The sequence below is a fragment of the Stutzerimonas nosocomialis genome, from assembly GCF_005876855.1.
GTDB lineage: Bacteria > Pseudomonadota > Gammaproteobacteria > Pseudomonadales > Pseudomonadaceae > Stutzerimonas > Stutzerimonas nosocomialis.
In genome coordinates, this window is sequence record NZ_QLAE01000003.1 from 57258 (window position 1) to 172107 (window position 114850).

Consider the following 114850-nt stretch of genomic DNA (forward strand, 5'->3'; position numbering starts at 1 on the left):
CCATGGAATACGACTACATCATCATCGGCGCCGGCTCGGCGGGGAATGTCCTGGCCGCGCGGCTGACCGAAGACGCGGACGTCAGGGTCCTGCTGCTCGAAGCCGGCGGCCCCGACTACCGGCTGGATTTCCGCACCCAGATGCCCGCCGCCCTCGCCTTCCCCTTGCAGGGACGGCGCTACAACTGGGCCTACGAAACCGAGTCCGAACCGTACATGGACAACCGCCGCATGGAGTGTGGCCGCGGCAAGGGGCTGGGCGGCTCCTCGCTGATCAACGGCATGTGCTACATCCGCGGCAATGCCCTGGACTACGACAACTGGGCCCAGGCGCCGGGGCTCGAGGACTGGACCTACCACGACTGCCTGCCCTACTTCCGCAAGGCCGAGACCCGGGACATCGGCCCCAACGACTACCACGGCGGCGACGGCCCGGTGCACGTCACCACCCCCAGGGCCGGCAACAACCCGCTGTTCCGCGCCATGGTGGAGGCCGGCGTCCAGGCCGGTTATCCGGCGACCGACGACCTCAACGGCTACCAGCAGGAAGGCTTCGGCCCGATGGACCGCACGGTGACACCCGAAGGGCGACGCGCCAGCACCGCCCGCGGCTACCTGGACAGGGCCCGCGAGCGGCCGAACCTGACCGTCGTCACCCACGCCCTGACCGATCGCATCCTCTTCAGCGGCAAGCGCGCCAACGGCGTGGCCTACCTGCAGGGCAACGGCGACGTGCCCAAGGTGGTCCATGCGCAACGGGAAGTCCTGCTCTGCGCCGGCGCGATCGCTTCGCCGCAGATCCTGCAGCGCTCGGGCGTCGGCCCGGCGACGCTGCTGCGCGAGCTGGGCATCCCGCTGGTGCACGACCTGCCCGGCGTCGGCCAGAACCTGCAGGACCACCTGGAGATGTACCTGCAGTACAGCTGCAAGCAACCGGTCTCGCTGTATCCGGCATTGCAGTGGTGGAACCAGCCGCAGATCGGCGCGCAGTGGATGTTCCTCGGCACCGGCATCGGCGCGAGCAACCAGTTCGAGGCGGGCGGCTTCATCCGCAGCAGCGCCGAATTCGCCTGGCCCAACATCCAGTTCCACTTCCTGCCGGTGGCGATCAATTACAACGGCACCAACGCGGTGAAGGAACACGGCTTCCAGGCCCACGTCGGCTCGATGCGCTCACCCAGCCGAGGGCGCGTGCAGGTGAAATCCCGCGACCCGCGCGAACACCCGAGCATCCTCTTCAACTACATGAGCGCCGAGCAGGACTGGCGCGAGTTTCGCGACGCGATCCGCATCACCCGGGAGATCATGCAGCAGCCGGCGCTGGACGCTTACCGTGGCCGCGAGATCAGCCCGGGGCCGGACTGCCGGAGCGATGCCGAGCTGGACGCCTTCGTCCGCCGCCACGCCGAAACCGCCTACCACCCGTCCTGCTCCTGCAAGATGGGCCTGGACGAGATGGCGGTGGTCGACGGCCAGGGCCGGGTGCACGGCCTCGAAGGGCTGAGGGTGGTCGACGCCTCGATCATGCCGCTGATCACCACCGGCAACCTCAACGCGCCGACCATCATGCTGGCCGAGAAGATCGCCGACCGGATCCGCGGACGCACCCCGCTGCCGCGCAGCGACGCGCCCTACTTCGTCGCCGGCGACCGCCCGGCCCGCCTGCGGGCGGAACCGCCGGAAATCGCCAGCGAACTGCCGCAGCCGGCCTGAAACGAAAAAGCCCGCTTTCGCGGGCTTTTTCATGAGCGAGGGTCTCAGTTGACCTTCGGGTCCAGCTCGCCGCGGGCATAACGCTCGAACATCTTCTCCAGGGAGATCGGCTTGATCTTGGAGGCGTTGCCGGCGGTGCCGAAGGCTTCGTAGCGGGCGATGCAGATGTCGCGCATCGCGGCCACGGTCTTGGCCAGGTACTTGCGCGGGTCGAATTCGGCGGGGTTCTTGGCCATGAATTCACGGATCGCACCGGTGGATGCCAGGCGAAGGTCGGTGTCGATGTTGACCTTACGGACGCCGTACTTGATGCCTTCGACGATCTCTTCGACCGGCACGCCGTAGGTTTCCTTGATGTCGCCACCGTACTCGTTGATGATTTTCAGCCACTCCTGCGGCACCGAGGACGAACCGTGCATCACCAGGTGGGTATCCGGGATGCGCTGGTGGATTTCCTTGATGCGCTGGATCGACAGGGTGTCGCCGGTCGGCGGCTTGGTGAACTTGTAGGCGCCGTGGCTGGTGCCGATGGCGATCGCCAGGGCATCGACCTTGGTCTTCTTCACGAAGTCGGCCGCCTCTTCCGGGTCGGTCAGCAACTGGCTGTGATCCAGGGTGCCTTCGGCGCCGACGCCATCTTCTTCACCGGCCATGCCGGTTTCCAGGCTGCCCAGGCAACCCAGCTCGCCTTCCACCGACACGCCGCAGGCGTGGGCGAACGCGACGGTCTGCTGGGTGACGCGCACGTTGTATTCGTAGTCGGACGGGGTCTTGCCGTCTTCGCGCAGCGAGCCGTCCATCATCACGGAGGAAAAGCCCAGCTGGATGGAGCGCTGGCAGATGTCCGGGCTGGTGCCGTGGTCCTGGTGCATGACCACCGGGATGTGCGGGAATTCTTCCACCGCGGCCAGGATCAGGTGGCGCAGGAAGGGCGCGCCGGCATATTTGCGGGCACCGGCCGAAGCCTGGACGATCACCGGGGAATCGGTCTTGTCGGCCGCTTCCATGATGGCGCGCATCTGCTCGAGGTTGTTGACGTTGAAAGCCGGCACGCCGTAGCCGAATTCGGCGGCGTGGTCGAGCATCTGGCGCATGCTGATGAGTGCCATGTTTTCCTTTCTCCCGGTTAGGGTCATTCAAACGTTAAAGCCTGCCCCAGGGGCCGGCGCTGTTCAAGCACCGCGCCCCGGGGCGCGGCATTGTACGGGCGGGCGGCAACGACAGCTCTCCGTCCCTGGTGTTTTTTTGCGTGGCGACCGTGCCGCCGGATCAGAAATTGATCAACGAGGCGCTGCAGCCGTGGGCCAGCACCCTGTCGTCGGCTACGCGGTACACCAGCACCTCGCTGCCCTTGTCGTGCAGGGCGATTACGCCATCGCTATAGAAAGCGCCCCGGGTTGCAGGTTCCAGGCGCAAACGATGAATCTGCGAGTCCCTGCCGATTCGCAGATCGACGCTGCGCCGGTCCTTGTCGGCGTAGCGCCAGGCAATGGTTTGCTGGCTGTCGCAGTTCCAGCGCACCAGCGGTGCGTCGGGGCCTGCCTGGCGCGCGCAACCGACCAGCAGTGCGGCGGCAAGCAGAAACATCAGGCCTTTCATCTGTTCTCCTGGAAACCGACGTTCAGTCGCAGTCCTGTTCGTCCGGGCTCATGGCGGTGGGATCTCCGGTGGCCTGCATCTCGACGCGCTGGGCGTTCTGCGCGGTCGGGGTGTCGGCCGGTGGCGGCGCGAACAGTTCGCAGGCGCTTTCCGGCGCGCCACCACCGGCACAGCCGGCGAGGGTCAGGCAACACAGGGCAACGGCGGCGTAACGCATGGCGAGTCTCCTTTCCTTGATGGTCAGTTTAAGAGACACCGCCCGGCCCGGGTGGTTGCCTTGTGCCAGCGCAACCGCCCGGGCACGCCGGGCTCAGCGGGCGCGCTGCTCGAGCACCTCGACCGCTGGCAGCACCTTGCCCTCGACGAACTCGAGGAAGGCGCCGCCGCCGGTGGAAATGTAGGAGATGCGCTCGCTCACGCCGTATTTGTCGATGGCCGCCAGCGTGTCGCCGCCACCGGCGATGGAGAACGCCGGGCTGTCGGCAATCGCTTCGGCGAGCACGCGGGTGCCCTGGCCGAACTGGTCGAACTCGAACACGCCGACCGGACCGTTCCAGAGGATGGTCTTGGACGACTTCAGCAGCTCGGCGAAGTGAGCGGCGGTCTGCGGGCCGATGTCGAGGATCATGTCGTCGTCGGCCACGTCGGCGATCGCCTTGACGGTGGCTTCGGCGCTCTCGGCGAATTCCTTGGCGACCACCACGTCGACCGGCAGCGGCACGCTGACCTTGGCCGCGATGGCCTTGGCGGTGTCCACCAGATCGGCTTCATACAGCGACTTGCCGACCTTGTAGCCGGCGGCGGCGAGGAAGGTGTTGGCAATGCCGCCACCGACGATCAGTTGGTCGCAGACCTGGCTCAGGCTGTTGAGCACGTCGAGCTTGGTCGAGACCTTGGAACCGGCGACGATGGCCGCCATCGGCTTGGCCGGGCTCTTCAGCGCCTTGCCCAGCGCATCCAGCTCGGCAGCCAGCAGCGGGCCGGCGCAGGCGACCTTGGCGAACTTGGCCACGCCATGGGTCGAACCCTGGGCGCGGTGCGCGGTACCGAAGGCATCCATGACGAACACGTCGCACAGCGCGGCGTACTGCTGCGCCAGCTCGTCGGTGTTCTTCTTCTCGCCCTTGTTGAAGCGCACGTTCTCCAGCAGCACCAGCTCACCGGCCTTCACCTCGACGCCGCCGAGGTAATCCTTGATCAGCGGGACCTCGCGGCCCAGGGCCTTGGTCAGGTAGTCGGCGACCGGCTTGAGGCTGTCCTCCTCGCTGTAGACACCCTCTTCCGGGCGGCCCAGGTGGGAGCAGACCAGCACCGCCGCGCCCTTCTCCAGGGCCAGCTTGATGGTCGGCAGCGAAGCCAGGATGCGCGCGTCGCTCTTCACCACGCCGTCCTTCACCGGCACGTTGAGATCCTCGCGGATCAGTACGCGCTTACCCTGGAGGTCGAGGTCGGTCATCTTCAAAACGGTCATAGGATCTTCCTTAAGAGTGGTCGAGTGGCGCGCTGCGGTTCAATCGTCATGGGCGACGCGCAGATAGTGGTCGGCGACTTCGAGCATGCGGTTGGCGAACCCCCACTCGTTGTCGAACCAGGCCAGCAGATTCACCAGCCTGGGGCCGGAAACGCGGGTCTGGCTGCCATCGACGATGGCCGAATGCGGGTCGTGGTTGAAGTCGCAGCTGGCATGGGGCAGTTCGGTGTAGGCCACGAGGCCCTTGAGCGGCCCGCCTTCGGCGGCTTCGCGCAGGACCCGGTTGATCGTCTGCGCATCGGTGTCGCGGGCGGTCTGCAGGGTAATGTCCAGGCAGGACACGTTCACCGTCGGCACCCGAACCGCTTTGGCCTGAATCCGCCCCGAGAGTTCCGGCAACAGCCGTTCTATTCCGCGGGCGAGCCCGGTGGACACCGGAATCACCGACTGGAAGGCCGAGCGGGTGCGGCGCAGGTCCTCGTGGTGGTAGGCGTCGATCACCGGCTGGTCGTTCATCGCCGAGTGGATCGTGGTGATCGAGGCGTACTCGATGCCCACCGCCTCGTTGAGCAGCTTGAGCACCGGCACGCCGCAGTTGGTGGTGCAGGAGGCATTGGAAACCAGCCGTTCACGCCCCGTCAGGCAGCCCTGGTTCACCCCCATCACCACCGTGGCCTCGACGTCGGCGGCGCTGCCCATCGGCTGGGAGAACAGCACGCGCGGCACCCCCGCCTCGAGAAAACGCAGCCCATCGGCGCGGCTGGTATAGGCACCGGAGCATTCGAGCACCAGGTCCACGCCCAGCGCGGCCCAGTCGATCGCTTCGGGGTCGGCCTGGCGCAGCACCTTCACGCAATGGCCGTTGAGGTGCAGGCAGTCGCCCTCCACGCTCACGTCGCCGGGAAAGCGGCCGTGGGTGGAGTCGAAACGGGTGAGGTATTCCAGACTGGCCATGTCGGCCAGATCGTTGAGCGCAACGATCTCGAAGTTGAAGGCGGCGTCGCGCTCGTAGAAGGCGCGCAACACGCAACGACCGATGCGGCCGTAGCCGTTCAGGGCGATGCGGTAGGGGGGAGTTCGGGACATTGGCTCTGGAGCCCGAAGCCCGAAGCCGGAAGCCCGAAGCCCGAAGCAGGAGCGGCGCCTGGCACGTCCTGCTTCTGCTTCAAGCCTCAGGCTTCAAGCTTTAAGCTCATTCCTCCAGCAGTTCTTCAGCCACGGCCAGGATGTTGTCGACCGTGAAGCCGAAGTGCTCGAACAGCTGGCCGGCCGGCGCGGATTCGCCGTAGGTGGTCATGCCGATGATGCGGCCTTCAAGGCCCACGTACTTGTACCAGTAGTCGGCATGGGCCGCTTCGATGGCGATCCGCGCGCTGACCTCGACCGGCAGCACTTGCTGCTTGTAAGCCGCATCCTGGGCGTCGAACACGCTGGTGCAGGGCATCGACACCACGCGCACCTGGCGGCCCTGCGCGGTGAGCTGGTCGTAGGCCTGCACGGCCAGGCCGACTTCGGAGCCGGTGGCGATGAGGATCAGCTCGGGCTCGCCCGCGCAGCTCTTGAGGATGTAGCCGCCGCGAGCGATGGCCGCTTCGGTCTCGTTGTCGCGGATGTGATACGGCAGGTTCTGGCGCGAGAAGACCAGCGCGCTCGGGCCGTCGTGGCGCTCGACCGCATGCTTCCAGGCCACCGCCGATTCGACGGTATCGGCCGGACGCCAGGTGTCCAGGTTCGGCGTGCAGCGCAGGCTGGCCAGTTGCTCGACCGGCTGGTGGGTCGGGCCGTCTTCGCCCAGGCCGATGGAGTCGTGGGTGAAGACGTACAGCACGCGCTGCTTCATCAGGGCCGACATGCGCACCGCGTTGCGGGCGTATTCCATGAACATCAGGAAGGTCGCGCCGTAGGGGATCAGGCCGCCGTGCAGGGCGACGCCGTTCATGATCGCGCTCATGCCGAACTCGCGCACGCCGTAGTACATGTAGTTGCCCGAGGCATCCTCGGCGACCACCGGCTTGCAGCCCTTCCACAGGGTCAGGTTGGAACCGGCCAGGTCCGCCGAGCCGCCGAGCAGTTCGGGCAGCAGCGGGCCGAAGGCGTTGAGGCAGTTCTGGCTGGCCTTGCGGCTGGCGATGGTCTCGCCCTTGGTCGCCACCTCACGGATGAAGGCCGATGCCTTCTCGGCGAAGTCCGCCGGCAGCTCGCCGGCCATGCGGCGCTTGAACTCGCTGGCGAGGTCGGGGAATTCGGCCTGGTAGGCGGCAAAGCGCTGGTTCCACTCGTTCTCGGCGTTGACGCCGGCTTCCTTGGCGTCCCACTCGGCGTAGATGTCGGCCGGGATCTCGAACGGGGCGTGGTGCCAGCCGAGCGCCTCGCGGGTCGCGGCGACTTCGGCATCGCCCAGCGCGGCGCCGTGGGATTCTTCCTTGCCCTGCTTGTTCGGCGAGCCGAAGCCGATGATGGTCTTGCAGCAGATCAGGGTCGGCTGGTCGCTCTTGCGGGCGGTCTCGATGGCCATCTTGATCTCGTCGGCGTCATGGCCGTCGACGTTGCGGATCACCTGCCAGCCATAGGACTCGAAGCGCTTGGGCGTGTCGTCGGTGAACCAGCCGTGCACTTCGCCATCGATGGAGATGCCGTTGTCGTCGTAGAAGGCGATCAGCTTGGACAGGTTGAGGGTACCGGCCAGCGAGCAGACCTCGTGGGAGATGCCTTCCATCATGCAGCCGTCACCCATGAAGACGTAGGTGAAGTGGTCGACGATGTTGTGGCCCGGGCGATTGAACTGCGCGGCCATGACCTTTTCGGCCAGCGCGAAGCCCACCGCGTTGGCGATGCCCTGCCCCAGCGGACCGGTGGTGGTCTCGACGCCCGGCGTGTAGCCGTACTCCGGATGGCCCGGGGTCTTGCTGTGCAGCTGGCGGAAGTTCTTCAGGTCGTCGATCGACAGGTCGTAGCCGGTCAGGTGCAGCAGCGAGTAGATCAGCATCGAGCCATGGCCGTTGGACAGCGCGAAGCGGTCGCGGTCGGCCCAGGTCGGGTTGGTCGGGCTGTGTTTGAGGTAGTCGCGCCAGAGCACCTCGGCGATGTCCGCCATGCCCATGGGGGCACCGGGGTGGCCGCTGTTGGCTTTCTGCACGGCATCCATGCTGAGGGCGCGGATGGCGTTGGCACGGTCACGACGGCTGGGCATCGCTGAATCTCCTGCGGGGGTATGGCGAGAAAGACGCCCATTTTCCCCCACGGCGGGGCCCGGGGGCAATGCGCAGGGACCATATCGCCGCCATCATCTGACCACCCGCGCGGCGCACACCGCCCTGGCGCGCCGCCCAGACCCTCCCTGTGGCACTACGCCGCGCCCGAAACACCCCGAAAGATCGCACCGACGCCGGCGGCGGCCCGGCGTCGCGGCCGCCCAGGCAATATCAAAAGATATTGATATTGGCGTTGCCCCCTGCAAGGCCACCGACTAGACTGCGCGACCTATGAGCCTGCGCATCCCCCAGATCCGTTTCGACGCCAGCGACCAGCTCGCCGCCCTGTGCAAGGCCGGCGGCGACCCGCTGAGGCTGAACGTGCTGAGGGCGCTGGCCAGCGATTCGTTCGGCGTGCTGGAGCTGGCGCAGATCTTCGCCATCGGCCAGTCGGGCATGAGCCACCACCTGAAGGTGCTGGCCCAGGCCGGGCTGGTGGCCACCCGCCGCGAGGGCAACGCGATCTTCTACCGTCGCGCCCTGCCCGACGGCGAGAGCCTTGGCGGCGCGCTGCATGCCGCCCTGCTCGAGGAGGTCGACGGCCTCGAGCTGCCCGACGAGGTACGCGCGCGGATTGCCTCGGTGCATGCGCAGCGCAGTGCGGCGAGCGAGGATTTCTTCACCCGCATGGCCGGCAGCTTCCAGGCTCGACAGGACCTGATCGCCGGCCTGCCGCAGTATCGCGACAGCGTGCTGGCGCTGCTCGAGGCGCTGCACCTGCCGGCCGGGGCCTCGGCCCTGGAGGTCGGCCCGGGCGACGGCAGTTTTCTGCCGGAACTGGCGCGACGCTTCGCGCGGGTGCTGGCGGTCGACAACAGCCCGGCGATGCTGGAGCTGGCGCGACTGCGCTGTGAACAGGAAGGGCTCGGCAACGTCGAACTGAAACTTGCCGATGCCTTGCACGACGATTGCCCGGCCGCCGATTGCGTGGTGGTCAACATGGTGTTGCACCACCTGGCGGCGCCGGGCGAGGCACTCAGACAACTGGCGCGGCTGGTGAGCCCGGGCGGAAGCCTGCTGATCACCGAGCTGTGCAGCCACAACCAGGGGTGGGCCAGGGAGGCCTGCGGCGATCTCTGGCTCGGTTTCGAACAGGACGATCTGGCCCGTTGGGCCGATGCCGCGGGGCTCACGCCCGGCGAGAGCCTCTACATTGGCTTGAAAAACGGTTTTCAGATCCAGGCCCGGCAGTTCGCCCGCCCCGCTGACGACCGACTCACCCACCGGTAACAGGAAACCGATAGATGAGCGAATACTCGATTTTCACCTCCGAGTCCGTGTCCGAAGGACACCCGGACAAGATCGCCGACCAGATTTCCGATGCGGTACTGGACGCCATCATCAGCGAAGACAAGCACGCCCGCGTCGCCTGCGAGACCCTGGTCAAGACCGGGGTGGCCATCGTCGCCGGTGAAGTGACCACCTCCGCCTGGGTCGACCTGGAACAGCTGGTGCGCGATGTGATCATCGACATCGGCTACAACAGCTCCGACGTCGGCTTCGACGGCGCCACCTGCGGCATCGTCAACATCATCGGCAAGCAGTCGGTGGACATCGCCCAGGGCGTCGACCGCTCCAAGCCGGAAGACCAGGGCGCCGGTGACCAGGGCCTGATGTTCGGCTATGCCAGCAACGAAACCGACGTGCTGATGCCGGCACCGATCCGCTTCTCCCACGCGCTGGTCGAGCGCCAGGCCGAAGCGCGCAAGAGCGGCCTGCTGCCCTGGCTGCGCCCGGACGCCAAGAGCCAGGTCACCTGCCGCTACGAAGGCGGCAAGGTGGTCGGCATCGACGCCATCGTGCTCTCCACCCAGCACAACCCCGAGGTCAAGCATGCCGACCTCAAGGAAGCGGTGATGGAGCTGATCGTCAAGCACGTGATCCCCGCCGAACTGCTGCACAAGGGCACCCAGTTCCACATCAACCCGACCGGCCAGTTCGTCATCGGCGGCCCGGTGGGCGACTGTGGCCTGACCGGCCGCAAGATCATCGTCGACACCTACGGCGGCATGGCCCGTCACGGCGGCGGCGCCTTCTCCGGCAAGGACCCGTCCAAGGTCGACCGTTCGGCCGCCTACGCCGGTCGCTACGTGGCCAAGAACATCGTCGCTGCGGGCCTGGCCGAGCGCTGCGAGATCCAGGTCTCCTACGCCATCGGCGTCGCCCAGCCGACCTCGATTTCGGTGAACACCTTCGGTACCGGCAAGATCGGCGACGACAAGATCATCGCCCTGGTGCGCGAGCACTTCGACCTGCGTCCCTACGCGATCACCACCATGCTCGACCTGCTGCACCCGATGTACAAGGCCACCGCCGCCTATGGCCACTTCGGTCGCGAACCCTATGAGATGACGGTCGGTGGCGACACCTTCACCGCCTTCACCTGGGAGAAGACCGACAAGGCAGACGCCCTGCGCGCCGCCGCCGGCCTCTAAGCCCGGCCGCAACGAAAAGCCCCGCCAGCTCGCGCTGCGCGGGGCTTTTTCGTTTCAGGGCGAACGGCTCAGTTGCCGCCCACGCCCCAGACGCCCGCCAGCCCCTGCAACAGCGAGCCCTCGACGCCCTGGTTGTCCAGGTACTGGAGCAGCAGCGGCGCGAACTGACCCACCAGGGCCGAATCCATGCCGAGCATGGCGAAGGCCTGCTGCGCCTGAGGCAGCGTCTGCACCTCGTCCAGCGCTTTCTGCGTCGCGCTGCCGACCTGATCGGACTGGCCCGACTTGCCAAGCAGCCCACCAAGACCGGCGAGCTGCCCGAGCCCGTTGCTCCCGGCCAGGCGCTGCAGCTCGGGCATCTCGTTGACCAGGTGGCCATACTGGCTCACCGGCAGCTGATGGCGCGCCACGTTGAGCAGCGCGCCGGTGCCGCCGATGGCCTGCTGCGGCGTGATGCCCAGCTCGTCGAGCGTACCGACCAGCTGGATCGCCTGCGCCGCCTGCCCCTGCTGGGTGCCGCCCATCATCGAAGCGCCGATGCGGGCCGCCTCGCCCAGGTCGAAGGCGGCGAGCGCCGGGCCGCTGAGCAGACCAAGTGCCGCCGTGATCACGACGGGCCGGAAAATCTTCATGCGAAACCTCGCGAGGTGAATGGACGGCCATGCTAATCCGCCGCCGCCCGCGTTGCTCGACAACCTGTCGAAAAGTCCGGCGCGCGCGCCCCGTGACAGCCGACGAGCGGAACGCCCGGCTCACTTGAAATCCTCGCCTCGAACCCTAAATGCGAAGCCGATTCCCGACGAGGACCCTGACGATTTCTCGCTCTGTTCATCCCTGATCAAGGAGACCATTGATGAAGATTGCGCAAATTGCCCCCCTCTACGAAGCCGTGCCGCCGCGCCTGTATGGCGGAACCGAGCGCGTCGTCGCCCACCTGACCGACGCGCTCGTCGAACTCGGACACGAGGTCACCCTGTTCGCCGCCGCCGATGCGCAGACCTCGGCCGAACTGGTACCGGTCCGCGATCGCGCCCTGCGGCTCGACCCGCAGCCGCTCAAGTCGGACCTGGCGAGCCACCTGCAGCTGATCGACGAGGTTCGCGGCCGCGCGCACGAGTTCGACGTCCTGCATTTCCATGTCGACCTGCTGCACTTCCCCTTCTTCGAGGACATGGCCGAGCGGACCCTGACGACCCTGCACGGACGCCTCGACCTGGCCGACCTGCCGCAGGTCTACCGCCGCTGGCACCGCTATCCGCTGATCTCGATTTCCCACCACCAGCGCGCGCCGCTGGCGTTCGCCAACTGGGCCGGCACCATTCATCACGGCCTGCACGCCTCCAGCTACCGTTTCCATGAGCGGCCCGAAGGGGGCTACCTCGCCTTCCTCGGCCGCATCTCGCCGGAGAAACGACCGGACCGGGCCATCGCCATCGCGCGTCGGGCCGGCTTGCCGATCAAGATCGCGGCGAAGGTCGACAGCGCCGACACCGAGTACTACGACCAGGTCATCCGCCCGCTGCTGGACGACCCGCTGGTGGAATTCGTCGGCGAAATCAGCGATGCGCAGAAATCCGAATTCCTCGGCAACGCCCGCGCACTGCTGTTCCCCATCGACTGGCCCGAGCCGTTCGGCCTGGTGATGATCGAGGCCATGGCCTGCGGCACGCCGGTGATCGCCTGGCGCTGCGGTTCGGTGCCGGAGGTCATCGATGATGGCGTAACCGGCTTCATCGTCGACGACGAGGTCGCCGCCGCCGATGCCGTTCACTGGGTCGGCACCCTCAGCAGGCGGCGCGTGCGCGAGGTGTTCGAGCAGCGCTTCTCCGCCCACGCCATGGCGCAGCGCTACCTCGAACAGTACTGGAAGCTGCTGGGCGATCACGGCCCCCATCAGCCACTGCAGAAGAGCGCCTGACCATGACCGGCCTACCACGAACCGAGCAACCGCGTGGACCCGAGCGGCTCTTCGTGCTCAAGGAGGGCGACAGCTTCCTGGTGGCCGATCACTTCGGCGACCTGGGCGGGCAGGAAGACGGCCTCTTTCGCAATGACACCCGCGTGCTGTCGCGCTGGCGCCTGCGCGTGGGCGGGCAGCGTCCCGCCCTGCTGTCGAGTGCGGTCAGCCAGGACAACGTGTTCTTCACCGCGCACCTGTCCAACCACCCCCTGTCCATGCTGGGCGAGCCGGACACCCCGCAGGGCGTCATTCACATCGAGCGCAAGCGCCTGCTGTGGGAAGGCCGCCTGCTGGAACGGCTGTCGCTGGTCAACTTCGCCGACGAGCCGGCCAGCGTGCCGCTGGACGTCGAGTTCGCGGCGGACTTTCGCGACATGTTCGAGGTACGGGGGCAACGGCGCGCGCAGCGGGGCGAACTGCTGGACGCCGAACTCGGACCGCAGAGCGTCACGCTGCGCTACCAGGGCCTCGATGCCCAGTTGCGCTGCGCGGCGATCAGCTTCTCGCAGCCGCCAGGGCAGCTGGACGAGCAGCACGCGACGTTCGTCGTCGACCTGGCGGCGCGCGCCGAATGGGAACTGTTCGTCGAGATCGGCCCGTCGCCGTGCGAACCGAACCGGACGCGCTTTCGCCAGGCCGCGGCGCAGGCGCGGCGCAGCATGCGCCGGCGCCGTCGGCGGGGCGCCCAGATCAAGACCTCCGGCCGCCTGTTCCAGGCGTGGCTGGACAATTCCCGGGCCGACCTCGCCCTGCTGACGACCGAGCTGCCGACCGGGCCGTACCCCTACGCCGGGATTCCCTGGTTCTCGACGCCTTTCGGCCGCGACGCGATCATCACGGCGCTGCAGGTGCTGTGGCTCGACCCCGCGCTCGGGCGCGGCGTGCTCGCCTACCTGGCGCGCCACCAGGCCCGGGAGCATTCCAGCTTCCGCGACTCGGCGCCCGGAAAGATCATGCACGAGACCCGTCAGGGCGAGATGTCGGCGGTCAACGAGCTGCCGTTCGGCCGTTATTACGGCGGCGTGGACACCACCCCGCTGTTCATCGTGCTGGCGGGCGCCTACGCCCGGCGTACCGCCGACCGGGCGTTCATCGAGTCGATCTGGCCGGCGCTCGAATCGGCCGCGCGCTGGATGGACGAGCAAGCCGCAAGGCACCCGAGCGGCCTGCTCGGCTATGCCCGCGGCGAGGACAGCGGGCTGATCAACCAGGGCTGGAAGGACAGCCACGACTCGGTCTTCCACGCCGATGGCAGCACGCCGGAAGGGCCGATCGCGCTGGTCGAGGTCCAGGGCTACGCCTATCGCGCCTACCGTGAAATGGCCGAAATGGCCGCCGAGCGCGGCCTGTCCGAACGCGCCGTCGAATGGCAAGCCAAGGCCGAGCGCCTGCGCGAGGCCGTGGAGCAGCACTTCTGGCTGGCGCAGGCAGGCTTCTACGCCCTGGCGCTCGACGGCACCGGTCGCGCCTGCCAGGTGCAGGCCTCCAACGCCGGACACCTGCTCTACTGCGGGCTGCCAGATGCCGAGCGCGGGCGCGCGACCGCGCAGAAGCTGCTGTCGCGGGCCTTCAATTCGGGCTGGGGGATTCGCACGCTGGTGCCGGACGCGGCCCGATTCAACCCGATGTCCTACCACAACGGCTCGATCTGGCCCCATGACATGGCGCTCTGCGCCGCGGGCCTGGCGCGCTATGGCGAGCGTCAGGGCGTGGTCCGCCTGCTGGGCGGCCTGTTCGAGGCCGCCAGCCACTTCGGCATGCGCCTGCCGGAGCTGTTCTGCGGCTTCGAACGGGCGCCGGGCGAGGCGCCGATCGCCTACCCGGTGGCCTGCCTGCCCCAGGCCTGGGCGGCCGGCTCGGTGTTCATGCTGCTGCAGGCCTGCCTGGGCGTTTCGATCGACGCGCGGCAGGGGCAGGTCAGCGTCGAGCGCCCACACCTGCCCGCTGGCATCGATCAGCTGCAGCTGCGCGGGCTCAGGGTGGGCGATGGGCAGCTGGACCTCAGCTTCCAGCGACTCGGGGCACGCACCCTGGTGTTCGGCGACCGGCGCGAGGGGCCGGTGCGCCTGATCATCGAGCAGTGACCGGCGGGGCCGGGCGCCCCGCCGTCAGTTCTTCAGCCGATAACCGGTCTTGAAGATCCACCAGACCAGCCCCAGGCAGACGGCCAGGAAGCCGAAGGTCATGCCCAGGCTGATCGCCGGATGCACGTCGGAAACGCCGTAGAAGCTCCAGCGGAAGCCGCTGATCAGGTACACCACCGGGTTGAGCAGAGCGATCTTCTGCCAGACGTCGGGCAGCATTTCGATCGAATAGAAGCTACCGCCGAGAAAGGCCAGCGGCGTGACGATCAGCGCGGGGACGATCTGCAGCTTTTCCCAGCCGTTGGCCCAGACCCCGATGATGAAGCCGAACAGGCTGAAGGTCACCGCCGTGAGCACCAGGAACAGCGCCATCCACAGCGGATGCTCGATCCGATAGTCGACGAACACCCGCGCCGTCACCAGGATCAGCAGCCCGAGCACCACCGACTTGGTGGCGGCCGCGCCCACGTAGCCGATCAGGATCTCGACGTAGGACACCGGCGCCGACAGCACCTCGTAGATGGTTCCCGAATAGCGCGGCATGTAGATGCCGAACGAGGCGTTGGAGATGCTCTCGCTGAGCAGCATCATCATGATCAGGCCGGGCACGATGAACGCCGCGTAGCTGACCCCGTGGATCTGGCTCATGTTGGAGCCGATCGCCGAGCCGAACACCACGAAATACAGCGAGGTGGAGATCACCGGCGTGGCGATGCTCTGCATCAGCGTGCGCCACGCCCGGGCGAGTTCGAACAGGTAGATGGCGCGTACCGCGTAGACGTTCATGGACGAGCCCTCACCAGGCTGACGAAGATTTCCTCGAGCGAACTCTGCGAGGTCTGCAGGTCCTTGTAGTCGATGTCATGGGCGGCCAGGCTGCGCAGCAGCTCGGCGATCCCGGTGTGCTCGCGCTGCGTGTCGAAGGTGTACACCAGCGCGTGACCGTCGTCGGTCAGCGCCAGCGGATAGCCGCCGAGCTCCGCCGGTATCGCCGCGAGAGGGCGCTGCAGCTGCAGGGTCAGCTGCTTCTTGCCCAGCTGGGTCATCAGCCGGTGCTTGTCCTCCACCAGGATGATCTCGCCCTTGCGGATCACCCCGATGCGGTCGGCCATTTCCTCGGCTTCCTCGATGTAGTGCGTGGTGAGGATGATGGTCACGCCACGCTCGCGAAGCTTGCGCACCATCTCCCACATGTCGCGGCGCAGCTCCACGTCGACGCCTGCGGTGGGCTCGTCGAGGAACAGGATGGTCGGCTCGTGGGACAGCGCCTTGGCGATCATCACCCGGCGCTTCATGCCGCCGGACAGCTCCATGATCCGGGCGCTTCGTTTTTCCCACAGCGAGAGGTCGCGCAGCAGCTGCTCGAGGTAGGCGTCGTTGGGCGCCTTGCCGAACAGCCCACGGGAAAAGCGCACGGTGGCCCAGACGCTTTCGAAGCCTTCGTTGAACAGTTCCTGGGGCACCAGCCCGATCTTCGAGCGGGCCGCCCGGTAGTCGTCGATGATGTCGTGGCCGTCGACCAGTACCTTGCCGGTGCCCGGGTTGACGATGCCGCAGATGATGCTGATCAGCGTGGTCTTGCCGGCGCCGTTGGGGCCCAGCAGCGCGAAGATCTCGCCCTTGCGGATCTCGAGATCGATGCGCTTGAGCGCCGGATGACCCGACGCGTAGGTCTTGGTGAGTGCCTCGATGGAGATTACGGATTGCACGGGAGCGTTTCTCCGGATACATAGAGGTGCGCGATTGTAGAGAAAAAGCCGGCAAGGCAGGCGGTGTAAAACCTCGCGAACGGTTTCGCACCGCCGAAGGCGAGCGGCCGAGCCGCCTTCGCCGCCGACAGGGCAGGACGCCCTGAGCCGCCAGTCGCCCTACCCGGGCCGATGCGCCCGTTCGTCTACCCGAGCAAGGATGCTCCCATGATACGACCCGCCCTGCTGGCCATCGTGCAGACGTCGCTCTGCCTCCCGGCGTTCGCCGCCCCCTGCCCCGACTGGGAACCTTCCCACGCCCACCGCGAGATCGCCGGCCTCGACGCGAAGATCGTTGCCTGGGATGCCGCCTATCACGGCCACGGTCAGTCCCTGGTGCCGGACGAGGTCTATGACCAGGCCCGCGCGCGCCTCGACGGCTGGCGAAGCTGCTTCGCCGAACAGCCGCACGCGCCGGCCGATCCGCTGGCGGGCCAGGGCGGCGAGCGGCTCCACCCGGTGATGCAGACCGGCCTGACCAAGCTCGCCGACGAGGCCGAGGTCTCGCGCTGGATGGCCAGCCGGAAGGACCTGTGGATCCAGCCCAAGGTCGACGGCGTGGCCGTGACCCTGGTCTACCGGGACGGGGTTCTCCAGCAGGCCATCAGCCGTGGCGACGGGCGCAGCGGGCAGGACTGGACCGCCCGGGTGCGCCAGTTGCCACGGGTCGCCCAGCGCCTGCCGCTGAGCGAACCGGTGATCCTCCAGGGAGAGCTGTACTGGCGGCTGCCCGATCACGTGCAGGCCACCGCCGGCGGCACCGGCGCGCGCAGCAAGGTCGCCGGGCTGATGGCGCGCCAGCGGCTTACCCCGGAAGAGGCCGCGGGCATCGGCCTGTTCGTCTGGGACTGGCCGAACGGGCCGGACGAGATGCAGGCGCGCCTGCGGGGTCTCACCGCCATGGGCTTTGCCGATACCGCGCAGCTCAGCCAGCCGCTGACCACCGTCGCCGAGGCACGCCACTGGCGCGACCACTGGTACCGCAACGCCCTGCCCTTCGCCAGCGACGGCGTGGTGCTGAAGCAGGCGCACCGCCCCGAGGGCAGTCGCTGGCGCGCCGAACCGCCGTCCTGGGCGGCGGCCTGGAAATACCCGGTGGTCACCGCGCTGACCGAAGTCCGCGAGGTCACCTTCAAGATCGGCCGCACAGGACGGATCACCCCCATGCTGGGCATCGAACCGGTCATCCTCGACGGGCGCCGCATCACCCAACTGAGCGTGGGCTCGCTGCAGCGCTGGCGAGCCCTCGACATCCGCCCGGGCGACCAGGTGGCCGTCGCCCTCGCCGGCCTGACGATCCCGCGCCTGGACGGGGTGATCTGGCAGGCCTCGCAGCGCCAGGGCGTGACCGTACCCGATCCCGCGCGCCACCATGCGCTCAGCTGCTGGCGGCCGGAACCGGGCTGCGAGGCCCAGTTCCTGGCGCGCCTCGCGTGGCTGGGCGGCAAGCAGGGCCTGGCGCTGCCCGGCGTGGGTCCGGAAACCTGGCGCTCGTTGCTCGAGGCGGGCTTGCTCTCCGATCTCGGCGACTGGCTGACGCTCGACAGCGCACACCTGGCAGAACTGCCGGGCGTGGGACCGGTTCGCGCCGCCGCGCTCAGACGACGCTTCGACGAGGCGCGCCAGCGCCCCTTCGCCCGCTGGCTGGCCGGGCTCGGCGTGCCGCCGGGGGTCGAGCTGACGGGCGAACTCAGCTGGGCGGACCTGGCCACGCGCAGCCAGGCGCAATGGGCCGAGCAGCCCGGCATCGGCCCGGGCCGGGCGCGCCAGCTGCATGCGTTCTTCAACGAGCCGGAGGTCGCCGCGCTGGCGGCGCGGCTGGGGGCGCAGGGCATCGCGGGCTTCTGAACGGGGCACTTCCAGGCCAAACGGGAGTCGACAGTCCTCGACTTCTATCGGGAACCCCTTCATGCCATACCGGCGTCTGTCGACCCTGTTCGCCGCCAGCCTGTTCATCAGCGCCACGCTGCCGGCCAAGGCGCGTACCGAAAGCTGCAGTGCGCAGCGGCAAGGCATCAGCGAGCAGCTCCATCAGGCGCGTCTGCTGGGCGACCGGGTCACCCAGACCGAGCTGGAGGCGCGCCTGAAGGCGCTCAACGTCCGCTGTCGGGGCATGCAGCCGCTGCAGGCCAATCGCCTGGCGATCGAGCAGGCCAACCAGTTGGTCAGGCAGCGAGAGGCGCAACTGCGCGAAGCACTGGCCGACGGTGATGCAGGGCGTATCGAGCTGCGTCAGCGTCAGCTCGATACGGCGCGCCGCTGGCTGGAAGCGGCGCGCAAGGGGACCGTCAGTCAGTAGGCGCGAAACTCGCGGTGACAGGCCTCGCAGCTGTCTTCGACCTGCTGCAGCGCGGGACGTACCTGCGCGGGCCTCAAGGGCGTCTGACCGCTCGCGGCAACCAGCGCGGCGGTGGCCGCCTCCATCTCACGCGCCAGTTCCTGAAACCGCTCCTGACGCGCCCAGACATCGTCGCGCGCGCTGCTGCGGCCATCGCGCTCATCGGGGAAGTATTGCCAAGGCTGGCGCGACAGGTTGTCCAGCTCGACCGCCCCTTCGGCGAAGCGCCCGGCATCGAACGGCAGGCGCCCGCGCAACATGCCGCCCAGATCCTCGCTGACCCGGAGCATCTCCTTGAAGAGTGCGCTGCGCCTGCCCTGGGGCGAATCGGGATCGACGCGATCGCAGCCCCCCAGGGCCAGGGTTCCCAGCAGTATCGCGGCCATCAGGGTGCGCTTCATCGGATACCTCGAGCCTGACAAAGCTCGCGATTATCCCCGCCCGGGCGACTCAAACCAAGCGCGCAACCGTTACTGCGTCCACTTGCCGCCGGCGCTTTCGCAGTCGACCTTGGCCTGCGCCTCGTCGGACACCTTGTAGTGGTGCGTCACGATCTGCGCCGTCTCCGGCACGGTGGTGGGCAGCGTCTGGCCTGAGGTCTGGCTGCCCGTGGCACGCTCGTTGGCCAGGGTCTCGGGGGTCAGCGCGGCGGTGCAGGTACCGATAGCACCGGCGGGACAACTGTCGCGAACCTCGTGACGGGCGTTGCGCACATCCTCGCGGTCGCGGCATGCCCAGTCGATCGAGTCGCTTTCGGTGCCCACGTGCTCGAAGCAGTATTCCTGGTTGACCGGAGCCGGAATGGCGCCGGAAGTATGGGCCGTGACGTAGCAGGAGTTGGCGGCGGCAGGCAGGGCGAACAGGCCACCAAGGGTCAACAGCAGGACGCGCAGAACAGGATTCATCGCAGATCTCCTGGGGTAGCGTTGTGCTCGGCGAACGCCGCCGACGCTGTCCTGATTCGACTGAACGCCGCCGGCCTGAGTTCGCTCCCGGCACCGACCCGCGAGCGGGCGGGCCTGAGCGGTTGCGGACACCGCCGAAACATTCCGGCACAAAACGCCACGCTCAGGATGACGCCGCGTCGTCCTTGAACTGGTCCTGGATGTAGGTGATCTGCGTCTTGCCATGGGGCGCGGGCAGGCCATCCTCGCCGAGGTTGACGAAGACGATGCGGTCGATGGTCAGCAGGCTCTTGCGGGTGATCTTGTTGCGCACTTCGCAGCGCAGCGTGATCGAGGTGCGGCCGAAGGCGGTGGCGGTGATGCCCAGCTCGATGATGTCGCTCTGGCGCGCAGAGCTGACGAAATTGATCTCGGAGATGAACTTGGTCACCACCCGCTGGTTGCCGAGCTGGACGATGGCGTAGATGGCGGCTTCTTCGTCGACCCACTTGAGCAGGCTGCCGCCGAACAGCGTGCCGTTGGGATTGAGGTCCTCGGGCTTGACCCATTTGCGCGTATGGAAATTCATCCGGCCTCTCCTCTTCTGGATTCGCCGACCAGCTTGCCAGAGCATCCGCCCACTGGCTCATGAAGCCTGGCTATGGCCCGGATTTGGCGGATGAGCAGGCCATCGACGGAAAACCTTGGGCAGTTCCCGCCGGCCCGCTATAATCGCCGGTCATTACGCGCCGGCGCTGTCCGGCCGTACCCGCCACCTGTCCGAGGGGCGCTGCAGCAGGCACCCGCTTATGGTTGACCTGTCAGGCTCGGATGGGGCGTTTTCAAGAAACGCATCAACGGCGCCCAGCGGACACATGAGCAGAACGCACGAGCGACGCCAGTCGATCGAACGCTACTCGCACGTCCGTCCCTGACCGAGAACGGAGAAGACATTCATGAGCGCTGTACTCACGCCTGCAGGTTTCAACGACTACAAGGTCGCCGACATTTCCCTGGCCGACTGGGGCCGTCGCGAAATCATCATCGCCGAATCCGAGATGCCGGCCCTGATGGGCCTTCGCCACAAATACGCCGGCGAGCAGCCGCTCAAGGGCGCGAAGATCCTCGGCTGCATCCACATGACCATCCAGACCGCCGTGCTGATCGAGACGCTGACCGCCCTCGGCGCCGAAGTGCGCTGGTCCAGCTGCAACATCTTCTCCACCCAGGACCAGGCCGCCGCGGCGATCGCCGCCGCCGGCATCCCGGTGTTCGCCTGGAAGGGCGAGACCGAGCAAGAGTACGAATGGTGCATCGAGCAGACCATCCTCAAGGATGGCCAGCCGTGGGATGCCAACATGATCCTCGACGATGGCGGTGACCTGACCCAGATCCTCCACGACAAGTACCCGCAGGTGCTCGAGCGCGTGCATGGCGTCACCGAGGAAACCACCACCGGCGTGCACCGCCTGCAGGACATGCTCAAGAAAGGCACCCTGAAGATCCCGGCGATCAACGTCAACGACTCGGTCACCAAGAGCAAGAACGACAACAAGTACGGCTGCCGCCACAGCCTCAACGACGCCATCAAGCGCGCCACCGACCACCTGCTGTCCGGCAAGCAGGCGCTGGTGATCGGCTATGGCGACGTGGGCAAGGGCTCGGCCGCCTCGCTGCGCCAGGAAGGCATGATCGTCAAGGTGTCGGAAGTCGACCCGATCTGCGCCATGCAGGCCTGCATGGACGGCTACGAAGTCGTCTCCCCCTACAAGGACGGCCTCAACGACGGCACCGATGCGTGCATCGACGCCGCGCTGCTGGGCAAGATCGACCTGATCGTCACCACCACCGGCAACGCCAACGTCTGCGACGCCGGCATGCTCAAGGCGCTGAAGAAGCGCGCCGTGGTCTGCAACATCGGCCACTTCGACAACGAAATCGACACCGCCTTCATGCGCAAGAACTGGGCCTGGGAAGAGGTCAAGCCGCAGGTGCACAAGGTGCATCGCACCGGTAGCGGCAGCTTCGACGCGCACAACGACGATTACCTGATCCTGCTGGCCGAAGGCCGCCTGGTGAACCTGGGCAACGCCACCGGCCACCCGAGCCGGATCATGGACGGCTCCTTCGCCAACCAGGTGCTGGCGCAGATCCACCTCTACAACGGGAAGTTCGCCGACCTGCCGGTGACCGAGAAGACCCAGAACGTGACCGTCATGGTCCTGCCGAAGAAGCTCGACGAAGAAGTCGCGCTGGAAATGGTCAAGGGCTTCGGCGGCGTGATCACTCGCCTCACGCCCAAGCAGGCCGAGTACATCGGCGTCGAGGTCGAAGGCCCGTTCAAGCCGGACAGCTATCGGTATTAATAGCTGGAAGCGGCAAGCTGGAAGCTGGAAGTGGCCCGGGACTCCCGCCGCTTTTGGCTTCAGGCTTCAAGCTTCGAGCTTCAAGCTTGGTAAAACTAAATGACTTCTCCGAATCTCCCCACCATCAGCTTCGAGTTCTTCCCGACCAAGACCGACGCCGGGCATGAAAAACTGCTGGCCACCGCGCGCCAGCTGGCCGAATACCAGCCGGACTTCTTCTCCTGCACCTATGGTGCGGGCGGCTCCACCCGTGACCGTACGCTCGACACCGTGCTGCAGCTCGACGGCGAAGTGAAGGTGCCCACCGCGCCGCACCTCTCCTGCGTCGGCGACAGCAAGGCCGAACTGCGCGCCCTGCTCGAGCGCTACAAGAACGCCGGCATCCGTCGCATCGTCGCCCTGCGCGGCGACCTGCCCTCGGGCATGGGCATGTCCGGCGGTGGCGAGCTGCGCTACGCCAACGAGCTGGTCGAGTTCATCCGCGCCGAGACGGGCGATCACTTCCACATTGAAGTCGCCGCCTATCCGGAGATGCATCCGCAGGCGCGCAACCTCGAGGACGACCTGGCGAACTTCGTGCGCAAGGCGCGCGCCGGTGCCGACAGCGCCATCACCCAGTACTTCTTCAACGCCGACAGCTACTTCTACTTCGTCGAGCGGGTACGGCGCATGGGCGTGGAGCTGCCGATCATCCCGGGCATCATGCCGATCACCAACTACAGCAAGCTGGCGCGCTTCTCCGATGCCTGCGGCGCCGAGCTGCCGCGCTGGATGCGCAAGCAGCTCGAAGCCTATGGCGACGATCTGCAGAGCATCCAGGCCTTCGGCGAGCAGGTCATCACGCAGATGTGCGAACGCCTGCTGGCGGGCGGCGCACCCGGCCTGCACTTCTACACCCTGAACCAGGCCGAGCCGAGCCTGGCGATCCGCAACAACCTCGGCTTCGCTCGCTGAGCGACCCGTAGCCCGTCCGGCCACGAATTTTTCGTCGCCGGCGGGCCCTCTCCCGGCTACAGTGCTGCGCAGAGGCCGCGCCCTTGCGTGGCGAAGTCCGATGGCGCCTCGCGCCCCAGCAACCCGCGACGCTCGCGCCTGCGCTGACGTCGCCCCGATGGAATGCCGCAATGGCCAAACGCAAAACGATCGACGTCTCCGTCAGCCCCAGGGGCAGCCTGGAAACCCTCTCCCAGCGCGAAGTGCAGCAGCTGCGCGAAACCGGCTCGGGCAGCGTCTACACGCTGTTTCGCCAGTGCGCGCTGGCCATTCTCAACACCGGTACCCACAGCGATAACGCCAAGACCATCCTCGAGGCCTACGAGGACTTCGAGGTGCGCATCCACCAGCAGGACCGCGGCATCCGCCTCGAACTGCTGAACGCACCGGCCGATGCCTTCGTCGACGGGCACATGATCGCCAGCACGCGGGAGATGCTGTTCAGCGCCCTGCGCGACATCGTCTACACCCAGAGCGAGCTCGACAACGCGCGCATCGACCTGGAAAGCTCTCAGGGCATCACCGACTACGTGTTCCACCTGCTGCGCAACGCCCGCACGCTGCGCGCCGGCGTGCCGCCGAAGATGGTGGTGTGCTGGGGCGGCCACTCGATCAGCACCGAGGAATACAAGTACACCAAGAAGGTCGGGCACGAACTCGGCCTGCGCGGCATGGACATCTGCACCGGCTGCGGGCCGGGCGTGATGAAGGGCCCGATGAAGGGCGCCACCATCGCCCACGCCAAGCAGCGCAACGTCGAAGGACGCTACCTGGGGCTCACCGAGCCCGGCATCATCGCCGCCGAAGCACCCAACCCGATCGTCAACGAGCTGGTGATCCTGCCGGACATCGAGAAGCGCCTGGAAGCCTTCGTCCGGGTCGGACACGGCATCGTGGTATTCCCGGGCGGCGCCGGTACCGCCGAGGAATTCCTCTACCTGCTCGGCATCCTGATGCACCCGGAGAATCGCGACCTGCCCTTCCCGCTGATCCTCACCGGCCCCCGCAGCGCGACCGCGTTTCTCGAGCAGCTGCACGCCTTCATCGGCGCCACCCTCGGCGAGCCGGCACAGCGCTGCTACACCATGATCATCGACGACCCGGCCGAGGTCGCCCGGCAGATGACCGCGGGCCTGGAGCAGGTCAAGCAGTTCCGCCGCGAGCGCAACGACGCCTTCCACTTCAACTGGCTGCTGAAGATCGAAGAGAGCTTCCAGCACCCCTTCGACCCGACCCACGCCAACATGGCCAGCCTGCGCCTGAGCCGCGACCTGCCACCCCACGAACTGGCGGCGAACCTGCGTCGCGCCTTCTCCGGCATCGTCGCCGGCAACGTGAAGGACAAGGGGATTCGCCTGATCGAACAGCACGGCCCCTACCTGATCTCCGGCGATCCGGCGATCATGAAGCCGCTCGATGAATTGCTGCAGGCATTCGTCGAACAGCACCGCATGAAGCTGCCGGGCGGCGCGGCCTACGTGCCCTGCTACCGGGTGGTGAGCTGATGCCCATCGGGCCGGCTCGTTAACGAAGGCCCCCGTTCGCGCAACGCGGTGCGACAGGGCGGTGCGACAGCGCGCCGCCCGCCGCATCCCGCACGGGGTGCTGGCGGATGAACCAAGGAAGTGACACACTGTCGTACCAATGCGGGGTAAACAGCCTCTGTTATACTCCGCACTTCCCGCCAGGCTTACGCCCGGATGCCAGCACTCTCGAATGCGGCACGACCGGACGGCATCGCACGCCAGTTGCGATTCGCGCCAGGCATGATCGTCCCGGGCCCCGCCCCCCTACAGACAGGGTTACTCATGTCCTTTGCTTCCCTCGGTCTTTCCGAGGCTTTAGCTGGTGCCGTCGAGGCCGCCGGCTATACCCAGCCCACACCGGTGCAACAGCGGGCCATCCCCGCCGTGTTGCAAGGCCGCGACCTGATGGTCGCCGCACAGACAGGAACTGGTAAGACTGGCGGCTTCGCCCTACCGGTACTCGAATTGCTTTTCCCGGGCGGCCACCCGGACCGCGAGCACCGTCATGGTCCTCGCCAGCCGCGCGTTCTGGTGCTGACGCCGACACGCGAACTCGCCGCCCAGGTACATGACAGCTTCAAGCTCTACGCCCGCGATCTGCCGCTCAAGAGCGCCTGCATCTTCGGCGGCGTAGGCATGAACCCGCAGGTCCAGGCCATCGCCAAGGGCCTGGACGTGCTGGTCGCCTGCCCGGGTCGACTGCTCGACCTGGCCAACCAGAAGGCCGTCGACCTCGGCCACGTCGAGATCCTCGTCCTCGATGAAGCCGACCGCATGCTCGACATGGGCTTCATCCACGACGTCAAGAAGGTGCTGGCCAAACTGCCGGCCAAACGCCAGAACCTGCTGTTCTCGGCGACCTTCTCCAAGGACATCACCGACCTCGCCGGCAAGCTGCTGCACAACCCCGAGCGCATCGAGGTCACGCCGCCGAACACCACGGTCGAGCGCATCGAACAGCGCCTGTTCCGCGTGCCGGCCAGCCACAAGCGCGCGCTGCTCGCGCACCTGATCACCCAGGGCGCCTGGGAGCAGGTGCTGGTCTTCACCCGTACCAAGCACGGCGCCAACCGCCTGGCCGAGTACCTCGACAAGCACGGCCTGCCCGCCGCGGCCATTCATGGCAACAAGAGCCAGAATGCCCGCACCAAGGCGCTGGCCGACTTCAAGGCCAACGCCGTGCGCGTCCTGGTCGCGACCGACATCGCCGCCCGCGGCCTGGACATCGACCAGCTGCCCCACGTGGTCAACTTCGAGCTGCCCAACGTCGAGGAGGACTATGTCCATCGCATCGGCCGTACCGGCCGGGCCGGACGCAGCGGGGAAGCGATCTCCCTGGTGTCGCCCGACGAAGAAAAGCTGCTCAAGGCCATCGAGCGCCTGACCAAGCAGAGAATCCCCGACGGCGACACCATGGGCTTCGACGCCAGCGCCATCGAAGCGGAAAAACCCGAAGTTCGCGAACCGCGCCAGCCGCGTCAGGCACGCGGCGAGCGCCCGGCCCGCGGTGAACGCAAGCCGGCCGCCGAGGGCACCGCCGAACCGAAGGAGCGCGCCAGCCGCAACCGCCGCGGCAAGGGCAAGGCCAAGGCGCCCGGCACCGCCCGCGCGCCTGCCGAACAGGGCGCGACAGCAGCCCGTCCGCCACGCCTGCCGGCCGATCGCGACCCGGAAGAGTTCCTGGACGACGAAGTGGACAACTTCGGCAACCGCGTCGACTACGTCAGCCCCTACCAGGGCAAGCCAGGCCGCGGTCGCCGCCCCGGTGCCAGCGGTCAGCCAGGCAACGACCAGCCGCGCGCCGCCGCGCCACGCAATGGCGGCGGCAAAGCCAAGCCTGCACGCAACGGCCAGCCCGCCGCCGCGCGTAACGGCCAGCCACGACGCAACAAGCAGGAAAGCCGCCGCTTCGAGCAGGATGCCCCACGCCAGGACGCCGCGCCGCGTCCGAGCGAGAAGCAGCCGCTGATCATCCGCAAGGAATCGCGCATCGATCGCCTGCCCAGCGCCGAGCAGCTCGATGAGCTGACCTCGAGCCGCCCGCGCGGTGAAAAGCCCGCCCTGCTGACCCGCAACCGCTAAGCCGTTGCGCGTCATCCAAACGCCGCCGCAAGGCGGCGTTTTTCATGGTGCGGCGGGCGCACACGGCGCCTATCCAGACAGCAAAACGCCGGCTCGAAGCCGGCGTTCCGATGGTCGTCAGACAGTGCCCGTCACGGCGCGCTGGCTGCGGCCCGTTGCTCGTCCCAGCCGCCACCCAGCGCCTTGAACAGGTTGACCTCACTGGTCAGCTGCGCGAGGCGATCGTTGATCATCTGCTGCTGAACACTGAACAGCTGGCGCTGCGCATCCAGCAGGATCAGGTAGCTGTCGATCCCCGTGCGGTAACGGCGCTCGGCCAGGCGGTAGTACTGCTCGCTGGTCTCGAGCAGGTCACGCTGCGCCTGGAGCTGCTCGGTGTAGGTCGCCTGGGCCGCCAGGCCGTCGGCGACTTCCCGGAAGGCGACCTGAATGGCGCGCTCGTACTGGGCCACCTGGATGTTCTTGCTGATCTCGGCATAGTCGAGGTTGGCGCGCAGCTGCCCGGCGTTGAAGATCGGCAGGCTGATCTGCGGCGAGAACGTCCAGTAGCCCGAGCCTCCGTCGAACAGACCGGACAGTTCGCGGCTGGCCGTGCCCGCCGCGCCGGTCAGGCTGATGCTGGGAAAGAACGCGGCGCGGGCCGCCCCGATGCTGGCATTGGCGGCGCGCAGCTGATACTCGGCCTGGACGATGTCCGGGCGCTTGGTCAGCAGGTCCGAAGGCAGGCCGACCGGAAGCTCGGCCAGTTGCTGGTCGTTCAGCTCACGCTTGTGCAGCAGGTTCGCCGGAATGTTCTGCCCCAGCAGTTGCGCCAGGGCGTTGCGGTCCTGAGCGACGAGGCGGGTGTACTGCGCCAGGCTTACCCGCGCGGTCTCGACGGCGCTGCGCGCCTGACGCAGCTCGAGCGCCGAGGCGACGCCCACGTCGAAGCTGCGCTGGGTCAGTGCCAGGCTCTCGTCGTAGGCCTTGAGCGTATCGGCGGTCAGCTCCAGCAGCGCCTGATCGGCCTGCCAGGTCAGCCAGGCGTTGGCCACACTGGCCACCAGGCTGATCTGCGCGCTGCGCTGCGCCGCTTCGGTGGCGAAGTACTGTTGCAGCGCCTCCTCACGCAGGCTGCCCAGACGCCCGAACAGGTCCAGTTCCCAGGCCACGCCCAACGTTGCGCTGTACTGCCCGCCCACCGTCGATTCGCCAGAGGGGCTCAGGTCGGCCGGTGTACGGCCGCGCGTGGCGGCGCCATCGGCGCTTACCAGCGGCAGCAGGTTGGCCCGCTGGACGCGGTAGAGCGCCCGGTAGGCCTCGACATTGAGCGCCGCGACGCGAAGGTCCCGGTTGTTCTGCAACGCAACGTCGATCAGTTGCTGCAGGTCCGGATCGCGGAAGAACTCGCGCCAGCCCAGATCCATGGCCTGCTGGTTGGCCGGCGCCTCGCCCTGGGGCCAGGCGGCGTCCACCGGCGCGACCGGGCGCTGGTACTCGGGAATCATCGAGCAGCCCCCGAGCGCCGCCAGCAGTGCCAGGCTCAATAAGGACTTTTTCACAGGGTCTTCTCCTTCTCGCTTTCGACGCCAGGCTTGTCTCGATCGAACAGCGAACCAATGACCACATAGAACAGCGGAATCCAGAAGATCGCCAGCACCGTCGCGGTGAGCATGCCGCCGATCACGCCGGTACCGATCGCATGCTTGCTGCCGGCGCCGGCGCCGCTGGCGATCGCCAGCGGAACCACCCCAAGGCCAAAGGCCAGCGAGGTCATGATGATCGGACGCAACCGCATGCGGCACGCTTCCAACGCGGCGTTGGCATAGCTCATGCCCTCTTCGCGCAGGGCCTTGGCGAACTCGACGATGAGGATCGCGTTACGCGCGGCCAGACCGATGGTGGTAATCAGGCCCACCTGGAAGAACACCTCGTTCGACAGGCCGCGCATCAGCGTGAAGGCCAGCGCCCCGACGATGCCCAGCGGCACCACCAGCATCACCGCGAACGGGATCGACCAGCTCTCGTAGAGGGCCGCCAGGCAGAGGAACACCACCAGCAGCGACAGCGCATAGAGGGCGAGGGTCTGCGACCCCGCCAGGCGCTCCTCGTAGGACTGCCCGGTCCAGGAGTAACCCACGCCAGGCGGAAGCTGTGCGGCGATCTCCTCGACCGCGGCCATCGCTTCGCCCGAGCTGTAGCCCGGTGCCGGTTCGCCCAGCATCTCGATCGCACTGACGCCGTTGTAGCGCGACAGCTTGGGTGAACCATAGACCCACTTGCCGGTGGCGAACGCGCTGAACGGGACCATCTGTCCGGCATCGTTGCGCACGAACCACTTGGACAGGTCGTCCGGACTCATGCGGGAGCTCGGGATACCCTGCAGGTAGACGCGCTTGACGCGCCCCTTGTCGATGAAGTCGTTGACGTAGCTGCTACCCCAGGCGATCGACAGCGTGCTGTTGACGTCCGAGAGCGCCACACCCAGGACCCGAGCCTTCTCATCGTCGATCAGCAACTGATATTGCGGCTCGTCCAGCAGGCTGTTGGCCCGAACGCCCATCAGCACCGGGTTCTGGCTGGCCAGCTGGAGGAACTGGTCCCGCGCCTGCTTGAGGACATCCTGCCCCACGCCAGCGCGATCCTGCAGATAGAAGTTGAAGCCCGTCGCGTTACCCAGCTCCATCACCGCTGGCGGGGCGAAGGCGATAACCGACGCATCCCGGATGCTGGCGAAGTGCTGGCGGGCACGCTGCGCCAGCGCGAAGACGCTGTCTTCGGCGTTGGTACGCTCGCTCCAGGGCTTCAGGCCGATGAAGGCGATACCCGAGCTCTGGCCACGCCCGGCGAAACTGAAACCGGTCACGGTGAAGACGGAGCGGACGATGTCGCCCTCCTCTTCGAGCAGGTATTCACGCATCGCATCGATGCTGCGCTGGGTGCGCTCGGCGGTCGACCCCGTCGGCGCCTGGACCTGAGCGAACAGAACGCCCTGGTCCTCATCCGGCAGGAACGCGGTCGGGATGCGGTTGAAGAGCACGATCATCACGCCGACGATCAGCACGTACAGCAGCAGGAACGGCACCTTGCGCTTGAGCACGCCCTTCACGCCACGCTCGTAGCTTTCGACGCTGCGATCGAAGGTACGGTTGAACCAGCCGAAGAAACCACCCTTGGCATGGTGGTCGCCTTTTTCGATGGGCTTGAGCAGGGTGGCGCAGAGCGCCGGCGTGAAGATCAGCGCCATGACCACCGACAGCACCATCGCGGAGACCATCGTGATCGAGAACTGTCTATAGATGACCCCCGTCGAGCCTCCGAAGAAAGCCATCGGCAACAGTACGGCGGAGAGCACCACGCCGATGCCGATCAGCGCGCCCTGGATCTGGCCCATCGACTTGCGTGTCGCTTCCAGGGGAGAAAGCCCCTCCTCGCGCATCACCCGCTCGACGTTTTCCACGACCACGATGGCATCGTCCACCAGCAGGCCGATCGCGAGGATCATCGCGAACATCGTCAGGGTGTTGATGCTGTAGCCGAACACGGCGAGCACGCCGAAGGTACCGAGCAGCACCACGGGGACGGCCAGCGTCGGCACGAGGGTGGCGCGGAAGTTCTGCAGGAACAGGTACATCACCAGGAAGACCAGCACGAAGGCTTCCAGCAGGGTATGCATGACGCCGGTGATGGAGGCGGAAATGACCGGCGTGGTGTCGTAGGGGTACACCACTTCCATGCCCGGCGGGAAGAACGGCTCCAGCTGCTCGATGGTTTCGCGCACGCCCTGCACGGTATCGAGCGCGTTGGCACCGGTCGCCAGGCGCAGGGCCAGACCGGCTGCCGGCTTGCCATTGAAGTGGGCGCTTACCCCGTAGTTTTCGCCACCCAGCTCGACCGTCGCGACATCACCCAGACGAACCTGGGAACCGTCGCTGTTGACCTTGAGCAGGATGTCGCGGAACTGTTCGGGCGTCTGGAAGCGTGTCTTGCCGATCACCGTCGCGTTGAGCTGTTGCCCCGCCACGGCCGGCAGGCCGCCGAACTGACCGGACGACACCTGGACGTTCTGTGCCTGGATGGCGCTGCGCACGTCGACCGGCGTCAGGTTGAAGTTGTTCAGCTTCGCGGGATCGAGCCAGATGCGCATCGCGTATTGCGAGCCGAACACCTGGAAGTCGCCGACGCCCTTGGTCCGGGAGATCGGGTCCTGCATGTTCGAGACGATGTAGTCGGCCAGGTCGCGCTGGTCCATGCTGCCGTCGGTCGACACCACGCCGATGACCACCAGGAAGTTGCGCACCGCCTTGGTCACCCGGATGCCCTGCTGCTGAACCTCCTGCGGCAGCAATGGCGTGGCCAGCTGCAGCTTGTTCTGCACCTGCACCTGGGCGATGTCCGGGTTGGTCCCCTGATCGAAGGTGACGGTGATGGACATGCTGCCGTCGGCGTTCGATTCCGACGAGATGTAGCGCAGGCCATCCAGACCATTGAGCTGTTGCTCGATGACCTGCACGACGGTGTCCTGCACCGTCTGCGCCGAAGCGCCCGGGTAGTTCACGGCGATGCCGACCGCGGGCGCCGCGATGCTCGGATACTGGTTGACCGGCAGGGAGAGAATGGAAAGCCCCCCCGCCAGCATGATCACCAAGGCGATCACCCAGGCGAAAATCGGGCGATCGATAAAGAATCTGGACATGGATTAGCGATCCTCAGCCTTCTTGGGCCTGGGGCTGGACAGCCCCGGCCTCGGTGGCGACATTGCTGGCGGGAACGACCTTGACCTCGGCGCCCGGCCGCGCGAACTGCAGCCCTTCGGTGATCAGGCGGTCGCCCGGGTTCAACCCTTCGCTGACCAGCCAGCGATTGCCGACGGTGCGCTCGGTCTTCAACGTGCGCAGCTCGACCTTGTTCTCGGCGTTGACCACCATCGCGGTCGGCTCGCCACGCGCGTTGCGGGTCACGCCCTGCTGCGGCGCGAGGATCGCATCGTTGCGTACGCCGCCCACCAGGCGCGCATGCACGAACATGCCGGGCAGCAGGACCTTGTCGGGGTTCGGGAAGACCGCGCGCAGGGTCACCGAGCCGGTGCCCGCGTCGACCGACACTTCGGCCACTTCGAGCTGCCCTTCATGGTCGTACTCGGAGCCGTCCTCAAGGGTCAGGGTCACCTTGGCGGCACCTTCGGCGGCGCGTTCCAGACGGCCTTCGGCGAGATCACGACGCAGCTGGAGCAGGTCGCGAGCCGGCTGGGTGACGTCAACGTAGATCGGATCGAGCTGCTGGATGGTGGCCAGGGCCTGGGTCTGGCCGTTGCTCACCAGCGCCCCTTCGGTGACCGCCGAGCGCCCGATGCGACCGGAAATGGGGGCCAGCACCTTGGTGTAGCGCAAGTCGATTCGTGCCCGCTCCAGGTTCGCCTGCGCCTGCAGCGCTGCGGCGCGCGCCTCGTCGTAGGCCTGGCGGCTGACCGCCTGCTCCTTGACCAGCAAGCCATAGCGATCGGCAAGCGACTTGCTCGACGCCAGGCTGGCTTCGGCACTCTTGAAAGCCGCCTCGTAGACCGCCGCATCGATCTGATACAGCTGCTGCCCGGCCTTGACTTCGCTGCCTTCGTCGAACAGGCGCTTCTGGATGATGCCGTTGACCTGCGGGCGCACTTCGGCGATGCGGTACGCGGCCGTACGGCCTGGCAGGCTGGAGGTGACGGCAAAAGGCTCGGCCTCGAGGGTCACTACCCCGACCTGGGGCATCTGCTGAGGCGGAGGGGCGGACTCTTCTTGGCATCCGCTGAGCAACGATGCCGCAGCGACGATGGAAATCAGAGCAGCGCGAGCTGACTTGACTGGCATGGACGAACCTCTTGGAAACGGGCTAGCCGCAACGCTGGACAGCGCTGCGGCACGACTTCGGCAGATGGCGGAATATACTTACATCCATAACTGTTTGTAAACCGCAAAAACCCAGCGGTGTGCTCTGGTAAAGGCTTCTCAACGCAAAACGCCGGCAAGGGCCGGCGTCGTTTTCTTACACGGTTACCGATTACTTGCGGATACCCTCGACCGACAGGATCAGCTCGACGGTTTCCGACGCCGGGCCCAGGTCCATCTTGATGTTGAAATCCTTCAGTTTCAGCGTGGTGGTCCCTTCGAAGCCGGCACGGTAGCCGCCCCATGGGTCCTCGCCCTCGCCGATGAACTTCGCCGCGATGACGACCGGCTTGGTCACACCGTTCAGGGTCAGGTTGCCGGTGATATCGGCGGTGCCTTCGCCGGTGGACTTGACCTGGGTGGATTCGAAGGTCGCGGTCGGGTGCTTGCCGACGCTGAGGAAATCATCACTGCGCAGGTGCTTGTCACGCTCGGCATGGTTGGAATCGACGCTGGCGGTCTGGATGGTCACGTTGACCTTGCTCTCTTCCGGCTTGTCGGCATCGAAGCTGAACGAGCCGTCGAAATCGCGGAAGGTGCCATACAGCCAAGAATAGCCGAGGTGGCTGATCTTGAAATTGATGAAGGCGTGCTGGCCTTTCTTGTCGATCGCGTAATCGGCCGCCATCGCCTGGCCCGCGAACAGCGCCGAGCCAAGGGCGAGCGCGGCAAGGGTTTTCTTCAGCATGAGTAGCGTCTCCTATCGTGGTTGAATCATTCCGGGGCCCGACCGAGCATTCGCTGCAGGGTCGGGTCGCGGTCGATGAAATGGTGCTTGAGCGCGGCAAGGCCATGCAGGACCGAGAAAATCACCAGCCCCCAGGCGAGGTATTCGTGGACCACACCGGCCACATCCGCCTGGGCAGGAATCGAGGTGAGGGTCGCCGGCACATCGAACCAGCCGAACACGCTGATCGGTCGTCCGTCGGCGGTGGAGATCAGGTAACCGGAAAACATCAGCGCGAACAACCCCAGGTACAGCAGACCATGCCCGCCTTTGGTCGCCAGGCGCACCCAGCGCCCGTGGCTGGCCAGCGGAGCGGGCCCGGTATTCAGGTACCGCCAGACCACCCTCAGCACCATCAGCATGAACAACAGCAGGCCGACGCTCTTGTGGATGTCCGGCGCGGTGCGGTACCAGCTGCTGTAATAGGTGAGCCCGACCATCCACAGGCCGAGGCCGAACAATCCGAAGACGGCCAGCGCGATCACCCAGTGCAGCAGGATACTGATGAAGCCATAGTTGTTAGCCGTGTTGCGCCAGCGCATTGCGTATCAATTCCATTTCAGACGAGTGCGACAAGCCTAGCGATAAACGTATCGGCGTGAAGCGGATTTTTTCGCTGCGATCTATCGAAATGCCAGATAGGTACGCATCCGCATCCGGCTCTCGCTCTGCTAGTCTGCCCGGCCCACCCGTCAGCAGGAGTTTGTGATGAGCCAAAACGACGCCTGGATGCAGCGCGACCTCGCCGTGCTCTGGCATCCCTGTACCCAGATGAAGGATCACGAAAGCCTGCCGATGATCCCGATCCGGCGCGCAGAGGGGGTATGGCTTGAGGATTTCGACGGCAAGCGCTACCTCGATGCGGTCAGCTCCTGGTGGGTTAACGTGTTCGGCCACGCCAATCCGCGCATCAATGCACGGATCAAGGAACAGGTCGACCAGCTCGAGCACGTCATCCTGGCCGGTTTCAGCCACCAGCCGGTGATCGAGCTGTCCGAACGCCTGGTCGTGATGACGCCCGCCGGACTGGACCGGGTGTTCTATGCCGACAACGGCTCCTCGTGCATCGAGGTGGCGCTGAAGATGAGCTTTCACTACTGGCTCAACCGGGGGCAGCCCGGAAAGCGGCGCTTCGTCACCCTGACCAACAGCTATCACGGCGAGACGGTCGCGGCGATGTCGGTGGGTGACGTCGCCCTCTTCACCGACACCTACCGCCCGCTGCTGCTCGATACGATCAAGGTACCCAGCCCCGACTGCTTCCTGCGACCGGACGGGGTGAGCTGGGAGGAGCATTCGCGCACGCTCTTCGCGGCCATGGAGCAGACCCTGGCCGAGCACCATCAGGAGGTCGCGGCGGTCATCGTCGAGCCGCTGATCCAGGGCGCCGGCGGCATGCGCATGTACCACCCGGTGTACCTCAAGCTGCTGCGCGAGGCGTGCGATCGCTATGGCGTGCACCTGATCCACGATGAGATCGCGGTCGGCTTCGGCCGTACCGGAACGATGTTCGCCTGCGAGCAGGCCGGTATCCGCCCCGACTTCCTGTGCCTGTCCAAGGCACTGACGGGCGGCTACCTGCCCCTGGCCGCCTGCCTCACCACAGATGACGTCTATCAGGCCTTCTACGACGACTACTCCACCCTTCGCGCCTTTCTCCATTCGCACAGCTATACCGGCAACCCGCTGGCCTGCGCGGCGGCGCTGGCCACCCTGGACATCTTCGAGAGCGACCGTGTGATCGAGGCGAACCGCGCACTGGCCGCCAGGATGGGACAGGCCACGGCGCACCTAGCCGATCACCCCAACGTCGGCGAGGTCCGTCAGACCGGCATGGCGCTGGCCATCGAAATGGTCAGGGACAAACCGAGCAGGGCCGGCTACCCCTGGCAGGAGCGGCGCGGGCTGAAGGTCTACCAGCACGCGCTGGAGAGGGGCGCCCTGCTCCGCCCGCTGGGCAGCGTGGTGTACTTCCTGCCGCCCTACACCATCACGCCCGAGCAGATCGACTTCCTGGCCGAGGTGGCCAGCGAAGGCATCGACCTGGCTACCCGCGACAGCCTGAGCGTCGCGGTGGCTGTCGACCTGCACCCGGGCTTTCGCGATCCGGGTTGACGCGCACGGCTTCAGGCCGACGATGACAGGCCTTACACTGCCGGCCTGTCGTCAGCCAGCGAAGTCCCGTTCATGCGCCTGTCCCGCTTTTTCATCGATGCCCCCCTCGCCCTCGGCCAGCATGAGTTGCCCGAGGCCCAGGCTCACTACATCGGTCGCGTGCTGCGCCTGAGCGCCGGCCACGCGGTCCAACTGTTCGACGGCAGCGGCACCGAGTACCTGGGGCAGCTCATGGAGGTCGGCAAGAAACGGGTGTCGGTGGAGCTGGTCGAGCGCCAGCCAGGTCTCGCCGAGTCGCCGCTGCGCGTGCACCTGGGCCAGGGGCTTTCCCGCGGGGAGCGCATGGACTGGGCGATCCAGAAGGCCACGGAGCTTGGGGTCACCGAGATCACGCCCCTGCTCAGCGAACGCTGCGAGGTGCGGCTGAACGACGAGCGAGCCGACAAGCGCCTCCAGCACTGGCGGCAGATTGCGATCAGCGCCTGCGAGCAATGCGGACGTTCCGTGCTGCCACGGATCCAAGCGCCGGTCTCCCTGGAGGACTGGCTGCAACGCACCGAGGCCGATCTGAAACTGCTGCTGCACCCGGTTGCCGAACCGCTGGACAGTCATCCGAAGCCCGGCACCCTGGCCCTGCTGATAGGCCCGGAAGGTGGCATCACCGACGGGGAAATCGAAAGCGCACGCGCCCGTGGCTTCCAGCCGGCGCGTCTGGGGCCACGCGTGCTGCGAACGGAAACCGCACCGGTGGTCGCGCTGAGCGTGGCCCAGCATTTGTGGGGCGACTTCTAGCCGCCCTGGGCGGGCAAACGACGAGGGATTACTCGATCAACCCGGCATCGGCGAGCTTTTGCTCGAGGCCGACCAGATCGGGGATACGGGCGATCACATCGCCCAGGTTCACCGCATCGAGTTCGAGCGGCGCAAGCTCGGTCTCGGCGCGCGCCAGGCTGGCGTCCACCTTGACCGAACGGGGAATGCCCTGCACCAGCAAGGCGATGAACTTGACCCGCTCCCGGCCGCCCAGGGCGTTGAGGATCGCCACCCGCGCCCCCTGTCCCACTTTCGGCTCGCCTCCGGAGGCGGCCTCGAACGACAGCAGCGGCAGGCTCAGGTCGCGCCAGGCGACCTGCCCCAGCAGCCAGGCCGGCATGCCCTGGGAAACCTGCGGTGCGCGATAGGGAATCAGTTCGGCCACCGCCACGTTGGGCAGCAGCAGGGTGCGATCGGTCAGAGGCACCAGCAGGCCGGTAAGGCTGCCCTGGCCTTCCTGGGCGGCAACGACGGATTGGCTCATGGGATGTCCTGGGGTGTAGTGGAAAGAGAGTCTGCGGCCTGCTCGGCCAGATGATCGACCAGTGCCTGGGCCAGTTCGCGCGGGTCGCCGCTGAGTACGCTGTAACCGCCATCGCGCAAGCTGTCGGGCATGCTCGAACACACGCATGAATCCGCACGCTGGGTCCAGATCCTGCCGCCCTGACGACGGACGTAGGCCGCCGCGGCACTGCCGTCGCTGCCCATGCCGCTGAAGGCGATGACGCCACAGCGGCTGGCGAAATGCTGGGCCAGGTTGAGCATCATCTGATCGATGGACGGGCTGTAGGGCTCGGGCCAACCACGGTTGGCGACCTGCATGAGGCCTCCGGCGGCAAAGCCGAGCTCATGCTGGATCGGCGCGATCACCACCTCGCCGCAGCGAATCGGCTCGCCGTGGCGCGCCTGACCGACCGGCCACTGGCTGTGACGCCCGACCGCCTGCGGCAGGCTGGTTTCGAAACTGGCCTCGATGTGCTGCGCATAGACGAAGCCCACCGGAAGACCGCCCGGCAGTGCGTCGAGAAACGCCTTGACCGCCTCCGGCCCGCCCATGGAAGCGGCGAGCAACCAGACCTGCCTGGCAGGCTCGCCCGGAGAGAGTGACGTTTTCTCGGCCAGCATCCGCGGCAGTTCGAGCCGCCCCGGGTGCTGCGCCTCGCCGAGCAGGGCCTGCAGACGGGGCCCGACCGCGGTCGAGGGGTCGCCGATCAACCGCTTGAGCTTGCCGAACAGGCGCCGCTCCCAACGCGGGTAGTTCTCCGAGAGACGCTCCGGCGCGTGCCCTTCGCCGAACAGGACCGGTGCGCTGGACCACTCAAGCAGCGCGTCCACCAGCGGGCAATCCTCCGATTGCGCCAGATCGACGAGCCACAGGTCAGTGCCAACCCCCTCGAGATCCGCTACTTCCAGACGGGCCGGGTCGGTATTGAGCACCACCCGGTAGCCGCTTGCACTCAGAGCCTGCTGCAGCACATGGCGCTGCAGCGAAGTGTCCGCCAGCACGGCGATCCGTGCCGAACCCGTCTCATTCATGAACCTGGACCAGGCGCTGTATGGTTTCGAGCAGCAGGGACTCTTGGTAAGGCTTGCCGAGGTATTCGTTGACCCCGATGGACATCGCCCGATCGCGGTGCTTCTCGCCGGTACGCGAGGTGATCATGATGATCGGCAGGTCCTGCAGCCGCTCATCGTGACGCACCAGGCTGGCAACCTCGAAGCCGTCCATGCGCGGCATCTCGATGTCCAGCAGCATGATGTCGGGCTTGCGTTCCTGCAGTTGGGTGATGGCGTCGACCCCGTCCTTGGCGGTCATCACGTTCATCCCGTTCCGCTCGAGCAGACGGCTGGTGACCTTGCGCACGGTGACCGAGTCGTCCACCACCATGACCAGCGTCGGACGGTCGGCCTCGACATCCGCGGCCACCGCCGGCGCCTGGCTGAGCTGACGCGGCTGCAGGCTGAGCAGCTGGACGTGCAGCGCACGGATGGTCGCCAGCAGATCGAGAATCACCACCACGCGACCATCCCCGAGGATGGTTGCCCCGGAAATCCCATGGACGCCGGAGAACTGCGGACCGAGGCTCTTCACCACGATTTCGCGCGAACCGGCGAGGCTGTCTACCTGGACCGCAACCGCATGCTCGCTGGAACGGACCAGGATCACCGGCAGCGGCAGGCTCTGGCCCACCAGTTTCGGATGCTGCCCGTTGTTGAGCAGATCGCCCAGGTAACGCAGCTCGTAGGCCTGACCGGCGTACTCGAAGCGTGGCGCGTTGGGCTGGTAATAGGCCTCCAGCTCGTAGGGCGAAACCCGCACGATACCTTCGATGGTGTTCAACGGGATCGCATACAGATCCTCGCCCGAGTAGACCATCAGCGCGCGGTTGACCGAGACGGTGAACGGCAAGCGGATCAGGAAGCACGTGCCCTCGCCGAGCGTGGACTCGATGCTCATCGAGCCGCCGAGCTGCTTGACCTCCGAGTGCACCACGTCCATGCCGACGCCGCGGCCGGAAATCTGGGTAACCCGTTCGGCCGTGGAGAAGCCGGCCTCGAGGATGAACTGCAGCACCTCGTGATCGGTGAGCGAGGCATCGGCTTTCATCATGCCGCGCTCGATCGCCTTGCGACGCACCGCCTGCAGGTTGATGCCGCCGCCGTCGTCGGACAGCGAAAGAACGATGTCGCCGCCTTCCCGGCCGAGCTCCAGGCGAATGGTGCCCTGCGCCGACTTGCCGGCCGCAAGGCGCTTGTCCTGGGGTTCGATCCCGTGGTCGACCGCGTTGCGCAGCATGTGCTCGAGCGGCGCGACGATCCGTTCGAGAACGGTACGGTCCATTTCGCCTTCGGCGTTGCCGACGACGAACTCGACCTGCTTGCCCAGTTCACCGGCCACCTGGCGGACGATACGACGCAGCCGCGGAACGAGGCGATCGAAGGGCACCATGCGGGTGCGCATGAGGCCTTCCTGCAGCTCGGTGTTGACCCGCGCCTGCTGCAACAGCAGGGTTTCGGCGTCGCGGTTTCGCGCCGCCAGGGTTTCCTTCAGATCCAGCAAGTCGGACGCCGACTCGAACAGGGCCCGCGAGAGCTGCTGCAACTGGGAATGGCGGTCCATTTCCAGCGGGTCGAAGTCCTCGTAGCCGACACGTTCGGCCTCGGCCTGGTAGCGGCTGAGAATCTGCGCCTGGGTTTCGGTGTCCAGGCGGCGCAGCTGGTCGCGCACCCGCTCGATGGTCGCTTCCATTTCACCCAGGGTGAAGCCGACGTCGCTCACCTGCTGCTCGACGCGCCCCCGGAAGATCGAAGTTTCACCAGCCAGGTTGACCAGCCCTTCGAGCAGTTCGGCAGGGACCTTCACGAGTTCCTGCGGGGCACGACGCGCTGCCGCATCCAGGGCCGCCTCCTGCGCCTTGCGTACGAACGGCAGCACCTTGGCCGGCGCAACGACCGCCTTCTGCGCCTGCGGGCTCACCGCGACGATGGGCTTGTCCAGCGCGACCGGTGCCGGCTGGGGAGCCGCGACGGGCTCAGGCTGAGCGCTGGCTTCCAGCGCGTCGTTGCCCAGACGCTCACGCAGCAGTTCGACTTCCTTGAGCAGCCCCTCGTAACCGGTCTGCACATCCAGGAACAGGTTTTCAGGCCAGGGCGCCCCCGCCTGCTGCGCCTCGCTCAGGTGCTGTTCGAGGCCGTGGGCCATGTCGCCCAGGCGCTTCTGCCCGGCCAGCCGGGCACCACCTTTGAGGGTGTGCAGCACGCGCATCATCTCGCCCAGCGCCGCAGCATCGTCGCGAGCCGCGTCCCAATGGGCCATGGCCGCTTCCATGTCCTCGAGCAGGTCGCCGGCTTCCTCGACGAAAATGTCGAGAATTTCCGCCTCGGCGTCGGCGTCCACCTCTTCTTCCGCGGCTTTGAGCTCCACCGTGTTGGGGACGCTGAGCTGCTCGCTGGGATTGGCGCGGAAACGACGGATGCGCTCGATCAGGGCGACGCCATCGGGCAAGGCGCGGCGCGCACGCACGCCATCGAGCATCGCCGACAGCCGGTCGTGGCACGCCTGGAGCAGGCCGAAGAGATCGGCGCTGGCGCGCAGACGTCCCTGGCACAGACCTTCGTACAGGAACTCCAGCTCATGGGCCAGATCACCGATCTCGCGGATCTCGGCCATGCGCGCACCCCCTTTGAGGGTGTGCAGATCGCGTTGCAGGGCTTCGATTTCGAGGCTGTTGTTGACGTCATCCATCCAGCGCTGCAACGAGGCGTTGGCGCTGTCCATGATGTCGAAACCTTCCTCGAGGAAGATTTCCACCAGTTCCGGATCACGGTCGTCCCAGTTCGTCGTCGACGCGGCTTCCTCGAGCGGCTCGACCAGCGGCTCGCTTGGCTGCTCAATCTCGGCCGGCTCGCTCACAGGCACTTCTTCGGGCAGCGCCAGCTCCTCGTCAACGACGAGCGATGGCATGTCGTCCAGGGACGGCCACGACAGGGTTTCATCGAGCGCCGGAACGTCCGTCTCCGGCTCGGCCGGTACGTCCACGGGCTGCAGCTCGACCTCGAAAGGCTCGCCGTCGGACTCGGGCTGTTCGATCAGCGGCGCCGGAACGTCCTCGATTTCTGCCACGTCGGCAACGGGCGGCCAAAGTGCCTCGTCGGTGTCGATGGCGTCGAACCCGGCAGGACCTTCTGCTTCGGATTCAGGTTGGGCAGGCTCGGCGGTTTCGTATCCGACTTCCTTCAGAGACGAAACCGCCGACTCAAAAGTTGGAGTGATGCCCTGGCGGTAAGCGTCGATCGCGTCGATCAGGCGAACCGGATTGCTCATCGGACGCCCGGCCTGGAGCTGTTCGAGCTGCGTCGCGAGCATGTCGTGACTCTGTTGCAGCAGCGAGGCGAGCTCCGGCGAGTAGGTGTAACGACGATCCACCAGGCCTTCGTAAAGGAACTCCAGCTCGTGGGCCAGATCGCCGACCGGGCTGATCTCCGCCATCCGCGCACCACCCTTGAGGGTGTGCAGATCCCGCTGCAGCGCCGAGAGCGCAAGCTGGCTGGACGGATCGGCGAGCCAGCGCTCGAACGCCTGGCTGGCACTGTCGAGCAGATCCACGGCTTCGTCCAGGAAGATCTCGACCATTTCCTCGTCGAGATCCTCGCACACCACAACGCTCGGCTCCTGCAAGCGCGAGGGCTGCACGGGTGGCGTTTCGGCGGGCTCGGAGGCCGGCCAGGCTTCGGCTTCGGCTTCGGCTTCGGCTTCGGCTTCGGCTTCGGCTTCGGCTTCGGCTTCGGCTTCGGCTTCGAAAGTTGGCGGCAGCTCGAGCGCCAGGTCAACCGGCTCCAGAGCCTCCGGCACCGACGATTTCGGCTCACCCAGCAGCAGGGACGCAGGGTCCAACGCCTCGCCCAGCAGGGCTTCGAGCTTGGCGACCAACTCGGGATGCGCGCTGACCTGCAGGCCGGCGGCCACCTGATCCATCATTGCCACGAGCGCTTCGTGGCCCTCTTCGACGTCCTCGAAGAACCGCTCGCTGACCGCCAGGCGACCTTCCTGAGCGACGGCGTAAAGGCTCAGCAGTGCCTGGCACAGGGAATCGATCTGCGGCAGCTCGGCCATCTGGGCGCCCAGCCCAAGCGTGGTCAGTTCTTCCAGCAGTGCGGTCAGCTCCTGGCGTTCGGCCGGATGCTCACGCCAGCTGCGCAGCAGGTCCTCGGCATCGAGCAGGATGTTCATACCTTCCGACAGGAACAGCGAGATCATCCGCGGGTCACGCGTGTCCCCCTGCTCGCTGTCATGCCGTGCGTTGCTCTCGGCCAAGCGCTCCTGATGCAGCGCCTGTACCCGCGCAAGGAACTCCGGCGCGCCTTCGATGGGCGCCAGCGGATCGCTCTCGAGCTTCTCCAGCCCGGCACGGAACAGTTGTTCGGCGCTGTGCATGAGCTCGGCTTCGGCCAGATTCATCTGGATCAAGTTGGTCTTGAACTCCTTGACCAGCTTTTCCAGAGGCGTGGCGATTTCGGCGATCGGCAGGATGCCGGCCATGTGCGCGCTGCCCTTGAGCGTATGCAGCGCACGCTGCAGGGAATCGGTTACCGGTTGCGGCAGTTGCTGAGCGCAGTCGGCGAGAAACCCAACCAGGGTATCGAGATGGGTCTCGGCTTCGTTGCGGAAGATTTCCAGCAGTTGCGGATCGAGCTCTTCGGCACCCGCAGAGGTGGACGCAGGGGCAGCGACCCGCGCGTCACCGACGGGTGCGGTATCGAGCGGTGCAGCGTCGGCTGCCACCGGCGCCCTGGCGGCCGCGCTCTGCGTGGAAATCGACTCGCCCTTGGCCAGCGCATGCGCGTTGGCCGCGAGGCGATCGACATCGTCGCGCTGACGCTGCGCCTTGGCGGCAAACTCCTGAACCAGCTCTGGCATCAGGTCGACCACCCGGCCGATCAGGGTCTTCACCGAGTCGCTGGCTTCGATGCTGCGATCCAGGACGCGGTTGAGCAGGTTCTCGACGGCCCAACCCAGCTCGCCGATGATCAATGCCCGGACCATACGCCCGCTACCCTTGAGGGTATGGAAGGCGCGCCGTACTTCCGTCAGCGCTTCCTTGTCGTCGGTATTGGCCACCCAGCGCGGCAGGTATTCGGCGATGGTCTCAATAACCTCGCCAACTTCCTCGACGAACACTTCGAGCAGCTCTTCGTCGACCGGTTCCTCGTCCACCGAAGGCGGCAACAGGCTAGGCGGCACGTCCTGGGCAGGCGGATTGATCGCCTGTACGGGCGCGGCCATCACATCGGCCATCGAGATCGCAGGCTCGGCCGGTGCAACCTCGGGCGCAGGACGGGCTTCAGGCAGGGAAACTTCGGGCAGATCCAGTTCGGCCATCTCGGCCGCGCTGATGGATGCCGGAAGCGGCGATTGCTCGGCGAACGCAGGTTCGAGTTCGACCTCCTCCACCGGAGCGGCGAACACTTCCTCAGCCTCGGGCTCGTCGAGCATCAGCGGCGCGAACTCGATTTCCTCGGTCGCTTCGACCGGCAGATCCACGTCGAACGCAGGTGCTTCGAGCGCCGGCTCGACGGTATCGAGCGGCAAGTCGGCCAGGATTTCGGGTTCAGCCTCGAACACCGGCGCAGGAGCGACAGGCAGCTCAGGCTCCACAGGCTCGGCAGGCAGCACTTCCATCTCGTCGAGCGGGTCGGCCAACGCGCCATCGCCAGCGACGACCGGGTCTTCACGGTCGAGGATCGACGGCTTCTCGGTCAACGGATAGCCCAGCGCTTCCAAGCTCTCTTCGGCAACGTCGAGAATCGCGTCACCCTGGGTCGCGTGGTCTTCGCTCAGGCGTTCGAGGTAATACTCGACGCCGGTGATCGCGTCGGCGAGGGTATCGAGGCTCTGCCAGTCGGGTATCGCCTTGCAGGCCAGCAACTGCTCCTGGATGTAACGGTTGCAGGCTTCGAGCAGCGCAGCGGCGCGAGGCAGCGGGATCATCGACAGGCCGCCACGGGCTTGCGTCAGCAGCTCGGGCACCCGCGCCAGATGATCGTGGTTCCACTGGGAAGCGATGAACTCGATGATCGCGTCCTTGGCCTGCTCCAGGCCATTGCGCGCTTCCTTGATGACCAACTGATGGATCTGCGCCACGTCAGTAGTGGGCAGATGGTTTTCTTCGCTGCGTCCGCCCTCGGTTTGGCTGCCGACCATACCGGCCAGAGTCGCCTCGACGTACAGCAGAGCGCCTGCGACATCCATCAGGATCGCGTCGTTGGGGTCGCGCTGGCCGCTGGCCAACGCCTGGATGACGGTGTGCTGGTCGAGAATGATCTTGCGCGGCTGACCGAAACCCAGCACGGCGAGGGTGTCGGAAATCTGCTTGAGCGGAACCAGCAGACCGCCAAGTTCGCCGAGAGCCTTGCGATCGCTGCGCACGAACAGGTCGAGGCTGTCCTTGACCCGCACCAGCTCCTCGCAGAGTGCCGCAACCACCGAGCGCATGGCACCGCGGTCCGGACCGGCCAGCTGGGCGCGCTCCTGGTTGACCACTTCGGTATCCGGCAGCGCCTCATCGAGCCTGTAGCGCTCCTTGAGCGCCTGGATGCGCGGCGAGTCGGTTTCCGCCTTGGCCACGTAGAACAGCAGGTTCTTGGTCAGCTCTTCGGATGCCGGCTGGTTGATGCCGTCGGCGCCCTGCTCGACCAGTCGCTTGAGTTCCTTGTCTACCTGGCGCAGCAGAGTACGCACCGAGGTGCCGTTGCTGACGCTGCCGCTGGCCAGGCCTTCGACCATGCCGGAGGCGATCTGCCAGAGCGCGCCGAGCGGAGCATCCTTGCACAGGGTTTCCAGGCGCGCGAAGACGCGAGCCATGTAATTGAGATTCGCCGGCAGGTCCTGATTACGGATGACGCCGACCAGGGCCATCTGCAGCATCTGCCGCAGCTTGCGCAGGAGCGCAGGAAGCTCGGCAGTACGCAGAGGCGCCAGGGATTCGGCTGGCAGCGCAGGGACCTTGCCACTGAGGTCAGGCGAGAACAGGCTGGTTTCCGAAAGCAGCTTCTCGCCCCGCGCGGCGCGCAGGTCGTTGAGCAGCGGCAGAACGACCATGGGCAGGTCGCGGCGGGCGCTCTGGATCCGGTCCAGGTAGACCGGCATCTGCAGAACGGCCTGCATCATCACTTCCAGCGCTTCGCCCTGGTTGGTGACGCGTCCCTCCATCAGCGCACGGGCGAGCTGTTCCATTTCTTCGGCAAGCATCGCCGCGCCGTAGAACTCGACCATTTGCAGGGTACCGTGCACCTGGTGCACGTACGTCAGGCAGAAACGCATGCGCGTCGAGTCCTGCGGGTTCTCGACGAACGCTTCCAGCGCCTGGCGCGCCTGCCTCAGCGTCTCGGCAATTTCGCCTTTCACCCACTCCAGGGCGACATAATCGTGCCGATCACCCATAGCGACTCCGCTCATAAACTTTTCCGGGTAAAGGCCAGAACCTGGTCATTGGCCACCGGAACCAGCTCCGGATGCCGCCAATCGACTACCTCTCCGACACCCACCACCAGCAGCCCCCCCGGTGCCAGGCGCTCGGCCAGGCGGTTGAGGATTTCGCGGCGACGCCAGCGACGGAAGTAGATCAGCAAGTTCTGGCAGAAAATAACGTCCATGTCGGATATCGGCGCTGAAGCCAGATCCAACACGTTGAGCCTGGCGTAGCACACACGCGATGCCAGGCTCGGCAGTATTTGAAAACGTCCAGCAGCCAGCGGCTGGAAATACGCGTCTTGTAACGTCTCGCTCACCTGGCTCAGACGCGCAGCGGCGTATACCCCTTCGCGAGCCCTGGCCAAGGCACTCAGACTGATGTCCGTTCCGGTGACGCCGAAGCGCCCTTCGTGAGCGGAGCCTTTCAGCACCTCGACCGCGCAGATAGCCAGCGAAAAGGCCTCCTCGCCACTGGAGCATCCTACGCTCCACAAGGCCAGCGGCTGCGACAGCCCGCTCGTCAGCCGCGTGGAAAGGTACTCACTGAGCACATCGAAAGAGGGAGGGTGGCGAAAGAACCGGGTTTCCTGAACCGTCAGACGGTCCATCAGCGTGGCCCACTCCACCGCGCCACGCGGGCCTTCGGTGACCTGCCGATAGTAACTGGCGTAATCGGTCATACCGATTTCCCGCATCCGCGCCGTCAGGCTTGTCTGCAGAAACGCACGGCGCTGTTCGGAGAGGACCATTCCGGTACGCTCTTCGAGCAAGGCCTGCCAATTCTGGAATTCCGCCGACGACATCTCGGCCAAGGGCTTCAATGTCCAGGCACCGCCCGCCTGCATACGTTGCCCCTCACTCATGCTCTTCGGCGACAACGATCGCTGCCGCCGGGCTCGTCAAGTCAGGCCTTGTCCGGCGCATCCGGCAAGGTAAAGCCGGAGACGGAGCGACGCATCTCGCTCGCCATCTTCGCCAGGTTACCAATGCTCCGTGCGGTGGCAGTGGTACCGGACGACGTCTGCGAGGTGATCTCCTGAATGACGTTCATGGTGTTGGAAATATGGCCGGCCGAAGATGCCTGCTGGCGGGCGGCGTTGGAGATGTTCTGAATCAGGGCAGCGAGGGTCTTCGATACCTTCTCGATCTCTTCCAGTGCCACACCGGCGTCCTGCGCCAGACGGGCACCGCGAACCACTTCGGAGGTGGTCTGTTCCATCGAGATAACCGCTTCGTTGGTGTCGGTCTGAATCGTCTTTACCAGTGCCTCGATCTGCTTGGTCGCAGCAGAGGAACGTTCTGCAAGGCGCTGTACTTCGTCCGCTACCACCGCGAAGCCTCGGCCCGCGTCACCCGCCATCGACGCCTGGATGGCGGCGTTGAGTGCGAGGATGTTGGTCTGGTCGGCAATGTCGTTAATCAGGCTTACGATGTCACCGATCTCCTGGGACGACTCACCGAGGCGCTTGATTCGCTTGGAGGTGTCCTGGATCTGCTCACGGATGTTATCCATGCCGGTGATGGTGTTGTGCACCACCTCGTTGCCCTTGTTCGCGATCGCTACCGACCGCTCCGCTACCGCCGACGACTCGGAGGCGTTGGCCGATACCTGGTCAATGGAGACCGCCATTTCGTTGATTGCCGCGGAGGCTCCGGCGATTTCCTGGGCCTGGTGCTCGGACGCTTCGGCCAGGTGCATTGCCGTGGCCTGCGTTTCCTGGGCAGCGCCCGCCACCTGTACGGCGGTCTGGTTGATGGTCTCTACCAGGTCGCGCAGCTGGTCGATGGAGTAGTTGATGGAGTCCGCGATCGCACCGGTGAAGTCCTCGGTTACGGTCGCCGTTACCGTCAGGTCACCGTCCGCGAGGTCGGCGATTTCGTCGAGCAGACGCAGAATCGCGGCCTGGTTACGCTCGTTCTTTTCAGCGGTCTCGCTGAGGCGACGACGGGTTTCCTGAACCATGACCAGACCGATCAGGATGATCGAGGCCAGGGCCAGAGCGCCCAGCAGGTAACCGACCAGGGTATTGATATAACGTCCAGAGGCACGCTCTTCGAACTTGACGTTCAGGACGGAGGCCTTGGCCAGCAGGCTCTGGGACACGTCGAAGATGGTGTTAGCCGATTCGCGCACCTGGAACAGCTCGGGAGAGGTTTCGAGAATCTCGTCCACCGAGCCGGACACGAACTGGAACAGTTCGGAAATTTCGCGCAGACGCTCAAGCGCTTCTTCGTCGGCGACGCGGCTGATGCCCATCGCAGCGTTGCCTTCCAGCATCGCGGTCAATACGCGACCGAACAGACTGGCGTCACGGCCGAACATGTCCGCGGCCTGTACCGAAGCCTGGTCACCGGCCAGCACCTTGTTCACCGAACCCAGGATACGTTCGGCGAGAAGCGACTGACGCTGAGCAACGGAAACCTGCGAGGCCGGCGCGCCGGTCTCCAGCAGAATATCGACCACTTCTTCGTATTCGACCTGCAGCTGCGGAACGGTCTCCGCCAGTGTGGTGGCTACCTGGTGCAGCGAAAGTACGGTCTGCTCACTGGCCAGAATGGCGTCCGCGTTCTGGCGCAGGGTATCCCAGTCCAGTTGCACCGCGGCCACTTCGGCCTGAAGCGATTCCGGAGCTGGAGGCAGGCCGATGCTTGGATCACCTTGAACCAAATAGGCCCAGCGTTGTTCAAAGTCGTTACGCGCGTCTTTCAACGAGGCGAAGGCCTCGGGAGTACCGGTAGCGGCTTCCACGGCGTTGGTTGCGATGCGCTGGGACAGAACCCGAAGCTCGCCGGCGTGACTGATGTATTCGTTGTCGTAGTTTGCCTGGGTGTTGACGTAGGCGAAGTTCGCGAACAACAACACGATGGAAGCGATCAGGGCGATGAAGAGCCCTGCGACCAGCGTATTGCTACGCAGCCCAGCCAAAAGCGCACTTGCATTAAATTTAGTCATTACCTGGCCCCCGCCTGGACCACCCTACGTTTCCAGCAAAACCAAAAGGCCGACTACGCCGACCCACCTAATCAAAAAGCGACGTCCAGGAATTCCTGGTGCAGCGCCAACGCATGAGGACTGAACACCAGCCAAGGCTGTTCGCGCTGAAAGACACCATGGATGAAGGGTTGAATCGTGGCTTCCACCGGAGGCAACTGCTCCGAGAAAGTATCGACAGGGAAGTGCTGCATGCCGTAGACCTCGTCAACGGTCAAACCGGCAAAGACTTCCTGATGATCCACCACCAACACTCGCCGCTGCTTGCGCAGCGGCGACAATTCCAGGCCGAAGTAGCCGCACAGGTCCATCACCGGCAACAGCCTGCCACGAACGTTCGCTACACCCTTTACCCAGGCCTTTACGCCTGGCAGCAGTGCGTAGCGCGGCTCATGCAGGACTTCACCGATCTCCCCCATCGGCGCCACGAACAACCGCCCGCCCATGCGGAAACCGATCCCCCCCCAGGTTTGAACGGCTTCCTGCTGCGAAGGCAGGCCGGCCGCTAGCGCGCGGCAACGGTTGTCGATTTCCAGAAGACGCTGGAAAGGCGTTTGCTTGTCCGACATGTACGGCCCAGTTTCCCTTGTCCGAGTGTTAGCTGATCCCTGATATCAGCCCAGCACGGACTTGAGGGTTTGCAGCAGCGTCGCCTCGTCCACCGGCTTGGTCAGGTAATCCTTGGCACCTTGGCGCTTGCCCCAGACCTTATCGGTTTCCTGATCCTTCGTGGTCACGATGATCACTGGAATGTGACTGGTTTCAGAATCTTTCGTCAGTTGGCGTGTGGCCTGGAAGCCATTCAAGCCTGGCATGACGATGTCCATCAGAACCACGTCGGGTTTTTCCTGACGGGCGATTGCCACACCGTCAGCACCATTTTCCGCCTTGAGCACCTGATAGCCGTGCTTTTCCAGCATGGCGGTCAGCTTGTACATCTCGGTCGGGGAATCATCAACAATCAGAACGCGAGCCATTTTTTCTCCCTTGGAAGGCGTCAGCGGCTTAGGCTGTACTTCAGGATGCTTGCTCCACCGGGGCAAAATCAGGCACATGTGCCTTGATGGCGCCGAGCAACTCTTCTTTACTGAAAGGTTTGGTCAAATACTGGTCAGAACCCACGATGCGCCCCTTGGCCTTGTCGAACAGACCATCCTTGGAGGACAGCATGATGACAGGGGTGGATTTGAACGCACTGTTGTTCTTGATCAGGGCACAGGTCTGATAACCATCCAGCCTGGGCATCATGATATCGACAAAGATGATGCCCGGATGAGTGTCGGCGATCTTTGCGAGCGCGTCGAAGCCATCCACTGCCGTTATGACATCACAACCTACTTTTTTCAGCAGAGTTTCCGCGGTGCGACGAATCGTTTTCGAATCGTCGATCACCATGACCTTCAAGCCCTCGGAGTGCTGTTCCATTTCGCCCTACCATCGCCTCGGTGAGTCGTTGTTTATCGTTATGCCAGTGCGCTAGAGGCCCTGCCACCGATGGGCTGCACCCATTCGACGGACCTTTTTAGCACACTATACAAGCGCAAGCTATCGAGCCTGACAGCTCAAGGTTTATCCTTGACCCGACCCGTAGCCAACGCCAACCTGCGTAGCCATTCTAAGCCCGCGACAGACACTCTGCCGCACAGCCGGAGATTACTTCATGACCATTCGCGTCGGGATCATCATGGACCCTATCGCGCAGATCGCCTTCAAGAAGGACAGCTCACTGGCGATGCTCCTGGCTGCCCAGGAACGCGACTGGTCGCTGCTCTACATGGAGCAACGCGATCTTTATCAACTGGGCGGCGAAGCCCGGGCCAGAATGCGCCCGCTGAAGGTGTTCAACGACTCACAACGTTGGCATGAGCTAGGCGAAGAGGCAGACATGGGCCTTGCGGAGCTCGATGTCATCCTCATGCGCAAGGATCCCCCTTTCAACAGCGAGTATGTCTATGCGACCTACTTGCTGGAGCTGGCCGAGAAGGCCGGCACGCTGGTGATCAATCGGCCGCAAAGCCTGAGAGACTGCAACGAGAAATTCTTCGCCACCCAGTTTCCACAATGCACTCCGCCGACTCTGGTAAGCCGACGTGCAGACATTCTGCGCGACTTTGCAAGAGAGCAGCGTGACATCATTCTCAAACCCTTGGATGAAATGGGCGGCGCGTCGATCTTCCGCCATCGCGAAGGCGACCCGAACCTGTCGGTCATCCTCGAGACCCTGACGCTTCACGGGGCGCGCCAGATCATGGCGCAGCGCTACATCCCGGAAATCAAGGATGGCGACAAGCGCATCCTGATGGTCGACGGCGAGCCGATCCCTTACTGCCTGGCCCGCATTCCGGCCGTCGGGGAGACCCGCGGGAACCTGGCCGCCGGGGGCCGGGGCGTTGCCCAACCGCTGTCGGACCGCGACCGCGAGATCGCGGCCATCGTAGGCCCCGAGCTGCGCAAGCGCGGCCTGGTCTTCGTCGGCCTCGACGTCATCGGCAACTATCTCACCGAAATCAACGTCACCAGCCCGACCTGCATCCGCGAAATCGACAACGCGTTCGACACCCGCATCGGAAGCCTCCTGATGGATGCGATCGCCAGGAAGCTCGCCGCGCGCGACTAGGGTGCGCTCCATTCGCGCGTCGCCACCGACGCGCGACCTCGCCCGGACCATCCGGCGCACATGTGCGAAGCTGCCGCCTGGTTCATAGACTTTTGGTTTTCCCGTCGGCAGACTGCGCGGCATCCGAACCGACCCTGATACGCGATGAACGCAGCCATACGTCAACCTGCCCCCCAAGCCACCGGCATTCGCCCGGCGGATCGGCTCGGCTTTACGCTTTTCCTGGCGGGCGTGGTGCACGCCGCCCTGATTCTCGGCCTCGGTTTCGGCCTGAACGAACCGAACCAGATCAGCAAGACGCTCGAGATCACCCTGTCAACCTTCAAGAGCGAGGAAAAGCCCAAGGAAGCCGATTTCCTGGCGCAGGACAACCAGCAGGGCAGCGGCACCCTCGAGCACAAGGCCTCGCCGAAGACCACCGAGCAGGCCCCCTTCCAGGACAACGAGATCCGCAAGGTCACGCCTGCCGCCGCGCCACCCAAGACCACCCGCGCCGAGGCACCGAAGGCCGCGGTGACCACCCGCTCGCCCCAGCCGGAACGTGCCCCGGTCAAACAGGAACAGACCAAGCCTCAACCGGAGAGCCGGCCAGCCCCCGTGTTCGACAGCTCCCAGTTGAGCGCCGACATCGCGACCCTCGAAGCCGAGCTGGCCCGCGACCGCGAACAGTACGCCAAGCGCCCGCGTGTGAGCCGGCAGAACAGCGCGGCCACCATGCGCGACATCAGCGCCTGGTACCGCGATGAATGGCGCAAGAAGGTCGAGCGCATCGGCAATCTCAACTACCCGGACGAAGCCCGCCGCCAACATATATATGGCAGCCTGCGCATGCTGGTGACGATCAACCGTGACGGCACGGTGCATGAGCTGCAGGTTCTCGAATCCTCCGGACAGGCGGTCCTCGACGAGGCCGCCATGCGCATCGTGCGCCTGGCCGCGCCTTTCGCGCCGTTCACTGGTGAGCTCGCGCAGAGCTTCGACCAGGTCGAGATCATTCGCACCTGGCGCTTCGAGCGCGGCGATCGCCTGTCCAGCCAGTGATCGGACTCGGGCCTGCCCGAGGCAGGCCCCGATCGACCTCCCGGCTTGCCGCCTGCCGCGCGAAGGTCGAAACTACGCGTCATGAAGACGTTCTCGCCCAGCTCCCTCAAGCATCATTTTCTGATCGCCATGCCTCACATGGGCGATCCGAATTTCGCCCAGACCCTCATCTACCTGATCCAGCACGGCGCAGACGGCGCGATGGGCCTGATCGCCAACCGGCCCAGCGGACTGAGCCTCGCCGACGTGCTCGAGCAGCTGCGACCCGACGAACCGCCCGCCGCACTGTGCCATAGCCTGCCGATTTTCAGCGGCGGCCCGGTGCAGACCGATCGAGGCTTCGTCCTGCATCCGAACGATCGGCGGTTCCAGGCGACCCTGTCACTGGGCGAGCTGTCGATGTCCACCTCCCAGGATGTGCTGTTCTCGATCGCCGACGGCCAGGGTCCGGAGCGTCACTTCATCGCGCTCGGTTACGCCGGCTGGGAAGCCGGGCAGCTCGAAGCGGAGCTCGCCGACAACGCCTGGCTGACCTGCCCGGCCGACGAGGGCATTCTGTTCGATCTGCCCTACGATCAACGATTGCAGGCCGCCGCCGCGCGCCTGGGCGTGAATCTCAGCCTGCTGACCGCACAGGCGGGCCACGCATGAGCGCGCTGCGCCTGCTGCTCGGCTTCGACTACGGAACCCGCCAGATCGGCGTCGCCATAGGCCAGCCGATCACCGGACAGGCCCGCGAGCTGTGCGTACTCAAGGCCCGTGACGGCATCCCCGACTGGAACCAGATCGAAGCGCTGATCCGCGAGTGGCAGCCCGACGCCCTGGTCGTGGGCCTGCCGTTGAACATGGACGGCTCACCCAGCGCCATGAGCGCCCGTGCAGAAAAGTTCGCAAGACGCCTCAACGGCCGCTTCAACCTGCCGGTGCACACCCACGACGAGCGCCTGACCACTTTCGAGGCCAAGGGCGAGCGGCTTCGCCAGGGCCAGTCGGGCAACTATCGCGAGCGGCCGGTCGATGCGCTGGCCGCCGCCCTGCTGCTCGAAGGCTGGCTCGCCGCGCAGCCAGCCCCCTCCGCCAACAAGGAGCACCCATGAACCTTCCCCGTCCCGAGCAGCTTCTTCCGGAGATGGCCGCCGCCCTCGACCGCCACCTGGCCAGCCGCGGGATTCTCCAACCCCACTTCATAGGCATCCGCACCGGAGGCGTCTGGGTCGCCCAGGCGCTCATGGAGGCCGGCGGCCGCGATCAGCCGCTCGGCATTCTCGACGTTTCGTTCTACCGCGACGACTTCACCCAGAACGGACTGCATCCGCAGGTGCAGCCCTCGGAGCTGCCGTTCGAGATCGAGGGCCAGCACCTGGTGCTGATCGACGACGTCCTGATGACCGGACGCACCATCCGCGCCGCGCTCAACGAACTGTTCGACTACGGTCGCCCCGCCAGCGTGACCCTGGTGTGCCTGCTCGACCTCAACGCGCGCGAATTGCCGGTCCGCCCGGACGTGGTCGGCGCGACCCTGTCCCTGGCGCCGGAGCAACGGGTAAAATTGCTCGGCCCGACGCCGCTTGCCCTCGAGCTTCAGGCCCTCGCCCCCGCTTCCAACTGAGACCCCGCGATGACGCCCACCGACGCCAAGCGCCCGCTGCAACTCAACGACCTCGGTCAGCTGCGCCATTTCCTGTCGCTCGACGGGCTGCCGCGCGAGCTGCTGACCGAAATCCTCGACACCGCCGACTCCTTCCTCGAAGTCGGCAACCGCTCGGTGAAGAAGGTCCCGCTGCTGCGCGGCAAGACCGTCTGCAACGTGTTCTTCGAGAACTCGACGCGCACCCGCACCACCTTCGAGCTCGCGGCCAAGCGTCTGTCGGCCGACGTCATCACGCTCAACGTGTCGACCTCCTCGACGAGCAAGGGCGAGACGCTCACCGATACCCTGCGCAACCTCGAGGCCATGGCGGCGGACATGTTCGTGGTCCGCCACGCCGAATCGGGCGCCGCGCATTTCATCGCCGAGCACGTCTGCCCGGACGTCGCCGTGATCAACGGTGGCGACGGCCGCCACGCGCACCCGACCCAGGGCATGCTCGACATGCTCACCATTCGCCGCCACAAGGGCAGTTTCGAGAACCTCTCGGTGGCCATCGTCGGCGACATCCTTCATTCACGCGTCGCCCGCTCCAACATGCTCGCGCTCAGGACCCTGGGTTGCCCGGACATCCGCGTCATCGGCCCGAAGACGCTCCTGCCGATCGGCCTGGAGCAGTACGGCGTGCGAGTTTTCAACGACATGAGCGAGGGCCTGCGCGACGTCGACGTGGTGATCATGCTGCGCCTGCAGCGCGAACGCATGCAGGGCGGGATGCTGCCGAGCGAGAGCGAGTTCTACCGGCTCTACGGCCTCAGCACGCAGCGCCTGACCCAGGCGCGGCCCGACGCCATCGTCATGCATCCGGGGCCGATCAACCGCGGCGTGGAAATCGAATCGGCGGTGGCCGACGGCGCGCAATCGGTCATTCTCAATCAGGTTACCTACGGCATCGCCATCCGCATGGCCGTGCTGTCCATGGCCATGAGCGGACAGACCGCGCAGCGCCAACTCGACTCCGAGGAGCAGAAGTGATGCCCGTTCAGATCCTCGGCGCCCGCCTGATCGACCCCGCCAGCGGACGGGACGAAGTCACCGATATCTTCCTGCAGGACGGCAAGGTGGTCGCCATCGGCCAAGCGCCCGACGGCTACGAGGCCGCCACCTCGATCGACGCCCGGGGACTGGTGGCAGCCCCGGGCCTGGTCGACCTCAGCGTTGCCCTGCGCGAGCCCGGCTACAGCCGCAAGGGCAGCATCGCCAGCGAGACGCTGGCCGCCACCGCCGGCGGCGTCACCAGCCTCTGCTGCCCGCCCCAGACGCGCCCGGTGCTGGACACCCCGGCGGTGGCCGAACTGATCCTCGACCGCGCTCGCGAGTCAGGGCATGCCAAGGTCTACCCGATCGGCGCCCTGACCCGTGAGCTGGCCGGCGAGCAACTGGCCGAACTGGTCTCGCTACGCGATGCGGGCTGCGTCGCCTTCGGCAACGGGCTGCGCGAGTTCGCCAACAGCCGTAACCTGCGCCGCGCCCTGGAATATGCCGCCACCTTCGACCTCACCGTGGTCTTCCATTCCCAGGATGCCGACCTTGCCGAGGGCGGGCTAGCCCACGAAGGCCCGGTCGCCAGCTTCCTCGGCCTGGCCGGCATTCCGGAAACGGCGGAAACCCTGGCGCTGGCGCGAAACCTCCTGCTGGTGGAGCAGGCGGGCGTATGCGCGCACTTCACCCAGCTGACCAGCGCCCGTGGCGTGCAGATGATTGCCGATGCCCAGGCGCGCGGCCTGCCGGTGACCGCCGATGTCGCGATGTACCAGCTGATCCTCACCGAAGACGCCCTGCAGGGCTTCTCCAGCCTCTATCACGTGCAGCCGCCGCTGCGCAGCCATGCGGACCGCGAAGCGCTGCGCGAGGCGGTCAGGCAGGGCGTCGTCTCGGCCATCTCCAGCCACCACCAGCCCCACGAAGCAGATGCCAAGGATGCTCCCTTCGGTGCCACCGAGCCCGGCATCAGCAGCGTGGAAATCCTCTTGCCGCTGGCCCTGACGCTGGTCCAGGACGGCCTGCTCGACCTGCCGACCCTGCTCGCGCGCCTGGGCAGCGGCCCGGCCGCCGCCCTGAACCTGCCCGCGGGGCGACTGGCCGAGGGCATGCCGGCCGACCTGGTACTGTTCGACCCGGCCAGCTCCACGCTGGTGGGCGAGTCGTGGCTGTCGAAGGGCCGCAACTGCCCGTTCCTCGGTCACTGCCTGCCGGGCGCGGTCCGCTACACCCTGGTGGACGGCCGCATCAGCTACCGTCGCTGATCGGTAGAGCCCTGCCCCGGAGCGCGCAATGCGCTCCGCGCGTTCAGATGCGCTGGGCGTTGCGAACCGAGATCTGCGTGTTGAGCGTCCAGAAGTCGTAGAGCACGCCGAGGAAGAACAGCCCACCGGTGCACAGGTAGAGGATGCCGGTGATCCACTTGCCCTGGTACATCCGGTGTACCCCGAAAATCCCGAGGAAGGTCAGCAGGATCCAGCCGATGTTGTAGTCCAGAGGCCCGGCGGTGAACCGCAGGTCCGCCTCGCGATCCATCGCCGGGATCAGGAACAGGTCGATGATCCAGCCGATGAACAGCAACCCCAGCGTGAAGAACCAGATGGTCCCGGTAACGGGCTTGCCGTAGTAGAACCGGTGCGCGCCGAGAAAGCCGAAGATCCAGAGCAGATAGCCAATGACCTTGCTGTGGGTATCCTGTCGTTGCATGTGACCTCCTGGAAAAAGGGAAAAGCGCCAGATCAGACCCTGCACGACCGCTATCGATCCGACACACGGAGCCGAGCAGGCTTGCCTGAATACGAGCCAGACAAGATACTGTATATAAACACAGCTAACGGTCTCCGTCATGGAACTCATCGACAAGCTCACGGTGCTCGCCGACGCAGCCAAGTATGACGCGTCCTGCGCCAGCAGCGGAGCGCCACGGCGCAGCTCGAAAGGCCGCAACGGCCTCGGCGCCACCGATGGTACGGGAATCTGCCACAGCTTCACGCCCGACGGTCGCTGCGTCTCGCTGCTCAAGGTCCTGCTGACCAACTTCTGCCTGTACGACTGCCAGTACTGCGTCAATCGCCGCTCCAGCAACGTGCCGCGTGCCCGCTTCACGCCGGAGGAGGTGGTACGCCTGACGCTGGATTTCTACCGGCGCAACCTCATCAGTGGCCTGTTCCTGAGTTCGGGCATCATCCGCTCGGCCGACTACACCATGGAGCAGCTGACCCGCGTCGCCAGGCTGCTGCGCGAAACGCACGAATTTCGCGGCTACATCCATCTCAAGACGATCCCCGACGCCGACCCGCTGCTGATCGCCGAAGCCGGGCGCTACGCGGATCGGTTGAGCGTGAACGTGGAGTTGCCCACCGAGGATGGGCTGACACGCCTGGCCCCGGAAAAAAGCGGAAGGACCATCCGCCAGGCCATGGGCCAGATCCGCCTGGGCGTCGAAGCGACCGAGGGGGAACCCCGCGCGCCCTCGTTCGCCCCCGCCGGGCAGAGCACGCAGATGATCATCGGCGCCGACGCCACCGACGACAGCGCCATCCTGCGCACCGCCCAGCGCCTCTACGGCGCCTATGGCCTCAAGCGCGTCTACTACTCGGCATTCAGCCCGATCCCGCAAAGCCCGAACTCAGTACCGCTGCAACCGCCGCCGCTGTTGCGCGAGCACCGCCTCTACCAGGCGGACTTCCTGTTGCGTGGCTATGGCTTCCGGGTCGACGAGCTGCTCGGCGGCCCAGGCAACCTGCCCCTGGACATCGACCCGAAGCTGGCCTGGGCGCTGAGCCACCGCGAGCAGTTCCCCCTCGACCTGAACCGAGCCGAGCCGATGCTGATCGCGCGGGTGCCCGGCATCGGCGTGCGCAATGCCAAACGGCTGGTCGAGCTGCGTCGTGAACGACGGATTCGCTATGCCGACCTGATTCGCCTGCGCTGCGCCATGGACAAGGCCAGGCCCTTCATCGTCACCCAGGACTACCGCCCCCGGGAGGCGACGCTGGAGTCGTCCGCGCTGCGCCGCCAGCTCAGCGATCAGCCGGCGCAGATGGCGCTGTGGTGATCCACTCCTTCGAAGACTGGCGCCAGGAGGCCAAACGCCTGGTGCTGGCCGGCGTCGCGCCACACGAGGTGGACTGGCAGGGTCATGCCGGGCTGCTCGGCGGCCTGTTCGATGCGACGTGCAATGGTGAACCACCGAGAGCACTGCGTATTCCGCGCGCCCTTCCGGAACTGCTGGCCAGCGCCGCGCGCTTTCGCGCCGAGGATCGCTGGGCCCTGCTGTACCGGGTGCTCTGGCGCGTCGCGGCGGGTGACCGAAGCGCGATGCTGGCCGGCGACATCGATGGCAGCGAGCTGCACCGGCGCATCAGGGCGGTACGTCGCGAAGCCCACCACATGCACGCCTTTCTGCGTTTTCGCCCCTGCCAGGCGAGCGACGTCGAATTCATCGCCTGGCACGAGCCGGCCCACGAGGTACTGGACCTGGGGGCTGAGCATTTCATCGGCCGCATGGGCCGGACGCGCTGGGCGATCGCGACGCCCGACGGGGCGGCCTGCTTCGATGGCCGGGCGCTGCGCTATAGCCACCCCTGCCCGCCGGCCCTGATGCGGCTGGCCAGGGAGGGCGACGAGCGCGACGATGCCTTGTGGCAGACCTACTACCAGAGCACCTTCAACCCGGCGCGGCTGAACGAGAAGGCCATGCGCGGCCATATGCCGGTGCGCTTCTGGCAGCACCTGCCGGAGGCCCGCCTGATCCCGCAGATGGTCAGCGAAGCCCGGGCCGGGCAGCAGCGCCTGGCGCAGGCCGCGGATGTCGGCGAACGCGGCGGCAAGGCGGTATTGATTGCCCGTGAGCGGGCCCAGCCCGCGCGCCCGGCCACCAGCGCCCTGCAGGACTGCCAGGCCTGTGCGATCTGGCGCAACGCCACCTGCGCCGTGCCCGGCGAAGGTCCGCAGCAGGCATCGATCATGCTGGTCGGCGAACAGCCCGGCGATCTCGAGGACCTGGCGGGCCGCCCCTTCGTCGGGCCGGCCGGACAGGTGCTGAACGACGCGCTGCGCGCGGCAGGGCTCGGGCGCGACGGACTTTACCTGACCAATGCGGTCAAGCATTTCAAATGGGAGCCCCGCGGCGGCCCCACCAGTCGAGGCGCCACGCGCCTGCACGCCAGCCCCAAGCCCGCCGAGATCCAGGCCTGCCGTCCCTGGCTGGATGAAGAGTTGAATCGGGTACGTCCGCAGGTCGTGGTTGCGCTCGGCCGCACGGCACTGGCGTCATTGCTCGAGGTGCACGACCCGCAGCGCATTCGCCTGGCCGATTTCAGCGGCCAGCCGATGCGCCATAAAGACTTCTGGTTGCTGGTGGCGCCTCACCCGGCGGCGATTCTGCGAAGCCGGGAAGGCGGAGAGATGCGGCGCGCCGAGCTGGTTGCCGCACTGAAGCAGGCGAACCAGCTGGCGAAGGAGGCTTAGCGGAAGCTGCGGCCCGGATCGTCGTCGCTGACTTCCAGGCTCAGCCCCTGGGAGACGCTGGTCAGGTGCTCGCCGTCGGTTTCCGAACCGAGCTTGATCATCAGACGCAGGTCGTTTGCCGAGTCGGCGTAGAGCAGCGCGTCCTCGTAGGTGATTTCGCCCTGCACGTAGAGGTTGTACAGCGCCTGGTCGAAGGTCTGCATGCCAAGTTCCGTGGAGCGCTTCATCAGGGACTTGAGCTCGTGGACTTCGCCCTTGCGGATCAGATCGGCGGCCAGCGGGGTGTTGATCAGTACTTCGATCACCGCGCGGCGGCCCTTGCCGTCCGGGGTCGGAACCAGCTGCTGGGCGACGATCGCCTTGAGGTTCAGCGACAGGTCCATCCAGACCTGGTTCTGCCGGTCGGCGGGGAAGAAGTTGATGATCCGGTCCAGCGCCTGGTTGGCGTTGTTGGCGTGCAGGGTGGCCAGGCACAGGTGGCCGGTCTCGGCGAAGGCCACGGCGTGGTCCATGGTCTCGCGGGTACGCACCTCGCCGATCAGGATCACGTCCGGCGCCTGGCGCAGGGTGTTCTTCAGCGCCACCTCGAACGACTCGGTGTCGATGCCCACTTCACGCTGGGTGACGATGCAGCTCTGGTGCTGGTGGATGTATTCGATCGGGTCCTCGATGGAGATGATGTGCCCGCTCGAATGCTTGTTGCGGTAGCCGATCATGGCCGCCAGCGAGGTCGACTTGCCGGTACCGGTGGCGCCCACGAAGAGCACCAGCCCGCGCTTGGTCATCGCCAGTTTCTTCAGTACGTCGGGCAGCTTGAGGTCGTCGATGGTCGGGATGTTGGTCTCGATGCGACGCAGCACCATGCCGGCGAGGTTACGCTGGTAGAACGCGCTGACGCGGAAACGACCGATGCCCCGTGCGCTGATGGCGAAGTTGCACTCGTGGTTCTCGGTGAAATCCCGACGCTGCGCCTCGTTCATCACACCGTGCACGGTCTCACGGGTCTGCTCAGGCGACATCGCGTTCTTGGTCACGGGCATGATCTTGCCGTTGACCTTCATCGACGGCGGAACGCCAGCGGTGATGAACAGGTCGGAGCCGCCCTTTTCCACCATCAGGCGCAACAGTTTTTCGAATTCCATCGGTGTACTCGCAATCGTCTGGCGAAACCGCCGCCGCAGCGGCAAGCCCTGCCGCCCGTAGGCGCGCAGGGGTTAGAAATTTTCCGGTGTCTTGGCCTTTTCCTTGGCGCTGTCGCGGCTGATCAGCCCCTTGGACAGGAGGTTTTTCAGGCAGGCGTCGAGGGTCTGCATGCCGATCGAGCCGCCGGTCTGGATCGCCGAATACATCTGCGCGACCTTGTCCTCGCGGATCAGGTTCCGGATGGCCGGGGTGCCGATCATGATCTCATGGGCCGCGACGCGTCCGCCGCCGACCTTCTTGAGCAGGGTCTGGGAAATCACCGCCTGCAACGATTCGGAGAGCATGGAGCGGACCATGGATTTTTCTTCGGCGGGGAAGACGTCGACCACCCGGTCGATGGTCTTGGCGGCCGAGGTGGTGTGCAGGGTGCCGAATACCAGGTGACCGGTTTCCGCCGCGGTCAACGCCAGGCGGATGGTTTCCAGGTCGCGCATCTCGCCGACGAGGATGATGTCCGGGTCTTCCCGCAGGGCCGAGCGCAGGGCTTCGGAGAAGCCGAGGGTGTCGCGGTGGACTTCACGCTGGTTGACCAGGCACTTCTTGGACTCGTGAACGAATTCGATCGGGTCTTCGATGGTCAGGATGTGGTGGTACTTGGTGCTGTTGAGGTAGTCGAGCATCGCCGCCAGGGTGGTCGACTTGCCCGAACCGGTCGGGCCGGTCACCAGGACCAGGCCTCGCGGCACGTCGGTGATCTTGCGGAACACTTCGCCCATCCCCAGGTCTTCCATGGTCAGCACCTTGGAGGGAATGGTCCGGAATACCGCGCCCGCGCCGCGGTTCTGGTTGAACGCGTTGACGCGGAAACGCGCCACGCCGGGCACTTCGAAGGAGAAGTCGGTCTCGAGGAACTCTTCGTAGTCCTTGCGCTGCTTGTCGTTCATGATGTCGTAGATCAGCGCGTGCACCTGCTTGTGATCCAGCGGCGGCAGGTTGATCCGGCGCACATCGCCGTCGACGCGGATCATCGGCGGCAAGCCAGCGGAAAGGTGCAGGTCCGACGCACCCTGCTTGGCGCTGAACGCCAGCAGCTCAGTGATATCCATGGGACTCCCCAATTACAAGCAAGCAGGTAGAATGCCGCGCAGACCACGAGGCGGCGGGCGCAGGTAATGTCCACGATAGCGACGAATATTGCAAAGGTCGGAGCGCGCATCCGTGAGGCGGCGCAAGCATCGGCGCGGGATGCCGAATCGGTGGGCCTGCTGGCGGTCAGCAAGACCCAGCCGGCCGAGGCGATCCGCGAGGCCTTCGGCGCCGGCGTGAGGGACTTCGGCGAGAATTACCTGCAGGAAGCGCTGGACAAGCAGACCGCTCTGACCGACCTTGCGCTGCACTGGCATTTCATCGGCCCGATCCAGTCGAACAAGACCAAGGCCATCGCGGAGCATTTCGACTGGGTGCATTCGGTCGATCGCCTGAAGATCGCCCAGCGGTTGTCCGAACAGCGCCCCGACGCCCTCGGCCCGCTGAACATCTGCCTGCAGGTCAACGTCAGCGGCGAAGCGAGCAAGTCGGGCTGCGCGCCCGAAGCGGTCGCCGGGCTGGCCGAGGCGATCGCCGAACTGCCCCGCCTGCGCCTGCGCGGCCTGATGACCATCCCCGCACCAACCGAGGACCCCACCGAGCAACGCCGGGCCTTCGCCCGCCTGCGCCAGCTCAAGGAAGCCCTCGGGCCCGACCTCGACACACTCTCCATGGGCATGAGCCAGGATCTGGAAGCCGCCATCGCCGAGGGCGCGACCTGGGTCCGCATCGGCACCGCCCTGTTCGGCGCCCGGGACTACGGGCGCCCATGAATAAAGGAAACCATCGATGACTCAACCCCGCATCGCCTTCGTCGGCGCCGGCAACATGGCCGCGAGCCTGATCGGCGGCCTGCGTGCCCAGGGCGTTCCGGCCGATGCCATCCGCGCCAGCGACCCGGGCGCCGACAAGCGTGACGCCATGAGCCGCGAACACGGCATCGAAACCTTCGCCGAGAATCGCGAGGCCGTCGCCGGTGCCGACATCGTCGTGCTGGCGGTCAAGCCCCAGGTGATGCAGGACGTCTGTCGCGCGCTGGCCGAGCACCTGGAAGCCCGCACGCTGGTGGTATCGATCGCCGCCGGTATCAGTTGCGCAAGCCTGCAGCGCTGGCTCGGCGAAGGCCGGCCGATCGTCCGCTGCATGCCCAACACGCCGTCGCTGCTGCGCCAGGGCGTCAGCGGCCTGTTCGCCAACGCGCAGACCAGCGAGGCGCAGCGCCAGCAGGCCGAACAGCTGCTTTGCGCCGTGGGTCTGGCCCTGTGGCTGGACGACGAACAGCTGATCGACGCGGTGACCGCCGTGTCGGGCAGCGGGCCGGCGTATTTCTTCCTGATGATCGAGGCCATGACCGCGGCCGGCGAGTCCCTCGGCCTGCCCCGCCAGACCGCCGAACGACTGAGCCAGCACACGGCCCTGGGCGCTGCGCGGATGGCCTGCGAGAGCGAGGTCGATGCGGCAGAACTGCGACGTCGCGTCACCTCGCCGAACGGCACCACCGAAGCGGCGATCAAAGCCTTCCAGGCTGGCGGTTTCGAAACCCTGGTACAACAGGCCCTGAACGCCGCCGCACGGCGCTCGGCCGAACTGGCCGAGCAGCTGGGCCGCTAACAAGGAGTCATTGATGATTGGACTGAACACCGCGGCTATCTACGTCCTGCAGACGCTGGGTAGCCTCTATCTGTTGATCGTGCTGCTGCGCTTCATCCTGCAACTGGTACGTGCCGACTTCTACAACCCACTGAGCCAGTTCATCGTGCGCGCGACCCACCCGTTACTGCGCCCGCTGCGCCGGATCATCCCCAGCATGGGCGGGCTCGACCTGGCGTCGCTGGTGCTCGCCGTCCTGCTGCAGATGGCGCTGATGGCGCTGACTCTGCTGCTGGCCTACGGCACGACGGGCAATCCGATGCAGCTGCTGGTCTGGGCGATCATCGGGGTGACCGGACTGTTCCTGAAGATCTTCTTCTTCGCGCTGATCATCAGCGTGATCCTGTCCTGGGTCGCCCCGGGCAGCCACAACCCCGGCGCGCAACTGGTCAACCAGCTGTGCGAGCCGCTGCTGAGCCCGATCCGGCGCATCCTGCCGAGCCTCGGCGGACTCGACCTGTCGCCGATCTTCGCCTTCCTGGCCCTGCGCCTGCTGGACATGATGGTGATCAACAACCTGGCCGCCATGACCCACATGCCCGATACCCTGCGCCTGCTGATGTGAGATGACCGCCCGGCCGGCCGATTTGCCCTTTGGGTGCCGCGGCCGGGCGCCCCGATTGACCTGGCAGCGATTCACCGCATAATCGCCGCATCATCAATTCGTCGGGCCCAGGTGAGCATGGAACGTCTCAATCAACAGGTGGATGCCTACGTAACCTGGAAGCGCGACCTGATCCGCGAGGTCACCCGCTACCGCAGCTGGCTGGCCCACAACCGGCTCAATTCCGAGGGTGTCGAAGCCCGCCTGGAACGCGCACTCAAGCTGCTGCGCACCGACCACATCACCCTCGCCTTCGTCGGCGAGTTCTCCCGCGGCAAGACCGAACTGATCAACGCCCTGTTCTTCTCCGGATTCGGCCAGCGCATGCTGCCCTCCCGGGCCGGGCGCACCACCATGTGTCCGACCGAGCTGTTCTTCGATCCCCGCTCGGAGCGCTCCTACATCCGCCTGCTGCCGATCGAGACGCGTCTTGGCGAGACCAGCATCGCCCAGTTCAAGCGCACACCGGAGCAGTGGACCCACATCGCCCTCGACCCCACCGATGCCGACAACATGGCCGAGGCGTTCGGCCAGGTGGCACAGGTCAAGCCGATGCCGGCGGAGCAGGCGATCCAGCTGGGCTTCGATCCGGCCATGCTGGAAAGCGCCGGCATCGAAGGCAAGGTGCTGGTGCCGGCCTGGCGCCACGCCCTGGTCAACTTCGACCATCCCCTGCTGCGTCAGGGCCTGCGCATCCTCGACACGCCGGGGCTCAACGCCCTGGGCAGCGAGCCGGAACTGACGCTCTCGATGCTGCCCAGCGCCCAGGGCATCATCTTCCTGCTGTCGGCCGACACCGGCGTCACCGCGAGCGACATGGAAATCTGGCAGCAGCACATTCGCCGCCTCGACGAGAGCACCCAGGGCGCCCTGTTCGCCGTACTGAACAAGATCGACGTGCTCTGGGACGACCTGGCGGGCGAGGTGTTCATGCAGAACGCCATCTACCGGCTGCGCGGTCACACCGCCAGGCAGCTGGGCCTGGAGGACGAGGACGTGCTGCCGCTGTCGGCCAAGCAGGCCCTGCTGGCCAAGGTTCGCGGCGACAAGGCGCTTCTCGAACGCAGCCAGCTGGCCGAACTGGAACAGCTGCTCTGCGAGCGCATCATCGCGCAGAAGGAACGTCTGCTCGAAGAGCGCGTCATCCGGCAGGTCCTTTCCCTGCTGCAGAACAGCCAGCACGTGCTCAGCCAGCGCCTGGAGAAGGTCTGCGAGCAGCGCGACCTGCTGGCCAGCCATCAGCAGGACAACGGGCAGATGCTGCTCGAGCTCACCGCCCGCACCCGTGAGGATCACGACCTGCACCACAAGCAGCTGCTCGGCCTGAAGACCAACCAGCGGCTGATCAAGCGCCAGGGCGACCTGCTGTGCGCCGCCATCCGCACCGAGCGTCTCGACCAGAACCTGGAAAAGCTGCGCCAGCGCCTGACCGGCAGCCTGACCACCATTGGCATCAACCTCGGCATCCTGCAGTTCTTCCGCTCCGTGGAGCTGGACCTGGGACTGCTGGAGCAGGAAGCGGAGCTGGCCAACAAGATGGTCTCGGCCGTCTACCGCCGGCACAACGAGGAAAACCCGCTGCGCGCGGTCGATGCGCCACTGTTCAATCTCAAGCCCTACCAGCGCGAGCTGAAAAAGCTGCAGGACAAGGCCGACCAGTTCCGGCTCCAGCTCAAGACCCTGCTGACCGAACAGCAGATCCTCACCCGGCGCTTCTTCGCCACCCTGGTACTCGAAGTGGTCGCCCTGCACCGCCGGCTGCGCCAGGAAGCCGAGCAATGGGCCAACGAAGCGCTGGCGCCGCTGCTGCAGCATTCGCTCGAGCACAAGCAGCAGCTCGAAACCCACATGTTCAAGCTCAAGGCGCTGGCGCAGGAAACCCAGCAGGCCAGCCAGCGCGGCCAACTGCTGACCCGCTACAGCGGCGAGCTCGAAGAGCAGCTGGCGGTCGCCAACGACATCCAGCGCGCGTTGCGCCGTCCCGCGCCGCAACAGCGCCAGGCCAAGGTGGTGAACCTGAACGCCCACTTCGCCGCCCACTGAACCGGCTGCCCCGCGCCGTCCCGACCCGCCCCGTGGCGCACCACGGGGCACGGCGGCACTGCCAGCGATACTGGATGAATTGAAGCGCGCTTACCTTTAGACTTTGGCGCCTTCTTCTTGCGAGACAGGGTCGATGCCCACTGCCATTCCAGACGACTCCGTCGGTCTGGTGAGCCCGAAGGTCGAGCGCTTCGCCGATCCTCTGGCGCTCGCCTGCGGCCGCACACTTGCCGATTACCAGCTGATCTACGAAACCTACGGCACGCTCAACGCCGAGCGCAGCAACGCCGTGCTGATCTGCCACGCCCTGTCCGGACACCATCACGCTGCCGGCTACCACAGCCCGGACGATCGCAAGCCCGGCTGGTGGGACAGCTGCATCGGTCCTGGCAAGCCGATCGACACCGAGCGCTTCTTCGTGGTGAGCCTGAACAACCTGGGCGGTTGCAACGGCTCGACCGGCCCCTGCAGCCTCAATCCGGCCACCGGCAAGCCCTACGGCGCCGATTTCCCGGTGATCACCGTGGAAGACTGGGTGCACAGCCAGGCGCGCCTGGCCGATGCCCTGGGCATCGGCCAGTGGGCCGCGGTGGTGGGCGGCAGCCTCGGCGGCATGCAGGCGCTGCAGTGGACCATCAGCTACCCCGAGCGCGTGCGGCACTGCCTGGCGATCGCCTCGGCGCCCAAGCTCTCGGCGCAGAACATCGCGTTCAACGAAGTGGCGCGCCAGGCGATCCTGTCCGACCCGGAATTCCACGGCGGGCATTTCCACGAACAGGGCGTGATCCCCAAGCGCGGCCTGATGCTGGCGCGCATGGTCGGCCACATCACCTACCTGTCCGATGACGCGATGGGCGCCAAGTTCGGTCGCGGGCTCAAGAGCGACAAGCTCAACTACGACTTCAACAGCGTCGAATTCCAGGTCGAGAGCTACCTGCGCTACCAGGGCGAGGAGTTTTCCGGGCGCTTCGACGCCAACACCTACCTGCTGATGACCAAGGCGCTGGACTACTTCGACCCGGCCGCCACCCACGATGACGACCTGGCGGCCACCCTGGCCGTGGCCAAGGCCGACTTCTGCGTGATGTCCTTCACCACCGACTGGCGCTTCTCGCCGGAGCGCTCCCGCGAGCTGGTCGAGGCCCTGATCGCCGCCGGCAAGAACGTCAGCTACCTGGAGATCGATGCGCCGCAGGGCCACGACGCCTTCCTGATGCCGATCCCGCGCTACCTGCAAGCCTTCCGCGGTTACATGAACCGCATCGCCGTATAAGGACCTCACATGCGAGCCGATCTGGACATCATCCAAGACTGGATACCGGCGGGCAGCCGCGTGCTCGACCTCGGCTGCGGCAGCGGCGAGCTGCTGGCCTGGCTGCGCGACCACAAGAACGTCAGCGGCTACGGGCTGGAAATCGATCCGGACAACATCGCCGCCTGCGTGGAGAAGGGCGTCAACGTGATCGAGCAGGACCTGGACAAGCTGCTCGGCAACTTCGCCAGCGACAGCTTCGACGTGGTGGTCATGACCCAGGCGCTGCAGGCGGTGCACTACCCCGACAAGCTGCTCGAGGAAATGCTGCGCGTCGGCCGCGAATGCATCATCACCTTCCCCAACTTCGGCCACTGGCGCTGCCGCTGGTACCTGGCGAGCAAGGGACGCATGCCGGTTTCGGAATTTCTTCCTTACACCTGGTACAACACGCCGAACATCCATTTCTGTACCTTCGAGGACTTCGAAAACCTGTGCCGCCAGCTGAAGATCACCGTCAAGGAACGCCTTGCGGTCGATCGCGAACATCGCCACGGCTGGGCCAGCAAAGCCTGGCCCAACCTGCTCGGCGAGATCGGCATCTACCGCGTCAGCCGGCCACAGCCATGATTGACCCTCATACCGCTGGAGGTAACTGATGAGACGGAGCCTGACCCTCCTGTTCGCCCTGCTGCTCGCCGTGCCGGCCCTGGCCGAACGCAAGCAGAGCTTTGGCGAGTACGACGTGCATTACATCACCTTCAATTCCGGCTTCCTGCAGCCGGACGTCGCCGCCGCCACCGGCCTGGTGCGCAGCAGGACCCAGGGCGTGGTCAACGTCTCGGTGCTCAAGCACGGCGAGCCGGTGCCCTCGCTGGTCAACGGCTCGGTGAGGAATCTTCTCGGCCAGGATCGTCCCCTGGCCTTCCGGCAGATCAAGGAAGGCCAGGCGATCTACTACCTGGCCCAGTTCCCGTTCGACTCGCGCGAGACCCTGCGCTTCACCCTCAACGTCCAGCCGCTGGGCGGCGAGCCGATGAGTTTCAACTTCAACCAGGAAGTGTTCCCCGACCCATGATGATGCCTTTCAATGAACTGGTGCTGGCCAGCCACAACGCCGGCAAGCTCAAGGAACTGCAGGCCATGCTCGGCGACGCGGTCCGCGTGCGCTCGGTGGGCGAATTCAGCGACGTCGAGCCCGAGGAAACCGGCCTCTCGTTCGTCGAGAACGCCATCCTCAAGGCACGCAACGCCGCGCGGCTGTCCGGCCTTCCGGCACTGGCCGACGATTCGGGCCTGGCGGTCGACGCCCTCGGCGGCGCGCCGGGCATCTACTCGGCGCGCTACGCCGACGGCCAGGGCGATGCCGCCAACAACGCCAAGCTGCTCGATGCCCTGCGCGAGGTGCCCGACGCCGAGCGCGGCGCCCAGTTCGTCTGCGCGCTGGCGCTGGTGCGGCACGCCGACGATCCGCTGCCGATCATCTGCGAAGGGCTCTGGCCCGGCAGCATCCTGCATGCGGCCCGGGGTGACCAGGGGTTCGGTTACGACCCGCTGTTCTGGGTGCCCGAGCGTGGATGCTCGAGTGCCGAGCTGCCTTCGGCCGAAAAGAACCGGATCAGCCACAGGGCACGGGCGATGGCGATCCTCAAGCAGCGGCTGGGCATCGCATGAGCGGCGCCGGAAGCCGGAAGCTGGAAGCTGAAAGCAACAGGCACACGGACAGCTTCGAGCTCCTGACTTCCGGCATCGAGCTGCCGCCCCTGGCAGCTTATGTCCATATCCCCTGGTGCGTGCGCAAATGCCCGTACTGCGATTTCAATTCCCACGCGGCGGGCCCCTCGCTGCCCGAGGATGCCTATGTCGAGGCGCTGCTGAGCGACCTCGACCAGGACCTCGAGCACGTCCATGGGCGCAGGCTGGTTTCGATCTTCTTCGGCGGCGGCACCCCCAGCCTGTTTTCGGCCCAGGCGCTGGGCAGGATTCTCGAAGGGCTGGAGCGGCGGGTCGGGTTCGCCGACGACATCGAGATCACCCTGGAAGCCAATCCAGGCACCTTCGAGCAGGAAAAATTCCGCAGCTACCGCGCCCTGGGCATCAATCGCCTGTCGATCGGCGTGCAGAGCTTCCAGGCCGAGAAGCTCAAGGCGCTGGGCCGCATTCACGACGGCGACGAAGCGATTCGCGCGGCCGACATGGCCCGCGCGGCCGGTTTCGACAACTTCAACCTGGACCTGATGCACGGGCTGCCGGGGCAGAGCCTGGACGACGCCCTGGCCGACCTGCGAATCGCCATCGCCCAGCAGCCGACGCACCTGTCCTGGTATCAGCTGACCCTGGAGCCAAACACCCTGTTCTTCAGCCAGCCGCCGCAGCTGCCCGAGGACGATGTGCTCTGGGACATCCAGGAAGCCGGCCAGGCGCTGCTGGCGCGCCACGGCTACGCGCAGTACGAAACCTCAGCCTATGCGCGGAACGAGCGACGCGCGCGGCACAACCTGAACTACTGGACCTTCGGCGATTTCCTCGGCATCGGCGCCGGCGCCCATGCCAAGCTGACCCATCCTGACGGGCGCATCGAACGCAGCTGGAAGACCCGGCTGCCCAAGGACTACCTCGACCCGGCCAAGGCCTACCGGGCCGGCCGCAAGACGCTCGAGCCCGAAGAACTGCCGTTCGAGTTTCTGATGAATGCGCTGCGCCTGACCGAAGGCGTACCCGCCGCGCTGTTCGCCCAGCGTACCGGCCTGGCGCTGCAACACCTCGAGCAGGGCCGCGACGAAGCGATACGTCGTGGCCTGCTGCTCGACGACCCGGCTCGCCTGGCGGCCACGCCCCGGGGCCAGCTGTTTCTCAACGACCTGCTGCAACTGTTTCTACCCTAAGGACACCGCATGGACCTGCTGTTCGACCTGATCGTCACCGTCTCGCGCTGGAGCCGCGGCCACCTCTACGACATCTCGCTGGCCATCATGGCCACCCTCTTCGTGCTCTTCGGACCGGCGATCAACGCCTGGGTGAGGAAGACGGTGAGCGGCCTCAACTTCTTCTTCCGCACGCTGATCTTCGTGCTGGTCTGCGCGATCGGCTACGGCCTGGCGATCGTGTTCCTCACGCCGTGGGTGGCACAGGGGCTGGGCCATCTGAACAACTACGCCCTGGCGCCGGTGCTGCTGCTGATCTTCTTCCTCATCGGCGTGCTCGCCGACCGCAACTAGCCGGCTCACTCCTCGCGCAGAAAGCGTTCGAGGTCCACCGGCTCCCCGGGCATGCCGTGCAGCTGGTGGCGCAGGTCCTCGAACAGCGGGTCGTAGACCGCATGGAAGCCGAACACCACGTCGGCGTGCAGATGCACGCCCCGCTGGAGCAGGCACTGGCGGATGCGATGCAGGAAGTTGAACGCCACGTCGCGGTGCATCGAAAACCGCTCGTCGATCGGCATCCGATCGACTTCGCCGTGCAGGTGAAAACAGGCCCATTCCGGTTTCGGCCCGGCCCCTTCGACGTGATAGTCGAGGATCAGGTGATAGCCGGGAAAGCCGTCCGACGCGGGTCGGCTGACTTCTGCATGACCAGGTCTGAACACGAATGCCCCTCCTCTGCTGACGCACCGGGCGAGGTCGCCCCGTGCCGGGCGGCCTGCCGCCACCCACCCGATCTTCGCGCCGCCTCCTCGCCGCTTCCTTGACCCGGATCATCACCGCCTCTCGGCGGACGGCATTCAATGATCACGGCTACAGTTGATCGTTCAAGGAGACAAGGCATGGCCACGGCTTCGAAACAACTGAAACTTAGTGCATTGGTGGCACTGGTGGTGGGCTCGATGATCGGCGGCGGGATCTTTTCCCTGCCGCAGAACATGGCAGCCAGCGCCAGTGCCGGCGCCATCCTCATCGGCTGGGCGATCACCGCGGTCGGCATGCTGAGCCTGGCCTTCGTCTTCCAGACCCTGGCCAACCGCAAGCCGGACCTCGACGCGGGCGTCTATGCCTATGCCAAGGCCGGCTTTGGCGACTACATGGGCTTCTCCTCCGCCTGGGGCTACTGGATCAGCGCCTGGATCGGCAACGTCAGTTACTTCGTCCTGCTGTTCAGCACCCTCGGCTATTTCTTTCCGATATTCGGCGAGGGCAACACCCTGCCAGCGGTGATCGGCGCCTCGCTGGTGCTGTGGGGTGTGCACCTGCTGGTCCTGCGTGGCATCCAGCAGGCGGCCTTCATCAACCTGATCAGCACCGTCGCCAAGATCGTGCCGCTGGTGCTGTTCATCGTCATCGCCGCGGTCGCCTTTCGGCTGGAGGTGTTCACCGCCGACTTCTGGGGCCGCGGCAACCTCGAACTCGGCAGCGTGATGCAGCAGGTGCGCAACATGATGCTGGTGACCGTCTGGGTGTTCATCGGCATCGAAGGCGCCAGCGTCTATTCGGCGCGGGCCGAGCGGCGCAGCGACGTCGGCAGGGCCACCGTGATCGGCTTCATCGGCGTGCTCGCCCTGCTGGTGCTGGTGAACGTGCTGTCGATGGGCATCATGAGCCAGGCCGAGCTGGCCGGCCTGAAGAACCCCTCCATGGCCGGCGTGCTGGAGCAGGTCGTCGGACGCTGGGGCGCGGTGCTGATCAGCGTCGGGCTGGTGGTGTCGCTGGCCGGCGCCCTGCTCTCCTGGACCCTGCTGTGCGCGGAGATTCTCTTCGCCGGCGCCCGCGACAACACCATGCCGAGCTTCCTGCGCAAGGAGAACGCCAACCACGTCCCGGCCAATGCGCTGTGGCTGTCGAACGGGCTGATCCAGCTGTTCCTGATCATCACGCTGTTCAGCGCCTCGACCTACCTGAGCCTGCTCTACCTGGCCACTTCCATGATCCTGGTGCCCTACTTCTGGTCGGCCGCCTATGCGCTGCTGCTCGGCGTTCGCGGCGAAGGCTACGAAAACGCGCCCGGCGAACGGCGCAAGGATCTGCTGACCGCCGCGATCGCCACGCTCTATGCACTCTGGCTGGTCTACGCCGGCGGCATGCAGTACCTGCTGCTTTCCGCCCTGCTCTACGCGCCGGGTGCGCTGCTCTTCGCCAAGGCCAAGCGTGAACTCGGCCAGCCGGTGTTCACCGCGCTGGAGAAGCTGATCTTCGCCGTGGTGCTGATCGGCGCGGCGATCGCCGCCTACGGGCTGTACGACGGATTCCTCTCTCTGTGATCCATGGGGCCCTCGGCCCCGGCAACGCTCGACCACGGCCACGAGCAGTGGCGAGCCACCGAGCACCCCACCGGTGCGAAGACTTGCAAGGAGTACTGCCATGACACCGCAACCCCTGAAGCTCGGCGTCCATTCCGAAGCCGGAAAACTGCGTCAGGTGATGGTCTGCTCGCCGGGCCTGGCCCACCAGCGCCTGACGCCGACCAACTGCGACGAGCTGCTGTTCGACGATGTGATGTGGGTGAACCAGGCCAAGCGCGATCACTTCGACTTCGTCACCAAGATGCGCGAACGGGGCGTCGAGGTGCTGGAAATGCACAACCTGCTGACCGAGACGGTGAGCAATCCCGAAGCCCTGAAGTGGATCCTCGACCGCAAGATCACCCCCAACCAGGTCGGCATCGGCCTGCAGAACGAAGTGCGCAGCTGGCTCGAGGAACAGCAACCCCGGCGGCTGGCCGAATACCTGATCGGCGGCGTCTCGGGCAGCGACCTGCCCGGCACCCGGAGCGGCGAGATCGTCAGCCTGTTCCGCGACTACCTGGGGCATTCGAGCTTCATCCTGCCGCCACTGCCCAACACGATGTTCACCCGCGACACCAGTTGCTGGATCTACGGCGGGGTGTCGCTCAACCCGATGCACTGGACGGCGCGCCGTCAGGAAACCCTGCTGACAGCGGCCATCTACCGCTTCCACCCGCATTTCGCCGGGCAGGACTTCAAGGTCTGGTACGGCGACCCCCAACTCGACCACGGCCTGGCCACGCTCGAAGGCGGCGACGTGATGCCGATCGGCAAGGGCGTGGTCCTGATCGGAATGGGCGAGCGCAGCTCGCGCCAGGCCATCGGTCAGCTGGCCCAGTCGCTGTTCAGCCAGGGCGCGGCCGAGCGGGTGATCGTCGCCGGGCTGCCGCGTTCACGCTCGGCGATGCACCTGGACACCGTGTTCAGCTTCTGCGACCGCGACCTGGTGACCATCTACCCCGAAGTGGTCCACGGCATCGTGGCGTTCAGCCTGCGTCCCGATGAAAGCAAGCCGGGCGGCATCGACCTGCGCCGCGAGAGCGCGAGCTTCCTCGAGGTGGTCGCCGAAGCCCTCGGCCTGCCCGCCCTGCGGGTGGTGGAGACCGGTGGCGACAGCTACGAAGTCGAGCGCGAGCAATGGGACGACGGCAACAACGTGGTCGCCCTCGAACCCGGCGTGGTGATCGGCTACGACCGCAACACCTTCACCAACACCCTGCTGCGCAAGGCCGGCGTCGAGGTGATCACCATCAGCGCCAGCGAACTGGGCCGGGGCCGCGGCGGCGGCCACTGCATGACCTGCCCGATCGTACGCGACGCCCTCGACTATTGATCACCGCGCCGGGCGCAGTCCCGGCGTGCCCCTCATCCGGAGGACCCACCTCATGGCTTTCAACATCCACAACCGCAGCCTGCTCAGCCTCATGCACCACAGCGAGCGCGAGCTGCGCTACCTGCTCGACCTGTCCCGCGACCTCAAGCGCGCCAAGTACACCGGCACCGAGCGCCAGCACCTCAAGGGCAAGAACATCGCGCTGATCTTCGAGAAGACCTCCACCCGTACCCGTTGCGCCTTCGAGGTCGCCGCCTACGACCAGGGCGCCAACGTCACCTACATCGACCCGAACTCCTCGCAGATCGGCCACAAGGAAAGCATGAAGGACACCGCGCGGGTCCTCGGGCGCATGTACGACGCCATCGAATACCGCGGCTTCAGACAGGAGATCGTCGAGGAACTGGCCCGCTACGCCGGAGTGCCGGTCTACAACGGCCTGACCGACGAATATCACCCGACCCAGATGCTCGCCGACGTGATGACCATGCGCGAGCACAGCGACAAGCCGCTGCACCAGATCAGCTATGCGTACCTGGGTGATGCGCGCAACAACATGGGCAACTCGCTGCTGCTGATCGGCGCCAAGCTCGGCATGGACGTGCGCATCGCCGCGCCGCGCGCCCTGTGGCCGAGCGAGCAGCACATCGATGCCTGCAACGCCTTCGCCGAGCAGAGCGGCGCCCGCCTGCTGCTCACCGAAGACCCTTACGCCGCGGTGCAGGACGTCGATTTCGTCCACACGGACGTCTGGGTGTCGATGGGCGAACCGGTCGAGGCCTGGGCCGAGCGCATCGAACAGCTGCTGCCCTACCAGGTGAACCCGCCGCTGATGCAGGCCACCGGCAACCCGCGCTGCAAGTTCATGCACTGCCTGCCAGCATTCCACAACAGCGAGACCAAGGTCGGCAGGGAGATCGCGGCCAAGTACCCGCACCTGGCCAACGGCATCGAGGTGACCGAAGAGGTGTTCGAGTCGCCCGCCTGCATCGCCTTCGAACAGGCCGAGAACCGCATGCACACCATCAAGGCGATCCTGGTCTCGACCCTCGCCGACATCTGAGCCATCCCGCGCCCGGCATGCCCGGGCGCGCCCAGGAGGAGAACCGCATGCGCATCGTCGTCGCATTGGGTGGCAACGCCCTGCTTCGCAGGGGCGAGCCGCTGACCGCGCAGAACCAGCGCGAGAACGTGAGGGCCGCCTGCACCCAGATCGCCCGGATCGCGCCGGGCAACGAGCTGGTGGTGGCCCACGGCAACGGCCCGCAGGTCGGGCTGCTGGCCTTGCAGGGCGCGGCCTACACCGAGGTGCCCACCTACCCGCTGGATGTCCTCGGCGCGGAAACCGAGGGCATGATCGGCTACATCATCGAGCAGGAGCTGGGCAACCTGCTGCCCTTCGAAGTGCCCTTCGCCACCCTGCTGACCCAAGTGGAAGTGGACGCCGCCGACCCGGCCTTCGAGCATCCCAGCAAGCCGATCGGGCCGGTCTACAGCCGCGAGGAAGCCGAGCGCCTGGCGCGCGAGAAAGGCTGGAGCATCGCCGCCGACGGTGACCGCTTCCGCCGGGTGGTGCCGAGCCCGCGACCGAAGCGGATCTTCGAGATAAGGCCGATCCGCTGGCTGCTGGAAAAGGGCAGCGTGGTGATCTGCGCCGGCGGCGGCGGCATCCCGACGGTGTATGACCAGGATGGACAACTGCATGGGATCGAGGCCGTGATCGACAAGGACCTCTGCTCGGCCCTGCTGGCCGAGCAGCTGGAAGCGGACCTGCTGGTGATCGCCACCGACGTCGACGGCGCCTACCTGGACTGGGGCACGCCGGCGCAGCGCCGCATCGGCGAGGCCCATCCCGACCAGCTCGAACGCCTGGGCTTCGCGGCCGGCTCGATGGGACCGAAGGTGCAGGCGGCCTGCGAATTCGTCCGTCATACCGGCAAGGTCGCGGTGATCGGCTCGCTGGCCGACATCGAGGCGATCGTCCAGGGCCGCGCCGGCACCCGGGTCAGCCTGACGGCGGAGTCGTCCCTGACGTAGGCACGCGCCAATGAAAAAGGGGTGCCGAGGCACCCCTTTTTCACCACCGAAGCCTGAATCAGTTGTCGCGACGCAGCGCCTGAGGCGAGAAATCGCGCGGCTGCAGCTTCACGTCGAACTGGTACATCGGTTCGTTGTTGTCCAGACCGTCGACGAAGTAGTTACCCCGCTTTAGGTCGTAGAGGGTTTCCAGGGTGCTGGCGAACATCGGCACCTCGTAGTAGTTGATCGGATGGCTTTCCTGCAGCCCGATCAGCTCGCCGTTCTGGTCGTAGAGGTCCACCGCCAGGATCTGCCAGCTGTCCTCGTCGATGTAGAAGCGACGCCGGTCGTAGGTGTGCTTGAAGCTCGGACGCAGGGTGGCGTCCACGACCCATACACGGTGCAGCTCGTAACGCAGCAGCTCCGGGTTGAGCGTCCTGGCCTTGACGATGTCGTTGTAGGGAATGCCCTTCTGGTGCACGGCGTAGCTGTTGTAGGGCATCAGCATCTCGCGCTTGCCCACCAGCTGCCATTCATAGCGATCCGGCGCGCCGTTGAACGAGTCCACCACGTCGGCCGTGGCCAGGCCGCTGGTGTCCGGCTGCGGCGCATCGTAGGCCAGCGACGGCAGGCGCCGGACGCGACGGTCGTCAGGGCTGTAGCGCCAGGCCTTGCGGGTCGCCATGACCTGGTCGAGGGTGTCCTGGACGACGAGCGCGGTGCCCGAGAGCTTGGCCGGCGCGGTCACCTTGTACTTGTAGTACAGCAGGGTGTTGTCCAGGTCGGCTTCGGTCATGCCTTCGCGGTTGTAGACGCTGTAGACCAGGCGATCGCGCTTGATGTAGTGCGGGTTGCCGTTGATCACCACCGCCTGGTTGTTGATGATGCGGATCTGCTCGCCCTTGTAGTGCAGGATGTGGTTCCAGATGACCTCGGTACCGTCCTGGGGCAGCGGGAAGGGAATGCCCGCCGAGGCGCCGCGAATCCCGTTGCCGTTGGCGATCAGCTCCGTCGTGAGGGCGTTCAGACGCGTGGCATCGTAGATGCGCTGCGGTGCCGAGGCGCTGCGGCGGGTCGGGAAGACGCGCAGGTAGAAATCCGGATAGCGCTCGACCAGGGCCCGCAGCCCTTCGGGCAGCAGCGAGGCGTACTGGCCGACGTTGCCGCGGTCGACACGATAGAGCGGTGCGTCGCCGGCGAACGGATCGGGGTGATGCATGCCGGGCGAATAGCCGGCCGGCGGCTGCACGCCACCGGTCCAGGGCGGGATGGTGCCGGCGGCATTCCCCGCACGCTCGGCACCCAGAGGGGTCAGATCCTGGCCGAGGCGCGCGGCCTGGGCGCTATCGACCTTCGCGTGAGCCTGGCCGATGCAGGCCAGCAACAACAGAACTCCAAACTTTCTGTACATCGTCCTTTACTCCTTGCAGCGCGGTCCGGGCGCTGCGTCGTGCCGCTGCCGACATGGCAGAACGGCCGTGGTAAGCGTTGTGTTGGGCGCGCCTTCCTGGCGGCCGCTGACGCCGAGACGAGTGGGTGCTGTCTCGATCGTCGCGCGGATTCATCCCTATGGCCGTTGTGCGGCTCTGCTCGGACGCAAGGTTCGACGTCCTCTCATTTTTCTCACGCGGTTACTCGGTGCGCTGGAACTTGAGATCCCAGACACCATGCCCGAGGCGTTCGCCACGGCGTTCGAACTTGGTCACCGGTCGCTCCTCGGGACGAGGGACGAAACCGTCCTCGCCACCCAGGTTGCGGTAGCCGGCCACCGCGTTCATCACCTCGAGCATGTGCTCGGCATAGGGCTGCCAATCGGTCGCCATATGGAGCACGCCCCCGGCCTTGAGCTTCTGTCGCACCAGGTCCGCGAAGGCGGGCTGGACGATACGCCGCTTGTGGTGGCGGCTCTTGTGCCAGGGGTCTGGAAAAAACAGCAAAACCCGGTCCAGGCTCGCATCGGCGACGCAGGTGCGCAGCACCTCCAGCGCATCGCAGCTGTAGACCCGGACGTTATTCATGTCGCGCGCCAGCAGGCCGCTGAGCAGCGCCCCGACGCCCGGCTTGTGCACCTCGACACCGATGAAATCCTGCTCTGGCGCCGCCGCCGCCATTTCCAGCGTCGAATGGCCCATGCCGAAACCGATCTCGAAGGTCAGCGGCGCCGTACGGCCGAAGACCCGGGAAAAATCCTGCATCCCCTGCTCCAGCTCGAGACCGAAGCGCGGCCAGCCCTCTTCGAGGGCCCGCTGCTGCCCGACCGTGGTACGGCCGGCGCGCATGACGAAGCTCTTGACGGTGCGCATCGGGCGTTGTCCGGTCGGTTCGCCGGAGGGTTGCTGCATATCGCTCATGGGTGTCCTGCACATACGGAAAAATGCGGCGTCCCGGTCGTCGTGCGGCCGGGGCTCCGTTCAGTTGATCAGCCCTTCCAGGGGGGAAGAGGCGCTGGCGTAGAGTTTCTTCGGCATGCGGCCGGCCAGGTAGGCCAGGCGTCCCGCCTCGATGGCGTGCTTCATCGCCTCGGCCATCAGCACCGGATTCTGCGCGTGGGCGATGGCGCTGTTCATCAGCACCGCTTCGCAGCCGAGTTCCATGGCGATGGTGGCATCCGAGGCGGTGCCGACCCCGGCATCGACCAGCACCGGGACGGTGGCTTCCTCGAGGATGATGCGCAGGTTGTAGGGGTTGCAGATCCCCAGGCCGGTGCCGATCAGGCCGGCCAGCGGCATCACCGCGATGCAGCCCATCTCGGCCAGCTGGCGCGCGATGATCGGGTCATCGCTGGTGTAGACCATCACGTCGAAGCCGTCCTTGATCAGCACTTCGGCGGCCTTGAGGGTCTCGATCACGTTAGGGAACAGGGTCTTCTGGTCGGCCAGCACTTCGAGCTTGACCAGGTTGTGCCCGTCCAGCAGCTCGCGCGCCAGGCGGCAGGTGCGCACCGCCTCGGTGGCGTCGTAGCAGCCGGCGGTGTTCGGCAGGATGGTGTAGCGATCCGGGGAGATGACGTCGAGCAGGTTCGGCTCGCCCGGGTTCTGTCCGATGTTGGTGCGGCGGACCGCGACCGTGACGATTTCAGCACCGGAGGCGGCGATGGCCGCGCCGGTCTGCTCGAGATCCTTGTATTTGCCGGTGCCCACCAGCAGGCGCGACTGGTAGGTACGGCCGGCAAGGGTAAAGGGCTTGTCGTGGGGAGCTGGGGTCATGAGAGCCTCTCGTGGGCGGGTTGCGGCGAGCGATCGGGCGGGGCGCGTGGGCGACTCAGCCGCCACCGATGGCGTGCACGACCTCGACCTGGTCACCTTCGCTCAACGGCGTCTCGGCGTGCAGGCTGCGCGGCACGATGTCCTGGTTGAGTTCGACCGCAACGCGTCGCCCGGTCAGTTCGAGGTGCTGCAACAGATCGGCTACGGTCTGCCCCTGCGTGAGCTCGAAAGGCTCGCCATTCAATTGAATCCGCATGGTCTGATCACTGTCGGAAGGGCCCGCCATTCTACGCGAACCCGGTTCGCGACCAAAGACGAACCTACAGTCATTCGTCCTGCAATTGACGGCCCATGCGTCATCAGGACATCGGCGGGGTCATTCGCCAGGCGACGACGATCAGACAGGCCCAGCCGGCGAGAAAGCTGACACCGCCCAGCGGGGTGATCATGCCCAGCCGGCCGATGCCGCTCAGCGTCAGCAGATACAGGCTGCCGGAAAACAGCACGATGCCCAGGGTGAACAGCCCGCCGGCGATGCCTATCAGGCGGCCCGGCAGGTGCAGGCTCAGGAGGGCGACGCCGAACAGCGCCAGCGCATGGATCAGCTGGTAGTGCACGCCGGTCTGGAATACCGCCAGGTAATCGCTGCTGAGCCGGTTTTTCAGGCCGTGGGCAGCGAACGCACCGAGCGCCACACCGGTCATGGCAAAGAAGGCAGCGAGCATCAGCAGGAGTCGGGTCATTCGATCGGCCTCGGTAAAAGTTGGCGAAAAATGTAATGATCGGACGCGCGCGCCCTGTCATGCAATCTTCGACACGCCAGCCAGCGGTACGCCGCCGGTATAATGCCCCGACCCAGGAAACCGATTGTCCCTCATGCTCCGGACCCTGCTCCGCCGCCTCGTCAAACTGCTGCTCTGGATGGCCGCCCTGTCGGTCGTGCTGGTATTGGTCCTGCGCTGGGTTCCCCCGCCGTTCACCGCGCTGATGATCGAACGCAAGATCGAGTCGTTCGGCAGCGAGCGGAGCCTCGACCTGCAGCGCACCTGGCGCCCCTGGTCGGAGCTTCCGGACGACCTGAAGATGGCGGTCATCGCGGCCGAGGACCAGAAGTTCGCCGAGCACTGGGGCTTCGACCTCGCCGCGATCCGCGCGGCGTTCGAGCACAACGAACAGGGCGGCTCGCTGCGGGGCGCCAGCACGCTGAGCCAGCAGGTGGGCAAGAACCTGTTTCTCTGGTCCGGTCGCAGTTGGGCGCGCAAGGGGCTCGAGGTCTGGTTCACCGCCCTGATCGAACTCCTCTGGCCCAAGCAACGCATCCTCGAGGTCTACCTCAACAGCGTCGAATGGGGCGATGGCATCTTCGGCGCCGAGGCCGCGGCGCGCCATCACTTCAACGTCGGCGCGCCATACCTGTCGACCCAGCAGGCCAGCCAGCTCGCCGCCGTGCTGCCCAACCCGCGCCAGTGGAGCGCCGGCAAGCCCAGCGCCTACGTGACCCGCCGGGCGAGTTGGATCCGCCAGCAGATGCGCCAGCTCGGCGGCAGCCATTACCTGACGCGCCTCGAAGGCGAGCGCCCGAGCTGGTGGCCGTCATGGCTGTAATGGAGCACCCGATCGAGCGCCACGGCCTGCCGCGCGAATCGGGCCCGCAGCCAATCCCCGAACCCCACGGCCTGAGACGCCTGCTGCACAGGCGCAACGCGCTCGCCTGGCTGGTCCTGGCCTTCACCCTGCTGGTGCAGATGATCATCCTCCAGAACCTGCGCGGCAACGAAAGCCGCGCGGCGCAGGAGCAGTTCCAGATGCTCGCCAACAAGGTGACCGAGGCCATCGAGCAGCGCCTCGTCAACCACGAGCAAATCCTGCTCGGCGCCGCCGGCCTGTTCGACGCCAGCGGCGAAGTCGATCGCGACCAGTGGCGTCGCTATGTCGAGCGCCTGCAGCTGACCACACGCTATCCCGGCATCCAGGGCGTCGGCTTCGGCAAGGTGGTGCGCCAGCAGGAGCGCGACGCGCACATCCAGAGCCTGCGCGCCGAAGGCTTTCCCGACTACGACATTCATCCTCCGGGCGAGCGGCCGCTGTACATCAACGTGATCTACCTGGAGCCCTTCGTCGGCCGCAACACCGTGACGCTGGGCTACGACATGTTTTCCGAGCCGGTACGCCAGCAGGCGCTGCTGCGCGCCGCCGAGCTGGGCCTGGCCAGCGTGACCGACAAGGTCACCCTGCGGCAGGAAACCCCGGACAGCACGCAAGCCGGCATCCTGCTCTACGTCCCGGTCTACCGCCCCGGCATGCCGCTGGCGCTGCCGATGCAGCGCATGGAGGCCTTGATCGGCGTCGTCTACAGCCCCTACCGGGTCAGCGACCTGATGCGAGGCATCCTCGGGCCGGCCGATCCGAAGCTCAACCTGACGATCTATTCCGGCGACAGCGAGGCATCCGACGACCTGATCTTCGCCACCGACCGCACCGGCAAGCACAGCCCGCGCTACAGCAGCCTGCAGCACATCCGCCTTTATGGTCAGATCTGGACGCTGCGCCTGGACAGCCAGCCCGAGTTCGAGAACGCCTTCCACGCCAACGAGGCGTTGCTGGTCGTCCTCTGCATCGGCCTGAGCGCCCTGCTGTTCCTGCTGACCTCCTCGCTGACCGTGCGCCGCAGCCGGGCCGAGGCGCTGGCCCGGCAGATGACCGAGCAGATCCGGCGCAACGAGCGGGAACTGCGCCTGAGCGAAGAACGTCTCGCACTGGCGCTCAAGGGCAGCAACGACGGCCTGTGGGACCTGAACCTGCAGACCGGTACCTTCTTCGCGTCCCCGCGCAGCATGCAGATGCTCGGCTACTACCCCGGCGAGCTCGAGTCCGACATGGGGCTGTGGGAGCGGATGATGGTGGCCGATGACCTGGATGCCGAGAGGGAACGCCTGAACCAGACCCTGCAATCGCAACGCGAACACTTCACCAGCGAGCTGCGCCTGCAGCATCGCAACGGCCAGGTGGTGCCGGTGCTGGTGCGCGGTTACGTCCAGCGCGACGGCCAGGGCAAGCCGCAGCGGGTGAGCGGCACCATCATGGACCTGACCGAGCACAAGCGCGTCGAACAGCTGAAGAACGAGTTCGTCTCCACGGTCAGCCACGAACTGCGCACACCGCTGACCTCCATCGCCGGCGCCCTGGGCCTGATCAACGGCGGCGTGCTCGGCGAGGTTCCCGCCCCGATGCAACAGCTGCTGGAGATCGCCCACCGCAACAGCCTGCGCCTGAAGCACCTGATCAACGACCTGCTGGACATGGAAAAGATCGCGGCCGGCAAGATGAGCTTCAACCGCCGCGAGCATGCCCTGCGCGACCTGCTGGAAGAGGCGCTGGCCAGCAACCAGTCGTTCGCCGCCCAGCACGGGGTGCACTGCACGCTGGAGGCGCAGACCCGCCCGGCACGCGTCTGGGTCGACGGGCTGCGGCTGCAGCAGGTGCTGGCCAACTTCCTCTCCAACGCCATCAAGTTCTCGCCGCCCGGTGGAGAAGTGCGCCTGCAAAGCGCCGTCAACGAGGACGTGGTACGCATCAGCGTCATCGACCAGGGCCCCGGCATACCCGACAGTTTCCGCCAGCGGATCTTCCAGAAGTTCGCCCAGGCCGACAGTTCCGACAGCCGCGAGAAAGGCGGTACCGGGCTGGGCCTGGCGATCAGCAAGGAACTGATCGAACGCATGGGCGGCAGCCTGGGTTTCGAGTCCGTAGTGGGCCGAGGGGCGACCTTCTGGTGCGAGCTCCCGGTGCTCGACGACCCCGTCCCGGATGCCGGCAACGACCAACCGCGGCTGCTGGTCATCGAGGACGAACCGGACACCGGCCGCCTGCTGCACCTGATGCTGCGCAACGCCGGCTACGGCGTCGACCGTGTCGAGAGCCTGCACCAGGCACGGGAAAAGCTGGCCCAGATGCACTACCTCGCGGTGACCCTAGACCTGCACCTGCCCGACGGCAATGGTCGTCAACTGATCGACGAGATGCGCAAGGACTCGGCCACGCGCGCGATCCCGATCATCGTCATCTCGGCCGCCAACAGCCTCGACCAGCAACAGCCGCAACCGGGCGTCATCTGGCTGCACAAACCGATCAGCGATGCTCAGTTGCTGGCGGCAGTCGAGCGGGCACGGCAGTCGGCGTCTCCCCTTCCCTGACCTCGCCGAGGGCGGCTCGCGGCGTGACCCGCAGCCAGTCCAGGGTCCCGTCGCGCACCATCAGGGTCATGCCCCGCTGCGGATAGAACCAGCCCTCGCCCTGCCCCAGCGCGTAGCGCATTCGCGGCTCGCCCAGGCTGGCGACGAGGTCGCGAACCGGGACCGGCTCGGCGGGCGTCAGGACCACGTCCGCCAGCCGGCGGGCCGACATCGCCTGCATCACCGTGTCGGCCAGTCGCTGCGGCGAGGCATCGGCGCCGCTGGCCTGCGCCAGACTGGCCCGCTCGTGATCCTCCAGTTGCAGCTCGCCTAGCAGATCGAGCGATGGCTCGGCCGCGGCAAGGCGCCCGCCATAGCTCAGCACGACCCGGCCTTCTTCGCGCCGCACCCACAACGCTCCTTCCGGCGCCTGCTCACGCAGGCCCTGCAGGGTCAGCTGCCCGGCGGCCATCGGCTCGAACAGCGGGCCCTGCAGCTCGGTCAGCCAGGCCACCGGCGAGCCCTGGCGGAAGAAGGCCAGCCAGAGCCCAAGGGCAAAACAGCAAACGCCCAGTACGGCGAAGAACAGCAGGTGAGCAGGACGAAACGGCAACATGGCAAACTCCGGACAACAAAAAGGGCCGCCCGGACGGTGTCCGGGCGGCCCTGCTACGGATGCGGCGATCAGGCCTGGATGGAGCCCTTGAGCTTGTTCATCGCGTTCTTTTCCAGCTGACGGATGCGCTCGGCCGAGACGTTGTACTTGGCGGCAAGATCGTGCAGCGTCGCCTTGTCGTCGCTGAGCCAGCGCTGCTGCAGGATGTCGCGGCTGCGCTCGTCGAGCCGCTCGAGCGCCTCGTGCAGGCTGGAGGTGGAATTGTCGCTCCAATCGGCGTCCTCGAGCTGACGCGCCGGGTCGTAGCGATGGTCTTCCAGGTAGTGCGCCGGCGACTGGTAGGCGCTGTCGTCGTCGGCATCGGCCGCCGGATCGAATGCCATGTCGTGGCCGGTGAGCCGGCTTTCCATTTCGCGTACTTCGTGGGGCTCGACGCCGAGGCTGTCGGCCACCGCGGTGACCTCGTCGTTGTTCAGCCACGCCAGACGCTTCTTCTGGCTGCGCAGGTTGAAGAACAGCTTGCGCTGCGCCTTGGTGGTCGCCACCTTGACGATGCGCCAGTTGCGCAGGATGAACTCGTGGATTTCCGCCTTGATCCAGTGCACGGCAAAGGACACCAGGCGCACGCCCATCTCGGGATTGAAGCGCTTGACCGCCTTCATCAACCCGACGTTGCCTTCCTGGATCAGGTCCGCCTGAGCCAGGCCGTAGCCGGCGTAGCTGCGTGCGATGTGTACGACGAAACGCAGGTGCGCAAGCACCATCTGCCGGGCGGCATCCAGATCCTGATCGTAATAGAGACGCTCGGCCAGCTCGCGCTCCTGCTCGACGGTGAGCAGCGGGATGCTGTTGACCGTCTGCACGTAGGCCTCGAGGTTCGCCCCCGGGACCAGTGCGTGAACAGGTTGCAGTGAAGTTGTCATGCAGATCCTCCAACTCACGAAGCTGCAGCAGTTTAGCATTGAGCCATCGGACTGCAAGCCTGTGGAAAAGTTCCGCGCCACGCCCAATTAGCGCAACGATATCAATAAGTTATCAGCGAGGCGCCAGTTCGCTCAGGTGACGGGCAACGGCCAGCCAGGCACCGATGTAGCCGAGCAGCACCGCCCCCAGCACCAGCGAGAATCCATCTCCCGAGGGCACCCCCGACAAGCCGAAGTCGCTGCCGTAGAGGCCGGCCAGCCGCACCACGGCCTCGTTCAGCCAGCCCAGTCCGTAGGCCAGCACCAGCCAGGCCAGCAGGCCGGCGCCGAGGCCGTAGATCGCGCCCATATAAAGGAAGGGGCGGCGCACGTAACCGTCGGTCCCGCCCACCAGCTTGACCACTTCGATCTCGGTGCGGCGGTTCTCGATGTGCAGCCGAATGGTGTTACCGATCACCAGCAGCAAGGTGGCGACCAGCAGCAGCGTGAGGCCGAACACGAAGCGGTCGCCCAGCCGCAGGATGGCGCTCAGGCGCTCGACCCACAGCAGGTCCAGCTGCGCCTGCTGCACGCCCGGCATCTCGGCCAGCTGCTGGCGCAGGGCTTCGAGCTTGTCCCTGTCGACTTCGTGGGGGGTGACCAGGATCACCCCGGGCAGCGGGTTGTCGGGCAGCTCCTTGAGCGCCTCGCCAAGGCCGGACAGCTGCTGGAACTCCTCCAGCGCACTCTCGCGGCTGATCCACTGCGCCTCTTCGACGTCGGGCATGGCGTCGATCTCGGCCCTCAGGGCCTCGCCCGCGGCGCTGTCGACATCCAGCTGCATGAACAGCGAGATCTGCGCCGCACGCTGCCAGGAGCCGCCAAGCCGCTCGACGTTGTCCAGCAACAGGGCCAGCCCCATCGGCAGGCTCAGGGCGACGGCCATCACCAGGCAGGTGAAGAAGCTGCCGATCGGCTGCTTGCCGAGCCGGCGCAGGCTGTCGACCAGACTGGCGCGGTGGCTTTCGAGCCAGGCATGCAGCAGCGCTTTGAAGTCCGGCTCGTCCGGGTTTCTCGGTGGCTTGCTCGGCTTGACCGAACCGCCCACCCGCTCGGCCGTGCTGGACGCCTTGGACTTGCGATCAGGTGTAGCGCTCATCAGCTGGCCTCCCCGTCGCCGATCAGACGGCCGCGCTGCAGCGTCAGCATGCGGTGGCGCATACGGGCGATCAGCGCAAGGTCATGGCTGGCGATCAGCACGGTAGTGCCCAGCCGGTTGATGTCTTCGAACACGCCCATGATTTCCGCGGCGAGCCGTGGGTCGAGGTTGCCGGTAGGCTCGTCGGCCAGCAGCAATGCCGGCCGGTGCACCACGGCGCGCGCAATGCCGACGCGTTGCTGCTGGCCGGTCGACAGGTCGGCCGGGTACTGGGTGGCCTTGTCCTTGAGGCTGACGCGCTCGAGCGCGGTCATGACCCGCTGGCCGATCTCGCGCTTGCCGAGCCCGAGGATCTGCAGCGGCAAGGCCACGTTGTCGAACACCGTGCGATCGAACAGCAGCTGGTGGTTCTGGAACACCACGCCGATCTGCCGCCGCAGGAACGGAATCTGCGCATTGGTGATGCGCGACAGGTCCTGGCCGGCCAGCAGCAGCTTGCCGGTGGTCGGGCGCTCCATCGCCAGCAGCAGGCGCAGCAGCGTGCTCTTGCCGGCGCCGGAATGCCCGGTGACGAAAAGGAATTCGCCCCGCTGCGCATGGAATGACAGCTCGTGCAGACCAATATGGCCGTTCGGGTAGCGTTTGCCGACCTGCTCGAAGCGAATCATGAACGCTCCGCGAACAGCGCGCTGACGAAGGCCTGCGCCTCGAAGGTGCGCAGGTCGTCGATGCCCTCGCCGACGCCGATGAAGCGGATCGGCGTGCCGAACTGCTTGGCCAGGGCGAAGATCACGCCGCCCTTGGCGGTGCCGTCCAGCTTGGTCAGCGCCAGCCCGGTCAGCTCCACGGCCTGGTTGAACTGGCGCGTCTGGTTGATCGCGTTCTGCCCGGTGCCGGCGTCGAGCACCAGCAGCACCTCGTGGGGCGCGGTCTCGTCGAGCTTGCCGATCACCCGACGGACCTTTTTCAGTTCCTCCATCAGGTTGTCCTTGGTATGCAGGCGCCCGGCGGTGTCGGCGATCAGCACGTCGATGCCGCGCGCCTTGGCCGCCTGCACCGCATCGAAGATCACCGAGGCGGAGTCGGCGCCAGTGTGCTGCGCGATCACTGCGATGTTGTTGCGCTCGCCCCACACCTGCAGCTGCTCGACGGCAGCCGCGCGGAAGGTATCGCCCGCCGCGAGCATGACCTTCTTGCCGTCGCGCTGCAGTTTCTTGGCCAGCTTGCCGATGGTGGTGGTCTTGCCGACGCCGTTCACGCCGACCACCAGGATCACGTAGGGCTGCTTGGCCGAATCGACCTGCAGCGGCTGCTCGACCGGTTTCAGCAGCGCCGCCAGTTCCTCCTGCAGGGCCTTGTAGAGCGCGCCGCTGTCGGCGAGCTCCTTGCGCGCCACGCGGCGGGTGAGGTTCTGGATGATGGCGGTGGTCGCCTCGACGCCAACGTCGGCGGTCAGCAGCCGCGTCTCCAGCTCCTCGAGCAGGTCGTCGTCGATGGCCTTCTTGCCGAGAAACAGGCTGGCCATGCCTTCGCCAAGGCTGGCGCTGGTCTTCGACAGGCCCTGCTTGAGGCGTGCGAAGAAGCCTGCGCGGGCCGGTTCGGACTCCGCCACAGGCGAAGGCTCAGCGGGTGAAGGCTCGGACGGCTCGCTCGACGCGAGGGCTGGCGTGCTCTCGATCGGCGGTTCGGGCGGCTCGGCGGGCGCAGTCGGCTCACTGCCCTTGAACAACCCGAAGAAACCCGAGCGGGCCTCGGCTTCGGCCTTGACCGAAGGGACCGGCGTGACGGGCAGCTCCGGCTCGGGCTCGAACACCGGCTCCGGCTCGGCGTACGGCTCCGGCTCGGTTTCGGGCTCAGGCGCCGCGAATTCAGACTCGGCGAGCGGAGCCGCCTCGGCCTGCAGAGGCTCGTGCGCCTCTGCCGCCAGCGGAGCCTCGGGCTGCTCGCCGGGAGCGTCCTGCGGCGCTTCGACCGGTTCTGCCGCGGGCGCCTCGGGCTTCCTGCGCAGCCAGCCGAACAGGCCTTTCTTTTCGCCGGCCTCGGCCGGCGTCTTCTTGTCGTCGTTGGAACCAAACATGGAGAAGACTTTCTCAAAGGGCGAAACGCCAGCAGGCGCGCCGCTGGCCAAATGGGGGAATATCCTAGCACCTCACCGGGCGCCAGCGCTAAGCCGGGCCTCGACCGGCGCCTGTATGACGCCATCGGCGCCGGCATGTTCCGGCGTCACCTCGCCGCAGCCCTTTGCCTGGTACGCTCGCGCCTTTACCATGACCGCGCATTCACGGAGCCCGCATCGAACGATGCGGCCTGCAACCGAACGAGTCCTGTCTATGCCTTCGATGCTACGCCGTGCCGTGCTGTTGTTCGGCACCCTCTGCCTGCCTTTGCTGGCGATCGCAGCCGAGCCGCAACCGACCCATGAGTTCTTCCTCGACAACGGCCTGAAAGTCATCGTGCGCGAGGACCACCGCGCGCCGGTGGTGGTCTCGCAGCTCTGGTACAAGGTCGGCTCCAGCTACGAGACGCCCGGCCAGACCGGCCTGTCCCACGCCCTGGAACACATGATGTTCAAGGGCAGCCGCAAGCTGGGGCCAGGCCAGGCTTCACGCATCCTGCGCGAGCTGGGTGCCGAGGAAAACGCCTTCACCTCCGACGACTACACCGCCTATTACCAGGTGCTGGCGCGGGACCGCCTGGCCGTTGCCTTCGAGCTGGAGGCCGACCGCCTGGCCAGCCTCAGGCTGCCGGCCGACGAATTCGCCCGCGAAATCGAGGTGATCAAGGAAGAGCGGCGCCTGCGCACCGACGACAGGCCCAGCGCGCTGGCCTTCGAGCGCTTCAAGGCCATGGCCTACCCGGCCAGCGGCTACCACACGCCCACCATCGGCTGGATGGCCGACCTGGAGCGGATGACGGTCGAGGAGCTGCGCGCCTGGTACGAACAGTGGTACGCGCCGAACAACGCCACCCTGGTGGTGGTCGGCGATGTCACCGTGGATGAAGTCCGCGGCCTGGCCGAGCGCTATTTCGGGCCGATCGAAAAACGCGCCGTGCCCATGGCCAAGGTGCCGCTGGAGCTCGCCGAGCCGGGCGAGCGGCGCCTGACGCTGCACGTCAGGACACAGCTGCCGAGCCTGATGATGGCGTTCAACGTGCCGGGCCTGGCGACTACCGACGATCCGCGCGAGATCCATGCCCTGCGGCTGATCTCGGCGTTGCTCGACGGCGGCTACAGTGCCCGCCTGCCCTCGCGCCTGGAGCGCGGCGAAGAACTGGTCACCAGCGCTTCGGCCTGGTACAGCGCCTACCCGCGCGGCGACAGCCTGTTCGTGCTCGGCGCCTCGCCGAACCTGCAGAAACAGCGCAGCCTGGAAGACGTCGAAGCCGGCCTCTGGCGCGAACTCGACCTGCTGAAGCAGCAACCGCCGTCGCCCGAGGAGCTCGAGCGGGTTCGCGCCCAGGTGATCGCCGGACTGGTCTACGAGCGCGACTCGATCACCGAACAGGCCACCACCATCGGCCGCCTGGAAACGGTCGGCCTCTCCTGGCGACTGATGGACGAAGAACTCAGCGCACTCGAAGCCGTCACCCCCGAGGACATCCAGCAGGCCGCGCGGACCTACTTCACCCGCTCGCGCCTGAGCGTCGCCCATGTTCTGCCCGAGGAGTCCCGCGATGAGTAAGCGCCACCTGCGCCACGGGCTGTCCGGCCTGTTGCTGCTGATCCTGGTCGGGCTGCTCGCCTGGAGCGCCAATCGCCCGGCCCATGCCCCGGCCGAAACACCCGCCGAACCGCAAACGGGGGTCCAAGTCCCGGTGCCGGCCGACGAGTCCGCCGTGGAGCAGATTCCCCTGGAGTCGCTCGCCGAGCTCGGCGACCAGCCGTTGGCCCGGCGTACGCTGGACATCCAGAGCTGGCAGACCGCCGAAGGCGCCAAGGTGCTGTTCGTGCAGGCGCCGGAGCTGCCGATGTTCGATCTGCGCCTGACCTTCGCCGCCGGCAGCAGCCAGGACGGCGACACGCCCGGCCTGGCCCTGCTGACCAACGCGATGCTCAACGAGGGCGTCGAAGGCCGGGACGTCACCGCGATCGCCGAGGGCTTCGAAGGGCTCGGCGCCGAGTTCGGCAACGGCTCCTACCGCGACATGGCCGTAGCCAGCCTGCGTAGCCTGAGCGAGCCCGGCAAGCGCGGCGCGGCGCTGGAACTGTTCGGCCAGGTGGTCGGCCACCCGACCTTCCCAGAAGACTCGCTGCAACGCATCAAGAACCAGCTGATGGCCAGTTTCGAGCTGCAAAAGCAGAACCCGGGCAAGCTGGCCAGCCTCGAACTGTTCAAACAGCTCTACGGCGATCACCCCTACGGCAGCCCCAGCGAAGGTACGCCCGCCTCCATCCCGGGTATCAGCCGCGAGCAGCTGCAGGCCTTCCATGCCCGGGCGTACGCGGCTGGCAATGCGGTGATCGCCCTGGTCGGCGACCTCAGCCGCGAAGAGGCGCAAGCGATCGCCGCGCAGGTCTCGGGCAGCCTGCCGAAAGGCGAAGCCCTGCCGACGACGCCTGCGCCGGCAGCCCCCGAGCCGGGCGTCCACGCGATAGAGTTCCCCTCCAGCCAGACCCACCTGCTGCTGGCCCAGCTCGGCATCGAGCGCGGCGATCCGGATTACGCGGCCCTCTACCTGGGCAACCAGATCCTCGGCGGCGGCGGTTTCGGCACCCGCCTGATGGAGGAAGTCCGCGAGAAGCGCGGCCTCACCTACGGCATCTATTCGGGCTTCAGTCCGATGCGCAGCAACGGCCCGTTCATGATCAGCCTGCAGACCCGCGCGGACCTGGCGCAGGGCTCGCTGGAGCTGGTCCAGCGCCTGGTGCGCGAATTCCTCGCCGACGGCCCGACCCAGGCCGAGCTCGAGCGCAGCAAGCGCGAGATCGCCGGCAGCTTCCCGCTGTCGACGGCCAGCAATGCCGACATCGTCGGCCAGCTGGGCAGCATCGGCTTCTACGACCTGCCGCTGACCTACCTGGAGGACTTCATGCAACAGGTCCAGGAGGTCACGGTCGAACAGGTCAGGGAGGCGATGAACAAGCACCTTGAGGCCGACGGCTTCGTCATCGTCACGGCCGGGCCCAGCGTCGAGCAGAAGGAACTGCCGCCGCCCAGCGACCAACCCATCGAACAGCCCAGCGGCGTTCCGGAGCACTGATGGCGACTCCACCGATCCGACCCAGCGCCCGTGGCGGCCAGGGCCAGCTACGCATCATCGGCGGCGACTGGCGCAGCCGCCGCTTCTCCTTTCCCGATGCCGAGGGCCTGCGGCCGACGCCCGACCGGGTGCGCGAGACGCTGTTCAACTGGCTGGCGCCCTACCTGTCCGGCGCCCGGGTGTTCGACCTGTTCACCGGCAGCGGCGCACTCTACCTGGAAGCCCTTTCCCGTGGCGCCGGCATGGCCCTGGCGCTGGACGTCAACGCCAACGCCATCGCCAGCCTGCGCAAGCACCTGGACACGCTCAGCTGCGGCAACGGCCAGCTGCTGCAGAGCGACGCCCTGCGCTACCTGGAAACCCAGCACGCGACGCCGTTCGACCTGGTCTTCCTCGACCCGCCGTTCAACAAGAACCTGCTGCTGCCGGCCTGCCAGCTGCTCGAAGACAAGGGCTGGCTGGCCGATCACGCCTGGGTCTACACCGAAAGCGAGGCGCCCGCCTCGAGCCTCGGCCTGCCGGGCAACTGGCGCCTGCACCGGGAGAAGCAGGCCGGCCAGGTGTTCTACTCGCTCTGGGAACGATCCGCGCCCTGAGCCGCCGTCCGGCCCTGCCCGCATAACGGAGCCCCTGTGACACTGGCACTCGACCTCGACCCCACGCACGACGCCGACGCGCCCTTCGAGCCGGCCTGGTGGCTGCCGGGTCCGCACCTGCAGACCCTGTGGAATCCGTTCTTTCGCAAGGCCGCCCCGCTGGAGCGGCGCCGCGAGCGGATGTGGCTGGCCGACGGCGACTTCATCGACCTCGACTGGCACGGCCCGCACGACGCCGAGTCGCCGCTGGTGCTCGTCCTGCACGGGCTGACCGGCTCGTCCAGCTCGCACTACGTACTGGGCCTGCAGCGGCGCCTGGCGGCGATGCGCTGGTCCAGCGTCGCGATCAACTGGCGCGGCTGCTCGGGCGAACCGAACCTGCTGCCGCGCGCCTACCATTCGGGCGCCAGCGACGACCTGGCCGAAGTCATCGCCCACGTGCAGGCCGCCCGCCCGATGGCGTCGCTGCAGGCGGTGGGCTATTCGCTGGGCGGCAACATCCTGCTCAAGTACTTGGGCGAAACGGGTGATCAGTGCCCGCTGCAACGTGCCGTCGCCGTCTCGGTCCCCTTTCGCCTGGACCAGTGCGCCGACCGCATCAGGCTCGGTTTCTCCAGGGTCTACCAGGCGCATTTCATTCGCGAGCTGGTCGCCTACGTGAAGAACAAGCAGCGCCTGTTCGCTCACCAGGGCTACGCGGACCGCCTGGCGGCGCTGGACGGGCTGGGCCCGCTGTCGGACATGCGCACCTTCTGGGATTTCGACGGCCGGGTCACCGCCCCGCTGCACGGTTTCGCCGACGCCCAGGACTATTATCGCCAGGCCTCGAGCCGCTATTACCTGGGCCGGATTCGTGTGCCGACGCTGCTGATCCAGTCCGCCGACGACCCCTTCGTGTTCCGCCACAGCGTGCCCGAGCCCGGGGAGCTGTCGCCCAGCACGACGCTGGAGCTGCATGCCAGGGGCGGTCACGTGGGCTTCGTCGAGGGCAGCCCGCTGCGCCCCGGCTATTACCTGGAACGGCGCATTCCCGGCTGGCTGGCGGCGGGGTGCGGACGCCCCTGGAACGACCTGCCGCCAGCGGACTGAACGCCCGCGCGACCGAGCGCCGCCTCCGCCGAAGTTTTCCAGCAGCTCGCCGCAGGTTGTTCCAGACTTTACGCTGTCGATATCGAGCCGCTACCATCCAGCCCCCCACGGACCTCCTCAAGGACGTCGCGATGAATCGAGTGCTGTATCCGGGAACCTTCGATCCCATCACCAAAGGCCACGGCGATCTGGTCGAGCGCGCCGCACGCCTGTTCGATCACGTGATCATCGCCGTCGCGGCAAGCCCACGGAAGAACCCGCTGTTTCCGCTGGAACAACGTGTCGAGCTGGCGCGTGAAGTCACTCGCCATCTGCCCAACGTGGAGGTCGTAGGGTTCTCCAGCCTGCTGGCGACCTTCGCCAAGGAGCAGAACGCCAACATCCTTCTGCGCGGCCTGCGGGCGGTGTCGGACTTCGAGTACGAGTTCCAGCTGGCGAACATGAACCGCCATCTGGCGCCGGAACTCGAAAGCCTCTTCCTGACCCCGTCGGAGAAGTACTCCTACATCTCCTCGACGCTGATCCGCGAGATCGCCCGCCTGGGCGGCGACATCAGCAACTTCGTCCACCCCACCGTGATGGACGCGCTGCACAAGCGCTACAGCCAGCCGTAAGCGCGGCGGCCCAGGCTCGCGTCGCTCGCCGGCGCTGCCTTTGGGCGCCCGCAGGTGCACGGCGGGCGACGATGCGGCACAATTCGCGCACCGTTTTTACCTGTGCCATGGCCGCGCGCCGTGGCAGGAGTCTGCTGGATGTCCCTGATAATCACCGATGACTGCATCAACTGCGATGTGTGCGAGCCGGAATGCCCGAACAACGCCATCTCCCAGGGTGAGGAAATCTACGTCATCGATCCCAACCTCTGCACCGAGTGCGTCGGCCATTACGACGAACCCCAGTGCCAGCAGGTCTGCCCTGTCGACTGCATCCCCCTCGACCAGAACAACGTCGAGACCAAGGACCAGCTGATGCAGAAATACCTCATCATCACCGGCAAGGCCTGATCCGTGCCGTTGCCGGTGGTTCGCTCCGCCCGGCAATGGCTGCTCGGCCTGTGCATCGCCTCCCTGGCGCTGGCAGCCGCCGCCCAGGGCCAGGCGCCCGGCCAGGGCGCCGTCGCCACACCCCACCCACTGGCAAGCGACGTCGGCCAGCGGATTCTCCAGGCCGGCGGCAACGCCTTCGACGCGGCCGTGGCGATCAGCGCCGCGCTCGCGGTGGTCGAGCCCTACGGCTCGGGCATTGGCGGTGGCGGCTTCTTCCTGCTGCGCGAAGCCGGGCAACCGACCCGTTACCGATTCCTCGACGCCCGTGAGCGGGCGCCTCTGGCCGCGACCGCCGATCTCTACGTACGGGACGGCAAGGCCCGTCGCGACCTGTCCCTCGACGGCCCACTGGCAGCGGCGATTCCCGGCACGCCCGCTGCCTGGGACGACCTGGCGAGCCGCTACGGCCGCCTGCCGCTGGCCACCAGCCTGGCGCCGGCGATCGCGCTGGCCCGCGACGGTTTCCAAGTCGATGCGGTTTATCGCGAACGGGCCGGGTGGCGGCTGTCGGCGCTGCGGGACGACCCGGAGAGCGCGCGGATCTTCCTCGTCGAGGGGGAGCTGCCCGCGCTGGGCCATAGGCTGCGCCAGCCGGAACTGGCCGAGACCCTCGAGGCCCTGGCCGCCCACGGCAGCGACGCGTTCTATCGCGGCCCGCTGGCCGGAAAGCTGGTCGCCGGCGTCAGCGCGGCCGGGGGGATCTGGTCCGAACAGGATCTTTCCGACTATCGCAGCGTGGAGCGCGAACCGCTGCGCGTCGCGCTGGCCGAGGGCCGCGAGCTGATCAGCGCGCCTCCGCCGTCGGCCGGTGGCGTGGCCCTGGCGCAGAGCCTGGGTCTGCTCGAGCGGCTCGACTGGCAGGCCGCCCAGCCGCCGCTGCGCCAGCACCTGGTCATCGAGGCGCTGCGCCGCGCCTACCGCGACCGGGCCCTGCTCGGCGACCCCGACTTCACCGACAACCCGCTGCAGCAGCTGCTCGCGCCGGCCTACCTGGACCGACTCGCAGACGAGATCGACCCGCAGCGCGCCACGCCCAGCGCCGAGCTGCCGCCGGCTCCGGCCTGGCGCGAGGGCGAGAACACCACCCACTTCGCCGTCATCGATGCCGAGGGCAATGCGGTCGCCGCCACCCTGTCGCTCAACTTCATGTTCGGCGCCGCCTTCACGGTGCCCGGCACCGGCGTGCTGCTGAACAACGAAATGGACGACTTCGCTGCCGACCTGTCCGGCAGCAATGCCTATGGCCTGGCCGCCAGCCAGGTCAACGCCATCGCCGGCGGCAAGCGCCCGCTGTCGAGCATGAGCCCCACCTTCATCGAAGGGCCGGCGGACTTCGCGACGTTCGGCACCCCGGGCGGCAGCCGGATTCCCAGCATGGTGCTGCTCTCGGCACTGTCGCACCTCGGCGGGGAGCCGGCCGGGACCTGGGCGGCCACGCCGCGCTATCACCACCAGTACCTGCCGGACGTGGTCGAGTACGAAGCCGGGGCATTCGATGCCAGGCAGATCGAAGCGCTCGAAGCGCTGGGCCACCGGCTCAAACCGATGGAGCGCGCCTACGGCAACCAGCAGGTGCTGCACTGGGACAAGCGTACCGGCGCCCTCGAGGCGGCCAGCGACCCGCGAGGCATCGGCCGCTCGTTGCGAGTACCGGCCGCGGCGCCGCGCTGAGCGGCGTTACTTCGCCCCTTCCTCGATCAGCCAGTCCAGCCGCCAGCCACCCTCGCTCTGCGCCAGCCGGGCGGCCAGCCAGGGCAACAGCTCGCGCAGCTGCTCTTCGAGCCCCCAGGGCGGATTGGAAATCGCCAGCCCCGAGCCATTGAGGCGACCGGCATCGTCGGCCGGATGCACGTAGAGCTCGGCACGCAGCAGTTTCGGCGCGCCGCTCCTGGCCAGGTCCTGGTAGAAGCGGCGCAGCTGGCGCTCATCCTTGATCGGGTACCAGATCACCCCGACCGTCTGGCGCATGCGCCCATGAGCTTCGTTGAGCGCCTCGACGCAGCGGCTCAACTCGTCGGCCTGCTCGAACGGCGGGTCGATCAGCAGCACCACGCGCTTTTCGGCGGTGGGCATCAGCGCACGCGGCACGTGCCACCCCTCGCCCAGATGGACCGCCACACGCCGGTCGCCGGCCATGTTGTCCTTGAGCAGAAGGCCGTCTTCGGGATGCTTTTCGTTGAGCTGCAGGCGGTCCTGCTCACGGCTCAACCGCCGAGCCAGCTCGGGCGAGCCGGGGTAGTAGCGCAGCTGGCCATCGGGGTTGAGCGCCCTGACCACCTCCAGGTAAGGCGCCAGCGCCGCCGGCGCCGCCGGCGCCTCCTCCAGCGCCCAGAGCCGGCCGATGCCCTGCTGCCATTCGCCGGTACGGCTCGCCTGGTCGCCGGCCAGGTCGTAGAGGCCGACCCCGGCATGGCTGTCCAGATACGCCAGCGGCGCATCCTTGCGGCCCAGCAGGACGAACAGCTGGCTGAGCACGAGGTGCTTGAAGACGTCGGCATGGTTGCCGGCATGAAAGGCGTGGCGGTAGTTCATCGAAGGCTCCTGGCAAGCCGCGCATTGTAGCGCCCCGCCACGGATGCGGTCAGGCGTCGCGCGGCGCTCAACAGGCCAGGGCGACGGGCGTAGACTGAGACATCGGTCCGAAGGCTCCCACCATGACGCTGCTGCTCAATTCGCTGGTGTTTTTCGCAACCCTCGCCGGGATGGAACTGTTCGCCTGGTGGGCGCACAAGTACGTGATGCACGGCTGGGGCTGGGGCTGGCATCGCTCCCACCACGAGCCGCGCACCGGCTGGTTCGAGAAGAACGACCTCTACGCCGTGGTGTTCGCCGGGATCGCGATCGTGCTGATCGCCCTGGGCACCGCCGGATACAGCCCGCTCGAATGGGTTGGCGCCGGGATGACGGCCTATGGGTTCTTCTACTTCGTCGCCCACGACGGCCTGGTGCATCACCGCTGGCCGCTGCGCTACGTGCCGCGCAACGGCTACCTCAAGCGGCTCTACCAGGCGCACCGGCTGCACCATGCGGTCGAAGGCAGGGAGCGCTGCGTCTCGTTCGGCTTTCTCTACGCGCCGCCGGTGGCCGTGCTGCGCCAGCAGCTGCGCGAACTGCACGGCGGGCGACTGCGCCGCGCTAGCGAGGCCGGCTCCACAGACCGGCAGGACGCGGCCTGACCTTCATCCAGCGAGAAGCCAGCGCCGTCCCGGCACCGCCGAGCAGAAAGCACAGCTTCTGCGCGCGACTGGTCGACACCCGGCTATCCCAGGCATGGGCGCCGCGTGCCTTGACTTCGATACCGATCTGTCGATAGACCGCATGGGCGGTCGCGATCGACCACGCCGAGCGCAACGGCAGGTCGGCGAGCCCCTGCAGCGCCGAGGCGTAATAGGGTTCGGCCAGGTCCACCAGCCGCGCCGCCAGCACGGCCAGGGCCCGCCGATGTCGCGGCTCGGCCAGCTCGCTGGCGGGCACCCCGACCTCGGCGAGCCATTCGGCCGGCAGGTAGACCCGGCCGATGGCCGCGTCCTCGACGATGTCACGCGCGATATTGGTGAGCTGGAAGGCAAGCCCCAGGTCGCAGGCGCGATCGAGCGTGGCCTCGTCCTCGGCGCCCATCACCCGCGCCATCATCAGCCCCACCACGCCGGCGACCCGGTAGCAGTAGAGCAGCGTGTCGTCGAGGGACTGGTAATGCAGGTCCTCGACGTCCATGCGAAACCCTTGCAGATGCTCCAGCGGATACCGCCTCGGGATCGCATGGCGCTGCACCACCGCCTGGAACGCGGCGAATGCGGGATCGCTCATCGGCCGGCCTCGATACGCCTGCTCGGTGAGTTCCACCAGTTCGGCCAGGCGCGTCTGGCCTGCCGAGCGATCGCCCGCCTGCTGCCCATGCCCGAGCACCTGCCCGTCGATCACGTCGTCGCAATGCCGGCACCAGGCATAGAGCATCACCGCGCTCTGCCGGGTGCGCTCGTCGAACAGCCTGGCGGCCGCGGCGAAGCTCCGGGAGCCGAGGTTGATCGCCTGGGTCGAGTGACTGACAACCTGCTCGTTCATGGCCGTACGCCCTGCTGCAGCGCTTCGAGCATCAGCCCCGCCGTGGCCTTGGCCGAGCCGACAACGCCCGGCACGCCGGCGCCCGGATGGGTGCCGGCGCCGACGACGTAGAGATTGGGGATCTTGTCGTCGCGGTTGTGGGGGCGGAACCAGGCGCTCTGGGTGAGGATCGGCTCCAGCGAGAAGGCCGAGCCCAGGTGCGCGTTGAGCTCGTCGCGAAAATCGTGCGGCGTGAAGATCCGATGGGTCACCAGATCCTCGCGCAACCCCGGCAGGTAGTGGCGCTCCAGGTAGTCGAAGATCCGGTCGCGATAACGCGGCCCCTCGACGGCCCAATCGATGTCGGCCGTGCCCAGGTGCGGCACTGGCGCGAGTACGTAGTGGCTGGCGCAGCCTTCGGGCGCGAGCGACGGATCGGTCACGCAGGGCGCATGCAGGTAGAGCGAGAAATCGTCGGCCAGCGTCTCGCGCCGGAAAATGTCGTCGATCAGCTCACGATAGCGCGGCCCGAAGCAGACCGTGTGGTGCTGCAGGTGCGGGTGACGGCGCTTGAGGCCGAAGTGGATGACGAACAGCGACATCGAGAAGCGCTTCTTCGACAACCGCGCCGCCTCCTGCCGGCCGCGCGGCTCGTGCCTCAGCAGCGCCTTGTAGGTATGCACCACGTCGGCATTGGAGGCGGCGGCATCGGTGTCGAAGCGGCGCCCGTCCTCGGTGACCACGCCACTCACCCTACCACCCTCAAGGTCGATCCGCGCCACCGGCGCCTCGAGCTCCAGATGCCCACCCAGATCCTGGAACAGCCGCACCATGGCGTTGACCAGCGCCCCGGTGCCGCCCCGGGGAAACCACACCCCGCCCTGGCGCTCCAGCGCGTGGATCAGGGCATAGATCGACGAGGTTTCGAACGGGTTGCCGCCCACCAGCAGGGAGTGGAACGACAGCGCCTGGCGCAACTGGTCGTCCTCGATGAAGCGGGCCACCATGCCGTAGACGCTGCGCCAGGCCTGAAGTTTGGCGAGCTGGGGCCCGGCGTTGATCATGCTGCGAAAGGATAGGAACGGCACGCTGCCGAGCTTGACGTAGCCCTCCTCGTAGACCGCACGCGAATAATCGAGAAAGCGCCGGTAACCGTCCACGTCGCGCGGGTTCTTCGCGCCGATCTGGCGATCCAGCTCCGCCTGGTCATTGACGTAGTCGAAGCGGTAGCCGTCTTCCCAGCACAGCCGGTAGAACGGGCTCACCGGGAGCAACTCCACGTAGTCGGCCATGCGCTTGCCCGCCAGGGTGAACAGCTCCTCGAGGGCCGCCGGATCGGTGATCACCGTGGGGCCGGCATCGAAGGTGAAACCCTGATCGTGCCAGACGTACGCGCGGCCGCCCGGCTTGTCGCGCTTCTCCAGCACGGTGGTCTGCACGCCGCCGGCCTGCAGGCGGATCGCCAGGGCCAGGCCGCCGAAGCCGGCGCCGATGACCACCGCGCGCCTGGGCGCGGATCCAACGCGTTCGAATCTACTCATCGGGAGCCCTTGAGGTGCAGGTTGCCGGCGGCCAGCGCACGCATCGCCTCGCCGACCGGAACCGGAGGTTTGCCGGAAACGATGCGCAGCCGGTCCCAGGGGGTCAGGCGCGCCGCATAGAAGCGCTGGATCAGCGGCTCGCGCAGCCGGTAGAAACGCTGCATGACCTGCCAGCGACGGTCCGGCCGCCCGGCCATGAACAGCATGCGGTTGAGCAGCCGGAAGAACCGGCGTTCACGCCATTGCCGCCGCGCATGCGCGCCGATGGCCGCGCACAGCTCGGCACTGGCCCAGCGGTCGAGCGCGAGCAGGTGGTCGGCCAGGCGCACCGCATCGGGGAGCGAATAGCCGGTGGTCGGATGAAACAGGCCGGCCGACAGGCCGCTCAGGGGCACGCCGTTGGCCTCGCGCCAGAACGCCTCCATGTCCCCCGACAGCACGATGGGCAGCACGCCCTGCTCTTCCCGCTCGATCCCGCTGATGCGCCAGCCCTGGGCAGCGGCGTAAGCGGCGATGTTGTCGCGCAGGGCTTCGGGCGCGACCGCCTCGCCGTCGGCGTAGTAGGTGTCCTCGATCAGCAGGCGGTCGGCGGCAAGCGGCAGCACGTAGATGAACCGGTAGCCGTCGTGCTGGGCCACGCTCGCGTCCATCAGGATCGGCCCGCCCAGGCCATGGGGCGCGGCGAGTCGCACCTCCTGGCCGAGAAATTTCTGAAAGCCCAGGGCCAGATGACGGCTGCGGCGCACGCCCCGGCCGTCGATCACCGCGGGCGCCCTCAGCACCTCGCCGCCCGCCAGCACCACCCGCTGCGGCTCCACCGTTGCCACCTCGGCATCGAGGCGCACGGCATCGCCCAACCGCTCCGTCAGGCACCGATGGAACTGGCCGGACAGCAGCGAGGCATAGCCGCTGCGCAGCGCTCGCCGCAGCTGGGGAAAGATGACCCGGTAGTGATCCCAGCGCTGCGAGACCAGTGGGGCGATCCAGGCATGCTGGGCTGCGCTCAGGTCATGCTCATGAAACGACCAGGTGTGATTGCCGCCGAGCACCGGACCCTGTTCGAGGAGCAACACCCGCAGCCCCGGCCGTGCCTCGTGCAGCCGCCAGGCGAGCAGGCCGTTCGCCAGGCCGCCACCGACGAGGATGAGGTCGGCATCAAAGGTCATCGACACCCCTCACCAGCGGCCGGTTGCGCCTGACCGCCGCTTCGATCAGATCAGCGGCGCGCGGCGCACCGCCGGACAGCCGAACGTCGCGCCCCAGAGCGCCGGCACGCTCGCGAAAGCCCGGCTCGCCCAGCAGCCGCGACAGGGCGCTGCAAAGGCTGCGACCGCGGGCGAGCCGATGGTTCAGGCGCAGGCCGACGCCCGTGTATTCGACCCGCGCGGCCACGCCGGGCTGGTCGAAGGCGATCGGCAGCGCCAGCACCGGAACGCCGGCTTCCAGCGCATCGAGCACGGTATTGAGCCCGGCGTGGGTGATCACCGCCTGGGCGTTGGCCAACACCGCGCGCTGCGGCGCGAAGTCCGTCACCCAGGTCGCGCCGTCCTGGTACAGCCGCTGCTCCTGGCGGCCGTCCAGCCCGCCGCAGTGGGCCAGCAGCAACTGCACGTCAAGCTCACGACAGGCCCTGGCGATGCGCTGGAACAACCCGAAACGGTGCCCCTGGAGGGTGCCGAGGGACGCGAACACGAAGGGCCGGCGCGCTTCGATGGGCACGTTCAACGGCGGCTCGTCCCGCAGCGGCAGGCGCAGCGGGCCCACCGCATGGACATGATCCGGCAGCGCCTGGCGGGGAAAATCGAAGCCGGCCGGTGTCTGGCTTATCTGCAGCAAGGGCGAGAGGCATTCGCTGAGGGTCTGGCGCGGCACCAGGCCGAACGCTTCGGCGTGGGCCGCGATCACGTCGCCGTGGGGCCGCATCATCCAGTCGTAGACTCGGGCGCTGTGCAGGTTGAGCTGCTCGCCCCAGGGCGTCGCCTGGTAGCGCCAGGGCATCACCGGCAACGGCACCCGCGGCTCGCGGTTGAACGGCAGCGCGCAGGCGACCGAGACATAGGGCAAGCCCAGCGATTCGGCCACCAGCGCGCCGGCGGGCTCCATCTGGTCGGCGATCACCGCCTCCACGCCCAGGCTCGACAGCACCAGCGGCGCTTCGCGGCAGAGCATGTCGGTCGCGGTCGCCAGGTCGGCGATCACCCTCTTGAGTCCCCATGGCCCGCCGGGGTTGGCGGCACGGGATATGATCGCCCGCATCGAACCGGGCGGATGGCTGGCGGCACCCACCGCGGCGAACTGCAGTCCGGGATGACTCAGGGCAGCGCGAACGTCGGCCTGCTGGATGAAGGTCAGCCGGTGCCCGCGCCCGATCAGTTCGCAGGAAATCGCTTCGAGGGCGCGCAGATGGCTGTGAAAAGGAGGCGCGATGACGGCGAAATGCGTCATCGCGCACCATCGGTCAGCAGCGGCGCTCGGGACAGCGCGGCCAGGTTCGCCGAACCGGTGCAGAAACAGGCCACGCGCAGCTGCTGGATCAGCACCTGGAAGTGCTCGATGACCGCCTCGGGGCCAAGCAGCGCGGCATCCAGGACTCCGGCGGCCTGGCCGACCAGGTTGGCCCCCAGACGAATCGCCTTGGCCGCATCGACGCCATCGCGAATGCCGCCGGAGGCGATCAGCGTCGTTCCCGGACACTCCTGACGCACCCGTTGCAGCGCCAGCGCAGTGGGAATTCCCCAGCCCGCGAACGCCTGGGCGATCGCCCGCTGTTGCGGGTCGGCGGCGCGCTCGGCCTCCACGGCCGCCCAGCTGGTGCCGCCGGCCCCGGCGATGTCGAGCACCGACACCCCGGCCTCGACCAGCTGCCGCGCCACCCGGGGCGACAGCCCGGCGCCCACCTCCTTCACCACCAGGGGCACGTCGAGCTTGGCGGCCAGCCGCTTGATGGCAGACAGCACGCCGCGCCAGTCGCGGTCTCCACCCTGCTGAACGGCCTCCTGCAACGGGTTGAGATGAATGATCAGCGCATCGGCCTCGATCATCCCGACCGCGCGGCGCGCCTGGTCCAGGCCATAGCCGGCCACCAGCTGCGCGGCGCCGATGTTGGCGAGCAGCGGCACGCTCGGCGCCAGCTGACGCAGGTGTCGGGTCAGCCCCTGGTCGGCCTCGGTTTCCAGCGCGATGCGCTGCGAGCCGACCGCCAGCGCTATCCCCAACGTCTCGGCGGCCACCGCCAGGCTATGGTTGATCTGGACGGCACGCGCCGCGCCGCCGGTCATCGAGCTGATCAGCAGCGGCGCCGCCAGTCGGCGACCGAGCAGCGAGGCGCCGAGATCCACCTGATCCAGATGCAATTCCGGCAGCGCGCAGTGCTCGAACGCCACCCCGTCGAAGCCGGTCGAGGCCACCCGACGCGCCCGCAGCGGGTCGAGCACGATATCGAGATGGTCGTTCTTGCGTGTCGCCAGAAGCTCTTCGTTCATGGTCCGCTCCCAGTCCACTGACCTAATGTTGACGTTCGAGGTCTCTAATGGTGCCGATACTTGTACAGCCTGTACAAGATATCAGGCTCACTGCGGTCATCCACCGGGAGGCGTATCCAATGGCACTGTCTGTTTCAGACCCGCATCCGGATTTCAGGCAAGCCCTCGGAGCGCTCCGTACCCGTGTCGATACCCGGCTCGGCGAGCTGCTGCCCAGCCCGACGCACCCGCAGGATTCCATTGCCGCCGCCATGCGCGAAGGCGCTCTGGCACCCGGCAAACGGATACGCCCACTGCTGTTGCTGCTCGCCCTGCAGGACCTCGACCAGCTCGACGAAGGCGCCTTCGATGTCGCCTGCGCGCTGGAAATGATCCACGCCGCCTCCCTGTTTCTGGACGACATGCCCTGCATGGACGACGCCAGCCTGCGCCGCGGTCGGCCGACCATCCATGTACAGTTCGGTGAAGACGTCGCGATCCTTGCGGCCGTCGCCCTGCTCAGCCATGCCTTCAGCGTAGCGGCCTGCGCGCCGGGCGTCGCACATCCGGTGCGGACGCGGATGGTTTGCCTGCTGTCCCAGGCGATAGGCCCCCAAGGCCTGGTGCGCGGCCAGTACGTCGACCTGCGCGAGGGGCGCCAGCAGCGCTCGCTGGACGCCATCGCCAGCGCCAACCAGCTCAAGACCGGCTCGCTGTTCACCGCTGCCGTGGAAATAGCGGCGCTGCTGGGTCGCTGCGATGCCCTGCAGCGCAAGCTGCTGTTCGGCTTCGCGGTCGAACTGGGGCACGCCTTCCAGCTGCTCGACGACCTCGACGACAGCCTGGGCAGCCATCAGACCGGCAAGGACAGCGGCAAGGACGAAGGCAAGTCCACCGTCGTGTCCCTGCTCGGCGCCGACCACACCCGCCAGCGTCTGAAGGAGCACCTCCACCGCGCCGAAGGCCAGCTGGCGCGACTGGGCCTGGCCGGCGGATGGTTGCATCAGCTGCTCGAATGCCTGTTCGCGCGGGCGCGCTGAGCCATCACGCCGCCCGTGTTAGACCTTCATCAGTGCAATGGATGGAGCTAGGAGGCGCGCGGCCCCCTCCTTAGACTCGGGCGCACAAGAAAACCGAGGTGCCCCCATGTCCGAGACCCTGCTCAGCTCGCGCAACCTGGCGTTCGAACTCTACGAAGTGCTCGATGCCGAAGCGCTGACCCAACGCCCGCGCTACGCCGACCACAACCGCGAGACCTTCGACGCCGCGCTGTCGACCGCCCGCGGCATCGCCGAGAAGTTCTACGCCCCGCACAACCGCAAGGCCGACGAGAACGAACCGATCTACAAGGACGGCGAAGCCATTCTTATCCCCGAGGTCAAGCCCGCGGTCGACGCCTTCATCGAGGCCGGCTTCCTCAACGCCTCGCGCCGCTTCGAGGACGGCGGCATGCAGCTGCCGAACCTGCTGGCGCGGGCCTGCTTCGCCCATTTCCAGGCGGCCAACGTCGGCACCTCCTCCTACGCCATGCTGTCGATGGGCGCCTCGCACCTGATCGAGGCGTTCGGCAGCGAGGAGCAGAAGCAACGCTTCCTGCAGCCGATGATCGAGGGTCGCTTCTTCGGCACCATGGCGCTGACCGAGCCGCACGCCGGCTCCTCGCTGTCGGACCTGCGCACCCGTGCCGAGCCGGCCGGCGATGGCAGCTACCGGCTCAAGGGCAACAAGATCTTCATTTCCGGCGGCGACCACGCGCTGTCGGAGAACATCGTGCACATGGTGCTGGCCAAGCTGCCGGACGCCCCGCCCGGGGTTAAGGGCATCAGCCTGTTCATCGTGCCCAAGTTCCTGGTCAACGACGACGGCAGCCTCGGCCCGCGCAACGACGTGCTGCTGGCCGGGCTGTTCCACAAGATGGGCTGGCGCGGCACCACCTCCACGGCGTTGAACTTCGGCGACAACGGCCAGTGCGTCGGCTACCTCGTCGGCGAGCCGCACAAGGGCCTGTCGTACATGTTCCAGATGATGAACGACGCGCGTATCGGTGTCGGCATGGGCGCGATCATGCTCGGCTACGCCGGCTACCTCTATTCGCTCGAATATGCCCGCGAACGCCCGCAGGGCCGGCTGCCGGACGGCAAGGACCCGAGCTCGGCCCAGGTGCCGATCGTCCAGCACACCGACGTCAAGCGCATGCTGCTGATGCAGAAGGCTTACGTAGAAGGCGCCTTCGACCTGGGGCTGTACGCCGCGCGGCTGGTCGACGACCAGCTCACCGCCGAAGCCGAGGAAACCCGGCAGAACGCCCATGAGCTGCTCGACCTGCTGACCCCGATCGTCAAGTCCTGGCCGTCGGAGTTCTGCCTGAAGGCCAACGAACTGGCGATCCAGGTGCTCGGCGGCCACGGCTACACCCGCGAATACCCGGTCGAGCAGTACTACCGCGACAACCGCCTGAACCCGATCCACGAGGGCACCCACGGCATCCAGTCCCTCGACCTGCTCGGCCGCAAGCTGACGCAGAACGGCGGTCGTGGCCTGCGCCACCTGCTCGCGCTGATCCGCCAGACCTGCGAACAGGCACGCCAGTACGATTCGCTGACACCGCTGCGCGAGCCGCTGCAGGCGCTGCTGGCCCGCCTGGTGCCGATCAGCCAGGGCCTGCTCGGCGACCTGGTAGGCGGCAAGGTCAACCTGGCGCTGGCCAACTCGGCGCTCTACCTCAAGGTGTTCGGCCACACGGTGATCGGCTGGCGCTGGCTGGAGCAGGCGATCCGCGCCGAGCAGGGCCTGGCCCGTGGCAACGCGGCCGACGGCGACTTCTACCGGGGCAAGCTGCAGGCCGCGCGCTTCTTCCTGACCTGGGAGATTCCCGGTTGCCATCCCGACCTCGACCTGCTCGAGGCCCGCGACACCACCACGCTCGACATGCAGGACAGCTGGTTCTGACCGCCGCCGCGGCGCACCGCCCGTCTTTTTTACGGCTTTGAGATCGACGCCCCTCCGCTGAGGGGCGCTTTTTTGACAGGCTGTGAAATCATCAGGTTAGAATCGATGGCATGCGCCCTGCATATCCGCCCGGGCGCACCTGCCCTGGAGAGCTCATTTGGACGTCGGCAACATCAACCACCTGTTTCTTATCGGTGCCCTGTTGGTTGCTGCAAGCATTCTGATGAGCTCGCTGTCGACCCGCCTCGGCGTACCGATCCTGGTGATCTTCCTCGCGGTCGGCATGTTCGCCGGTGTCGACGGCGTCGGCGGCATCGTCTTCGACGACTACCACCTGGCCTTCATCATCAGCAACCTGGCGCTGGCCGTCATCCTGCTCGACGGCGGCATGCGTACCCGCAAGGCCACCTTCCGCGTCGCCCTCTGGCCGTCGATGTCGCTCGCCACCGTGGGGGTGGCGATCACCGCCGGGCTGACCGGCGTCGCCGCCGCCTGGCTGTTCGACCTCAGGCTGATCGAAGGGCTGCTGATCGGCGCCATCGTCGGCTCCACCGACGCGGCCGTGGTCTTCAACCTGCTCAACGGCAAGGGATTGAACGAGCGGGTCGGCTCGACCCTGGAGATCGAGTCGGGCAGCAACGACCCGATGGCGATGTTCCTCACCGTCACCCTGATCGGCATGATCGCCTCGGGCCACACCAGCTTCAGCTGGTCGGTCTTCCTCAGTCTGTTCCAGCAGTTCGGCATCGGCATCGTGCTGGGCCTGATCGGCGGCTGGCTGCTGCTCAAGCTGATCAACCGGCTGGACGTGGCCGACGGCCTCTACCCGCTGTTGGCCGTCAGTGGCGGCATCATGATCTACGCGCTGTCCGGCGCGGTGGGCGGCAGCGGTATCCTCGCGGTCTACGTCTGCGGCCTGCTGCTGGGCAACCGGCCGATCCGCAACCGCCACGGCATCCTGCACATGTTCGACGGCCTGGCCTGGCTCAGCCAGATCGGCATGTTCCTCGTGCTCGGCCTGTTGCTGACGCCCAGCGATCTGCTGCCCATCGCGGTGCCGGCGCTGCTGCTGTCGCTGTGGATGATCTTCTTCGCCAGGCCCCTGTCGGTGTTCATCGGCCTGCTGCCGTTTCGCGGCTTCAACCTGCGCGAACGTGCGTTCATTTCCTGGATCGGGCTGCGCGGCGCGGTGCCGGTGATCCTCGCGGTGTTCCCGCTGATGGCGGGCCTGGAACACGCGCAACTGTTCTTCAACGTCGCCTTCTTCATCGTGCTGGTCTCGCTGCTGCTGCAGGGCACGACCCTCGGCTGGGCGGCGCGCAAGGCGAAGGTCGAGGTCCCGCCCTCGCCGATGCCGATCTCGCGCACCGGCCTGCAGGTGCACACCACCAGCCAGTGGGAGCTGTTCATCTACCGCCTCAGTGCCAGCAAATGGTGCGTCGGCGCGGCCCTGCGCGAACTGAAGATGCCGCCCGGCACCCGCATCGCCGCCCTGTTTCGCGGGCAGGACCTGCTGCACCCCTCCGGCAGCACCCGCCTGCAGGTCAACGACATTCTCTGCGTGATCGGTCACGAAGCCGACCTGCCCGCCCTGGGCAAGCTGTTCAGCCAGGCCCCGATCCGTGGCCAGGACATGCGCTTTTTCGGTGACTTCATTCTCGAGGGCGAGGCCGAGCTCGGCGCCATCGCCGCACTGTACGGGCTCAAGCTCGACGACGCCGACGGCAGCCAGTCGATCGGTACCTTCCTCACCCGTCGCCTGGGCGGCCAGCCGGTGGTGGGCGACCACATCGACTGGAACGGCCTGACCTGGACGGTCGCCACGATGGAGGGTGGAGAGGTGCGCAAGGTCGGCCTGAAGTTCCCCGAAGGCAGCAAACCCGGCCCCACCCTGATGTTCTAGCGGGAGAACGCGAGCCACCGCGCAGTTTCGCAAGCCGGGCCGAAGACCGTTCGACGCCTTCGGCACCGCGCGGCTCGCTAGCCCTTCAAAGCGTAGGTAGACTTCGGCCTTTTCTTTCTGCCGAAGCGCCTATGCACTCCTTGCACAGATTCCTGACGGCGAGCCTCTTCGCCCTCCTCCTCCCCTTCAGCGTCGCCCAGGCCGCCCCCGACTCGGCCTCCACCGCCCCGGCCGAAGCCGAACAGAAGCCGACCCAGAGCGCCGCGGAACAGGCCCAGCGGCTCAACGAGCAGGCCGCCGCGAACACCAAGCGCCTGGCGGACCTCAAGCAGCAGCTGGCCGGCGCGCCCAAGCAGATCAACGACGCCCAGCGCGAGCTGGCCAAGCTCAGGAGCACGCCGCCGACCGACGTCGCCGGACGCTACGCCCGGCAGAGCGCCCAGGCGATCGAACAGCGGATGACCGAGCTGCTCGAACAGCTGGCCGACATGCAGAAGGCCTTCGCCAGCGCCAACAGCCTGATCATCAGCGCCCAGACGCGCCCCGAACGCGCGCAGTCGGAAATCAGCACCAGCCAATCGCGCATCCAGGAAGTCAACGCCCTGCTCAAGACGGGGCGAGAGTCCGGCAAGCCCATCACGGGCGAGCGCCGCGCCCAACTGACCGCCGAACTGGCCGCGCTCAACGCGCTGATCGAACTCCGCCGGGAGGAGCTGGGCGGCAACAGCCTGCTGCAGGACCTGGGCAATGCACAGCGCGACCTGCTGGCCGAGCGCATCGCCCGTACCGAGCAGGAAACCGAGGCGCTGCAATCGCTGATCAACGACAAGCGCCGCGAAGAGTCGGAGCAGACCGTCGCCGAGCTGTCGCGTAAGGCCCAGCTCGCCGGCTCCGACAAGCTGGTCGCCGCCGAGAGCGCGGAGAACCTTAAGCTTTCCGACTACCTGCTGCGCGCCACCGAGCGGCACAACAAACTGACCCAGCAGAACCTGCAGACCCGCCAGCAGCTCGACAACCTCAAACAGGCCGACCAGGCGCTCGAAGAACAGATCGCCGTGCTCGAAGGCAGCCTGCTGCTCTCGAAGATCCTCTACCAGCAGAAGCAGGCGCTGCCCCAGATCAGCATGGACAACAACCTGGCCGACGAGATCGCCGATATCCGGCTGTATCAGTTCGAGCTGAACAAGCGCCGCGAAGCCAATGCCGACCCGCAGACGTACGTCGATCAGCTGCTCGCGAACCAGCCGTCCGAAGACGTGACACCGGAACTACGCAAGACCCTGCTGGACCTGATGACCACCCGCGCGTCCCTGCTCGACCGGCTCAACCGCGAGCTGAACGCGATGCTCAACCAGTCCATCACGCTGCAGCTCAACCAGCGCCAGCTGCAGCAGACGGCACAGACCCTGCGCGACACGCTCGACGAGCAGATGTTCTGGATCCCGAGCAACAAGCCGCTGGACCTGTCCTGGCTCAACAGCGTGCCCCGACTGCTGGAAGCCCAGATCAACGCGATGCCCTGGACCTCGGTGCTGGTGGAACTGGCCGCCGGTCTGCTCGAGCGCCCGCTGTTCTTCCTGCCCCTGCTGCTGCTCATCGCCGCGCTGCTCTGGCGCCGCCAGGCCATCGAGGACAAGCTCGACGCGATGGGGCGCGACATCGGCCACTTCCGCAAGGACAGCCAGCTGCACACCCCGCTGGCATTGCTGCTCAACCTGCTGCTGGCACTGCCCGGCGCGCTGTTCCTCGCGCTCTGCGGCTACGTCCTGCAGATGGACGCCCGGGGTCAGAACTACAGCCTGGGCGCATCGCTGTACGAGGTCGCGCAAGCCTGGCTGGTGTTCTATGCCGCCTATCGCATGCTGTCGCCCGGCCGCATCGCCGAGACGCACTTCCGCTGGTCCAAACCGCAGGTCGCGTTTCTGCGCAACCAGGTGCGCCGCCTGGGCCTGATCGTCATGGCGCTGGTCGCCGTGGTGGCGATCGCCGAGCACCAGCCCGCGGCCCTGGCCGATGACGTCATCGGCATCGTGGTGGTGATGACCTGCTTCGGCCTGATGAGCTGGCGCCTGATGCAGTTGCTGCTCAAGGGTCCGTCCAGCGAGAACGCGCCACCGGTGCGGATGCTCATCGGCCTGCTGTTCAGCGTCCTGCCGCTGGTGCTGATGGTCGCGGTCGGGTTCGGTTATTACTACACGGCGCTGAAACTGACCGACCGCCTGATCGACACCCTTTACCTGCTGATGATCTGGATCGTCCTCGAGGCGGCCCTGATACGCGCCCTGACGGTCGCGGCCAGGCGCCTGGCCTACCAGCGCGCGATGGCCAGCCGCCAGGCGCAGGACGAGGACAAGGGCGAACTCGGCGACGTCCCGCGCGAAACCGGCATGGACATCGAGCAGGTCAACCAGCAGTCGCTGCGCCTCACCCGGCTGGCGATGTTCGGCCTGTTCCTGATCGCCCTGTACTGGGTCTGGTCGGACCTGATCTCGGTGATCTCCTACCTCGATAACGTCACGCTCTACGAATTCACCAGCGGCACCGGCGACACCGCCACCTCGTCGCAGATCAGCCTGAGCGACCTGCTCGGGGCGCTGGTGATCCTCGGCATCACCGTGGTGCTGGCCGGCAACCTGCCGGGCCTGCTGGAAGTCCTGGTGCTGTCGCGCATGCGCCTGGCCCAGGGCAGCGCCTATGCGACCACCACGCTGCTCTCCTATGCCCTGGCCGGCATCGGCCTGGTCTCGACCCTGTCGACCCTCGGCGTGAGCTGGGACAAGCTGCAATGGCTGGTTGCCGCACTGTCGGTGGGCCTGGGTTTCGGTCTGCAGGAAATCTTCGCCAACTTCATTTCCGGCCTGATCATCCTGTTCGAGCGGCCCGTGCGGATCGGGGACGTGGTCACCATCGGCAACCTGTCCGGCACCGTCAGCCGGATCCGCATCCGCGCGACCACCATCACCGACTTCGACCGCAAGGACATCATCGTCCCGAACAAGACCTTCATCACCGGCCAGCTGATCAACTGGTCGCTGAGCGACACGGTCACCCGGGTCACCATCAAGGTCGGCGTCGCCTACGGCTCGGACCTGGACCTGGTGAAGAAAGTCCTGCACCAGGCCGCGCAAGACAATCCAAGGGTGCTCAAGGATCCGGAGCCACTGGTGTTCTTCCTCAACTTCGGCGAAAGCACCCTGGATCACGAGCTGCGCATCCACGTACGGGATCTGGGCGACCGCAACCCAGCCACCGACGAGATCAACCGCTACATCGATCGTGAATTCAACCGGCTCGGCATCAGCATCGCGTTCCGCCAGGTGGATGTTTTCCTCAAGAACGTCGACGGCAAGCAGTTGCAGCTTGGCCAGCCCGCCGACACGGACGAGAAACCCGACCGGTCGGCACCGGCAGCCGGCGATCAGGCCTGAGGAACGCAGCCAACCCCAGGGCCTCCAACCTCGAAAGCGCCCGGCGTGACGCCGGGCGTGCCAGAATGCCCTGACATTCGTGGAGCGCGCCGTTGAAGACCCTTGCCGAACTGACCTTCGATAACCGTTTCGCCCGTCTGGGCGATACGTTTTCCACCGAAGTACTGCCGCAGCCACTGGCCGATCCGCAGCTGGTCGTCGCCAGCACGGCAGCGATGGCGCTGCTCGACCTCGCCCCCGCCCAGGCCGACGATTCCCTGTTCGCCGAACTGTTCTCCGGGCACAAGCTCTGGTCGGAGGCCGAACCTCGGGCGATGGTCTATTCCGGCCACCAGTTCGGCAGCTACAACCCCCGGCTGGGCGATGGGCGCGGCCTGCTGCTGGGCGAAGTGCTCAACGAGGCCGGCCAGCATTGGGACCTGCACCTCAAGGGCGCCGGCATGACCCCGTACTCGCGCATGGGGGATGGCCGAGCGGTACTGCGTTCGTCGATCCGGGAATTCCTCGCCAGCGAGCACCTGCACGCACTCGGCATCCCTACCTCGCGGGCGCTCTGCGTGACCAGCTCCAGCACGCCGGTCTATCGGGAAAAACAGGAGCGCGGCGCCATGCTGATGCGCCTGGCACCGAGCCACGTACGCTTCGGCAGCTTCGAATTCTTCTATTACACCAAGCAGCACGAGGCCCTGAAGCAGCTGCTCGACCACGTGATCGAGTGCCATTTCCCCGACTGCCTGGAGCACCCGGAGCCCTATCACTCGTTCTTCCGGGAGGTGCTCGAACGCACCGCCGGGATGATCGCGCACTGGCAGGCCTACGGCTTCTGCCACGGCGTGATGAACACCGACAACATGTCGATCCTCGGCATCACCTTCGACTTCGGTCCCTACGCCTTCCTCGACGATTTCGACGCCCACTTCATCTGCAACCACTCCGACGATGGCGGCCGTTATTCCTACGAGAACCAGGTCCCCATCGCCCACTGGAACCTTGCCGCGCTGGCCCAGGCCCTGACCCCGTTCGTCCAGGTCCAGGCCCTGCGGGGCAGCATGGAGCTGTTCCTGCCGATCTACGAGGCGGCCTGGCTCGACCTGATGCGCAAGCGCCTGGGCCTGGTCGACGCCCGGGATGAGGACAAGGAACTGATCCAGCGTCTGCTGCAACTGATGCAGGACAGCTCGGTGGACTACACCCGCTTCTTCAGGGAGCTCGGCGACAGCCCGGCCGAACAGGCCGTACGCAGACTGCGGGAAGACTTTCTCGACCTCGCCGGCTTCGATGCCTGGGCCGCCGCCTACCGGTCGCGGGCCGGCAACGGCCCGCAGGACGAACGCCAGGCACGCATGCATGCGGTCAACCCACGCTACATCCTGCGCAACTACCTCGCCCAGCAGGCCATCGAGGCCGCCGAGCAGGGCGACTTCGCCCCCGTGCGCGAACTGCATCAGGTCCTGAGCCGCCCGTTCGACGAGCAACCGGGCATGGAGCGCTACGCCGAGCGCCCGCCGGAATGGGGCAAGCACCTGGAAATCAGCTGCTCGTCATAAGCCACCGCTGCGCAAGAACCTGCGCACCGTAACGTCGGCCGGGCGCCCGCAGAACGTCTGCAGCGCTAGTGCCGCGGCCCTCCTGGCCTGATTGCGCCAGTTGTTGCACAGGGGTGCGCAAGAACTGGCGCAACTTTCTGTGACGCCTTCCGCAAGCGCTTGTCTGCGGCGCCTCTCTTAATAGCTAACCTACTGATTTAATTGATTTTTCACAGAGTGGCACGTCCCTTGTAATGACTTGTCCGCCATCCGGCATTCAACAAGGCAAGGAGAGCGCTCATGCCAACACCCGCGTATATGTCCCTCGAAGGCACCAAGCAAGGCCTGATCACCGCCGGTACTTTCACCGAGGACTCGGTAGGCAATATTTTCCAGGAAGGCCACGAAGACCAGATCCTGGTTCAGGCATTCAACCACCAGGTCATCATCCCGCGTGACCCACAGTCCGGCCAGCCCACCGGCCAGCGCGTTCACAAGCCGCTGATGATCACCAAGGTTTTCGACAAGTCGTCGCCGCTGATCTTCAACGCCCTGACCTCCGGCGAGCGCCTGTCCAAGTGCCGCCTGGAGTGGTACCGCACCTCCTCCACCGGTACCCAGGAGCACTACTTCACCATCGAGCTGGAAGACGCCGTGATCGTCGACGTGCAGTCGCGCATGCCGAACTGCCAGGACCCGAACATGTCCCACTTCACCCACCTCGAAGACGTCTACTTCACCTACCGCAAGATCGTCTGGACCCACGAAGTCTCCGGTACTTCCGGCTCCGACGACTGGCGCACCCCGATCTCGGCCTAAGCCCGGATCGGCCGCACGGACATCGGTAGTCACCATCGGCCAGGTTTACCTGGCCGATGCGTTTCTGGCCGACGCATTCGGCAAATACCGCAGTGCTTCACACGGCCGCTTCGCCAGACAGGCGAAAATGATCACCCGATTTCCGCGGACCGTCCTCTTGGGCCGATCCGCTCTACGGCAGGCATGGCAACCATGCGATGCCGCCTTGCGGACCCTCCTGGGTCCGCCGCCATGGACTGGTTACAGAGGGACAGGGAATGTTCAACCCGGCCAACGACACCCATTTCAGCCTCGCCATCGAAGGCATCGCACACGACCTGCAGGTGCTCGCGTTCACGGGGCGGGAAGCGCTCTCGCAGCCCTTCGCCTTCGAGCTCGAACTGGTCAGCGAACGCCCTGATCTCGATCTCGAAGCCCTGCTGCACCAGCCCGCCTTCCTCGCCCTCTCGCCGGCCGGCAACGGCATCCATGGTCTGATCTACCGCGTCGCCCAGGGCGATTCGGGCAAGCGCCTGACCCGCTATCACATCACCCTGCGCCCGCAGCTGGCCTACCTGGCTCACCGCACCAACCAGCGCATCTTCCAGCACCTGACGGTGGAGAAGATCATCAGTCAGGTACTCGAAGAGCATGGCATCCAGGCCAATGCCTTCCGCTTCGGCTTCGGCTCGGTCTACCCCGAGCGCGACTACTGCGTGCAGTACGACGAGAGCGACCTGCACTTCATCCAGCGCCTGTGCGAGGAGGAAGGCATTCACTACCACTTCCAGCACAGCACCGCGGGCCATGTGCTGATCTTCGGCGACGACCAGACGGGCTTCCCGAAGCTCTCACCGGTGGCCTATCAGCAGAACTCCGGGCTGGTGGCCGACCAGCCGGTGGTCAAGCGCTTCGCCCTGCGGGTCGAGACCCGCGCCAGCCGCGTCACCCGCCGCGACTACGACTTCGAGAAACCGCGCCTGACCCTGGAAGGCGCCTTTCAGAGCGAATTCCAGCCGGACCTGGAAGACTACGACTACCCCGGCCGCTTCACCGACCGCGCCCGCGGCAAGCACCTGTCCCAACGCGCCCTGGAACGCCACCGCAGCGACTTCGAGCTGGCCGAAGGCGAGAGCGACCAGCCGCAGCTGGTCACCGGCCACTTCCTCGCCTTGACCGAACACCCGCGCGGCGACTGGAACCAGCTCTGGCTGCTGAACGAGATCCTCCACGAAGGCAAACAGCCGCAGGTGCTGGAGGAGTCGGTGACGAGCGATAGCCTCGCCCGTGACGGCTTTACCCAGGGCTACCGCAACCACTTCACCGCCACGCCTTGGGACATCCCCTTCCGCCCGGCCCTGAACCACCCCAAACCCAAGGTGCTCGGCAGCCAGACCGCCGTCGTTACCGGCCCGGCCGGTGAAGAAATCCACTGCGACCAGTACGGCCGCGTGAAGGTCCAGTTCCACTGGGACCGCGACGGCCAGGCCGACGACAAGACCAGCTGCTGGCTGCGTGTCAGTTCGAGCTGGGCGGGTGATCGCTACGGCGGCATCGCCATCCCGCGGGTCGGCATGGAAGTGCTGGTCACCTTCCTCGAAGGCGACCCCGACCAGCCCCTGGTCACCGGCTGCCTGTACCACAAGGAACATGTCGTCCCCTACGACCTGCCCGCCAACAAGACCCGCAGTGTCTTCAAGACCCTGAGCTCCCCCGGCGGTGGCGGCTACAACGAACTGCGCATCGAAGACCGCAAAGGCGCCGAGCAGATCTACGTCCACGCCCAGCGCGACTGGGACGAAAACATCGAGCACGACCAGAAGATCCGCGTCGGCCACGAACGCCACGACACCGTCGAGGCCAACGCCTACAGCGAATTTCGCGCCGAAGAACACCGCACCACCCACGCCGACCGCAAGACCGAAATCCGCGCCAACGACCACCTCACCGTGGGCAACAACCAGCACGTGAAGATCGGCACCGGACAGTTCGTCGAGGCGGGCAATGAAATTCACCTCTCCAGCGGCCTGAAAGTCGTCCTCGAAGCGGGCAGCGAGCTCACCTTCAAAGCCGCCGGCAGCTTCATCAAACTCGACGCAAGCGGCATCACGATGGTCGGCCCGGTAATCAAGATGAA

General features: G+C 66.5%; 98 protein-coding genes and 1 riboswitch (2 of these 99 only partly in view). Of the genes, 53 read left to right on the forward strand and 45 right to left on the reverse strand.

Features of this window, described 5'->3' with window-relative positions:
- Positions 1-1712, forward strand: the 3' portion of a protein-coding gene (gene betA / locus DN824_RS02435) for a choline dehydrogenase (RefSeq protein ID WP_138406938.1). The gene continues 4 nt to the left of window position 1, outside the view; only the last 1712 of its 1716 coding nucleotides appear in the window; its start codon lies beyond the left edge, outside the window; the stop codon is at positions 1710-1712.
- A 44-nt stretch (positions 1713-1756) separates the two neighbouring features.
- On the opposite strand, the gene fba is transcribed toward betA, so the two are convergent.
- From fba to tkt, 6 genes are all read right to left on the reverse strand, one after another.
- Positions 1757-2821 carry a class II fructose-bisphosphate aldolase gene (gene fba, locus DN824_RS02440; protein ID WP_138406811.1) on the reverse strand — a complete coding sequence of 355 codons (1065 nt, stop codon included), beginning with the start codon at positions 2819-2821 and terminating at the stop codon, positions 1757-1759.
- A 160-nt stretch (positions 2822-2981) separates the two neighbouring features.
- Positions 2982-3311, reverse strand: a complete 330-nt coding sequence (locus DN824_RS02445) for an MliC family protein (protein WP_138406812.1) — start codon at positions 3309-3311, stop codon at positions 2982-2984.
- A gap of 22 nt (positions 3312-3333) precedes the next feature.
- Positions 3334-3528 (reverse strand): hypothetical protein, encoded by a 195-nt coding sequence (locus DN824_RS02450; RefSeq protein WP_138406813.1) that lies wholly within the window; start codon positions 3526-3528, stop codon positions 3334-3336.
- Between the two features lie 93 nt (positions 3529-3621).
- Positions 3622-4782 (reverse strand): phosphoglycerate kinase, encoded by a 1161-nt coding sequence (locus tag DN824_RS02455; RefSeq protein WP_138406814.1) that lies wholly within the window; start codon positions 4780-4782, stop codon positions 3622-3624.
- Between the two features lie 39 nt (positions 4783-4821).
- Complete coding sequence (epd, locus tag DN824_RS02460) at positions 4822-5868, reverse strand: erythrose-4-phosphate dehydrogenase (protein ID WP_138406815.1); 1047 nt, start codon at positions 5866-5868, stop codon at positions 4822-4824.
- A 106-nt stretch (positions 5869-5974) separates the two neighbouring features.
- Positions 5975-7972, reverse strand: a complete 1998-nt coding sequence (gene tkt, locus DN824_RS02465) for a transketolase (RefSeq protein ID WP_138406816.1) — start codon at positions 7970-7972, stop codon at positions 5975-5977.
- 292 nt (positions 7973-8264) lie between these two features.
- Here tkt and DN824_RS02470 point away from each other — a divergent pair, with 292 nt between their 5' ends.
- On the forward strand, positions 8265-9263 hold the full coding sequence (locus DN824_RS02470; protein ID WP_138406817.1) for an ArsR/SmtB family transcription factor: 999 nt from the start codon (positions 8265-8267) through the stop codon (positions 9261-9263).
- A gap of 14 nt (positions 9264-9277) precedes the next feature.
- Positions 9278-10468 carry a methionine adenosyltransferase gene (metK, locus tag DN824_RS02475; protein WP_138406818.1) on the forward strand — a complete coding sequence of 397 codons (1191 nt, stop codon included), beginning with the start codon at positions 9278-9280 and terminating at the stop codon, positions 10466-10468.
- Between the two features lie 68 nt (positions 10469-10536).
- On the opposite strand, the gene DN824_RS02480 is transcribed toward metK, so the two are convergent.
- On the reverse strand, positions 10537-11100 hold the full coding sequence (locus tag DN824_RS02480; protein WP_138406819.1) for a DUF2780 domain-containing protein: 564 nt from the start codon (positions 11098-11100) through the stop codon (positions 10537-10539).
- Between the two features lie 221 nt (positions 11101-11321).
- On the opposite strand from DN824_RS02480, the gene DN824_RS02485 reads away from it, so the two are divergent.
- Positions 11322-12386: a glycosyltransferase family 4 protein gene (locus DN824_RS02485; RefSeq protein WP_138406820.1), complete on the forward strand. Its 1065-nt coding sequence runs from the start codon at positions 11322-11324 to the stop codon at positions 12384-12386.
- A 2-nt stretch (positions 12387-12388) separates the two neighbouring features.
- Positions 12389-14512, forward strand: coding sequence for an amylo-alpha-1,6-glucosidase (locus DN824_RS02490; RefSeq protein ID WP_138406821.1), 2124 nt, complete (start codon positions 12389-12391; stop codon positions 14510-14512).
- Between the two features lie 24 nt (positions 14513-14536).
- Here DN824_RS02490 and DN824_RS02495 read toward each other — a convergent pair whose 3' ends face one another.
- A complete protein-coding gene (locus DN824_RS02495) occupies positions 14537-15298 on the reverse strand; it encodes an ABC transporter permease (protein ID WP_138406822.1) in 762 nt (253 codons plus the stop codon).
- Complete coding sequence (locus DN824_RS02500; RefSeq protein ID WP_138406823.1) at positions 15295-16221, reverse strand: ABC transporter ATP-binding protein; 927 nt, start codon at positions 16219-16221, stop codon at positions 15295-15297. Before DN824_RS02500 ends, DN824_RS02495 begins: the two co-directional genes overlap by 4 nt.
- A gap of 207 nt (positions 16222-16428) precedes the next feature.
- Between DN824_RS02500 and ligB the strand changes: the two genes are divergently transcribed.
- Both ligB and DN824_RS02510 read left to right on the forward strand, forming a co-directional pair.
- Positions 16429-18108 (forward strand): NAD-dependent DNA ligase LigB, encoded by a 1680-nt coding sequence (ligB, locus tag DN824_RS02505; RefSeq protein WP_138406824.1) that lies wholly within the window; start codon positions 16429-16431, stop codon positions 18106-18108.
- Positions 18109-18169: 61 nt separating this feature from the next.
- The gene (locus tag DN824_RS02510) at positions 18170-18559 is read left to right on the forward strand and encodes a DUF1090 family protein (protein ID WP_158295322.1); all 390 of its coding nucleotides are present in this window, start codon (positions 18170-18172) and stop codon (positions 18557-18559) included.
- Here DN824_RS02510 and DN824_RS02515 read toward each other — a convergent pair.
- From DN824_RS02515 to DN824_RS02525, 3 genes are all read right to left on the reverse strand, one after another.
- Complete coding sequence (locus tag DN824_RS02515) at positions 18553-18999, reverse strand: c-type cytochrome (protein ID WP_138406826.1); 447 nt, start codon at positions 18997-18999, stop codon at positions 18553-18555. The genes DN824_RS02510 and DN824_RS02515 overlap by 7 nt on opposite strands.
- A 69-nt stretch (positions 19000-19068) precedes the next feature.
- Complete coding sequence (locus DN824_RS02520) at positions 19069-19503, reverse strand: hypothetical protein (RefSeq protein ID WP_138406827.1); 435 nt, start codon at positions 19501-19503, stop codon at positions 19069-19071.
- A gap of 163 nt (positions 19504-19666) precedes the next feature.
- Positions 19667-20071, reverse strand: a complete 405-nt coding sequence (locus DN824_RS02525) for an acyl-CoA thioesterase (protein WP_138406828.1) — start codon at positions 20069-20071, stop codon at positions 19667-19669.
- Positions 20072-20258: 187 nt separating this feature from the next.
- Positions 20259-20355: riboswitch (S-adenosyl-L-homocysteine riboswitch) on the forward strand.
- 83 nt (positions 20356-20438) lie between these two features.
- Between DN824_RS02525 and ahcY the strand changes: the two genes are divergently transcribed.
- The 4 genes from ahcY to DN824_RS02545 all read left to right on the forward strand — a co-directional run bounded on the left by ahcY (position 20439) and on the right by DN824_RS02545 (position 26449).
- Positions 20439-21848, forward strand: a complete 1410-nt coding sequence (gene ahcY / locus DN824_RS02530; RefSeq protein ID WP_138406829.1) for an adenosylhomocysteinase — start codon at positions 20439-20441, stop codon at positions 21846-21848.
- 99 nt (positions 21849-21947) lie between these two features.
- Complete coding sequence (gene metF / locus DN824_RS02535; RefSeq protein ID WP_138406830.1) at positions 21948-22802, forward strand: methylenetetrahydrofolate reductase [NAD(P)H]; 855 nt, start codon at positions 21948-21950, stop codon at positions 22800-22802.
- Positions 22803-22972: 170 nt separating this feature from the next.
- Positions 22973-24346, forward strand: coding sequence for a nucleotide 5'-monophosphate nucleosidase PpnN (gene ppnN / locus DN824_RS02540; protein WP_138406831.1), 1374 nt, complete (start codon positions 22973-22975; stop codon positions 24344-24346).
- A 303-nt stretch (positions 24347-24649) separates the two neighbouring features.
- Complete coding sequence (locus tag DN824_RS02545) at positions 24650-26449, forward strand: RNA helicase RhlE2 (RefSeq protein ID WP_138406832.1); 1800 nt, start codon at positions 24650-24652, stop codon at positions 26447-26449.
- 131 nt (positions 26450-26580) lie between these two features.
- Here the strand turns inward: DN824_RS02545 and adeC are convergent, their stop codons facing one another.
- The 5 genes from adeC to DN824_RS02570 all read right to left on the reverse strand — a co-directional run bounded on the left by adeC (position 26581) and on the right by DN824_RS02570 (position 33624).
- Entirely contained in the window at positions 26581-27990 is a 1410-nt protein-coding gene (gene adeC / locus DN824_RS02550) for an AdeC/AdeK/OprM family multidrug efflux complex outer membrane factor (RefSeq protein ID WP_138406833.1), read from the reverse strand.
- On the reverse strand, positions 27987-31124 hold the full coding sequence (locus DN824_RS02555; protein ID WP_138406834.1) for an efflux RND transporter permease subunit: 3138 nt from the start codon (positions 31122-31124) through the stop codon (positions 27987-27989). The genes adeC and DN824_RS02555 overlap by 4 nt, the downstream gene beginning before the upstream one ends.
- A gap of 13 nt (positions 31125-31137) precedes the next feature.
- The gene (locus DN824_RS02560; RefSeq protein ID WP_138406835.1) at positions 31138-32277 is read right to left on the reverse strand and encodes an efflux RND transporter periplasmic adaptor subunit; all 1140 of its coding nucleotides are present in this window, start codon (positions 32275-32277) and stop codon (positions 31138-31140) included.
- Positions 32278-32467: 190 nt separating this feature from the next.
- A complete protein-coding gene (locus DN824_RS02565) occupies positions 32468-33043 on the reverse strand; it encodes a YceI family protein (protein ID WP_138406836.1) in 576 nt (191 codons plus the stop codon).
- A gap of 26 nt (positions 33044-33069) precedes the next feature.
- The gene (locus DN824_RS02570; protein ID WP_138406837.1) at positions 33070-33624 is read right to left on the reverse strand and encodes a cytochrome b; all 555 of its coding nucleotides are present in this window, start codon (positions 33622-33624) and stop codon (positions 33070-33072) included.
- Positions 33625-33790: 166 nt separating this feature from the next.
- On the opposite strand from DN824_RS02570, the gene DN824_RS02575 reads away from it, so the two are divergent.
- Positions 33791-35197: an adenosylmethionine--8-amino-7-oxononanoate transaminase gene (locus DN824_RS02575; protein ID WP_138406838.1), complete on the forward strand. Its 1407-nt coding sequence runs from the start codon at positions 33791-33793 to the stop codon at positions 35195-35197.
- 72 nt (positions 35198-35269) lie between these two features.
- Positions 35270-35989: a 16S rRNA (uracil(1498)-N(3))-methyltransferase gene (locus DN824_RS02580; protein WP_138406839.1), complete on the forward strand. Its 720-nt coding sequence runs from the start codon at positions 35270-35272 to the stop codon at positions 35987-35989.
- A gap of 28 nt (positions 35990-36017) precedes the next feature.
- On the opposite strand, the gene DN824_RS02585 is transcribed toward DN824_RS02580, so the two are convergent.
- From DN824_RS02585 to pilG, 8 genes are all read right to left on the reverse strand, one after another.
- A complete protein-coding gene (locus DN824_RS02585) occupies positions 36018-36494 on the reverse strand; it encodes a chemotaxis protein CheW (protein ID WP_138406840.1) in 477 nt (158 codons plus the stop codon).
- Positions 36491-37546 (reverse strand): chemotaxis protein CheB, encoded by a 1056-nt coding sequence (locus DN824_RS02590; RefSeq protein ID WP_138406841.1) that lies wholly within the window; start codon positions 37544-37546, stop codon positions 36491-36493. Before DN824_RS02590 ends, DN824_RS02585 begins: the two co-directional genes overlap by 4 nt.
- Positions 37539-44951: an Hpt domain-containing protein gene (locus tag DN824_RS02595; protein ID WP_138406940.1), complete on the reverse strand. Its 7413-nt coding sequence runs from the start codon at positions 44949-44951 to the stop codon at positions 37539-37541. Before DN824_RS02595 ends, DN824_RS02590 begins: the two co-directional genes overlap by 8 nt.
- An 11-nt stretch (positions 44952-44962) precedes the next feature.
- Positions 44963-45826, reverse strand: coding sequence for a CheR family methyltransferase (locus DN824_RS02600; protein ID WP_138406939.1), 864 nt, complete (start codon positions 45824-45826; stop codon positions 44963-44965).
- 59 nt (positions 45827-45885) lie between these two features.
- Entirely contained in the window at positions 45886-47934 is a 2049-nt protein-coding gene (locus DN824_RS02605; protein ID WP_138406842.1) for a methyl-accepting chemotaxis protein, read from the reverse strand.
- A gap of 71 nt (positions 47935-48005) precedes the next feature.
- Positions 48006-48542 carry a chemotaxis protein CheW gene (locus DN824_RS02610; protein ID WP_138406843.1) on the reverse strand — a complete coding sequence of 179 codons (537 nt, stop codon included), beginning with the start codon at positions 48540-48542 and terminating at the stop codon, positions 48006-48008.
- Between the two features lie 45 nt (positions 48543-48587).
- Positions 48588-48950 (reverse strand): twitching motility response regulator PilH, encoded by a 363-nt coding sequence (pilH, locus tag DN824_RS02615; protein ID WP_138406844.1) that lies wholly within the window; start codon positions 48948-48950, stop codon positions 48588-48590.
- A 40-nt stretch (positions 48951-48990) separates the two neighbouring features.
- Positions 48991-49398, reverse strand: a complete 408-nt coding sequence (pilG, locus tag DN824_RS02620; protein WP_138406845.1) for a twitching motility response regulator PilG — start codon at positions 49396-49398, stop codon at positions 48991-48993.
- A gap of 235 nt (positions 49399-49633) precedes the next feature.
- Between pilG and gshB the strand changes: the two genes are divergently transcribed.
- From gshB to DN824_RS02655, 7 genes are all read left to right on the forward strand, one after another.
- A complete protein-coding gene (gshB, locus tag DN824_RS02625) occupies positions 49634-50590 on the forward strand; it encodes a glutathione synthase (protein WP_138406846.1) in 957 nt (318 codons plus the stop codon).
- Positions 50591-50734: 144 nt separating this feature from the next.
- Positions 50735-51631 carry an energy transducer TonB gene (locus tag DN824_RS02630; protein ID WP_138406847.1) on the forward strand — a complete coding sequence of 299 codons (897 nt, stop codon included), beginning with the start codon at positions 50735-50737 and terminating at the stop codon, positions 51629-51631.
- Between the two features lie 81 nt (positions 51632-51712).
- On the forward strand, positions 51713-52282 hold the full coding sequence (locus DN824_RS02635; RefSeq protein ID WP_138406848.1) for a YqgE/AlgH family protein: 570 nt from the start codon (positions 51713-51715) through the stop codon (positions 52280-52282).
- Positions 52279-52728 carry a Holliday junction resolvase RuvX gene (gene ruvX / locus DN824_RS02640; RefSeq protein ID WP_138406849.1) on the forward strand — a complete coding sequence of 150 codons (450 nt, stop codon included), beginning with the start codon at positions 52279-52281 and terminating at the stop codon, positions 52726-52728. Before DN824_RS02635 ends, ruvX begins: the two co-directional genes overlap by 4 nt.
- A complete protein-coding gene (gene pyrR, locus DN824_RS02645; protein ID WP_138406850.1) occupies positions 52725-53240 on the forward strand; it encodes a bifunctional pyr operon transcriptional regulator/uracil phosphoribosyltransferase PyrR in 516 nt (171 codons plus the stop codon). The genes ruvX and pyrR overlap by 4 nt, the downstream gene beginning before the upstream one ends.
- A gap of 9 nt (positions 53241-53249) precedes the next feature.
- A complete protein-coding gene (locus DN824_RS02650; protein ID WP_138406851.1) occupies positions 53250-54254 on the forward strand; it encodes an aspartate carbamoyltransferase catalytic subunit in 1005 nt (334 codons plus the stop codon).
- Entirely contained in the window at positions 54254-55525 is a 1272-nt protein-coding gene (locus DN824_RS02655) for a dihydroorotase (RefSeq protein ID WP_138406852.1), read from the forward strand. Before DN824_RS02650 ends, DN824_RS02655 begins: the two co-directional genes overlap by 1 nt.
- A 43-nt stretch (positions 55526-55568) precedes the next feature.
- On the opposite strand, the gene DN824_RS02660 is transcribed toward DN824_RS02655, so the two are convergent.
- The gene (locus DN824_RS02660) at positions 55569-55967 is read right to left on the reverse strand and encodes an NINE protein (protein ID WP_138406853.1); all 399 of its coding nucleotides are present in this window, start codon (positions 55965-55967) and stop codon (positions 55569-55571) included.
- Positions 55968-56106: 139 nt separating this feature from the next.
- On the opposite strand from DN824_RS02660, the gene DN824_RS02665 reads away from it, so the two are divergent.
- Entirely contained in the window at positions 56107-57318 is a 1212-nt protein-coding gene (locus tag DN824_RS02665; RefSeq protein WP_138406854.1) for a putative DNA modification/repair radical SAM protein, read from the forward strand.
- Entirely contained in the window at positions 57315-58733 is a 1419-nt protein-coding gene (locus DN824_RS02670) for a UdgX family uracil-DNA binding protein (RefSeq protein WP_349751144.1), read from the forward strand. Before DN824_RS02665 ends, DN824_RS02670 begins: the two co-directional genes overlap by 4 nt.
- Here DN824_RS02670 and DN824_RS02675 read toward each other — a convergent pair.
- Together DN824_RS02675 and DN824_RS02680 are read right to left on the reverse strand one after the other, a co-directional pair.
- A complete protein-coding gene (locus tag DN824_RS02675; RefSeq protein ID WP_138406856.1) occupies positions 58730-59875 on the reverse strand; it encodes a PilT/PilU family type 4a pilus ATPase in 1146 nt (381 codons plus the stop codon). The genes DN824_RS02670 and DN824_RS02675 overlap by 4 nt on opposite strands.
- Positions 59876-59947: 72 nt before the next feature.
- Entirely contained in the window at positions 59948-60982 is a 1035-nt protein-coding gene (locus DN824_RS02680) for a type IV pilus twitching motility protein PilT (protein WP_138406857.1), read from the reverse strand.
- A gap of 66 nt (positions 60983-61048) precedes the next feature.
- Here DN824_RS02680 and DN824_RS02685 point away from each other — a divergent pair, with 66 nt between their 5' ends.
- From DN824_RS02685 to DN824_RS02730, 10 genes are all read left to right on the forward strand, one after another.
- A complete protein-coding gene (locus tag DN824_RS02685) occupies positions 61049-61735 on the forward strand; it encodes a YggS family pyridoxal phosphate-dependent enzyme (RefSeq protein WP_138406858.1) in 687 nt (228 codons plus the stop codon).
- Between the two features lie 16 nt (positions 61736-61751).
- A complete protein-coding gene (gene proC, locus DN824_RS02690) occupies positions 61752-62573 on the forward strand; it encodes a pyrroline-5-carboxylate reductase (protein WP_138406859.1) in 822 nt (273 codons plus the stop codon).
- Positions 62574-62586: 13 nt separating this feature from the next.
- A complete protein-coding gene (locus DN824_RS02695) occupies positions 62587-63177 on the forward strand; it encodes a YggT family protein (RefSeq protein ID WP_138406860.1) in 591 nt (196 codons plus the stop codon).
- 111 nt (positions 63178-63288) lie between these two features.
- On the forward strand, positions 63289-65259 hold the full coding sequence (locus DN824_RS02700) for a dynamin-like GTPase family protein (RefSeq protein ID WP_138406861.1): 1971 nt from the start codon (positions 63289-63291) through the stop codon (positions 65257-65259).
- Between the two features lie 133 nt (positions 65260-65392).
- The gene (gene metX, locus DN824_RS02705; RefSeq protein ID WP_138406862.1) at positions 65393-66532 is read left to right on the forward strand and encodes a homoserine O-succinyltransferase MetX; all 1140 of its coding nucleotides are present in this window, start codon (positions 65393-65395) and stop codon (positions 66530-66532) included.
- Positions 66533-66541: 9 nt separating this feature from the next.
- Entirely contained in the window at positions 66542-67141 is a 600-nt protein-coding gene (metW, locus tag DN824_RS02710) for a methionine biosynthesis protein MetW (RefSeq protein WP_138406863.1), read from the forward strand.
- A 28-nt stretch (positions 67142-67169) separates the two neighbouring features.
- Positions 67170-67589: a DUF4426 domain-containing protein gene (locus DN824_RS02715; RefSeq protein WP_138406864.1), complete on the forward strand. Its 420-nt coding sequence runs from the start codon at positions 67170-67172 to the stop codon at positions 67587-67589.
- On the forward strand, positions 67589-68185 hold the full coding sequence (gene rdgB / locus DN824_RS02720) for an RdgB/HAM1 family non-canonical purine NTP pyrophosphatase (protein ID WP_138406941.1): 597 nt from the start codon (positions 67589-67591) through the stop codon (positions 68183-68185). Before DN824_RS02715 ends, rdgB begins: the two co-directional genes overlap by 1 nt.
- The gene (gene hemW / locus DN824_RS02725) at positions 68182-69396 is read left to right on the forward strand and encodes a radical SAM family heme chaperone HemW (protein ID WP_138406865.1); all 1215 of its coding nucleotides are present in this window, start codon (positions 68182-68184) and stop codon (positions 69394-69396) included. The genes rdgB and hemW overlap by 4 nt, the downstream gene beginning before the upstream one ends.
- Positions 69397-69405: 9 nt before the next feature.
- Positions 69406-69729 carry a DUF3392 domain-containing protein gene (locus DN824_RS02730; protein WP_138406866.1) on the forward strand — a complete coding sequence of 108 codons (324 nt, stop codon included), beginning with the start codon at positions 69406-69408 and terminating at the stop codon, positions 69727-69729.
- A gap of 5 nt (positions 69730-69734) precedes the next feature.
- Here the strand turns inward: DN824_RS02730 and DN824_RS02735 are convergent, their stop codons facing one another.
- Positions 69735-70097 carry a DUF5064 family protein gene (locus tag DN824_RS02735; protein ID WP_138406867.1) on the reverse strand — a complete coding sequence of 121 codons (363 nt, stop codon included), beginning with the start codon at positions 70095-70097 and terminating at the stop codon, positions 69735-69737.
- Between the two features lie 177 nt (positions 70098-70274).
- Between DN824_RS02735 and arcD the strand changes: the two genes are divergently transcribed.
- The 4 genes from arcD to arcC all read left to right on the forward strand — a co-directional run bounded on the left by arcD (position 70275) and on the right by arcC (position 75096).
- Positions 70275-71702 (forward strand): arginine-ornithine antiporter, encoded by a 1428-nt coding sequence (gene arcD, locus DN824_RS02740; protein ID WP_138406868.1) that lies wholly within the window; start codon positions 70275-70277, stop codon positions 71700-71702.
- Positions 71703-71802: 100 nt separating this feature from the next.
- On the forward strand, positions 71803-73059 hold the full coding sequence (gene arcA, locus DN824_RS02745; protein WP_138406869.1) for an arginine deiminase: 1257 nt from the start codon (positions 71803-71805) through the stop codon (positions 73057-73059).
- Positions 73060-73111: 52 nt separating this feature from the next.
- A complete protein-coding gene (locus DN824_RS02750) occupies positions 73112-74122 on the forward strand; it encodes an ornithine carbamoyltransferase (RefSeq protein ID WP_138406870.1) in 1011 nt (336 codons plus the stop codon).
- 47 nt (positions 74123-74169) lie between these two features.
- Positions 74170-75096 carry a carbamate kinase gene (gene arcC, locus DN824_RS02755; protein ID WP_138406871.1) on the forward strand — a complete coding sequence of 309 codons (927 nt, stop codon included), beginning with the start codon at positions 74170-74172 and terminating at the stop codon, positions 75094-75096.
- A gap of 58 nt (positions 75097-75154) precedes the next feature.
- On the opposite strand, the gene DN824_RS02760 is transcribed toward arcC, so the two are convergent.
- From DN824_RS02760 to DN824_RS02780, 5 genes are all read right to left on the reverse strand, one after another.
- Positions 75155-76489, reverse strand: a complete 1335-nt coding sequence (locus tag DN824_RS02760) for a DUF1329 domain-containing protein (protein WP_138406872.1) — start codon at positions 76487-76489, stop codon at positions 75155-75157.
- A gap of 220 nt (positions 76490-76709) precedes the next feature.
- A complete protein-coding gene (trmB, locus tag DN824_RS02765) occupies positions 76710-77429 on the reverse strand; it encodes a tRNA (guanosine(46)-N7)-methyltransferase TrmB (protein WP_138406873.1) in 720 nt (239 codons plus the stop codon).
- Between the two features lie 60 nt (positions 77430-77489).
- Positions 77490-78284 carry a thiazole synthase gene (locus tag DN824_RS02770; protein ID WP_138406874.1) on the reverse strand — a complete coding sequence of 265 codons (795 nt, stop codon included), beginning with the start codon at positions 78282-78284 and terminating at the stop codon, positions 77490-77492.
- Between the two features lie 55 nt (positions 78285-78339).
- The gene (thiS, locus tag DN824_RS02775; protein ID WP_138406875.1) at positions 78340-78540 is read right to left on the reverse strand and encodes a sulfur carrier protein ThiS; all 201 of its coding nucleotides are present in this window, start codon (positions 78538-78540) and stop codon (positions 78340-78342) included.
- Positions 78541-78643: 103 nt separating this feature from the next.
- Positions 78644-79027, reverse strand: a complete 384-nt coding sequence (locus DN824_RS02780; protein ID WP_138406876.1) for a DUF423 domain-containing protein — start codon at positions 79025-79027, stop codon at positions 78644-78646.
- A gap of 133 nt (positions 79028-79160) precedes the next feature.
- Here DN824_RS02780 and mtgA point away from each other — a divergent pair, with 133 nt between their 5' ends.
- Positions 79161-79889, forward strand: coding sequence for a monofunctional biosynthetic peptidoglycan transglycosylase (gene mtgA / locus DN824_RS02785; RefSeq protein ID WP_138406942.1), 729 nt, complete (start codon positions 79161-79163; stop codon positions 79887-79889).
- A complete protein-coding gene (locus DN824_RS02790; RefSeq protein WP_138406943.1) occupies positions 79889-82477 on the forward strand; it encodes a CHASE domain-containing protein in 2589 nt (862 codons plus the stop codon). Before mtgA ends, DN824_RS02790 begins: the two co-directional genes overlap by 1 nt.
- On the opposite strand, the gene DN824_RS02795 is transcribed toward DN824_RS02790, so the two are convergent.
- From DN824_RS02795 to ftsY, 5 genes are all read right to left on the reverse strand, one after another.
- Positions 82413-83072 carry a hypothetical protein gene (locus DN824_RS02795; RefSeq protein WP_138406877.1) on the reverse strand — a complete coding sequence of 220 codons (660 nt, stop codon included), beginning with the start codon at positions 83070-83072 and terminating at the stop codon, positions 82413-82415. The two genes, DN824_RS02790 and DN824_RS02795, sit on opposite strands and share 65 nt — an antisense overlap.
- A gap of 68 nt (positions 83073-83140) precedes the next feature.
- Positions 83141-83995: an RNA polymerase sigma factor RpoH gene (rpoH, locus tag DN824_RS02800; RefSeq protein WP_138406878.1), complete on the reverse strand. Its 855-nt coding sequence runs from the start codon at positions 83993-83995 to the stop codon at positions 83141-83143.
- 112 nt (positions 83996-84107) lie between these two features.
- Positions 84108-85133, reverse strand: a complete 1026-nt coding sequence (gene ftsX / locus DN824_RS02805) for a permease-like cell division protein FtsX (RefSeq protein ID WP_138406879.1) — start codon at positions 85131-85133, stop codon at positions 84108-84110.
- The gene (gene ftsE / locus DN824_RS02810; protein ID WP_138406880.1) at positions 85133-85801 is read right to left on the reverse strand and encodes a cell division ATP-binding protein FtsE; all 669 of its coding nucleotides are present in this window, start codon (positions 85799-85801) and stop codon (positions 85133-85135) included. The genes ftsX and ftsE overlap by 1 nt, the downstream gene beginning before the upstream one ends.
- On the reverse strand, positions 85798-87210 hold the full coding sequence (ftsY, locus tag DN824_RS02815; RefSeq protein ID WP_138406881.1) for a signal recognition particle-docking protein FtsY: 1413 nt from the start codon (positions 87208-87210) through the stop codon (positions 85798-85800). The genes ftsE and ftsY overlap by 4 nt, the downstream gene beginning before the upstream one ends.
- Before the next feature lie 253 nt (positions 87211-87463).
- Here ftsY and DN824_RS02820 point away from each other — a divergent pair, with 253 nt between their 5' ends.
- From DN824_RS02820 to ggt, 7 genes are all read left to right on the forward strand, one after another.
- Positions 87464-88816 carry a M16 family metallopeptidase gene (locus tag DN824_RS02820; RefSeq protein WP_138406882.1) on the forward strand — a complete coding sequence of 451 codons (1353 nt, stop codon included), beginning with the start codon at positions 87464-87466 and terminating at the stop codon, positions 88814-88816.
- Complete coding sequence (locus DN824_RS02825) at positions 88809-90335, forward strand: M16 family metallopeptidase (RefSeq protein ID WP_138406883.1); 1527 nt, start codon at positions 88809-88811, stop codon at positions 90333-90335. The genes DN824_RS02820 and DN824_RS02825 overlap by 8 nt, the downstream gene beginning before the upstream one ends.
- A complete protein-coding gene (gene rsmD / locus DN824_RS02830) occupies positions 90335-90931 on the forward strand; it encodes a 16S rRNA (guanine(966)-N(2))-methyltransferase RsmD (protein ID WP_138406884.1) in 597 nt (198 codons plus the stop codon). The genes DN824_RS02825 and rsmD overlap by 1 nt, the downstream gene beginning before the upstream one ends.
- Before the next feature lie 36 nt (positions 90932-90967).
- Complete coding sequence (locus DN824_RS02835; RefSeq protein ID WP_241663957.1) at positions 90968-92020, forward strand: hydrolase; 1053 nt, start codon at positions 90968-90970, stop codon at positions 92018-92020.
- A gap of 131 nt (positions 92021-92151) precedes the next feature.
- Positions 92152-92634 (forward strand): pantetheine-phosphate adenylyltransferase, encoded by a 483-nt coding sequence (gene coaD / locus DN824_RS02840; RefSeq protein ID WP_138406885.1) that lies wholly within the window; start codon positions 92152-92154, stop codon positions 92632-92634.
- Positions 92635-92772: 138 nt separating this feature from the next.
- Positions 92773-93024, forward strand: a complete 252-nt coding sequence (locus tag DN824_RS02845; RefSeq protein WP_138406886.1) for a YfhL family 4Fe-4S dicluster ferredoxin — start codon at positions 92773-92775, stop codon at positions 93022-93024.
- A 9-nt stretch (positions 93025-93033) separates the two neighbouring features.
- A complete protein-coding gene (ggt, locus tag DN824_RS02850; RefSeq protein ID WP_414718393.1) occupies positions 93034-94737 on the forward strand; it encodes a gamma-glutamyltransferase in 1704 nt (567 codons plus the stop codon).
- Positions 94738-94743: 6 nt separating this feature from the next.
- Here the strand turns inward: ggt and DN824_RS02855 are convergent, their stop codons facing one another.
- Positions 94744-95598 (reverse strand): 23S rRNA (adenine(2030)-N(6))-methyltransferase RlmJ, encoded by an 855-nt coding sequence (locus DN824_RS02855; RefSeq protein ID WP_138406887.1) that lies wholly within the window; start codon positions 95596-95598, stop codon positions 94744-94746.
- Positions 95599-95720: 122 nt separating this feature from the next.
- Here DN824_RS02855 and DN824_RS02860 point away from each other — a divergent pair, with 122 nt between their 5' ends.
- Positions 95721-96242 carry a sterol desaturase family protein gene (locus tag DN824_RS02860; protein ID WP_138406888.1) on the forward strand — a complete coding sequence of 174 codons (522 nt, stop codon included), beginning with the start codon at positions 95721-95723 and terminating at the stop codon, positions 96240-96242.
- On the opposite strand, the gene DN824_RS02865 is transcribed toward DN824_RS02860, so the two are convergent.
- From DN824_RS02865 to fni, 5 genes are read right to left on the reverse strand one after another with little or no spacing between them, the layout of a single operon-like run.
- Positions 96202-97128: a phytoene/squalene synthase family protein gene (locus DN824_RS02865; RefSeq protein WP_138406889.1), complete on the reverse strand. Its 927-nt coding sequence runs from the start codon at positions 97126-97128 to the stop codon at positions 96202-96204. The two genes, DN824_RS02860 and DN824_RS02865, sit on opposite strands and share 41 nt — an antisense overlap.
- Positions 97125-98648, reverse strand: coding sequence for a phytoene desaturase (locus DN824_RS02870; RefSeq protein WP_138406890.1), 1524 nt, complete (start codon positions 98646-98648; stop codon positions 97125-97127). Before DN824_RS02870 ends, DN824_RS02865 begins: the two co-directional genes overlap by 4 nt.
- Positions 98645-99814, reverse strand: coding sequence for a lycopene beta-cyclase CrtY (crtY, locus tag DN824_RS02875; RefSeq protein WP_138406891.1), 1170 nt, complete (start codon positions 99812-99814; stop codon positions 98645-98647). Before crtY ends, DN824_RS02870 begins: the two co-directional genes overlap by 4 nt.
- Positions 99804-101093 carry a glycosyltransferase gene (locus tag DN824_RS02880; RefSeq protein WP_138406892.1) on the reverse strand — a complete coding sequence of 430 codons (1290 nt, stop codon included), beginning with the start codon at positions 101091-101093 and terminating at the stop codon, positions 99804-99806. Before DN824_RS02880 ends, crtY begins: the two co-directional genes overlap by 11 nt.
- The gene (fni, locus tag DN824_RS02885) at positions 101090-102130 is read right to left on the reverse strand and encodes a type 2 isopentenyl-diphosphate Delta-isomerase (RefSeq protein WP_138406893.1); all 1041 of its coding nucleotides are present in this window, start codon (positions 102128-102130) and stop codon (positions 101090-101092) included. The genes DN824_RS02880 and fni overlap by 4 nt, the downstream gene beginning before the upstream one ends.
- A 119-nt stretch (positions 102131-102249) precedes the next feature.
- On the opposite strand from fni, the gene DN824_RS02890 reads away from it, so the two are divergent.
- The 7 genes from DN824_RS02890 to DN824_RS02920 all read left to right on the forward strand — a co-directional run.
- On the forward strand, positions 102250-103149 hold the full coding sequence (locus DN824_RS02890) for a polyprenyl synthetase family protein (RefSeq protein ID WP_138406894.1): 900 nt from the start codon (positions 102250-102252) through the stop codon (positions 103147-103149).
- A gap of 106 nt (positions 103150-103255) precedes the next feature.
- Positions 103256-105058 carry an acyl-CoA dehydrogenase gene (locus DN824_RS02895; protein WP_138406895.1) on the forward strand — a complete coding sequence of 601 codons (1803 nt, stop codon included), beginning with the start codon at positions 103256-103258 and terminating at the stop codon, positions 105056-105058.
- Between the two features lie 157 nt (positions 105059-105215).
- Positions 105216-106961 (forward strand): potassium/proton antiporter, encoded by a 1746-nt coding sequence (locus tag DN824_RS02900; RefSeq protein WP_138406896.1) that lies wholly within the window; start codon positions 105216-105218, stop codon positions 106959-106961.
- A 131-nt stretch (positions 106962-107092) separates the two neighbouring features.
- Positions 107093-110389, forward strand: coding sequence for a mechanosensitive channel MscK (gene mscK / locus DN824_RS02905; protein WP_138406897.1), 3297 nt, complete (start codon positions 107093-107095; stop codon positions 110387-110389).
- A 92-nt stretch (positions 110390-110481) separates the two neighbouring features.
- Positions 110482-111936: a protein adenylyltransferase SelO gene (gene selO / locus DN824_RS02910; protein ID WP_138406898.1), complete on the forward strand. Its 1455-nt coding sequence runs from the start codon at positions 110482-110484 to the stop codon at positions 111934-111936.
- 279 nt (positions 111937-112215) lie between these two features.
- On the forward strand, positions 112216-112734 hold the full coding sequence (locus DN824_RS02915; RefSeq protein ID WP_138406899.1) for an Hcp family type VI secretion system effector: 519 nt from the start codon (positions 112216-112218) through the stop codon (positions 112732-112734).
- A 257-nt stretch (positions 112735-112991) separates the two neighbouring features.
- On the forward strand, positions 112992-114850 hold the 5' portion of the coding sequence (locus DN824_RS02920) for a type VI secretion system Vgr family protein (RefSeq protein ID WP_138406900.1). 232 nt of this gene lie beyond the right edge of the window; the window shows 1859 of its 2091 coding nt (coding positions 1-1859); its start codon is at positions 112992-112994; the stop codon falls past the right edge of the window.

What these genes read in the sequence shown, in the direction of transcription:
- fba (WP_138406811.1), bottom strand. Translation starts at nt 2,821, where the DNA reads ATGGCACTCATCAGCATGCGCCAGATGCTCGACCACGCCGCCGAATTC.
- DN824_RS02445 (WP_138406812.1), bottom strand. Translation starts at nt 3,311, where the DNA reads ATGAAAGGCCTGATGTTTCTGCTTGCCGCCGCACTGCTGGTCGGTTGC.
- DN824_RS02450 (WP_138406813.1), bottom strand. Translation starts at nt 3,528, where the DNA reads ATGCGTTACGCCGCCGTTGCCCTGTGTTGCCTGACCCTCGCCGGCTGT.
- DN824_RS02455 (WP_138406814.1), bottom strand. Translation starts at nt 4,782, where the DNA reads ATGACCGTTTTGAAGATGACCGACCTCGACCTCCAGGGTAAGCGCGTA.
- epd (WP_138406815.1), bottom strand. Translation starts at nt 5,868, where the DNA reads ATGTCCCGAACTCCCCCCTACCGCATCGCCCTGAACGGCTACGGCCGC.
- tkt (WP_138406816.1), bottom strand. Translation starts at nt 7,972, where the DNA reads ATGCCCAGCCGTCGTGACCGTGCCAACGCCATCCGCGCCCTCAGCATG.
- DN824_RS02470 (WP_138406817.1), top strand. Translation starts at nt 8,265, where the DNA reads ATGAGCCTGCGCATCCCCCAGATCCGTTTCGACGCCAGCGACCAGCTC.
- metK (WP_138406818.1), top strand. Translation starts at nt 9,278, where the DNA reads ATGAGCGAATACTCGATTTTCACCTCCGAGTCCGTGTCCGAAGGACAC.
- DN824_RS02480 (WP_138406819.1), bottom strand. Translation starts at nt 11,100, where the DNA reads ATGAAGATTTTCCGGCCCGTCGTGATCACGGCGGCACTTGGTCTGCTC.
- DN824_RS02485 (WP_138406820.1), top strand. Translation starts at nt 11,322, where the DNA reads ATGAAGATTGCGCAAATTGCCCCCCTCTACGAAGCCGTGCCGCCGCGC.
- DN824_RS02490 (WP_138406821.1), top strand. Translation starts at nt 12,389, where the DNA reads ATGACCGGCCTACCACGAACCGAGCAACCGCGTGGACCCGAGCGGCTC.
- DN824_RS02495 (WP_138406822.1), bottom strand. Translation starts at nt 15,298, where the DNA reads ATGAACGTCTACGCGGTACGCGCCATCTACCTGTTCGAACTCGCCCGG.
- ligB (WP_138406824.1), top strand. Translation starts at nt 16,429, where the DNA reads ATGATACGACCCGCCCTGCTGGCCATCGTGCAGACGTCGCTCTGCCTC.
- DN824_RS02510 (WP_158295322.1), top strand. Translation starts at nt 18,170, where the DNA reads ATGCCATACCGGCGTCTGTCGACCCTGTTCGCCGCCAGCCTGTTCATC.
- DN824_RS02515 (WP_138406826.1), bottom strand. Translation starts at nt 18,999, where the DNA reads ATGAAGCGCACCCTGATGGCCGCGATACTGCTGGGAACCCTGGCCCTG.
- DN824_RS02520 (WP_138406827.1), bottom strand. Translation starts at nt 19,503, where the DNA reads ATGAATCCTGTTCTGCGCGTCCTGCTGTTGACCCTTGGTGGCCTGTTC.
- DN824_RS02525 (WP_138406828.1), bottom strand. Translation starts at nt 20,071, where the DNA reads ATGAATTTCCATACGCGCAAATGGGTCAAGCCCGAGGACCTCAATCCC.
- ahcY (WP_138406829.1), top strand. Translation starts at nt 20,439, where the DNA reads ATGAGCGCTGTACTCACGCCTGCAGGTTTCAACGACTACAAGGTCGCC.
- metF (WP_138406830.1), top strand. Translation starts at nt 21,948, where the DNA reads ATGACTTCTCCGAATCTCCCCACCATCAGCTTCGAGTTCTTCCCGACC.
- ppnN (WP_138406831.1), top strand. Translation starts at nt 22,973, where the DNA reads ATGGCCAAACGCAAAACGATCGACGTCTCCGTCAGCCCCAGGGGCAGC.
- DN824_RS02545 (WP_138406832.1), top strand. Translation starts at nt 24,650, where the DNA reads ATGTCCTTTGCTTCCCTCGGTCTTTCCGAGGCTTTAGCTGGTGCCGTC.
- DN824_RS02555 (WP_138406834.1), bottom strand. Translation starts at nt 31,124, where the DNA reads ATGTCCAGATTCTTTATCGATCGCCCGATTTTCGCCTGGGTGATCGCC.
- DN824_RS02560 (WP_138406835.1), bottom strand. Translation starts at nt 32,277, where the DNA reads ATGCCAGTCAAGTCAGCTCGCGCTGCTCTGATTTCCATCGTCGCTGCG.
- DN824_RS02565 (WP_138406836.1), bottom strand. Translation starts at nt 33,043, where the DNA reads ATGCTGAAGAAAACCCTTGCCGCGCTCGCCCTTGGCTCGGCGCTGTTC.
- DN824_RS02570 (WP_138406837.1), bottom strand. Translation starts at nt 33,624, where the DNA reads ATGCGCTGGCGCAACACGGCTAACAACTATGGCTTCATCAGTATCCTG.
- DN824_RS02575 (WP_138406838.1), top strand. Translation starts at nt 33,791, where the DNA reads ATGAGCCAAAACGACGCCTGGATGCAGCGCGACCTCGCCGTGCTCTGG.
- DN824_RS02580 (WP_138406839.1), top strand. Translation starts at nt 35,270, where the DNA reads ATGCGCCTGTCCCGCTTTTTCATCGATGCCCCCCTCGCCCTCGGCCAG.
- DN824_RS02585 (WP_138406840.1), bottom strand. Translation starts at nt 36,494, where the DNA reads ATGAGCCAATCCGTCGTTGCCGCCCAGGAAGGCCAGGGCAGCCTTACC.
- DN824_RS02590 (WP_138406841.1), bottom strand. Translation starts at nt 37,546, where the DNA reads ATGAATGAGACGGGTTCGGCACGGATCGCCGTGCTGGCGGACACTTCG.
- DN824_RS02595 (WP_138406940.1), bottom strand. Translation starts at nt 44,951, where the DNA reads ATGGGTGATCGGCACGATTATGTCGCCCTGGAGTGGGTGAAAGGCGAA.
- DN824_RS02600 (WP_138406939.1), bottom strand. Translation starts at nt 45,826, where the DNA reads ATGCAGGCGGGCGGTGCCTGGACATTGAAGCCCTTGGCCGAGATGTCG.
- DN824_RS02605 (WP_138406842.1), bottom strand. Translation starts at nt 47,934, where the DNA reads ATGACTAAATTTAATGCAAGTGCGCTTTTGGCTGGGCTGCGTAGCAAT.
- DN824_RS02610 (WP_138406843.1), bottom strand. Translation starts at nt 48,542, where the DNA reads ATGTCGGACAAGCAAACGCCTTTCCAGCGTCTTCTGGAAATCGACAAC.
- pilH (WP_138406844.1), bottom strand. Translation starts at nt 48,950, where the DNA reads ATGGCTCGCGTTCTGATTGTTGATGATTCCCCGACCGAGATGTACAAG.
- pilG (WP_138406845.1), bottom strand. Translation starts at nt 49,398, where the DNA reads ATGGAACAGCACTCCGAGGGCTTGAAGGTCATGGTGATCGACGATTCG.
- gshB (WP_138406846.1), top strand. Translation starts at nt 49,634, where the DNA reads ATGACCATTCGCGTCGGGATCATCATGGACCCTATCGCGCAGATCGCC.
- DN824_RS02630 (WP_138406847.1), top strand. Translation starts at nt 50,735, where the DNA reads ATGAACGCAGCCATACGTCAACCTGCCCCCCAAGCCACCGGCATTCGC.
- DN824_RS02635 (WP_138406848.1), top strand. Translation starts at nt 51,713, where the DNA reads ATGAAGACGTTCTCGCCCAGCTCCCTCAAGCATCATTTTCTGATCGCC.
- ruvX (WP_138406849.1), top strand. Translation starts at nt 52,279, where the DNA reads ATGAGCGCGCTGCGCCTGCTGCTCGGCTTCGACTACGGAACCCGCCAG.
- pyrR (WP_138406850.1), top strand. Translation starts at nt 52,725, where the DNA reads ATGAACCTTCCCCGTCCCGAGCAGCTTCTTCCGGAGATGGCCGCCGCC.
- DN824_RS02650 (WP_138406851.1), top strand. Translation starts at nt 53,250, where the DNA reads ATGACGCCCACCGACGCCAAGCGCCCGCTGCAACTCAACGACCTCGGT.
- DN824_RS02655 (WP_138406852.1), top strand. Translation starts at nt 54,254, where the DNA reads ATGCCCGTTCAGATCCTCGGCGCCCGCCTGATCGACCCCGCCAGCGGA.
- DN824_RS02660 (WP_138406853.1), bottom strand. Translation starts at nt 55,967, where the DNA reads ATGCAACGACAGGATACCCACAGCAAGGTCATTGGCTATCTGCTCTGG.
- DN824_RS02665 (WP_138406854.1), top strand. Translation starts at nt 56,107, where the DNA reads ATGGAACTCATCGACAAGCTCACGGTGCTCGCCGACGCAGCCAAGTAT.
- DN824_RS02675 (WP_138406856.1), bottom strand. Translation starts at nt 59,875, where the DNA reads ATGGAATTCGAAAAACTGTTGCGCCTGATGGTGGAAAAGGGCGGCTCC.
- DN824_RS02680 (WP_138406857.1), bottom strand. Translation starts at nt 60,982, where the DNA reads ATGGATATCACTGAGCTGCTGGCGTTCAGCGCCAAGCAGGGTGCGTCG.
- DN824_RS02685 (WP_138406858.1), top strand. Translation starts at nt 61,049, where the DNA reads ATGTCCACGATAGCGACGAATATTGCAAAGGTCGGAGCGCGCATCCGT.
- proC (WP_138406859.1), top strand. Translation starts at nt 61,752, where the DNA reads ATGACTCAACCCCGCATCGCCTTCGTCGGCGCCGGCAACATGGCCGCG.
- DN824_RS02695 (WP_138406860.1), top strand. Translation starts at nt 62,587, where the DNA reads ATGATTGGACTGAACACCGCGGCTATCTACGTCCTGCAGACGCTGGGT.
- metX (WP_138406862.1), top strand. Translation starts at nt 65,393, where the DNA reads ATGCCCACTGCCATTCCAGACGACTCCGTCGGTCTGGTGAGCCCGAAG.
- metW (WP_138406863.1), top strand. Translation starts at nt 66,542, where the DNA reads ATGCGAGCCGATCTGGACATCATCCAAGACTGGATACCGGCGGGCAGC.
- DN824_RS02715 (WP_138406864.1), top strand. Translation starts at nt 67,170, where the DNA reads ATGAGACGGAGCCTGACCCTCCTGTTCGCCCTGCTGCTCGCCGTGCCG.
- rdgB (WP_138406941.1), top strand. Translation starts at nt 67,589, where the DNA reads ATGATGCCTTTCAATGAACTGGTGCTGGCCAGCCACAACGCCGGCAAG.
- hemW (WP_138406865.1), top strand. Translation starts at nt 68,182, where the DNA reads ATGAGCGGCGCCGGAAGCCGGAAGCTGGAAGCTGAAAGCAACAGGCAC.
- DN824_RS02730 (WP_138406866.1), top strand. Translation starts at nt 69,406, where the DNA reads ATGGACCTGCTGTTCGACCTGATCGTCACCGTCTCGCGCTGGAGCCGC.
- arcD (WP_138406868.1), top strand. Translation starts at nt 70,275, where the DNA reads ATGGCCACGGCTTCGAAACAACTGAAACTTAGTGCATTGGTGGCACTG.
- arcA (WP_138406869.1), top strand. Translation starts at nt 71,803, where the DNA reads ATGACACCGCAACCCCTGAAGCTCGGCGTCCATTCCGAAGCCGGAAAA.
- DN824_RS02750 (WP_138406870.1), top strand. Translation starts at nt 73,112, where the DNA reads ATGGCTTTCAACATCCACAACCGCAGCCTGCTCAGCCTCATGCACCAC.
- arcC (WP_138406871.1), top strand. Translation starts at nt 74,170, where the DNA reads ATGCGCATCGTCGTCGCATTGGGTGGCAACGCCCTGCTTCGCAGGGGC.
- DN824_RS02760 (WP_138406872.1), bottom strand. Translation starts at nt 76,489, where the DNA reads ATGTACAGAAAGTTTGGAGTTCTGTTGTTGCTGGCCTGCATCGGCCAG.
- trmB (WP_138406873.1), bottom strand. Translation starts at nt 77,429, where the DNA reads ATGAGCGATATGCAGCAACCCTCCGGCGAACCGACCGGACAACGCCCG.
- DN824_RS02770 (WP_138406874.1), bottom strand. Translation starts at nt 78,284, where the DNA reads ATGACCCCAGCTCCCCACGACAAGCCCTTTACCCTTGCCGGCCGTACC.
- thiS (WP_138406875.1), bottom strand. Translation starts at nt 78,540, where the DNA reads ATGCGGATTCAATTGAATGGCGAGCCTTTCGAGCTCACGCAGGGGCAG.
- DN824_RS02780 (WP_138406876.1), bottom strand. Translation starts at nt 79,027, where the DNA reads ATGACCCGACTCCTGCTGATGCTCGCTGCCTTCTTTGCCATGACCGGT.
- mtgA (WP_138406942.1), top strand. Translation starts at nt 79,161, where the DNA reads ATGCTCCGGACCCTGCTCCGCCGCCTCGTCAAACTGCTGCTCTGGATG.
- DN824_RS02790 (WP_138406943.1), top strand. Translation starts at nt 79,889, where the DNA reads ATGGAGCACCCGATCGAGCGCCACGGCCTGCCGCGCGAATCGGGCCCG.
- DN824_RS02795 (WP_138406877.1), bottom strand. Translation starts at nt 83,072, where the DNA reads ATGTTGCCGTTTCGTCCTGCTCACCTGCTGTTCTTCGCCGTACTGGGC.
- rpoH (WP_138406878.1), bottom strand. Translation starts at nt 83,995, where the DNA reads ATGACAACTTCACTGCAACCTGTTCACGCACTGGTCCCGGGGGCGAAC.
- ftsX (WP_138406879.1), bottom strand. Translation starts at nt 85,133, where the DNA reads ATGAGCGCTACACCTGATCGCAAGTCCAAGGCGTCCAGCACGGCCGAG.
- ftsE (WP_138406880.1), bottom strand. Translation starts at nt 85,801, where the DNA reads ATGATTCGCTTCGAGCAGGTCGGCAAACGCTACCCGAACGGCCATATT.
- ftsY (WP_138406881.1), bottom strand. Translation starts at nt 87,210, where the DNA reads ATGTTTGGTTCCAACGACGACAAGAAGACGCCGGCCGAGGCCGGCGAA.
- DN824_RS02820 (WP_138406882.1), top strand. Translation starts at nt 87,464, where the DNA reads ATGCCTTCGATGCTACGCCGTGCCGTGCTGTTGTTCGGCACCCTCTGC.
- DN824_RS02825 (WP_138406883.1), top strand. Translation starts at nt 88,809, where the DNA reads ATGAGTAAGCGCCACCTGCGCCACGGGCTGTCCGGCCTGTTGCTGCTG.
- rsmD (WP_138406884.1), top strand. Translation starts at nt 90,335, where the DNA reads ATGGCGACTCCACCGATCCGACCCAGCGCCCGTGGCGGCCAGGGCCAG.
- coaD (WP_138406885.1), top strand. Translation starts at nt 92,152, where the DNA reads ATGAATCGAGTGCTGTATCCGGGAACCTTCGATCCCATCACCAAAGGC.
- DN824_RS02845 (WP_138406886.1), top strand. Translation starts at nt 92,773, where the DNA reads ATGTCCCTGATAATCACCGATGACTGCATCAACTGCGATGTGTGCGAG.
- DN824_RS02855 (WP_138406887.1), bottom strand. Translation starts at nt 95,598, where the DNA reads ATGAACTACCGCCACGCCTTTCATGCCGGCAACCATGCCGACGTCTTC.
- DN824_RS02860 (WP_138406888.1), top strand. Translation starts at nt 95,721, where the DNA reads ATGACGCTGCTGCTCAATTCGCTGGTGTTTTTCGCAACCCTCGCCGGG.
- DN824_RS02865 (WP_138406889.1), bottom strand. Translation starts at nt 97,128, where the DNA reads ATGAACGAGCAGGTTGTCAGTCACTCGACCCAGGCGATCAACCTCGGC.
- DN824_RS02870 (WP_138406890.1), bottom strand. Translation starts at nt 98,648, where the DNA reads ATGAGTAGATTCGAACGCGTTGGATCCGCGCCCAGGCGCGCGGTGGTC.
- crtY (WP_138406891.1), bottom strand. Translation starts at nt 99,814, where the DNA reads ATGACCTTTGATGCCGACCTCATCCTCGTCGGTGGCGGCCTGGCGAAC.
- DN824_RS02880 (WP_138406892.1), bottom strand. Translation starts at nt 101,093, where the DNA reads ATGACGCATTTCGCCGTCATCGCGCCTCCTTTTCACAGCCATCTGCGC.
- fni (WP_138406893.1), bottom strand. Translation starts at nt 102,130, where the DNA reads ATGAACGAAGAGCTTCTGGCGACACGCAAGAACGACCATCTCGATATC.
- DN824_RS02890 (WP_138406894.1), top strand. Translation starts at nt 102,250, where the DNA reads ATGGCACTGTCTGTTTCAGACCCGCATCCGGATTTCAGGCAAGCCCTC.
- DN824_RS02895 (WP_138406895.1), top strand. Translation starts at nt 103,256, where the DNA reads ATGTCCGAGACCCTGCTCAGCTCGCGCAACCTGGCGTTCGAACTCTAC.
- mscK (WP_138406897.1), top strand. Translation starts at nt 107,093, where the DNA reads ATGCACTCCTTGCACAGATTCCTGACGGCGAGCCTCTTCGCCCTCCTC.
- DN824_RS02915 (WP_138406899.1), top strand. Translation starts at nt 112,216, where the DNA reads ATGCCAACACCCGCGTATATGTCCCTCGAAGGCACCAAGCAAGGCCTG.